The 111868-nt window shown below is 71.4% G+C and carries 102 protein-coding genes and 6 pseudogenes (1 of these 108 cut by a window edge); 48 read left to right on the top strand and 60 right to left on the bottom strand.

All coding sequences use genetic code 11. The annotated features are described in order from the left end of the window. Window positions 1-68: 68 nt before the first annotated feature. Together LE548_RS17465 and LE548_RS17470 are read left to right on the top strand one after the other, a co-directional pair. Window positions 69-1277 (top strand): annotated as a pseudogene (locus LE548_RS17465) (heavy metal translocating P-type ATPase); the annotation flags it as partial. A gap of 188 nt (window positions 1278-1465) precedes the next feature. Next, on the top strand, window positions 1466-1903 hold the full coding sequence (locus LE548_RS17470; protein ID WP_225097793.1) for a hypothetical protein: 438 nt from the start codon (window positions 1466-1468) through the stop codon (window positions 1901-1903). 40 nt (window positions 1904-1943) lie between these two features. Here LE548_RS17470 and LE548_RS17475 read toward each other — a convergent pair whose 3' ends face one another. The 3 genes from LE548_RS17475 to LE548_RS17485 all read right to left on the bottom strand — a co-directional run bounded on the left by LE548_RS17475 (window position 1944) and on the right by LE548_RS17485 (window position 5494). After that, complete coding sequence (locus tag LE548_RS17475) at window positions 1944-2585, bottom strand: hypothetical protein (RefSeq protein WP_225097794.1); 642 nt, start codon at window positions 2583-2585, stop codon at window positions 1944-1946. Window positions 2586-3581: 996 nt separating this feature from the next. Beyond that, the gene (locus tag LE548_RS17480; RefSeq protein ID WP_225097795.1) at window positions 3582-4232 is read right to left on the bottom strand and encodes a response regulator transcription factor; all 651 of its coding nucleotides are present in this window, start codon (window positions 4230-4232) and stop codon (window positions 3582-3584) included. Continuing rightward, a complete protein-coding gene (locus LE548_RS17485) occupies window positions 4220-5494 on the bottom strand; it encodes a sensor histidine kinase (RefSeq protein ID WP_225097796.1) in 1275 nt (424 codons plus the stop codon). Before LE548_RS17485 ends, LE548_RS17480 begins: the two co-directional genes overlap by 13 nt. Window positions 5495-5629: 135 nt before the next feature. Here LE548_RS17485 and LE548_RS17490 point away from each other — a divergent pair, with 135 nt between their 5' ends. Then, the gene (locus LE548_RS17490) at window positions 5630-6145 is read left to right on the top strand and encodes a hypothetical protein (protein ID WP_225097797.1); all 516 of its coding nucleotides are present in this window, start codon (window positions 5630-5632) and stop codon (window positions 6143-6145) included. Window positions 6146-6211: 66 nt separating this feature from the next. After that, entirely contained in the window at window positions 6212-6928 is a 717-nt protein-coding gene (locus LE548_RS17495; protein WP_225097798.1) for a class I SAM-dependent methyltransferase, read from the top strand. 162 nt (window positions 6929-7090) lie between these two features. Here the strand turns inward: LE548_RS17495 and LE548_RS46515 are convergent. Next, a pseudogene (locus LE548_RS46515) lies at window positions 7091-7183 on the bottom strand (AAA family ATPase); the annotation flags it as partial. On the opposite strand from LE548_RS46515, the pseudogene LE548_RS17500 reads away from it, so the two are divergent. Beyond that, window positions 7175-7450: pseudogene (locus LE548_RS17500) on the top strand (ubiquinone biosynthesis protein UbiE); the annotation flags it as partial. The pseudogenes LE548_RS46515 and LE548_RS17500 sit on opposite strands and share 9 nt — an antisense overlap. A 110-nt stretch (window positions 7451-7560) precedes the next feature. Here LE548_RS17500 and LE548_RS17505 read toward each other — a convergent pair. Next, window positions 7561-7722, bottom strand: coding sequence for a hypothetical protein (locus LE548_RS17505; protein ID WP_225097799.1), 162 nt, complete (start codon window positions 7720-7722; stop codon window positions 7561-7563). Between LE548_RS17505 and LE548_RS17510 the strand changes: the two are divergent. Continuing rightward, a pseudogene (locus LE548_RS17510) lies at window positions 7716-7943 on the top strand (MarR family transcriptional regulator); the annotation flags it as partial. The gene LE548_RS17505 and the pseudogene LE548_RS17510 sit on opposite strands and share 7 nt — an antisense overlap. Window positions 7944-7999: 56 nt before the next feature. Here the strand turns inward: LE548_RS17510 and LE548_RS17515 are convergent. After that, window positions 8000-9148 carry a PP2C family protein-serine/threonine phosphatase gene (locus LE548_RS17515; protein WP_263636225.1) on the bottom strand — a complete coding sequence of 383 codons (1149 nt, stop codon included), beginning with the start codon at window positions 9146-9148 and terminating at the stop codon, window positions 8000-8002. Between the two features lie 107 nt (window positions 9149-9255). After that, the gene (locus LE548_RS17520) at window positions 9256-11325 is read right to left on the bottom strand and encodes a SpoIIE family protein phosphatase (protein WP_225097800.1); all 2070 of its coding nucleotides are present in this window, start codon (window positions 11323-11325) and stop codon (window positions 9256-9258) included. 244 nt (window positions 11326-11569) lie between these two features. Here LE548_RS17520 and LE548_RS17525 point away from each other — a divergent pair, with 244 nt between their 5' ends. Both LE548_RS17525 and LE548_RS17530 read left to right on the top strand, forming a co-directional pair. Then, entirely contained in the window at window positions 11570-12343 is a 774-nt protein-coding gene (locus LE548_RS17525) for a maleylpyruvate isomerase family mycothiol-dependent enzyme (RefSeq protein ID WP_225097801.1), read from the top strand. A 97-nt stretch (window positions 12344-12440) separates the two neighbouring features. Continuing rightward, window positions 12441-13274, top strand: a complete 834-nt coding sequence (locus LE548_RS17530; RefSeq protein WP_225097802.1) for a slipin family protein — start codon at window positions 12441-12443, stop codon at window positions 13272-13274. Here the strand turns inward: LE548_RS17530 and LE548_RS17535 are convergent. Further along, window positions 13213-14409 (bottom strand): MFS transporter, encoded by a 1197-nt coding sequence (locus LE548_RS17535; RefSeq protein ID WP_225097803.1) that lies wholly within the window; start codon window positions 14407-14409, stop codon window positions 13213-13215. The genes LE548_RS17530 and LE548_RS17535 overlap by 62 nt on opposite strands. Window positions 14410-14496: 87 nt before the next feature. On the opposite strand from LE548_RS17535, the gene LE548_RS17540 reads away from it, so the two are divergent. The 3 genes from LE548_RS17540 (at window position 14497) to LE548_RS17550 (ending at window position 17218) form a co-directional block, all read left to right on the top strand. Continuing rightward, window positions 14497-15486, top strand: a complete 990-nt coding sequence (locus tag LE548_RS17540) for a helix-turn-helix transcriptional regulator (protein WP_225097804.1) — start codon at window positions 14497-14499, stop codon at window positions 15484-15486. A gap of 217 nt (window positions 15487-15703) precedes the next feature. Then, window positions 15704-16204: a glutathione peroxidase gene (locus LE548_RS17545; protein WP_225097805.1), complete on the top strand. Its 501-nt coding sequence runs from the start codon at window positions 15704-15706 to the stop codon at window positions 16202-16204. Between the two features lie 159 nt (window positions 16205-16363). Next, window positions 16364-17218, top strand: a complete 855-nt coding sequence (locus LE548_RS17550; protein WP_225097806.1) for a MerR family transcriptional regulator — start codon at window positions 16364-16366, stop codon at window positions 17216-17218. Between the two features lie 136 nt (window positions 17219-17354). On the opposite strand, the gene LE548_RS17555 is transcribed toward LE548_RS17550, so the two are convergent. The 3 genes from LE548_RS17555 to LE548_RS17565 all read right to left on the bottom strand — a co-directional run bounded on the left by LE548_RS17555 (window position 17355) and on the right by LE548_RS17565 (window position 19695). Then, window positions 17355-17546: a DUF397 domain-containing protein gene (locus LE548_RS17555; protein WP_225097807.1), complete on the bottom strand. Its 192-nt coding sequence runs from the start codon at window positions 17544-17546 to the stop codon at window positions 17355-17357. 221 nt (window positions 17547-17767) lie between these two features. Next, window positions 17768-18625 (bottom strand): helix-turn-helix transcriptional regulator, encoded by an 858-nt coding sequence (locus LE548_RS17560; protein ID WP_225097808.1) that lies wholly within the window; start codon window positions 18623-18625, stop codon window positions 17768-17770. Window positions 18626-18936: 311 nt separating this feature from the next. Beyond that, window positions 18937-19695: a GPP34 family phosphoprotein gene (locus LE548_RS17565; protein ID WP_225097809.1), complete on the bottom strand. Its 759-nt coding sequence runs from the start codon at window positions 19693-19695 to the stop codon at window positions 18937-18939. A gap of 195 nt (window positions 19696-19890) precedes the next feature. Between LE548_RS17565 and LE548_RS17570 the strand changes: the two genes are divergently transcribed. Both LE548_RS17570 and LE548_RS17575 read left to right on the top strand, forming a co-directional pair. After that, a complete protein-coding gene (locus tag LE548_RS17570) occupies window positions 19891-22260 on the top strand; it encodes a D-alanyl-D-alanine carboxypeptidase (protein WP_225097810.1) in 2370 nt (789 codons plus the stop codon). 333 nt (window positions 22261-22593) lie between these two features. Continuing rightward, window positions 22594-24474 carry an MFS transporter gene (locus LE548_RS17575; RefSeq protein WP_225097811.1) on the top strand — a complete coding sequence of 627 codons (1881 nt, stop codon included), beginning with the start codon at window positions 22594-22596 and terminating at the stop codon, window positions 24472-24474. Between the two features lie 16 nt (window positions 24475-24490). On the opposite strand, the gene LE548_RS17580 is transcribed toward LE548_RS17575, so the two are convergent. Continuing rightward, window positions 24491-25330, bottom strand: a complete 840-nt coding sequence (locus tag LE548_RS17580; RefSeq protein WP_225097812.1) for a hypothetical protein — start codon at window positions 25328-25330, stop codon at window positions 24491-24493. A gap of 75 nt (window positions 25331-25405) precedes the next feature. Between LE548_RS17580 and LE548_RS17585 the strand changes: the two genes are divergently transcribed. Beyond that, window positions 25406-26194, top strand: coding sequence for an SDR family oxidoreductase (locus LE548_RS17585; protein ID WP_225097813.1), 789 nt, complete (start codon window positions 25406-25408; stop codon window positions 26192-26194). Between the two features lie 150 nt (window positions 26195-26344). Next, the gene (locus LE548_RS17590; RefSeq protein WP_225097814.1) at window positions 26345-27913 is read left to right on the top strand and encodes a sodium:solute symporter family protein; all 1569 of its coding nucleotides are present in this window, start codon (window positions 26345-26347) and stop codon (window positions 27911-27913) included. A gap of 3 nt (window positions 27914-27916) precedes the next feature. Here the strand turns inward: LE548_RS17590 and LE548_RS17595 are convergent, their stop codons facing one another. From LE548_RS17595 to LE548_RS17605, 3 genes are all read right to left on the bottom strand, one after another. Next, entirely contained in the window at window positions 27917-28357 is a 441-nt protein-coding gene (locus tag LE548_RS17595; RefSeq protein ID WP_225097815.1) for a calmodulin-binding protein, read from the bottom strand. A 186-nt stretch (window positions 28358-28543) separates the two neighbouring features. After that, complete coding sequence (locus tag LE548_RS17600) at window positions 28544-29656, bottom strand: ADP-ribosylglycohydrolase family protein (protein WP_225097816.1); 1113 nt, start codon at window positions 29654-29656, stop codon at window positions 28544-28546. A 95-nt stretch (window positions 29657-29751) separates the two neighbouring features. After that, complete coding sequence (locus tag LE548_RS17605) at window positions 29752-30507, bottom strand: TetR/AcrR family transcriptional regulator (RefSeq protein WP_225097817.1); 756 nt, start codon at window positions 30505-30507, stop codon at window positions 29752-29754. 106 nt (window positions 30508-30613) lie between these two features. On the opposite strand from LE548_RS17605, the gene LE548_RS17610 reads away from it, so the two are divergent. Continuing rightward, entirely contained in the window at window positions 30614-31651 is a 1038-nt protein-coding gene (locus LE548_RS17610) for an alpha/beta fold hydrolase (protein ID WP_225097818.1), read from the top strand. A 164-nt stretch (window positions 31652-31815) separates the two neighbouring features. Here the strand turns inward: LE548_RS17610 and LE548_RS17615 are convergent, their stop codons facing one another. Together LE548_RS17615 and LE548_RS17620 are read right to left on the bottom strand one after the other, a co-directional pair. After that, window positions 31816-32076 (bottom strand): helix-turn-helix domain-containing protein, encoded by a 261-nt coding sequence (locus tag LE548_RS17615; protein WP_225097819.1) that lies wholly within the window; start codon window positions 32074-32076, stop codon window positions 31816-31818. A 35-nt stretch (window positions 32077-32111) separates the two neighbouring features. Beyond that, window positions 32112-32930, bottom strand: coding sequence for a helix-turn-helix domain-containing protein (locus LE548_RS17620; RefSeq protein WP_225097820.1), 819 nt, complete (start codon window positions 32928-32930; stop codon window positions 32112-32114). 481 nt (window positions 32931-33411) lie between these two features. On the opposite strand from LE548_RS17620, the pseudogene LE548_RS17630 reads away from it, so the two are divergent. Beyond that, window positions 33412-34226, top strand: a pseudogene (locus LE548_RS17630) (helix-turn-helix transcriptional regulator). Continuing rightward, entirely contained in the window at window positions 34223-34408 is a 186-nt protein-coding gene (locus tag LE548_RS17635; protein WP_225097821.1) for a DUF397 domain-containing protein, read from the top strand. The pseudogene LE548_RS17630 and the gene LE548_RS17635 overlap by 4 nt, the downstream one beginning before the upstream one ends. Here LE548_RS17635 and LE548_RS17640 read toward each other — a convergent pair. After that, window positions 34396-37443, bottom strand: coding sequence for an ATP-binding protein (locus tag LE548_RS17640; RefSeq protein WP_225097822.1), 3048 nt, complete (start codon window positions 37441-37443; stop codon window positions 34396-34398). The two genes, LE548_RS17635 and LE548_RS17640, sit on opposite strands and share 13 nt — an antisense overlap. 87 nt (window positions 37444-37530) lie before the next feature. Between LE548_RS17640 and LE548_RS17645 the strand changes: the two genes are divergently transcribed. Continuing rightward, window positions 37531-38052: a DUF2165 domain-containing protein gene (locus LE548_RS17645; RefSeq protein WP_225097823.1), complete on the top strand. Its 522-nt coding sequence runs from the start codon at window positions 37531-37533 to the stop codon at window positions 38050-38052. Here LE548_RS17645 and LE548_RS17650 read toward each other — a convergent pair. The 3 genes from LE548_RS17650 to LE548_RS17660 form a co-directional block, all read right to left on the bottom strand. Beyond that, complete coding sequence (locus LE548_RS17650; RefSeq protein ID WP_225097824.1) at window positions 38045-38608, bottom strand: hypothetical protein; 564 nt, start codon at window positions 38606-38608, stop codon at window positions 38045-38047. The genes LE548_RS17645 and LE548_RS17650 overlap by 8 nt on opposite strands. Window positions 38609-38693: 85 nt before the next feature. Beyond that, window positions 38694-41306: a bifunctional FO biosynthesis protein CofGH gene (locus tag LE548_RS17655; RefSeq protein WP_225097825.1), complete on the bottom strand. Its 2613-nt coding sequence runs from the start codon at window positions 41304-41306 to the stop codon at window positions 38694-38696. Between the two features lie 48 nt (window positions 41307-41354). Beyond that, window positions 41355-42200 (bottom strand): LLM class F420-dependent oxidoreductase, encoded by an 846-nt coding sequence (locus LE548_RS17660; protein WP_225097826.1) that lies wholly within the window; start codon window positions 42198-42200, stop codon window positions 41355-41357. Window positions 42201-42333: 133 nt separating this feature from the next. On the opposite strand from LE548_RS17660, the gene LE548_RS17665 reads away from it, so the two are divergent. After that, the gene (locus LE548_RS17665; RefSeq protein ID WP_225097827.1) at window positions 42334-43899 is read left to right on the top strand and encodes a CehA/McbA family metallohydrolase; all 1566 of its coding nucleotides are present in this window, start codon (window positions 42334-42336) and stop codon (window positions 43897-43899) included. Here LE548_RS17665 and LE548_RS17670 read toward each other — a convergent pair. Genes LE548_RS17670 through LE548_RS17685 form a run of 4 tightly spaced genes read right to left on the bottom strand, consistent with a single transcriptional unit; the run spans window position 43868 to window position 46971 of the window. Beyond that, window positions 43868-44281, bottom strand: a complete 414-nt coding sequence (locus tag LE548_RS17670) for a hypothetical protein (RefSeq protein ID WP_225097828.1) — start codon at window positions 44279-44281, stop codon at window positions 43868-43870. The genes LE548_RS17665 and LE548_RS17670 overlap by 32 nt on opposite strands. 4 nt (window positions 44282-44285) lie before the next feature. Further along, window positions 44286-44813, bottom strand: a complete 528-nt coding sequence (locus LE548_RS17675; RefSeq protein WP_225097829.1) for a protease inhibitor I42 family protein — start codon at window positions 44811-44813, stop codon at window positions 44286-44288. 12 nt (window positions 44814-44825) lie between these two features. Then, window positions 44826-46469 carry a peptidoglycan-binding protein gene (locus LE548_RS17680; protein WP_225097830.1) on the bottom strand — a complete coding sequence of 548 codons (1644 nt, stop codon included), beginning with the start codon at window positions 46467-46469 and terminating at the stop codon, window positions 44826-44828. A gap of 10 nt (window positions 46470-46479) precedes the next feature. Then, window positions 46480-46971 (bottom strand): hypothetical protein, encoded by a 492-nt coding sequence (locus LE548_RS17685; RefSeq protein WP_225097831.1) that lies wholly within the window; start codon window positions 46969-46971, stop codon window positions 46480-46482. Window positions 46972-47153: 182 nt separating this feature from the next. Here LE548_RS17685 and LE548_RS17690 point away from each other — a divergent pair, with 182 nt between their 5' ends. Further along, window positions 47154-47549, top strand: coding sequence for a nitroreductase family deazaflavin-dependent oxidoreductase (locus tag LE548_RS17690; RefSeq protein WP_225097832.1), 396 nt, complete (start codon window positions 47154-47156; stop codon window positions 47547-47549). Window positions 47550-47695: 146 nt separating this feature from the next. Here the strand turns inward: LE548_RS17690 and LE548_RS17695 are convergent, their stop codons facing one another. The 6 genes from LE548_RS17695 to LE548_RS17720 all read right to left on the bottom strand — a co-directional run bounded on the left by LE548_RS17695 (window position 47696) and on the right by LE548_RS17720 (window position 55208). Beyond that, complete coding sequence (locus tag LE548_RS17695; RefSeq protein WP_374116118.1) at window positions 47696-49165, bottom strand: aldehyde dehydrogenase family protein; 1470 nt, start codon at window positions 49163-49165, stop codon at window positions 47696-47698. Between the two features lie 136 nt (window positions 49166-49301). Further along, window positions 49302-51032, bottom strand: coding sequence for an amidohydrolase family protein (locus tag LE548_RS17700; protein WP_225097833.1), 1731 nt, complete (start codon window positions 51030-51032; stop codon window positions 49302-49304). Between the two features lie 13 nt (window positions 51033-51045). Further along, window positions 51046-52164, bottom strand: coding sequence for an LLM class flavin-dependent oxidoreductase (locus LE548_RS17705; RefSeq protein ID WP_374116119.1), 1119 nt, complete (start codon window positions 52162-52164; stop codon window positions 51046-51048). 108 nt (window positions 52165-52272) lie between these two features. Then, entirely contained in the window at window positions 52273-53043 is a 771-nt protein-coding gene (locus LE548_RS17710) for an SDR family NAD(P)-dependent oxidoreductase (protein ID WP_225097834.1), read from the bottom strand. Window positions 53044-53052: 9 nt separating this feature from the next. Beyond that, window positions 53053-53985, bottom strand: coding sequence for an LLM class F420-dependent oxidoreductase (locus LE548_RS17715; RefSeq protein WP_374116120.1), 933 nt, complete (start codon window positions 53983-53985; stop codon window positions 53053-53055). Then, window positions 53982-55208, bottom strand: coding sequence for an amidohydrolase family protein (locus tag LE548_RS17720; protein WP_225097835.1), 1227 nt, complete (start codon window positions 55206-55208; stop codon window positions 53982-53984). Before LE548_RS17720 ends, LE548_RS17715 begins: the two co-directional genes overlap by 4 nt. 200 nt (window positions 55209-55408) lie before the next feature. Between LE548_RS17720 and LE548_RS17725 the strand changes: the two genes are divergently transcribed. Together LE548_RS17725 and LE548_RS17730 are read left to right on the top strand one after the other, a co-directional pair. After that, on the top strand, window positions 55409-58384 hold the full coding sequence (locus LE548_RS17725; protein WP_225097836.1) for a BTAD domain-containing putative transcriptional regulator: 2976 nt from the start codon (window positions 55409-55411) through the stop codon (window positions 58382-58384). A 207-nt stretch (window positions 58385-58591) separates the two neighbouring features. Then, complete coding sequence (locus LE548_RS17730; RefSeq protein WP_225097837.1) at window positions 58592-58795, top strand: hypothetical protein; 204 nt, start codon at window positions 58592-58594, stop codon at window positions 58793-58795. A gap of 159 nt (window positions 58796-58954) precedes the next feature. On the opposite strand, the gene LE548_RS17735 is transcribed toward LE548_RS17730, so the two are convergent. Then, window positions 58955-60559, bottom strand: coding sequence for a FadD3 family acyl-CoA ligase (locus LE548_RS17735; protein WP_225097838.1), 1605 nt, complete (start codon window positions 60557-60559; stop codon window positions 58955-58957). Window positions 60560-60648: 89 nt separating this feature from the next. On the opposite strand from LE548_RS17735, the gene LE548_RS17740 reads away from it, so the two are divergent. From LE548_RS17740 to LE548_RS17750, 3 genes are read left to right on the top strand one after another with little or no spacing between them, the layout of a single operon-like run. Further along, window positions 60649-61803, top strand: coding sequence for a lipid-transfer protein (locus LE548_RS17740; protein WP_225097839.1), 1155 nt, complete (start codon window positions 60649-60651; stop codon window positions 61801-61803). Window positions 61804-61805: 2 nt separating this feature from the next. After that, window positions 61806-62216, top strand: a complete 411-nt coding sequence (locus LE548_RS17745) for a Zn-ribbon domain-containing OB-fold protein (protein WP_225097840.1) — start codon at window positions 61806-61808, stop codon at window positions 62214-62216. After that, window positions 62213-63001 carry an enoyl-CoA hydratase/isomerase family protein gene (locus tag LE548_RS17750; protein WP_225097841.1) on the top strand — a complete coding sequence of 263 codons (789 nt, stop codon included), beginning with the start codon at window positions 62213-62215 and terminating at the stop codon, window positions 62999-63001. Before LE548_RS17745 ends, LE548_RS17750 begins: the two co-directional genes overlap by 4 nt. A gap of 138 nt (window positions 63002-63139) precedes the next feature. On the opposite strand, the gene LE548_RS17755 is transcribed toward LE548_RS17750, so the two are convergent. Both LE548_RS17755 and LE548_RS17760 read right to left on the bottom strand, forming a co-directional pair. Next, on the bottom strand, window positions 63140-65482 hold the full coding sequence (locus LE548_RS17755) for a PQQ-binding-like beta-propeller repeat protein (protein WP_225097842.1): 2343 nt from the start codon (window positions 65480-65482) through the stop codon (window positions 63140-63142). 178 nt (window positions 65483-65660) lie between these two features. Then, window positions 65661-66413, bottom strand: coding sequence for a VOC family protein (locus LE548_RS17760; RefSeq protein WP_225097843.1), 753 nt, complete (start codon window positions 66411-66413; stop codon window positions 65661-65663). A gap of 122 nt (window positions 66414-66535) precedes the next feature. Here LE548_RS17760 and LE548_RS17765 point away from each other — a divergent pair, with 122 nt between their 5' ends. Beyond that, window positions 66536-67183, top strand: a complete 648-nt coding sequence (locus tag LE548_RS17765; RefSeq protein WP_225097844.1) for a TetR family transcriptional regulator — start codon at window positions 66536-66538, stop codon at window positions 67181-67183. A gap of 74 nt (window positions 67184-67257) precedes the next feature. Here LE548_RS17765 and LE548_RS17770 read toward each other — a convergent pair whose 3' ends face one another. Then, window positions 67258-67710 (bottom strand): Lrp/AsnC family transcriptional regulator, encoded by a 453-nt coding sequence (locus LE548_RS17770; protein ID WP_225097845.1) that lies wholly within the window; start codon window positions 67708-67710, stop codon window positions 67258-67260. A gap of 82 nt (window positions 67711-67792) precedes the next feature. On the opposite strand from LE548_RS17770, the gene LE548_RS17775 reads away from it, so the two are divergent. Continuing rightward, window positions 67793-68413: a LysE family translocator gene (locus tag LE548_RS17775; protein ID WP_225097846.1), complete on the top strand. Its 621-nt coding sequence runs from the start codon at window positions 67793-67795 to the stop codon at window positions 68411-68413. Window positions 68414-68440: 27 nt separating this feature from the next. Here LE548_RS17775 and LE548_RS17780 read toward each other — a convergent pair whose 3' ends face one another. Further along, window positions 68441-68971 (bottom strand): nitroreductase family deazaflavin-dependent oxidoreductase, encoded by a 531-nt coding sequence (locus LE548_RS17780; RefSeq protein ID WP_225097847.1) that lies wholly within the window; start codon window positions 68969-68971, stop codon window positions 68441-68443. After that, window positions 68968-70434, bottom strand: coding sequence for an acyl-CoA dehydrogenase family protein (locus tag LE548_RS17785; protein ID WP_225097848.1), 1467 nt, complete (start codon window positions 70432-70434; stop codon window positions 68968-68970). The genes LE548_RS17780 and LE548_RS17785 overlap by 4 nt, the downstream gene beginning before the upstream one ends. Before the next feature lie 95 nt (window positions 70435-70529). Here LE548_RS17785 and LE548_RS17790 point away from each other — a divergent pair, with 95 nt between their 5' ends. From LE548_RS17790 to LE548_RS17805, 4 genes are all read left to right on the top strand, one after another. Further along, window positions 70530-71702: an acetyl-CoA acetyltransferase gene (locus LE548_RS17790; protein WP_225097849.1), complete on the top strand. Its 1173-nt coding sequence runs from the start codon at window positions 70530-70532 to the stop codon at window positions 71700-71702. Window positions 71703-71792: 90 nt separating this feature from the next. Continuing rightward, window positions 71793-72368 (top strand): IS607 family transposase, encoded by a 576-nt coding sequence (locus LE548_RS17795; RefSeq protein WP_225098127.1) that lies wholly within the window; start codon window positions 71793-71795, stop codon window positions 72366-72368. A 26-nt stretch (window positions 72369-72394) separates the two neighbouring features. After that, on the top strand, window positions 72395-73822 hold the full coding sequence (gene tnpB / locus LE548_RS17800; RefSeq protein ID WP_225097850.1) for an IS607 family element RNA-guided endonuclease TnpB: 1428 nt from the start codon (window positions 72395-72397) through the stop codon (window positions 73820-73822). A 77-nt stretch (window positions 73823-73899) separates the two neighbouring features. Further along, window positions 73900-74577: a pyridoxal 5'-phosphate synthase gene (locus LE548_RS17805; RefSeq protein ID WP_225097851.1), complete on the top strand. Its 678-nt coding sequence runs from the start codon at window positions 73900-73902 to the stop codon at window positions 74575-74577. Here LE548_RS17805 and LE548_RS17810 read toward each other — a convergent pair. From LE548_RS17810 to LE548_RS17820, 3 genes are read right to left on the bottom strand one after another with little or no spacing between them, the layout of a single operon-like run. Beyond that, a complete protein-coding gene (locus LE548_RS17810) occupies window positions 74574-75506 on the bottom strand; it encodes a GNAT family N-acetyltransferase (RefSeq protein ID WP_225097852.1) in 933 nt (310 codons plus the stop codon). The two genes, LE548_RS17805 and LE548_RS17810, sit on opposite strands and share 4 nt — an antisense overlap. Before the next feature lie 18 nt (window positions 75507-75524). Beyond that, window positions 75525-75920 carry a Zn-ribbon domain-containing OB-fold protein gene (locus LE548_RS17815; protein ID WP_225097853.1) on the bottom strand — a complete coding sequence of 132 codons (396 nt, stop codon included), beginning with the start codon at window positions 75918-75920 and terminating at the stop codon, window positions 75525-75527. After that, window positions 75920-76369 carry a DoxX family membrane protein gene (locus LE548_RS17820; RefSeq protein WP_225097854.1) on the bottom strand — a complete coding sequence of 150 codons (450 nt, stop codon included), beginning with the start codon at window positions 76367-76369 and terminating at the stop codon, window positions 75920-75922. Before LE548_RS17820 ends, LE548_RS17815 begins: the two co-directional genes overlap by 1 nt. 210 nt (window positions 76370-76579) lie before the next feature. On the opposite strand from LE548_RS17820, the gene LE548_RS17825 reads away from it, so the two are divergent. The 3 genes from LE548_RS17825 to LE548_RS17835 all read left to right on the top strand — a co-directional run bounded on the left by LE548_RS17825 (window position 76580) and on the right by LE548_RS17835 (window position 80884). Then, window positions 76580-77758, top strand: a complete 1179-nt coding sequence (locus tag LE548_RS17825) for an NAD(P)/FAD-dependent oxidoreductase (protein WP_225097855.1) — start codon at window positions 76580-76582, stop codon at window positions 77756-77758. Between the two features lie 118 nt (window positions 77759-77876). After that, window positions 77877-80099 (top strand): acetate--CoA ligase family protein, encoded by a 2223-nt coding sequence (locus LE548_RS17830; RefSeq protein WP_225097856.1) that lies wholly within the window; start codon window positions 77877-77879, stop codon window positions 80097-80099. Next, window positions 80090-80884: an enoyl-CoA hydratase/isomerase family protein gene (locus tag LE548_RS17835; RefSeq protein WP_225097857.1), complete on the top strand. Its 795-nt coding sequence runs from the start codon at window positions 80090-80092 to the stop codon at window positions 80882-80884. The genes LE548_RS17830 and LE548_RS17835 overlap by 10 nt, the downstream gene beginning before the upstream one ends. Window position 80885: 1 nt before the next feature. On the opposite strand, the gene LE548_RS17840 is transcribed toward LE548_RS17835, so the two are convergent. Further along, window positions 80886-81803, bottom strand: coding sequence for a hypothetical protein (locus tag LE548_RS17840; RefSeq protein ID WP_225097858.1), 918 nt, complete (start codon window positions 81801-81803; stop codon window positions 80886-80888). Window positions 81804-81885: 82 nt separating this feature from the next. On the opposite strand from LE548_RS17840, the gene LE548_RS17845 reads away from it, so the two are divergent. After that, the gene (locus LE548_RS17845) at window positions 81886-82527 is read left to right on the top strand and encodes a flavin reductase family protein (RefSeq protein WP_225097859.1); all 642 of its coding nucleotides are present in this window, start codon (window positions 81886-81888) and stop codon (window positions 82525-82527) included. Here the strand turns inward: LE548_RS17845 and LE548_RS17850 are convergent. The 3 genes from LE548_RS17850 to LE548_RS17860 all read right to left on the bottom strand — a co-directional run bounded on the left by LE548_RS17850 (window position 82497) and on the right by LE548_RS17860 (window position 85486). Next, window positions 82497-83693: a methyltransferase domain-containing protein gene (locus LE548_RS17850; protein ID WP_225097860.1), complete on the bottom strand. Its 1197-nt coding sequence runs from the start codon at window positions 83691-83693 to the stop codon at window positions 82497-82499. The genes LE548_RS17845 and LE548_RS17850 overlap by 31 nt on opposite strands. 372 nt (window positions 83694-84065) lie before the next feature. Then, complete coding sequence (locus LE548_RS17855) at window positions 84066-84371, bottom strand: DUF6415 family natural product biosynthesis protein (protein WP_225097861.1); 306 nt, start codon at window positions 84369-84371, stop codon at window positions 84066-84068. Between the two features lie 395 nt (window positions 84372-84766). After that, window positions 84767-85486, bottom strand: coding sequence for a GntR family transcriptional regulator (locus tag LE548_RS17860; protein WP_225097862.1), 720 nt, complete (start codon window positions 85484-85486; stop codon window positions 84767-84769). A 56-nt stretch (window positions 85487-85542) separates the two neighbouring features. On the opposite strand from LE548_RS17860, the gene LE548_RS17865 reads away from it, so the two are divergent. Then, the gene (locus LE548_RS17865; RefSeq protein ID WP_225097863.1) at window positions 85543-86358 is read left to right on the top strand and encodes a bifunctional 2-polyprenyl-6-hydroxyphenol methylase/3-demethylubiquinol 3-O-methyltransferase UbiG; all 816 of its coding nucleotides are present in this window, start codon (window positions 85543-85545) and stop codon (window positions 86356-86358) included. A gap of 93 nt (window positions 86359-86451) precedes the next feature. Here the strand turns inward: LE548_RS17865 and LE548_RS17870 are convergent. Further along, window positions 86452-87590: pseudogene (locus tag LE548_RS17870) on the bottom strand (methyltransferase). A 101-nt stretch (window positions 87591-87691) separates the two neighbouring features. Beyond that, complete coding sequence (locus LE548_RS17875; RefSeq protein ID WP_263636227.1) at window positions 87692-89017, bottom strand: MFS transporter; 1326 nt, start codon at window positions 89015-89017, stop codon at window positions 87692-87694. 59 nt (window positions 89018-89076) lie between these two features. Here LE548_RS17875 and LE548_RS17880 point away from each other — a divergent pair, with 59 nt between their 5' ends. Continuing rightward, on the top strand, window positions 89077-90099 hold the full coding sequence (locus LE548_RS17880; RefSeq protein WP_225097865.1) for a GlxA family transcriptional regulator: 1023 nt from the start codon (window positions 89077-89079) through the stop codon (window positions 90097-90099). A gap of 18 nt (window positions 90100-90117) precedes the next feature. On the opposite strand, the gene LE548_RS17885 is transcribed toward LE548_RS17880, so the two are convergent. From LE548_RS17885 to LE548_RS17895, 3 genes are all read right to left on the bottom strand, one after another. Next, the gene (locus LE548_RS17885) at window positions 90118-91167 is read right to left on the bottom strand and encodes a Zn-dependent alcohol dehydrogenase (RefSeq protein ID WP_225097866.1); all 1050 of its coding nucleotides are present in this window, start codon (window positions 91165-91167) and stop codon (window positions 90118-90120) included. Beyond that, window positions 91167-92315, bottom strand: coding sequence for an acyl-CoA dehydrogenase family protein (locus tag LE548_RS17890; protein ID WP_225097867.1), 1149 nt, complete (start codon window positions 92313-92315; stop codon window positions 91167-91169). The genes LE548_RS17885 and LE548_RS17890 overlap by 1 nt, the downstream gene beginning before the upstream one ends. A 98-nt stretch (window positions 92316-92413) precedes the next feature. Next, a complete protein-coding gene (locus tag LE548_RS17895; protein WP_225097868.1) occupies window positions 92414-93325 on the bottom strand; it encodes an SDR family NAD(P)-dependent oxidoreductase in 912 nt (303 codons plus the stop codon). 86 nt (window positions 93326-93411) lie between these two features. On the opposite strand from LE548_RS17895, the gene LE548_RS17900 reads away from it, so the two are divergent. Continuing rightward, the gene (locus tag LE548_RS17900; protein ID WP_225097869.1) at window positions 93412-94338 is read left to right on the top strand and encodes a cyclase family protein; all 927 of its coding nucleotides are present in this window, start codon (window positions 93412-93414) and stop codon (window positions 94336-94338) included. Between the two features lie 321 nt (window positions 94339-94659). On the opposite strand, the gene LE548_RS17905 is transcribed toward LE548_RS17900, so the two are convergent. The 5 genes from LE548_RS17905 to LE548_RS17925 form a co-directional block, all read right to left on the bottom strand. Next, window positions 94660-95148, bottom strand: coding sequence for an ATP-binding protein (locus tag LE548_RS17905; RefSeq protein ID WP_225098128.1), 489 nt, complete (start codon window positions 95146-95148; stop codon window positions 94660-94662). An 18-nt stretch (window positions 95149-95166) separates the two neighbouring features. After that, window positions 95167-95304 (bottom strand): hypothetical protein, encoded by a 138-nt coding sequence (locus LE548_RS17910; RefSeq protein ID WP_225097870.1) that lies wholly within the window; start codon window positions 95302-95304, stop codon window positions 95167-95169. Between the two features lie 409 nt (window positions 95305-95713). Continuing rightward, window positions 95714-96580, bottom strand: coding sequence for an acyl-CoA dehydrogenase family protein (locus LE548_RS17915; RefSeq protein ID WP_225097871.1), 867 nt, complete (start codon window positions 96578-96580; stop codon window positions 95714-95716). A gap of 2 nt (window positions 96581-96582) precedes the next feature. Further along, window positions 96583-97719, bottom strand: coding sequence for an acyl-CoA dehydrogenase family protein (locus LE548_RS17920; RefSeq protein ID WP_225097872.1), 1137 nt, complete (start codon window positions 97717-97719; stop codon window positions 96583-96585). Beyond that, window positions 97719-98915: an amidohydrolase family protein gene (locus LE548_RS17925; protein ID WP_225097873.1), complete on the bottom strand. Its 1197-nt coding sequence runs from the start codon at window positions 98913-98915 to the stop codon at window positions 97719-97721. Before LE548_RS17925 ends, LE548_RS17920 begins: the two co-directional genes overlap by 1 nt. A 95-nt stretch (window positions 98916-99010) precedes the next feature. Here LE548_RS17925 and LE548_RS17930 point away from each other — a divergent pair, with 95 nt between their 5' ends. Both LE548_RS17930 and LE548_RS17935 read left to right on the top strand, forming a co-directional pair. Further along, window positions 99011-100528 (top strand): class I adenylate-forming enzyme family protein, encoded by a 1518-nt coding sequence (locus LE548_RS17930; RefSeq protein WP_225097874.1) that lies wholly within the window; start codon window positions 99011-99013, stop codon window positions 100526-100528. 365 nt (window positions 100529-100893) lie between these two features. Next, entirely contained in the window at window positions 100894-101403 is a 510-nt protein-coding gene (locus LE548_RS17935) for a hypothetical protein (RefSeq protein WP_225097875.1), read from the top strand. Window positions 101404-101818: 415 nt separating this feature from the next. Here the strand turns inward: LE548_RS17935 and LE548_RS17940 are convergent, their stop codons facing one another. Further along, complete coding sequence (locus tag LE548_RS17940) at window positions 101819-103495, bottom strand: NHL repeat-containing protein (RefSeq protein WP_225097876.1); 1677 nt, start codon at window positions 103493-103495, stop codon at window positions 101819-101821. A 431-nt stretch (window positions 103496-103926) separates the two neighbouring features. Next, the gene (locus LE548_RS17945) at window positions 103927-104403 is read right to left on the bottom strand and encodes a hypothetical protein (RefSeq protein WP_225097877.1); all 477 of its coding nucleotides are present in this window, start codon (window positions 104401-104403) and stop codon (window positions 103927-103929) included. 833 nt (window positions 104404-105236) lie between these two features. Here LE548_RS17945 and LE548_RS17950 point away from each other — a divergent pair. From LE548_RS17950 to LE548_RS17960, 3 genes are all read left to right on the top strand, one after another. After that, window positions 105237-105551: a hypothetical protein gene (locus LE548_RS17950; RefSeq protein ID WP_225097878.1), complete on the top strand. Its 315-nt coding sequence runs from the start codon at window positions 105237-105239 to the stop codon at window positions 105549-105551. A 340-nt stretch (window positions 105552-105891) separates the two neighbouring features. Continuing rightward, on the top strand, window positions 105892-106152 hold the full coding sequence (locus tag LE548_RS17955; protein WP_225097879.1) for a hypothetical protein: 261 nt from the start codon (window positions 105892-105894) through the stop codon (window positions 106150-106152). A 217-nt stretch (window positions 106153-106369) separates the two neighbouring features. Next, window positions 106370-107029 carry a hypothetical protein gene (locus tag LE548_RS17960; protein WP_225097880.1) on the top strand — a complete coding sequence of 220 codons (660 nt, stop codon included), beginning with the start codon at window positions 106370-106372 and terminating at the stop codon, window positions 107027-107029. A gap of 46 nt (window positions 107030-107075) precedes the next feature. On the opposite strand, the gene LE548_RS17965 is transcribed toward LE548_RS17960, so the two are convergent. Then, window positions 107076-107756: a GAP family protein gene (locus LE548_RS17965; protein WP_225097881.1), complete on the bottom strand. Its 681-nt coding sequence runs from the start codon at window positions 107754-107756 to the stop codon at window positions 107076-107078. Between the two features lie 129 nt (window positions 107757-107885). Continuing rightward, window positions 107886-108146, bottom strand: a complete 261-nt coding sequence (locus LE548_RS17970; RefSeq protein ID WP_225097882.1) for a GntR family transcriptional regulator — start codon at window positions 108144-108146, stop codon at window positions 107886-107888. 149 nt (window positions 108147-108295) lie between these two features. Between LE548_RS17970 and LE548_RS17975 the strand changes: the two genes are divergently transcribed. Both LE548_RS17975 and LE548_RS17980 read left to right on the top strand, forming a co-directional pair. Beyond that, entirely contained in the window at window positions 108296-108586 is a 291-nt protein-coding gene (locus tag LE548_RS17975) for a hypothetical protein (RefSeq protein WP_225097883.1), read from the top strand. Continuing rightward, a complete protein-coding gene (locus LE548_RS17980; protein WP_225097884.1) occupies window positions 108583-108879 on the top strand; it encodes a hypothetical protein in 297 nt (98 codons plus the stop codon). The genes LE548_RS17975 and LE548_RS17980 overlap by 4 nt, the downstream gene beginning before the upstream one ends. On the opposite strand, the gene LE548_RS17985 is transcribed toward LE548_RS17980, so the two are convergent. Together LE548_RS17985 and LE548_RS17990 are read right to left on the bottom strand one after the other, a co-directional pair. Next, window positions 108836-110176, bottom strand: a complete 1341-nt coding sequence (locus LE548_RS17985; protein ID WP_374116123.1) for a maleylpyruvate isomerase N-terminal domain-containing protein — start codon at window positions 110174-110176, stop codon at window positions 108836-108838. The two genes, LE548_RS17980 and LE548_RS17985, sit on opposite strands and share 44 nt — an antisense overlap. Before the next feature lie 110 nt (window positions 110177-110286). After that, window positions 110287-110868 (bottom strand): sigma-70 family RNA polymerase sigma factor, encoded by a 582-nt coding sequence (locus LE548_RS17990; RefSeq protein ID WP_225097885.1) that lies wholly within the window; start codon window positions 110866-110868, stop codon window positions 110287-110289. A gap of 365 nt (window positions 110869-111233) precedes the next feature. On the opposite strand from LE548_RS17990, the gene LE548_RS17995 reads away from it, so the two are divergent. Both LE548_RS17995 and LE548_RS18000 read left to right on the top strand, forming a co-directional pair. After that, window positions 111234-111614 (top strand): STAS domain-containing protein, encoded by a 381-nt coding sequence (locus tag LE548_RS17995; RefSeq protein ID WP_225097886.1) that lies wholly within the window; start codon window positions 111234-111236, stop codon window positions 111612-111614. Between the two features lie 173 nt (window positions 111615-111787). Beyond that, window positions 111788-111868, top strand: partial view of an EF-hand domain-containing protein gene (locus LE548_RS18000; RefSeq protein ID WP_225097887.1) — the beginning only. It continues 432 nt past the right edge of the window; only the first 81 of its 513 coding nucleotides appear in the window; the start codon lies at window positions 111788-111790; its stop codon lies beyond the right edge, outside the window.

Consider the following 111868-nt stretch of genomic DNA (forward strand, 5'->3'; position numbering starts at 1 on the left):
TCACGGTCGGTGAGTTCATGGCGGCGTATCACACCCACCATGATCCATCACGAGATGATCTTTGAAGACGGACCCTAGCCCTGTCAGTCCCGACGGACGTCACCGAGGAACCCGGCCGGGGCGCCACCGGAAACGTGGACGGGCACCGGATGTCCGTCGGTCGTCTGGGGGCCGCGACCGCCCGGCCCGACTGGGCGAAGGCGGTCGACACCCGCGCGCTTCTGGACGGCGCGGCCGTCGCCTGGCTCATCGTCGACGGACACCTGACCGGCGCCGTACTTCTGCGCGACCCCCTGCGCCACGACGCCCCGCGCACCCTGCGCCACCTGCGCGCGGCAGGCATCGAACGGCTGCTGATGCTCACCGGCGACCGCGCCGCACCCGCCCACGAAGTCGCCGCCGTCCTCGGCCTGGACGACGTCCGCGCCGAACTCAGCCCGGCCGACAAGGTCGCCGCCGTACGCGCCGAACGCGAGCACGCCGTCACCGTGATGGTCGGCGACGGCGTCAACGACGCCCCCGCCCTCGCCGCCGCCGACATCGGCGTCGCCATGGGCGCCCGCGGCTCCACCGCCTCCTCCGAGGCCGCCGACATCGTCCTGACCACCGACCGCGTCGACCGGCTCGCCGACGCCGTCACCATCGCCCAACGCTCCCGACGCATCGCCGTCCAAAGTGCCCTCGGTGGCATGCTGATGTCCCTGGTCGCCATGGGTGCGGCCGCCTTCGGTCTCCTCCCGCCCGCCGCTGGCGCCCTGTTGCAGGAGGGCATCGACGTCGCCGTCATCCTCAACGCCCTGCGCGCCCTGCGCACCGGCCAGGCCGCGCGGCCGGCCCTCACCCCCGCCGCCGAGGCTCTCATCCACCGCTTCGCCTCCGAACACGACGACCTCCAGGACGTCCTGGAAGCGGTACGCGACGCGGCCGACCGACTCTCCGACAGCTCCGGCCAGGCGGCCCTGGCGGCCGTGGAGGAGACGCACCGGCTGCTGAGCGAGCGGCTGCTGCCGCACGAGTACGCCGAGGAACACGAGCTCTACCCAGCCCTCGCGCCGACGCTCGGCGGCCCCGAGGCCACCGCCACCATGAGCCGCGCCCACACCGAGATCGAACGCCTCTCCCGGCGCATCGCCACCCATCTGCAACTGGCCCACGCAGACGGGAGCCTCTCCGCCGAGCAACTCGACGACCTTCGCTCCTGCCTCTACGGCCTCAACACCGTCCTGCGCCTGCACTTCACCCAGGAAGAGGAGAACTACTTCTCCCTCGCTCCGTGAAGAACGGCATCAGAGGGACTACCGACAAGCAAGCGGCCGTCCGGCCCACCACCGCCAGAAATCGCGGCGTACATGACAGATTTCGGCCTTGGCGCATCAGCCCCCGCCCGGGACGATGTGCCCGCACGCGGCACCGCCTGGACCACAGCGTTCGATAACCAATCCCCCACACAGGAAGGACGTCGGCCATGGCGATTCGCACCGAAGTCGACGCGTCCCGGGCCATCGAGCCCAGCCGCCAGGACGAACCCGCGAGACGCGCCGTAACGGCACTCGGCCTCCTGGGCATCGCCCTGATCCACTTGCTCGACCTGCCCAGCAAGATCAAGGAGACTCCCTACCTTGGAGCCGCGTACATCCTGCTCATCATCGCGAGCGTGGCGGTAGCGGAGTATCTGATGCGGCGCCATGACCGCCGGGCCTGGCTGGCCGCGACCGTGCTCGCCGCAGCCGTACTCCTCGGTTATGTGGTCAACCGCAGCGTCGGTCTCCCGGGGGCCATGGACGACATCGGCAACTGGCTGGAACCGCTGGGGCTGGCCTCTATATTCGTCGAGGCGGTCGTGGTGGTCCTGGGGCTGTCGGGCCTCGTGGACTCGATGGCGCGCGGGTCCGCCGACGTCTGAGCACTTACCTGACGCCCTATTGGTTCGCTGGCGCGGCGCGCTATCTGCTCCAGTTGGAGACCAGGTGGAGTCCGGCGAGTGCGACGACCAGCCCCCCGCCCAGCGCCACCGCCAACAGCGACCAGCGTCCGGCACGCCACGGGGCGGCGATCCCGTGGCGCGCCGGACGGCGGCGCAGGTCGGCGCCGACGAGGCGCGGCAGGCGCCACAGGTAGGCGAGGACGTGCACGGTCATCACCGCGGCCCAGCAGACGAAGCTGGCCTTGTGCAGCAGGAGTACCGGAACCGGACCGGCGGTGCCGCTTCCGAGCAGCGCCAGCGCCACTCCCGTGCCGAGAACGGTGATACTCGTGGCGACGACCAACGGGCCGAGCACGCGCAACAGCGGTGCCGGCGGACCCTTGCGGCGGTACGCGGGCGATCCCGTGTAGTAGCGGTAGAACCGGTAGCCGGTCGATCCGATCTTGAGGCAGACCGGGCCGGTCAGCAGCAGCCCGACGAAGAAGTGCAGGGTGAGGAGTTGCCCGAGGAAGAGGATGGTGACGCCCTCGACGGCGAACAGGACCAGCAGCACCGCGCCGGTCGCCGCGGTCAGCCGCTCGTTCCCCTCCGGCCCGCCGGGCGTCGGGCTGGTCCGCTCGAACGTGCCGTCCACCGGTGCCCTGCCGCCGATCACAGTCACTCGTCCGTCCTCCTGGTGATCAGGCCCGCCCGGCCCGGATGGCAGTGCTCTCGCTGCTCCCGCGCTGTGCGCTGGAGCGGGCAGAAGTATGACTGACGTGCGGTTAAGAACTGGATCACGTCCTCTAGGGCGGCTGCCGGCCCGTTGCTCGATCCAGACACAGCGCCAGCGCCTGGCATGCGCTCGCCGCGCGTCGCGCTTGCCCGAGAGCTTCACCCGTAACAGTGGCCGATCGAATGACTGGGTAGCTCACTCGTCGAGCTCGATGAGTTCGAGCAGTAGTCCGGCGCACTGGCCGTAGCCGTTGCAGGCGATGCGAGCGCCCAGGGCACCTGCACGTGCCGTACACGGCTGGCCGACGGCTTCTTCTAGGCCAGCCTCCGGGCAGAACGGATGCAGCACACATGAGGACGGGAAACCCCGTGAACACGTGAGAACTACGGAGGGGTGTTTTCCCAGGCCAGACACGCCACAGCCGACGTTTTCGCAGGTCACAGACCCTCCCAGGGAAAACTCCTAAAGCGGGTGTCGCAGGTTCGAATCCTGCCGGGGGCACACTGTCTGACCAGCGCGTTTACCTCTCTGAGGTAGGCGTGCTGTTCGTCGTAGCCATGGCATTGACCATGAATAGGTTCCAGAACCATGTCGAACACCAAGAGCAAGCGACGTCAGCGCGGCAGCATCCGCCCCGATGGGGCCGGCTTCCAGGTCCGGGTCTACGCCGGGCGTGAAGCCTCCCCTTGATCGTGGACACCTGGAGACCGGGATCTTGAGGTTCCAGAGGAAGCAGCATCAGGTGGGAAGCAAGTACCCCAGCGCTGACCGGCCCCACCCGTGCCATGGCCCCACCCATGCGATGGCCCTGCGCACGACGGCCACCGCCTTCGACTCCCAGCGCGGCAAAGCCTGGTGGAGAGCACCTGTCCGAAGGTGCCGCATTCCCCGCCAAATGGCGATCAGCACCGTGTCGACCGGGCGTACGGGCAGGATCGCGTACTAAGCGGTCGCAACGCCCAGGAAGCGCAGCACCGCCAGGACGCGGCGGTGGTCGGTGTCGGCCTTGGGCAGGTCGAGCTTGGTGAAGATGCTGTTGATGTGCTTGGCGACCGCGCTCTCGCTCACGACCAGCTCGGCGGCGACGCCGGAGTTGGACCGGCCGCCCGCCATCAGCTCCAGCACCTCCCGCTCGCGCGGTGTCAGCCGGTCGAGTGGATCGCTGTGCCGGCGCACCAGCAGCTGCGCGACGACCTGCGGGTCGAGCGCGGTGCCGCCGGCCGCCACCCGGCGTACCGCCTCGGCGAACTCCTCGACGTCGGCGACCCGTTGCTTGAGCAGATAGCCGACGCCCGAGGTGTTGGCGGCGAGCAGATCGGCGGCGTACCGCTCCTCCACGTACTGCGACAGCAGGAGCACAGCGGTTCGCGGGTACTGGCGGCGGATCACCAGCGCGGCGCGCACTCCCTCGTCGGTGAAGCCGGGCGGCATGCGCACGTCGACCACCGCGATGTCGGGCCGGTGCTCCTCGACGGCCGCCAGCAGCCCTTCTGCGTCGGCGACCTGCGCGCACATCTCGAAGCCGGCCGCCTCCAGCACCTTGACCACGCCGATGCGCAGCAAGAGGGAATCCTCGGCGATCACGGCGCGCACGGCAGCTCCACGGTGATGACGGTCGGGCCCCCGGCGGGGCTGCGGCAGGAGAACGTGCCGTCGACGGACGCGACGCGCTTGGCGAGCCCTGCGAGCCCGGTGCCACCGCCGGCCGCCGCGAGATCCGCGCCGCCCGCGCCGTCGTCCGCGACGACCACCAGCAGTGTCTCCCCGATCCGCTCCACGGTCACGTCCGCCCGGGTCGCCTGGGCGTGTTTGACCACGTTCGTCAGGGCTTCGGAGACCACGAAGTACGCGACGGCCTCGACCGTGGGTGAGGGGCGCTGCGGCAGGTCCACCGCCACGCGCACCGGGATCGGGAGGCGGGCGGCGACCCCGGACAGCGCGGCGTCGAGGCCGCGGTCCTCAAGGACGGCCGGATGCAGGCCGCGCACCAGGTTGTTCAGCTCGGCGATCGCCTCCTTCGCCTCGCGGTGCGCCTCGTCGATCACCTTGCGGGCGTCCTCCGGCAGGTCGCCGAGGGTGGCCCTGGCCAGGCCCAGGTTGACGGCGAGTGAGACGAGGCGCTGCTGTGCGCCGTCGTGCAGGTCGCGCTCGATCCGCCGCCGCTCGGCGTCGGCGGCGTCGAGCACGCCGGCCCGGCTCTCGGCGAGGTCGGCGACCTGGCGGGCCAGCCTCTCCGTGCGGCTGGGGCCGAGCAGGACCTCGGCCGCCCGGGTCTCCAGCCGCACCAGGGCGGCGGTCAGCCGGGGCCCGAGGAACAGCAGGGCGAGGCCGCCGGCGGTGATGTACGCGGCCTGCGTGGTGTACCCGAGGTCGGTGATCCGCCACTGCGGGGGCAGCGCCCAGATCCACACGTAGATGGAGGCGGCCACGAGAGCGGCGGCCCAGACGGCGAGGACGGCGAGGTCCAGGACGGCGAGCAGCGGACCCGCCACGGCGTGGTAGCAGACCTGCCGCCACAAGGCCCGCGTGGTCAGCCGGCGCACCGCCGACTTCCAGTTGCGTCCGGGCCCGGGTACGGCGGGGCGCGGGAGGTCCTTGCCGACGAGCGCCCGGTAGCGCCGCCGCTGCCCGACGGTCAGCAGGGGTGTCACCACGAGCGTGAGCAGCACGGGCAGCGGAGTGACGGCCACCGCGCCGGGCGCGCGCACCAACGCCGCCATCGTGCCGAGCAGCCAGAGCCACGGTGGCACCGCGGCGAGGTGGAGCGGCAGGCCGGCGGCGACGAGCGCGGTCCGGTGTCCCGCCCTGCGGAACGGCCGGCCCAGCACCAGCTGCAGCCACTTCGTGAGTCGCATGCGTCAAACGGTAAAGCCGCAGGCCATCCCCGTGCCATGACGCTCCTGCCCGGTTCGGGGGTGCACTTGTCTCCACCCCGGGTCGGAACCCTGCGTGACTGACGGCGCCCTGGTGTGCGGCGGAGGCTGGAGTACGTGAAGGGGAGAGCCGACGGGGAGCGGGGGAAGACGATGCGTCAACTGGCCTTGTGCGATGAGGAAGTGGCCGGTGCCGAGGGCTTCGACCGCGCCGAGGTCATCCCGCTCCACGAAGAGGCGGAGGAGCCGCGCCCGGCGCGGGGCATGCGGCGGGCCGGGGTGCTGCTGGTCGCCTGCGGGTTCGGCCTGCTGCCGTGGCTGTACGTGCTGGCCATCGGCCTGCCGGGCACCGCGACCGCGGCGCACTGGCCGGTCGCCTGGGTCGGGCTCGACGCGCTGGAGGCGCTCGGCCTGATCGCCACCGGCCTCCTCGCCGCCCGCGGTGACCGGCGGCACGCCCTGGCAGCCGCCGCGACCGCGACGCTGCTTGCGGTGGACGCCTGGTTCGACACCACGACCGCGGCCCCGGGCGGCGACTTCGCCACCGCGGTCGCCATGGCGCTCGGTGCCGAGCTGCCGCTCGCCGCGCTGTGCGGCCGGCTGGCGCTGCGGGCGCTGGGCCCGCGCGCGTGACGCCGACCGCCCGACCGCATACCACGAACAACGATCACGAACCGAATCGATCCACCGGAGAACACCATGCACCGCATCACCACCGCCCCCATCGCCCCGATCCCGGCCCGGACCCGCTGGACGGTCGCCGCCGGCGTCGGCGCCGCGTTGGCCGCCGCCTGGTGGCTGGGCGACAAGGCGCCCTATCCGTACGCCCAACGCGGCCTCCTCGACATGCCGTTGCCGTTCCTGACAGCCGACCGGATGGACGCCGTACTGCAACCGCGGCCGGGGGAGCGGATCCTGGAGATCGGCCCGGGGACCGGCCTGCAGTCGCTGCACGTCGCCCCGCAGCTCGGGCCGGAGGGACGGCTCGATGTGCTCGACATCCAGCAGGAGATGCTCGATCACGTGATGGGCCGCGCCGAGCGCGACGGCCTGGCGACGATCAGGCCCACCCGCTCGGACGCACGTGAACTGCCCTACGCCGACGGGACATTCGACGCCGTATACGCCGTGACCGCGCTCGGTGAGATCCCCGAGCCGGATCGGGTACTGCGCGAGGCGGCACGGGTGCTGGCACCAGGCGGGCGGCTGGTGATCGGCGAGTTCTTCGACCGGCACTGGATCCCCTTCGGCCGGCTGCACCGGCTCGCCGACGCCGCCGGCCTCCACCTGACCGAGCGCCGCGGCCCGAGCCCGGCATACCTCGCCCGCTTCCGAACCTGCGGAGCCGACGCGCCAGGCCACCAGAGCGAGCGCCTCGCCCACAGCGTCCGGGACACCAACGACGGGGAAGCGTGAGCACCGCACGCAGGGGCCGCGATCACCGAGCTGAACACGCCAAGACCATCGACGAGGTCCGCCACCACGGCGTCATCCTCGACCGCCTCACCGCAGAACCCGAACCCACGCCCCGATCCGGGGACGAAACGGACAGGTGTCCTGACCAGCGGTCCAGGGGTTTCAGGATCGGCCCGCTGCGGGCTCTTCGGCTCGGGCCCGGGTGGAGGCGAGACGGTAGGAGTCGGTGCCGGTCTCGATGATCGTGTGGCCGAACGGGTGGTCCGCAACGCGGGGGTCGGCAGGCAACTGGCGCGCCTGGCGACCGAGAGTGGCTTCAGGGTGCCCACGGTCATCCCTGTCACACCTGTCTTCCGGGACGTCCAGGTCGCGGACAAGATCCTCGGCCTTGAACGCACCACCCGGCGCGCAGTCGAGGCCGGCTATTTCAGCAACCAGGCGGCGGAAGCCTGGCTGAGCCATCTCACGCGGGGCCCGTTTCTCGCGGCGGTGACGTTCTACATCGTCGTGGCCGAGGCATAGCCGCGCGTCGCAAGGCCGTGGTCGGCGCGGCGTCTTTCACCGTCTCGCCGGCCGCGGCAGGCAGCGGCGGGACTCGTCGCGGAGCTCGGGCATCGGGGGCTGACCGGTTGTCATGCCGCGGGGTCCCGTCGGACGAGTACGAGGACGGCGGCGCAGGTGGCCAGGGTGATCGTGGCCACCTGCGCCACGATGCCGGTGGCGAGGTGGGCGGAGACATTCGGATACGGCGCGATGTGCTGATCGCCCAGATCGCCGATTTCGCGATGCCTCAATCGCCGATTTCGCGATGCCTCAGAGGATCCTGCTCGCGGGCGAAGGGGTCGGCCTGATGGAGGTCGCCGACTCGACGGTGCACGCCGCCCTGCACGCCCACCGGCATCCGCTGGCTCCGCCCGTCGACCTGGTGACCAAGGTGTCGGACTTCCACGACTGGGCCCGGGGAGCCGCCGTGCCGGCGGTCCAGGTGCTCGTCCTGGGGACGGCGGAGGGGTGAACGCGGGTCGGCTCATCAGTCCCGGCGCACGTCCAGGTCACCGGCGCACGTCCAGGTCATACGTGTCCGCCGAACCTGCTCGCGTGGGTGACGCGCCCGTGATGACGGTGTCGGTGGATGTCGGGTTCGCGGCGCAGGGCGACGAGAGCCGCGTCGTCGTCGAGGCGTCCGCGGGTGTGGGCGAGCAGGTCGCGCTGGATGTGGTGCAGCAGCGACTCCGGGCCGGCCTCGCTCCACTGGGCGGCCCGGGTCTCGAAGGGGTAGAAGTCTCCGTTGGCGTCGCGGGCTTCGATGACGCCGTCGGTGTAGAGCAGGAGCGTGTCCGCGGGCTCGAAGGGGAGCACATCGATCTTGTATTCCTCCGGCCCCAGCTCGCCGACCCCCAGCGGTGGCGCGGGGTGCAGGCTGGGGACGGTGAGGGCGCTGTTGGGGCTGAGCACCAGGGGCGGGGGATGTCCGCAGCTGACGATCCGGGTGATGGGGTCGTCGTCGGGGAGTTCCAGCAGCAAAGTGGTGGCGAAGCGTTCGCCGGTCTCCTCGGCCGGCTCGAAGTCGGCCAGGTAGCGGGTGACGCTCTGTTCCAGGGCAGCGGCCAGATCGGGCAGGGAGGTGTGCCGGTGGGCGGCTTCGCGGAAGGCTCCGAGCAGGAGGGCGGCCTCGCCGATGGCGGACAGCCCTTTGCCCCGCACATCGCCGATCATGATGCGCACCCCGCCGATGACGCGGGTGGCCGCGTAGAGATCACCGCCGATCTGCGCCTCGTCCTCGGCTGCCAGATACAGGCAGGCGATCCGCAGGGCGCCGATCCGCTCCGGCAGCGGCCACAGCAGGACGTGCTGTGCGGCCTCCGCGACCGACCGCACCTGGGCCAGCTGGCGTCGGTATCTTTCCCGCACCACGCAGAAGAACACGATCATGGCTGACAGCACTGCCAGGGCGAGGATCTGCACCATCACGTTGCGCGAGGACAGCACGCCGAAGTGCCAGCCGATGTACGCCTGCGCCGCCACGGTCAGGAACCCGATCAGCCCGGTCGGCCAGGGACCGGCGAACGAGGCGGTGATCGCGGGGGCGATGACCAGCAGCGGGCCGAGATGGATGTCGGCCGGGACCAATTGGTCCACCATGGTGATCACTACGATGAGCACGATCGGGATCACCAGCAGCACATGACTCGACTGCCACTGCTGCCGCACACCAGCCAAGCCGTGCCCGGCCTCCACCGTTCCAGACTGCCACCGCCCGAGGCGGCTGACGAACGAGGACCGGGACCGGAGCCGACTGACCGGCCAGGACGGTACGGCCAGGCCGGTCAGGCCGTGGGGGTGGTGATGCGGGCGGCGAGGATGGTGATGTCGTCCTCGGCCGGGGTGGGGGCGAAGCGGTCCATGAGGGTGTCGCACAACTGGTCGAGGTCGTTGTGCGCGCCGGTGAGCAGGCGGACGAGTTCGTCCAGACGCTCGTCCAGATCGGCCCCGCGGGTTTCGATGAGGCCGTCGGTGTAGAAGACGATGATGCTGCCCGGGTCCAGGACGATCTCGGTGGTGGCGAAGGAGATACCGCCGATGCCCAGCGGCGCGCCGGCGGGCAGGTCGAGCAGGCGGGCTGTGCCGTCGGGTGTCACGAGGGCGGGCGGGGGGTGGCCGGCGCGCCCGAGCCGGCAACGGCCGGCCGTGCAGTCACAGATCCCGTACAGGCAGGTGGCCAGGAGGGGGCTGTCGAGTTCCTGCAGTGCGTCGTCGAGGTGGTGCAGGAGCTGATCGGGGGGCAGGTCGAGGTGGGTGAAGGCGCGCACGGTGGTGCGCATCTGCCCCATGATCGCGGCGGCTTGGATGCCATGGCCCATCACGTCGCCGATGACCAGGGCGCCCTTGCCCGGGGCGAGGGTGGCGACGTCGAACCAGTCCCCTCCGACCTCGTGGACGTCGGAGGCGGGCCGGTAGCGGTGGGCGACCTCGATGCCGGCCGGGGGTTTCGGGAGGCTGGGAAGCATGCTGCGCTTCAAGGTGAGCGCGACGTCGTGCTCGCGGTGGTACAGCCGGGCGTTGTCGATGCAGACGGCGGCGTGGGCGGCCAGATCGCCGACGAGCGCGAGGTCGGCGGCGTCGAAAGCGGGGCGGTCGCCGTCCCGCAGGAAGGTGGCGACGCCGAGGACCAGGCCGCGGGCCGTGAGGGGCACCATCATCATCGACGTCACGCCCAGGGACCGGAGCCGTTCGGGAATCGAGGAGTAGCGGGCGGCCTGGGCGACGGCACGGGCGTCGATGCGGCGCAGCAGGAAGGGGCGGCGGTCGATGACGGCCTGCGCGTACGGCGCGTTCACGGGGAAGTGCAAGGTGCTGCCGACGGGGGTGAGGATGTCGGCGGCCGGGTGACCTCGGGCGGGCGCCTTGCCGAGACGGCGCAGGGTGGCGCCGCCCCACAGACTGGTCATCGGCTCGGTGACTTCGGTGAGGTCGGCCAGGACGTCGACGGTGACGATGTCGGCGAGGCGAGGCACGGCGATGTCGGCCAGCTCCTGTCCCGTCCGGGCCGCATCGAGGGTGGTGCCGACCCGCAGCGTGGCTTCGTTGAGCAGCGCCAGACGCTGACGGCCGGCGGCGGCCTCCCGCTCGTTCTTCTCCTCGGCGGTGACATCGATGATCGAGGCGTTGATCCCCAGCGGTTCGCCGTCCGCGTCCTCCAGACGGAAGTAGGAGCAGGACCACACGCGCTCGTGGTCGGGGTCGGAGGGCGTACGGCCGATGCGGCGGAAGTTCACCACGGGGTCACCGGTGACCAGCACCCGTCGCATCGCCGCTTCCATCTGCTCGCTGTTGACCCCGGGGAGCACCTCCGACGGCCGGTGCCCTATGTGCGCCGCGGCGGGCAGCCCGTTCATCGCCTCCAGGGCGCGATTGACCTGCTGGAACCGCAGCTCGGTGTCGAAGACCGCCAGCCCCATCGGCGAGCGGGCGAACAGCGCGTCCAGCAGGCCGCCGACTTCGCGGGCCTGACGCGCTTCACGGGCATCGGCGGCCAGAAGCAGTACGTCCCACCCCTCCCCGCCCTGTGCTGCCACGGGGCATCCCCACACCTCCATCCCGATGGTGGAGCCGTTCTTGCGCCGCATCGGGAAGTGCCCGGTCACACTGCGTCCGGAGGCGACCGCCTCGTGCACGGCGCGGGCCTCCGGGCGATGGTCGGGGAGGGCGAGGTCGGTCAGGTGACGGCCGATGACCTCACGGGCGGCGTAGCCGAGCAGCTCGGGGGCGGCCTTCGCCCACTGCGTGATCCGTCCGGTGCCGTCGGAGACGATCAAGGCGACGGGCAGCAGATTCCACCATGCCGCGGCCTGCCCGACCGCGGCCATCGGCTCCCCGGCCTGCATAGGATCCGGCATCACGAGTGCTCCAAGCTGCCGCTTCTCCATTATGGACAGGGAACAGGAGATACGGCGGCCGACGGGTCGGGCAGCCGGATCGGCCCTGCGGCGTGCCGCATCGCGTTGGTGACCGTGTGACGGCTACGGCGGCTACGGCGGCTACGGCGGCTACGGCGGCTACGGCGGCTACGGCGGCTACGGCGGCTACGGCGGCTACGAAAACCGCGTGCCGGTCGGCGGGGCACGGTGATAGACACCCGGAGTGGAAAAGACTCTGGAGTTCCCCGATCTGCTGCGGCTGATCGACGAGCGGTCGACCGCCTTCCGCGCAGCGATCGCCTCCGCGCCCAGTCTCGACGTGCAGGTGCCGACCTGCCCCGAGTGGACGCTGTTCGACCTGGCGCAGCACCTGGGCGAGGGGCGCCGTGCCTGGGCCGCCACCATTGCCGCAGGGCCTGACGCCACGGCCAAGTCCGCACCCGGCGGCCCGGCCGCACCCCGGGAGCGCGAGGCCCTGCTGTCCTGGTTGGCCGCGTCGACGCAAGCGCTGCTGGACGCGCTGCGGGAGGCCGGCCCGGATCGCGGCTGCTGGACGTGGTGGGGCAGGTCGCAGTCGCCGCGGACCTGCGGTGCCGTCGCCCGGCACCAGCTCCACGAGATCGCGATGCACACCTACGACGCCCAGCTCGCCCTGGGCGCCCCGCAGCCGCTGCCGGACGAGGTGGCACTCGACGGTGTCGAGGAGTTCCTGTTCACCATCGGCACCACGACGGTCGCCTGGCCGCACGAGCCCGCTGTCGTCGACTACCACGCCACCGAGGGCCGCTCCTGGCGCAACTGGCTCTCCGGCGACGGCGTACGGGCCGCCCGCCTTCCCGCACCCGGCACCGACCCGGACGCGGCCGCCGCCTCCGCCCGGGGCACGGCCCATGAGCTGGTTCTCGCCCTCTACGGCCGTATCCCGCATGACTCACTGAAGCTCGACGGTAACCGGGTTCTCTTCGACCAGCTCGTGGCCTGGGACCCGGAGCCGTAGGGTTTTTTGACGCAGTCATGACGCGGCGACCGCATCCGTTCGCCCGCCGGGCAGTGTCCTTGTCCATGTCCGTGCTGGATGTGAGGGAGGGACTGCCATGCAAGGCACCGTGGTTGCGGTCGTCGTGGTGGGGTTGCTGGCGCTGTTCGTGCTCAAGAGCGGGATGCGCGTCGTCAACCAGGTGGAGCGCGGGGTGGTGTTCCGCTGGGGCAAGGCGCTGCCGGGGGCCCGGCAGCCCGGGGTCACCTTCCTGATCCCGTTCGCCGACCGCATGCGCAAGGTGAACGTGCAGGTGGTGACCATGCCCGTGCCCACGCAGGAGGGCATCACCAAGGACAACGTGTCGGTGAAGGTCGACGCCGTCGTCTACTTCCGGGTGATCGACCCGGTGCGGGCCGCCATCGAGGTGCAGGACTACGTCTTCGCCGTCGGGCAGGTCGCCCAGTCCTCACTGCGGTCCATCATCGGCAAGAGCGACCTGGACGACCTGCTCAGCGACCGGGAGCGGCTGCACGAAGGGCTCGCCCTGATGATCGACAGCCCCGCCGCCGGATGGGGCATCCACATCGACCGCGTCGAGATCAAGGACGTCCAGCTGCCCGAGTCGCTGAAGCGGTCCATGTCGCGGCAGGCCGAGGCCGAGCGGGAGCGACGGGCCCGGGTCATCACCGCCGACGGTGAGTTCCAGGCCGCACAGCAGCTCGCCAACGCGTCGCGGATCATGTCCGACACGCCCGAGGCCATGCAGCTGCGGCTCCTCCAGACCGTCGTCGAGGTCGCCGCCGAGAAGAACTCCACCCTCGTGATGCCCTTCCCCGTCGAGCTGCTGCGCTACTTCGACCGGGCCGTGCAGAAGATCGACGCCGATCTCAGCTCACCCCGGCCCGAGCAGGCTCCGGTTCCGGCGCAGGAGAGCGACGGCCGGCCGTAGCCAGCGTCAGCGTCACCAGCACCGAGCCCGCCGCCATCACCGTCATCCCCACGGCGGGCGAGGTGAACTGGGCCACCGTCCCGGCCAGCGTCGCGCTCACGCCCTGCAGTGTCAGCATCCCCGCCGAGTGCAACCCCAGGGCCTGTCCGGCGAGTTCGTCCGGCGTCAGTTCCATCAGCCGCTCCTGCTGGACCAGGCTCGCGCCGAAACCGGCCGACGCGAGCGTCACGCACACGATCGCCAGCGGCAGGGGCGGGTGCGCGGCGAACAGAAGGTACGGCGTCGCCAGCAACAGCAGCAGGGGCGTGGCCAGCCGGCGGCGCACCGCGGGCGGCAGCAGGCGGCCGATCGTCACGTCACCCGCGAACATGCCGAGCGCCCCGCAGGCGAACAGGGTGCCGGCCGCGTGCGGGGCGTACGACACGTAGAGCGACTCGCAGCCGACGACCAGGCCGTTGGGCAGCCACAGGCCCAGATAGGTCAGCCGGCGGGCACGGGACGACCACAGCAGGGCGTTGATCCGGCGGGTCGCCGCCGCGGAGGGGCGGCCCGCGGTGCGCGGCGGGCGGGCGGTCAGACCCAGGCGCAGTACCAGCGCCGCCGACAGGTACAGGGCCGCCGACAGCAGGAGGCAGACCCGTGGGGACAGCGTGGCGAGCAGGGCGCCGCCGGTGGCGAAACCGGCGACCTGCATGAGCCCGTTCACCATGTTGAACAGCGAACGCCCGGGCAGATAGCCGTCCTTGGTCAGGATCTCGTTCAGCAGGCCCCAGCGGACCCCGCCGCCGAGCGATGCCACGAGGCCGAGGACGAGGACGACGGCGAAGACCGCGGCCACCGGCAGGCCGGGCAGCGCCTGCACCGCCGTACCGGCCGCGAAGGCCAGCGCGATCGCGGACAGGGCCGTACGCGGCGGCAGCCGGTCGGCACCGGAGAGCAGGACCGTCGCGCCCAGCACCTGCGCGAGGGACGGGCCGAACATGCTCACCGCCGACAGCAGCGGGGAGCCGGTGGCCCGGTACACGAGCGTGCCGAGGGCCAGCCCGCCGACGGTCTGCGCGGCGGTCTGCGCGGCCGTGGCGAGGAAGAGGGGGGTGAACTCCGGGGTGCGGAACAGCGAGCGGTAGGAGGGCATGGCCTGGAGTCTCCGGCGGGCCGGGCCGGTGCCGTTACTGTTTCGCCGAGACGCGAAAGGTCGTACGGCCGTGAGGGGGTGTCCGGGGTGGGTTGGTGGCAGCTGAACGCGGATACGCTCGCCCTCAGCCGGTTCGTCGTCTCGCCGCTCGCCGAGACCTTCGCGTGCCTGAAGCTGCTGCACGCCGGTGACGCGGCGCATCCCGGTGAGCAGGAGTGGCTGAGCCGTCATCTGCCCGGCTACCGGGAGCTGTTGGCGGCGGACCCGGTGACCGCGCTGCTGGTACGGGCCGGGCTCGGCCGGGACTGGATCGCCGACTTCCTGACGCCCACCCCGCGCGGCGACGAGCCGTTCGCCGACGAGGTCGCCCGGGTCCGCGCGACCGCCCCCGACGCGGCCCGCGCCCATCTGCGCACCGCCCTCGCGGGTCCGCTGCCCGCGACGCTGGACCGGGACGATCTGCCCGAGCGGGCGGCCGTCCTGCTGGAGTGGGTGTGGGAGGAGACGGTACGGCCGTACTGGGAGCGGCGCCGGCGCGTGCTGGAGGCGGACGTGGTCGCGCGGACGGCGCAGGTGAGCCGGGGCGGCTGGGTGAGCGTCCTGGACGCCCTGCGGCCGGGCCGGACGCGCTGGCTCGGCGAGAACCGCCTCCAGATCAATCTGCACGAGTACCCGCCCCGCGAGATCTCCGGCGCCGAGCTGCTGTTCGTGCCGGTGACCGTGCAGCGGGCGGGGTGGGTGGCCTGGGAGGACGGGGTCCGCTACGCGGCGGTCTACCCGTGCGCCGGCGTCCTCGCCGACCCCGGCGACCGAGTCGTCCCCGCCGGCCTCGGCGCGCTGCTGGGCCCGTCCCGCGCCGCGGTCCTGATCCTCCTCGGCTCCCCCCTGAGCACAACCCAGCTGACGGCACTGACGGGACAGGGCCTGGGCTCGGTGGGCCGCCATCTGAAGGTGCTGCGGGAGGCTGGCCTGGTGGAGCGCCGACGGGCGGGGCGCTCGGTGCTGTACGGGCGGACGGCGGCGGGAGATGTCCTGATGGAGGCGGCGGGTGGCCGGGCCGTCATCCCGCCCGCCTAGTGCCGCGGCAGGCAACGTTTGCCCGTCAAGGAGCGGCGTCCGGTGCGTGCTCTGGGGGTCCCCCGGCCGAAGGCTGGGGGAGTGCCGGCCGGAAGCCCTCGTACTGGACGTACTTGGGCTTTCGGCCGGTGCGGCGAGTGGGGGTACCCCCTCTGGGGGAGCGTGCAGGGCGTCGCGACGGGGCGAACGTTGCCTGTTGCGGCACTAGTATCCGGGCATGACCACTGCTGACCACAGCCCCCTGAATGTCGAGATCGACGCCCTCACCGGCGGCCCCGCCGACCTGCCGCGGTACGCCGGCAAGGCCGTCCTCATCGTGAACGTGGCCTCCAAGTGCGGCCTCACCCCCCAGTACACGGGACTGGAGAAGCTCCAGGAGCGTTACGCGGCGCAGGGCTTCACCGTTCTCGGCGTGCCCTGCAACCAGTTCCTCGGGCAGGAGCCCGGCAGCGCCGAGGAGATCGCGGAGTTCTGCTCGGCGACGTACGGCGTGACCTTCCCGCTGACCGAGAAGGTGGAGGTGAACGGCGAGGGCCGGCACCCGCTGTACGAGCGGCTGGTCGGGTTCGCGGACGCCGAGGGGCACAGCGGGGACATCCGCTGGAACTTCGAGAAGTTCCTGATCGGCCGCGACGGCACCGTCGTCGCCCGCTTCTCGCCGCAGACCGAGCCGGAGTCGGACGCGGTCGTGACGGCCATCGAGGCCCAGCTGGGCTAGGGCCTTTCACCCGACCCCGCTCGGGTCGGCCGGGAGGCGCCGTCGCCTGAAACCGGCCTGATCCGAAAGAAGGGCCCTGGCGGGTTGACCTTGCCCCTGGGGCAAGGGCGAGCGTCCCTGTCACCGGGCGAACGGCGTCCGGTGACGGAGGATGCCGGTATGGACGACGACCTGCTCACCATCGGCGCGTTCGCCGCCCGGGCCCGCCTGTCGGCCAAGGCCCTGCGGCTGTACGACCGGCTGGGCCTGCTGTCCCCGGCCCATGTCGACGAGGCCAGCGGCTACCGCTACTACCGCGCCGACCAGGTCGAACGCGCCCGTCTGGTGGCCCTGCTGCGCCAGCTGGACATGCCGCTCGCCCGGATCGCCGACGTGGTCGGGGCGGAGGGCGGCGACGAGGCCGCCGAGCGGCTGGGCGCCTATTGGGCGGACGTGGAGCACCGGGTGGCCGGGCAGCGGACGCTCGCCGAGTACCTCCGTGGACGGCTGTCGGGGAGGAGCTCCGAGATGTACGGGAAGTTCGTGGTCGAGACGGTGGACGTACCGGCGCAGCTGGTGATCACCGAGTCGCGGCACACGCTGGCGGACGAGCTGCCGACGTGGATCGGCGGGTCGCTGGAGCGGCTGACGGGGGCCGCGCGGGAGTGCGGTGGCGTGACCGGGGCGCCGTTCGTGGTCTACCACGCCGAGGTCTCGATGGAGAGCGACGGGCCGGCCGAGGCCTGCGTGCCGGTGGCCGACGAGGCGGCGGCGCGGGCCTGGGCCGGGCGGGCCGGGCGGGCCTGGGAGACCAGGGTGCGCAGGGAGCCGGCGGCGCGGCTGGCCTTCACCCGGATCACCAAGGCGCAGGTCGCGCATCCGCAGATCCTGGCCGCCTTCGAGGCGGTGGAGCAGTGGATGAGCGGGCGGGGGCTGACGGCGGCCGGGCCGTGCCGGGAGATCTACTTCGCCGACTGGGACGCGGCGGGGCCGCAGGACCCGGTGTGTGACATCGCCTTCCCGGTGCTCCCCTAGGCCCTGTCGGCTGTCACTGGACAGCACCGAGCCCTCTCGGCAAGGACGGCGACCGGTCGAGAGGGCTCTTGGGGAGGTGGTGCTGTGCAGTTGTGTTCGTCGGTGGGCTCTATGGACAAGGGTCAGGGAGAGCCCCCTAGGCCTTGACCGAGGCCACGAAGGCGTTCCAGGCGTCGGTGGGGAAGGCCAGGACCGGGCCCTCGACGTTCTTCGAGTCGCGGACCGCGAGTGCGGCGTCGGCGGGCAGCTTGACCTCCACGCAGGCGCCGTTGCCCGCCGAGTAGGAGGACTTCATCCACGTCTCCGAAGCGCCCTGAATCAGTGCCATGTCCACTCCTGTTGCGAGTTGCAGTTGCGAGTTGCGGTGATGCGGTGGTGCGTTTTCACGCCAACCTTCTCGGCTGATTGGCGTGATCGACGCTACCGGGCAACTGACCCCGCTGGAGTAGTCGTTCACTCGACCGGATGGCATATTCCAGACGAGCCTTCCAATGGAGTGGACCACGGTGTACGATCCGGCGCCTTCCGTCTCTACGACGTGGCGACGGCTCAGTCCGCGTACTTCTTCGCCACGTCCGCAATGTATTGCCGGGATTGCTCCACATTGAGGGACTGTGCCCGCAAATGCTCGTACATCACGGCGTACTTCTGCACGTCCGGCGCCTTCTCCAGGTACAGGTCGCTGGTGACGCCCTCCAGGTAGACCACACTGGAGTCGGCCGCGTCGGTGAACTCCAGGATCGCGTACTGCCCGTTGAGCCCAGGATGCGCGCCCACCTCGAACGGCAGCACCTGCACGGTGACATGGGGCAGCTGGGACATCTCGATCAGATGCTCCAGCTGCTCGCGCATCACCAGCTTGCCGCCGACGACCCGGCGCAGCGCCGCCTCGTCGAGCACCACCCACAGCCGAAGGGGGTTGTTCTCGGCGGTGATACGTTCCTGTCGGCGCATCCGCACCTGCACGCGCTTGTCGATGTCGGCCGGCGAGGTCTCCGGCAACGCGCCCTGGACGAGGGCCTCCGCGTAGGCGCGGGTCTGCAACAGACCGGTCACCAGCTGGGGTTCGTACACCCGCAGCGACTCGGCGTCGGTCTCCAGCCCGATGTAGACGCTGTACGGGATGTCCCCGAAGGTGTGCCACCATCCCTGCTGCCGGGAATCCCGGGCCATCTCCATCAGCGAGTCGACGATCCGCTGGTCCTCGACCTCGTACACCCCGCACAGGTCACGCACATCGCGCTGACTGATGCTTCTCCGGCCGTTCTCCAGCCGGCTGATCTTCGACTGCGAAACGAGCAGCCGCTCCGCAACTTCCTCGGCCGTCATGCCCTTGAGCTCGCGGAGCCTGCGCAGCTCCTGGCCCAGCCGGCGTCGCCTGACGGTGGGATTGACATTGGACGCCACGGGACGTGCACCTCCGGCTGCCTGCCTGTTTCCTTAACACTTTCCGTATCTGCTGCTGAGCAGACTGCCACCAAGGTGCTTTCTACCGCTGGGAAACGAAGGATATGCGGCGCGTGCACGTCAGTTCGCCACCGTCCGCCACCCGTTGGGGTGCCGCGGCCGGCGGCATGGACGCAGTCGAGCGGGACGGCGAGACCACGAGGATCTCACCGCCCCGCTCTGACCAGCGGCTCCCGAACCGGGTCTGGGGGACCGGAGTTACGGCTCGTACGGCTCACAGGGCCCGTACGGCCGGTACGGCCCGGTACAGCTCAGTGGACCACGGCACGTGCCATGGAACCGTGGCGCGGCTGCATCGGAACCCCACGAGCGGGTTCCGCCGCGGTCCTGGCACCGGCCGCACCCTGCCGTGCGGCGGTGGCGGCAGGTCCGCGGCGCGGCTGTGCGACCGCACCGTTCTGCACGTCCATCACGGCGTGCGCGACGAGCCCGCCCATCGGATCGTGCCGGATCAAGTCCCGCAGCCGGGAACGGGAAGAGCGTCCCTCGTTGCCCGGATACAGGTGCTTGCCCAGTCCGACGGCGTGCGCCAGGGCGGCGAGCGCCGCGGTCCGCGGGTCCGGCGGTACGCCGGTGCGGATCGCGGAATCCAGCCGGGCCCTGATCTCCCGGCTGATCTCGTTGTCCGTCGCCTGGTAGCGAGTCGTCGGCAGCACCCCGCACATCTGGCCCGGTACGGCGGCGACCATGCCGCACCGCTCCAGATGCGAGAGATACGTCTGACGGAGCCCCAGCCGGGGCCCGCCGATCCAATGGACGGCACGCACGGGAGCGCCACGCCTTCGCAGCAACTCCAACGCGCAGTCCAATGTCGGATCTCCAGTCGGCCGTGGGGCTACCACGGCGATACGATCCCCGTCTGGGGCTATCCGTCCGGCCAGCGCCAGCTCCACTAGCTGTGCACCGGCCAGACCGAGGTCGAGCGACTGCGGCTGCGCGGTGGTACCCGTGGCCGGGTCCAACGCCAGCAGCAGAAGCTCCTCCGGAAGTGTTCTGCGGCTCCTGCCCATCCATGCCTCCCCGCGTGGATGAATGACAGGGTGACCCCTCTCACATTGGTCTGTCGAGGGTGCGTGACCGGTTCGTGAGGGAACCGGTAGGTATGTCGTTCTCGTCTAGCCCAGGGGCCAAGCCCTCACACAGGACACTGGTACATGGTTCGGACAGGGCGCGCGGATGAACGTGCGGCGCAGGAGGAGGCATCGGTGGCGGGCGAGTCCCCCGACAGGTCGAAGCAGCGCGAGTCGTCGGCGGAACCGACGCCGGGGAGCGGGGGTTCGGTTCCCGAGGCCCGCGATCCGCGTCTCGCGGTCTCCAGGGAAAAGGATTCCGCGGATGCCGGTGGTGGGGTGGACACGGCGACGAAGGTCCTGACGGTCCCGGCCACCGCCAAGGCCGAGGCCGAGTCCGAGGCAGAGTCCGAGGACGCCGCTCTACAGGAAGCGGTGTCGGCCTGGGTACGGGACGCTGACGCGCCCGAGGCCGACGCCGGGGCCGGGGCCGGGACGGTTGCGGCCGCGAAGACAGCGGCCGACTCGGCCGAGGAGAACACCGGGGACGCGACGGCCGATTCCGACGGTGCCACTGAGGCGGACACCGCCACGGAGGCTACGGCGACCACAGCCGAGGACACCGAGGAGACCGCCGACGCGGTCACGAACGCGGGGGCGGACGCCGCCGAGGAGGAGAAGGCCGACGCCAAGGCTGACGCGCGCGAGAAGGCCGAGGCTGACGCGGACGCCGAGCCTGACACGGAAGAGGACGAGGCTGAGGCGAAGTCCGAGGGGACCGAGGGCGACGACGGCGCAGCCGAGGCATCCGAGGAGAGCGACAAGCCGGAAGCCGCCACCCCGGAGGGCGACAAGCCGCAAGCCGCCGATGGTGAGGACGCCCCACAGGGGCCACCCGCAGGCGACGACGAGACCCCCACGGGTGGTGCGGGCGGGAACGCGGACGCCGAAGGCGAAGCCGAGGCGAAGACCCCCGACGCGCCGCAGGCAACCCGTGCGGGTGGGAACCCGGACGCCGACGCCGACGCCGACGCGCCGCAGGCCATTGATCAGCCGACCGCCGTTTTCAAGGCCCCCCGCAAGCAGCCCCAGGTCGACCAGCCGACGACCATGCTCAAACTCGGCTCCGACCCCGAGCGGACCAGCAAGTTCGTCGCGCTGAAGCCGGATCTGCCGGATCTGAAGGGACCGAAGGAGCCGAAGGAGCCGAAGGGGCCGCAGGCCGACGTCACCACGCCCGTCCCCCAGGTCGGCCCCGAGCGCACCACTCAGCAGCCGCTCCCGCCCAAGCCTCCGCTGGACCTGCTGGCGGAGCTGACGAACACGCCGCCGCCCCCGGAGACCCCGGTCCGTACGCTCGTGCGCCGGGTCAAGATCTGGACCCCGCTGGTGCTGCTGCTGGCGATCGTCTTCGTCGTCGTACAGGCGCTGCGCCCGCTGCCGTCCCCCGCCCTCGCGCTCACCGCCAAGGGCAGCTACACCTTCCAGGGCGGTCAGGTGAACCTGCCCTGGCCGAGCGAGGGCCAGGGCTGGATGGACGGTGACGGCATCGGCACGATGGGCCACTTCGGCAACCAGACGCCGGTGGCGATCGGCTCGGTCGCCAAGACCATGACCGCGTACATCATCCTGCGCGACCACCCGCTGAAGCCGGGCGAAGAAGGCCCGAAGATCAAGGTGGACGCGCAGGCGCAGAAGGAGGGCGGCTACGACAAGAGCGGCGGCGAGTCCACCCTCAACACCGTCAAGGCCGGCGACTACCTCACCGAGAAGCAGGCCCTGTCGGCCGTCATGATCCCCTCCGCCAACAACATCGCCCGGCTGCTCGCGCGTTGGGACGCGGGCTCGGAGGCGGCGTTCGTGAAGAAGATGAATGCCACCGCCACGGAGCTGGGGATGACGAACACGACGTACACCGACCCCTCGGGGCTGACGGCGTCCACCGTCTCCACGGCCGAGGACCAGGTGAAGCTCGGTCGCGCGGTCGTGCGGGTCCCCGCCCTGGTCGCCATCACCAGCGCGGCGAGCTGGACGGACCCCTCCGGCCACAACTGGTCCAACGTGAACGAGCTGCCGTACCTCATCGGCGCGATCGGCATCAAGACCGGCAGCACCACCGCGGCCGGCGGCAACCTGCTCTTCGCCTCCCGCAAGACGGTCGGCGGGCAGACGGTGACGATCGTCGGCGCGATCCTGGGCCAGCACAAGCCGTCGATCATCGAAACGGTCAACGCGGTCAGCAAGACCGCGCTGCTCGCCGCCCAGGACGCGCTGACCTCGGCGAAGATCCTCAAGAAGGGTGACGTGGTCGGCTACGTGGACGACCAGCTCGGCGGGCACACCCCCGTCGTGGTCACCAAGGACGTCTCCGCGGTCGGCTGGTCCGGGCTGGAGGTGAAGCTGTCCTTCACCTCCGCCACCGTGCCGAACACCGCGAAGGCGGGCACCACCGTGGCCAAGCTCACGGTGGGTGACGGCTCGGGCGGAGCGGTGGAGATCCCGGTCGCCCTGCAGCAGGATCTGACCGAGCCCGGTTTCGGCGCGAAGCTCACCCGTCTGGGCTGACCTCACCCCCTCGCCCGGCCCCACGCGCCCCGCTACGGAGCCCCACCCGGGAGCCCCGTGGCAGCGCGAGTGAGCCGAAGGGGCGCGCCGGTGTCGAGAGTGTGAGCGCGCGGAGGCCCGAAGGGCTGAGCACGGTCGCGCTCTCGACACCGGCTGAGGCGTCCCGGAGGCGAGCCGCGCCATAAAAAGGCGCGCGTGCTAGCGTCACGAATCGGGGCAGGTCGCCGGTCTCGGGACAGGGCGGCGAACTGGACGAGAAGCGGCCGGGAACACCGAGGAACCCTCGGGGAACGCGGCCGAGAACAGAAGACGGGACACGGGGAGTGCCTTCAGGTGGCCACAGCGGAGCCGACACGCGCCGACGACGCCGATCCGGGCCCGGGAACCGCCCCGGGAGCCGGGCCGGGGTCCGGCCCGCGAATACGCCTGTCCAAGGCTGACCCGAACGGCCCTACGAGCCCCACCGGCCGGGTCGCGCGTCTCCTCGTCGCCCTCGAACCCCTGCGGCAGCGCATGCTCCGGCACCCCGTGCTGTCGGTCACCGCGCTCGCGGGTGTCCTGCACATCGTCTGGTTCTTCACGTTCGCGAACAGCGGTGGCGATCTCGCGGCGCAGGACGCCTGGGCGGAGTTCGTCGGCCGGCACCCGGACTCGGCGTACAACCTCGCCTGGTACGGCGGCATGCACCCGGTGTCGTACAGCGTCGTCTCGCCGTATCTGATGGCCGTCCTCGGTGTCCGTACGACGATGATGATCGCCGGGACCGTGTCGGCGGGCCTGCTGACCCTGGTCCTGATCCGCAGCCGGGTGGTGAAGAACCCCCTGTGGGCCTCGCTCGCCGGGGTCGTCGCGCTCCTCGCCAACGCGGTGTCGGGCCGGGTGACCTTCGGGCTCGGCACGATGTTCGCGCTCGGCGCGGTCGCGGCCGTGTTCTGCTGGCCGCGCAAGTGGCGGCACAAACGCTGGGCGAAGGCCGCGGTGGCCGCCCCGCTGGCCGGGCTGTCCACCATGGCCTCGCCGGTCTCGGGGCTGTTCGTCGGCTTCGTCGCGGTCGCGCTGTTCCTGCAGAAGCGGCGGCCGGGCGCGTGGGCGCTGGGGCTCGCCCCGACGGCGGTGGTCGCCGCGTCGTACTTCCTCTTCCCCTTCTCCGGCACCCAGCCGATGACGTTCGGCTCGGTGGTCATGCCGCTGCTGTACGGCCTGCTGTGTCTGTTCCTGGTGCCGAAGCAGTGGAGGACCGTACGGCTGACGGCCGGCGTCTACAGCCTCTCCGTGGTGCTGGTGTGGCTGATCAGCTCGCAGATCGGGTCGAACATCTCGCGGCTGCCGATGCTGATCGGGGGTGCCACGCTGATCGCGGCGCTGCCGTTCCAGGTGCCGAAGTCGCGCAAGTGGTATCTGACCGTGCTGGCGTTCCTGGGCTTCCTCGGCTGGATCGGCTACAAGTCGGTCGACGACATCATCCACACCACCCCGGCCGCGTCCTGGGCGCGGGAGCTCGCGCCGCTGGTGAACCAGCTGCAGAAGGTCGGCGCCGAGAAGGGCCGGGTGGAGGTCGTCCCGGCACGCTCGCACCGCGAGGCGTCCGCGCTCGCGCCGTACGTCAACCTGGCGCGGGGCTGGAACCGGCAGGCCGACATGGAGCGCAATCCGCTCTTCTACGACGACACGCTCAACTCGGCGGACTATCACGAGTGGCTCCAGCGGTGGGCCGTGCACTTCGTGGTGCTGCCGAAGGACAACCCGGACGGGGACGGCGGCGAGCGGGAGCGCGCGCTGCTGCAGCGCGGGATGCCGTATCTGACGCAGATCTGGGGCGACGCCAACTGGCAGCTGTTCAAGGTGACGGATCCGGCGCCGCTCGCCGAGCCGAACGCGGTGGTGGACCGGGCCGAGCAGGGCGAGATGACGCTGGAGGTGCGCAAGGCCGGGCGGATCCTGATCAAGATCCCGTACTCGCCGTGGCTGAGCATCGTCGACGCGCACGGCAAGAGCCTGAAGCCGCCGCAGGAGACGGAGGCCTCCAAGCACCGGCCCGAGGGCACACCGAAGTCGTACACCAACGTCAACGGGTGTCTGATGGAGACACCGCAGGACGCCAAGGGCGACAAGTGGACGATGCTGCTGGCACCGAAGGCGGGGACCTACCGGCTGGCGGCGCCGTACCAGCTGCCCCGGGGCACCCCGTGCCCGGACGAGCTCAAGACACGGTGACGTTCAGCGGTGACGGTCAGCGGAGCCGGTCGACGTACCGGTCCGTGCCCGGCACCGTCGGGATGAACGGGGCCATGAGCTCGACCCGGCCCAGGCCCGACTCGGTCACCTGGTCGTCCAGCCCCCTGAAATGCTCCTCCCAGCACTCCCCCGGCTCGGCCTCCAGGAACCACAGGAGGGTCAGGCGGGTGTCCGTGCCCTCGACCTGCTTGACGTAGGTCATGCGGTCGCCGGGCAGGGGGGTGGGGCGGAAGAGCGTCACCATCGCGGCCGGGGAGCCGGCGAGGCGGCGCGGGAGGTGGCGGGTGCGCAGCCACTCCAGGAGCCGCGGGCGCTGCTCGGGCTCGTGGGCGTCGACGACCTCCAGGACCAGGCCGGCGTAGGGATGGTCGAGGGCGTGGAAGTCCCTCGGTCCGGCGGCGCCGTCGCGGTAGACCGTCGTCTCGTGGTCCTGGAAGGCCGTGAACACGTGGGTGCGGTCGTGGTAGACGCGGGCGTCGCGGTTGAGGCGCTTGTTGATGGCGACGGTCCACCTCATGTGGTCGTCGTAGCGGCCGGCGGTGATCCAGTACGTGGAGAGGTAGCAGCCGGCGGTGACGGGCTGGGCGATCGCCGACTTCTCGGGGTAGCGGAGCAGTTGCAGCTCCCGTGTCGCCACCCAGCGCCGTCCCGCGTACATCCAGGGCATGGCCATCGCGCCGGCGTAGTAGTGGTCGTCCTCGTACCAGCGGTTGTAGGCGTACTCGTGCCCGGGGTGCGGCTCGACCATGGTGATCAGGGCGTGGCCGGGGCGGACGCCGTAGGGGCCCAGGGCGGCCAGTTCGGCGTACACCTCGCTGCGGGTCTCTTCGCTCATGGCGGTTCCCCTTTCCTGCGGTCGGCCATACTCTGACGCTCCGTCAGATAAAGCGCCAGACCGCGGGAGGCACCGATGTCCCTGCTCGCAGGCAAGACAGTGGTCGTATCGGGAGTCGGCGCCGGGCTGGGGCATCAGGTCGCCGCGGCCGTCGTACGGGACGGCGGGAACGCCGTCCTGGGCGCGCGCACCGAGGCGAACCTCGCCAAGAGCGCGGCGGAGATCGATCCGGCCGGCGCGCACACGGCGTACCGGGCCACGGACATCACCGACGAGGGGCAGTGCGCGGCGCTGGCCGCGCTGGCGCGGGAGCGGTTCGGCGGGATCGACGCGGTGGCGCACGTGGCCGCCTGGGACTCCTACTTCGGCGGGGTCGAGGACGCGGACTTCGCGACCTGGCAGTCGGTCATCGACGTGAACCTGCTCGGGACGCTGCGGATGACGCGCGCGTGCCTGCCGGCGCTGCGGGCGGGCGGGGGCGGGTCCGTCGTATTCATCGGGACCCAGTCGGCGGTCGCGGCGCCCTCGCAGGTGCGGCAGGCGGCGTACGCCGCGTCGAAGGGGGCGCTGACGAGCGCGATGTACTCGCTGGCGCGGGAGCTCGGGCCGCACCGGATCCGGGTCAACACCGTGCTGCCGGGCTGGATGTGGGGGCCGCCGGTGCAGGCGTACGTACGGTTCACCGCGCAGACGGAGGGGGTGCCGGAGGCGGAGGTGCTGGGGCGGCTGACCGAGCGGATGGCACTGCCGGACCTGGCGACGGACGGGGATGTGGCGGACGCGGTGGCGTTCCTGGCCTCGGACCGGGCGCGGGCGATCACGGGGCAGTCGCTGCTGGTGAACGCGGGTGAGCTGATGCGATAGCGGGTCACGTCGCGTCCATATCGCTGTCCATATCGCCGCCCCATCGCAGTTCATATCACTGAACGGCGGTCATCAAGCAGAACGATTTTACCGTGACTTGACCTGACGCTTGCTTGTCGTGTCCATGCGATCACGCCCACGATCGAGCCCATGAACAGTCTCGACTGGGCCGTGCTCATCGGCTACTTCGGTGTGATGGTCGCGATCGGCGTCTGGTCACACAAGCGCGTGGACAACGTCTCCGACTTCTTCACGGCCGGCGGCAAGATGCCCTGGTGGCTGTCCGGCATCTCGCACCACATGTCGGGCTACAGCGCGGTCATGTTCACCGGGTACGCGGGTATCGCCTACACCTACGGCGTCACCTCCTTCGTCACCTGGTCCTTCCCCATCGCGCTGGGCATCGCCATCGGGTCGAAGCTGTTCGCACCGCGCATCAACCGGCTGCGCTCCCGGCTCCATGTGGCCTCCCCGCTGGAGTACCTGAAGAACCGTTACAACCTCCGCACCCAGCAGGCGCTCGCCTGGTCCGGCATGCTGCTGAAGATCGTGGACGTGGGCGCCAAGTGGGCGGCCATCGCCACCCTGCTGTCGGTGTTCACCGGGGTCTCCCTGAATCAGGGCATCCTCATCACCGGCGCGATCACGGCCGTGTACTGCACGATCGGCGGCCTGTGGGCGGACGCGCTGACCGAACTCGGCCAGTTCGTGATCCAGTTGCTGGCCGGCGTCTCCATGTTCGTGGCGGCCGTCCTGAAGCTGAACGACCAGCACATCGACTTCTTCGACGCCTGGAACCAGCCGGCCCTGCACGGCCACGGCAAGCCGCTCGTCGGCCCCTACGGCACGGTCTTCCTCCTGGCCTTCCTCTTCATCAAGTTGTTCGAGTACAACGGCGGCATGCTCAACCAGGCCCAGCGCTACATGGCCACGGGCAGCGCGTACGAGGCCGAGCGCGGCGCCCGGCTGTCGGCGGCCCTGTGGCTGATCTGGCCGGTGGTCCTGTTCTTCCCGATGTGGATGTCCCCGCTCCTGGTCCACGCCCAGAAGCCGGACGGCTCCGACTCCTACGGCCTGATGACCGAACAGCTCCTGCCGCACGGCCTGTTGGGCCTGGTCATCGTCGGCTTCTTCTCCCACACCATGGCGATGTGCTCCTCCGACGCCAACGCCATCGCGGCGGTCTTCACCCGCGACGTGGCACCGGTGCTGTCGCAGCGGGCGCGGGCGTGGTCGGAGCGGGCGGGCCTGATCGCGGCCCGGGTGACGACGGTGGTCTTCCTCGGTCTGTCGATGGCGGTGGCGACACAGGTCAACTCCCCCGCGTTCAAAGACATCATCACGGTCGTCATCAAGTGGGTGGCCGGCCTGATGGGCCCGATCGCCATCCCCATGATGCTGGGTCTGCTCCGCCCCTTCCGCCGCTCCGGCCCCACCGCGGCCCTCACCAGCTGGGCGGCCGGCCTGCTCGCCTTCTGGCTGGTCAACTACCCCATCAACTGGAACGTCTCCGGCGGAGTCCCCCTCCAGTACCAGGTCTCGGTCCCGCTGGCGGTGTCGCTGGTCCTGTACATCGCCATCGGCTATGTGAAGCCGGAGGACACCCCGGAGCGGCTCGCGGTCATCGAGAAGGTCAACTCGGACGGGGGCGGAGTGGCGGCGGTGCCGGTGCCCGCGAGCGCCGGGGACGACGTGATCGGGGCACCGGCGGCGGACTAGGCGTTACGGCTGCGGTGGTACCTCACGCACCAGCCGCGAGGTCCACGGGCACCAGACGAGGCCGGGCAGGAAGGCCCCGCCAGCCTCGTCGAGGTGGTCCTCCACGTACTGCGGGGACGCGTCGCAGACCTCGATGGCGACGTCGAAGAAGCGGATGGTGTCGGGGTTGAGGTGATAGCTCCACGGCGGGTTGTAGGGCGCCGGGCGCTTGACGATGCGCCCCAGGACATGGGGCTCGTCCCTGGTCTCGCCGCTGAGGAGTTCACGGGCGTGCTGGATCTGCGCCGGGTCGGTCAGCTCGATGGTGAACCTTTCCTTGGGGGCGCCCTCGACGACGAAGTACGCCCGCTCGTCGGCTGCCTTCGCGGGTGCGGCGTGGGCGGCGGTCAGGGCGAGAAGGCCTGCGGCGGCGAGTCCGGCGAGCTTGGTGAGCTGTCGGCGCACAGATGTCTCCTGTGGGGGTGAGAAGAGAGATGAGAGCGGAACGTAATCTTCTGGTTCCGCTCCCCAAGGTATCCACATGGAGACACTGTGTGACCAGACCGGAGAGGCGAACCCTCTTCTGTGTGTACGAAGCCGGGTAAACCCGGCGCTTTAGGCGGAGTTGGCGCGCGTCGGCCGTCCGGGACGCTACCGCGGGTATCTCGCCAGCCACCCCGGCGACGACCCGGCCGGACCATGCAATGCAGGCCCCTGAGTCATCTCCATCGCGAAGTCGTCGGCCAGTTCCAGGAGGGTCGGGCGGCCCTCCAGTTCGGTCAGCCAGGCCGGCGGGAGGGCCGTTTCGCCGTGGAGGGCGCCGAGCAGACCGCCGGTGAGGGCGCCCGCCGCCGCCGAGGGCCCGCCCTGGTTCACCGCCAGACACAGCCCGTGCCGCACGTCCTCCCCCACCAGTGCGCAGTACACCGACGCCGCCAGCAGCCCGTCCGCCGTACCGTCCCCGGCCAGCTCCTCCACCCGCGTCGGGCTCGGGATGCCCTGGCGTACGGCACCCAGGGCGTGCTGAAGGGCGTCCGCGACGGGCTGGTACCCGGGGCGGTTGGAGAGCAGGCCGAGGGCGCGCTGGACGGCGCCGTCGAGGCTCTCACCCCGGGCCAGCGCGTGCACGATCACGGCGTACGCGCCCGCCGACAGGTAGGCGATCGGGTGCCCGTGGCTCTGCGCCGCGCACTCCATCGCCAGCTGTGCGACGAGCTGCGGCTCCCAGCCGACCAGCAGCCCGAACGGCGCCGAGCGCGCGACCGCCTCCGGCCCCAGCTCGCCCGGGCTCTTGGGCGCCTCCAGCGTGCCCATCGTCTCGTCGCCGAAACCGATGAGCAGGGCCCGGCTGGGCTCCCGGCGGGCGTACAGCCACTCCTCGCGGGCCAGCCAGCCGTCGTCCTTACGGCGCTCGTCGGGCCCCCAGTCCCGCTGGGTCGCCGCCCAGCGCAGATACGCCCGGTGCACATCGGTCGGCGGATGCCAGGCGCCGGTGTCCCGGCGTACCTGGGCGCGTATCAGCCCGTCCACTGTGAAGAGGGTGAGCTGGGTGTGGTGCGTGACCGTGCCGCGCCGGCCGTGCCCGAAGGCGAGGTCCAGCAGGCCCTCGGGGCCGTAGGCGGCCCGGATCTCCTCCAGGGACAGCGGATCGGCGGGCCCGCCCAGCGCGTCGCCCACGGCCACCCCGAGCAGGGTGCCGCGCACCCTGCTACGGAAGTCCTGCTGCTCGGCTCGTCCCCAGACGGCACCGGATGTCGTACCCACCGAGACCTCCTCACGGCACCGTCCGTCCGTACGACGCTCAGCACTGTAATCGACGGGGAACGGTCCGTTCACGGGGGCAAACCCGCCCCCATGGGTCATTCCCGCCCAGCCACCAGCGCTTCGACCCCGTCGAGGATCCGGTCCAGCCCGAAGTCGAGCGGATCGACACCGGCCGGGTCGAAGACACCCTCCGCGATCGCCTTGGTGAGGGCCGGGAAGCGGTCGGCGTGCCGGGCGAGCAGCTCGCCGCCGAGCCGGTCCCACTCCGCGTCCTCCTCGGCGTCGTAGTCGCCGCGCTGCTGGGCGATGTTGCGGACGAGTCCGATGAGCAGCAGGAAGACCTGGTGGCGCTGGGCCGCGCCGAGGCCCGTGGGCTCCAGGGCGGCGAGCGCGGTGTCCAGCCAGCGCAGCTCGCAGGGGCCCATGAGCCGGCGGCGCATCGCGGTGGCGCCGAGCAGCCAGGGGTGAGCGGCGTAGACGTGGGCGCACTGCCGGGTCCACGCCCGTACGGCCGCCCGCCAGTCCCCGTCCCGGACCCCCGCGAGCTCCGGGGCGTCGGCCAGCACGGACTCCACCATCAGCGCGACGAGTTCGGTCTTGCCGGGGACGTAGCGGTACAGGGCCATCGCGGAGACGCCGAAGCCGGCCGCCACCCTGCTCATGGAGACCGCGTCCAGCCCTTCCGCGTCGGCGAGTTCGGCGGCGGCCGCGGCGATGCGCTCCGGCGACAGCTTCGGCTTGGGCCCGCGCGTGGGCTTCTCCTGCTCGCCCCACAACAGCGCGAGGGTCGTTCGCGGATCGCGGGGCCCGTCCTGCTGCTCCTTGTTCCGTCCGGCGTTCCGTCCGGCCACGAGGTCCCTCCCATTCGGCTTCGGCGAAGCCTGTTGACTCCGCCAGACAACTGTATATACCGTAAACACCAACAGCTGACGGCATAAACAGTTTAGGGGGAACACCATGCTGCTGACCTACCGCGCCCTCAAGCGCCGGGCGAACGCGAAGAAGCTGGAGATCCGGACGCCGAACGGCATCGACGAGGCGTCGTACGTCCGGATCGGCGGCATCGACCAGTGGATCTCGATCCGCGGCGAGGACCGCTCGAACCCCGTGATCCTGGAGATCCACGGCGGCCCCGGCGCGTCCAACCTGATCTTCATCCCGCGCACCCGCACCTGGGAGCGGCACTTCACGATCGTCCGCTGGGACATGCGCGGCGCGGGCAGGACCTTCGCGGCGACCGGCCCGGACGGGCAGGGCGAGATGACCCTGGACCGCCTCTACGCCGACGCCCTGGAGGTCACGGCCCACATCCGCGCCCGCCTCGGCGTCGACAAGGTGCTGCTGGTCGCCAACAGCTTCGGCTCGGTCACCGGCCTGCGGCTGGCCCGCAACCACCCCGAGCTGTACTCGGCGTACGTGGGCACCGACCAGAACATCATCGGCGGCGGCCGGGACTCCTCCGCCTACGAGGCACTGCTGGCCCGGCTGGAGAAGGCGGGGAAGCGGAAGGAACGGGCGAAGGTGGCGGCGATGGGCCCCGACCGCGCGGCCTGGACCGCCGAGCAGTGGTCGGAGTACGCCAAGACCGTCGTCACAACGGACCCCCTCACCTACGACACGATGAAGACGGTGGTGATCCGCTCCCTCTGGTTCTCCCCGCTCCACACCCTCCGCGGCCTGCGCGCGTACCTGAAGGGCATGACCTTCTCCGAGCAGCTCGGCCCGCAGGCCATGACGATCGACGAGTACGCCGAGGGCACCGCCTTCCGCCTCCCCTTCTTCCTCTTCCAGGGCGACAGCGACGTCCTCACCCCACCGGAGCCGGCCCAGCGCTACTACGAGGCGGTCACGGCCCCCGTGAAGGACTTCGCCCTGATCCGGAACGCCAGCCACTTCGCGTCTTTCCGGCACCCGGAGCAGTTCCTGGACCTGATGCTGACGAAGGTGCGGCCGGTGGTGACGGGGGAGGTGACGGGGGAGGCGGTGGGGCGCTGAGGACAGAGCGTCAGAGACCAGCTTCCGCCTAGGCCGCCTCCCGAATCGCTCGGATCTCAGCGATGGCCGCCGCCGGGTCTTCCTCCCCTGCATCCACAATCCGCTCCAACTCCCTCAGCCGGGCCGCACGTTCCGGCATCCGGTGTCAGCTCGGGCACGGGCCGTCAGGCCTTGGGCAGGAAGCCGTGGTCCCGCAGTTCCTGGAGGGCGGCGGCGATCTCGAACTCGCTCTCCGGGAGCTGCTCCACCAGTGTCCTGACGCTGATGGGGGTGCCTTCGGGCAGGGAGCGGATGTGGACGCCGAGGCCGATGGCCATGCCGGACAAGCCCGGATGCAGGGCGAGGTCCTCATGACCCGAGAAGGCGCGCACCGCCTTGGGGGTGGGCCGGTACCGGTAGACCAGCGGCTTGTACTGGTAGGTCATCGCGAAATGCTCCTCTCTCGAAGGGTTACGGCCGGTCAAGCCGCTCTCTCGGACGGTGCCCGGCAGTCACGGCACCGTCCGGGTTGTGCCGACCGGAAGGCCCGGTCGCAGCCGTCGCAGGTCTGAAGTGGATCCGGGCGTGAGGACGACACTGCGGGCATGTCGCGCGGGACCGGGGGCCGGGTCGGCAACTGGGGAGGCAGTTGGGCGGTGAGGCGATGGGCCAGGAAGGCCGCCGGGTGCTTGATCCGCCCCTTGGGCAGGCCTGTGGTGAGCGCGCGTACGACGGCCGCGGGTGGTACACCCCGCTCCAGCCACTTGGTGACGAGCGGCGCCAGGCGTTGTACGTCCCGCTCGCTGAGGATCAGACGGGAGTCGTACGCGCGGAGCCCGGCGAGCAGCTCGACGGCCTTGCCCGAGGGCGCGGGCGCCGGGGCCTTCGGTGGGGCGGGGGTGGAGACGGCGGCCGGCTCGGGACCCCGTGCGGCCTCGACCATTGCGTGACGCGGCCTGTTGTACGAGTACGTCCGGGTCACCACCTGGCCCGACTCAAGCCGCTCCCTGTTGCGCCAGTGCCACCCGTGCTCCTCCAGCTCACGCAGGGCGGAGGCGATGCTGATCTCTCCCTCGGGCAACTGGTCGGCCAGCGCCTTGATGCCGACCGGGGTGCCTTCCGGCAGTGACTGGATGTAGCTCCCGATGCCCTTCGCCAGCGTGGACAGCTCCGGATGCTGGAGCAGTTCGTTGCTGATCACGGTGAAGTTCCCGTCCAGGCGTTCCTTCACATGGGTGACACCGTACGGGGAACGGGAGGACTTGGCGGGCGGGCGCGCGTTACGCTGCTTGTACGTCATCGGGAAGGGCCTCTTCCTCGGTGATCAGGCCCTCGCACTGGGATTGCCGTCCCGGCGGGGGCCGATGCATGTCTGGACTTGCTGTCGTTGCCGACGCTGCACCACAACTGCCCCGCCGCGCCAGTTGCGTTGGGCATATTCACTCCGGAGGGTGAGCTCCGGGGGCGGTGGGGGTGGGTTGGGTTGGTTCTTTCCCCGGTTCTTCGGTCTTTGGCGTCGGGCGCCACCGGGTCACGGCCCACCGCGACCCGGTACGAGTTCCGCCCAGACCGTCTTGGCCCCCGCCGGCGCCTCCGCCACACCCCAGCGGTCCGCGTACGCCGCCACGATCCGTAAACCCCGGCCGCCTTCCGCGTCCTCGGTCACCGGGTCGTGGAGCAACGGGACCCGGTCACCCCTGAACAGTGACGACCACGGTACGCAGCGTGACTGTCCGGGCAGTCGGTGTGGTCGTACGGCTCGTACGTCGCAAGGGGGCAACGTGGAGGACGAGGAGGCCGAGGCCGTGCTCAAGGCGGTCGGACGGCAGATCAAGGTCTGGCGGGAGGCCGCCGGGCTGAAGCAGGCAGAGCTGGGAAAGCGGATCCGGTACAGCGAGGAGATGGTCTCGTCCGTGGAGCGCGGGCGGAGGTCTCCCAAGCCCGACTTTCTGGACGGCGCCGATGAAGTGCTGGGCGCGGGCGGGAAGTTGTCCGCGATGAAGGAGGACGTGGAGAAGGCTCAGTACCCGAAGAACGTTCGGGATCTGGCCAAGCTGGAGGACGAGGCCATCGAGATGGGGGCCTACTCGAACCATCACATCCACGGCCTGTTGCAGACCGCGGAGTATGCCCAAGCCCTGTACGCGATGCGACGGCCCGCTTACGCCGAGGAGGAGATCGACCGCCTCGTCGCAGCGCGCATGGCTCGAAAGACTGTCTTCGATCGGACGCCTCGACCGCTGATCACGTTTGTCCAGGAAGAGGTGACGCTACGGCGCCCCATCGGGGGCAAAATGGTGTTGCGCAAGCAGCTCGAACACCTGTTGGAGATCGGGCAATTGAGGCACGTCGAGATCCAGGTGATGCCCACTGACCGCGATGAGGAACATGCGGGCATGGCCGGTCCCTTCCGGTTGCTGAAACTCCAGAACGGCAAGACCCTGGGGCACTTGGAGGTCAGTTGCACAGTCGCCTGGTGAGTGATCCCCGGGAAGTACAGATCCTGGAGATGCGCGATGGAATGATCCGCTCGCAGGCTCTCTCCCCTCGGGAGTCGCAAGCCTTCATCAAGCAAGTGCTGGGAGAAGAGACATGACCTCGACGCTGATGTGGTTCAAGAGCAGCTACAGCAGCAACGAAGGCCCCGACTGCGTCGAGGTAGCCATAACCCCCGCCACCATCCACATCCGCGACTCCAAGAACAAGGACGGCGCTCAACTCGCCGTCACCGGCGCCTCCTGGACCGAGTTCCTGGACTTCGCCGCTCACTCCGCATAGCGCGCCCGCAGCGCGTCCCGGGCCTCGGTCACCCTGGCCAGCCTTGGCGCGAGCCGGGTGCGGTCCGTGCCGGGGCTGTGCAGCAGGACGGTCAGGCAGTCGGCCAGGGTGGCCAGGGTGTCGTACTCGGTGGGGCCGCGGTGGAGGCTTGTGTCCAGGCGGGGCCAGTCCGCGAGAGCCGCGCCGGTCGTGGCCTCGATCACCCGTTGTCCCTGACCGGGGTGGGCGTCGAGGTGCCGGGCCAGGCGGGTCCACAGAGGGCGGGCGGCAGCCGTGCCTTCTTCCCCGCTGACCGCCAGGGCCATGTGCAGCAGGCCGAGTTGACTGTCAGCGGCCTGCCACTGCTCTGCTGCCCAGCGGGCCAAGGGCCAGTTCCGCGTGCGCAGGTGTACGGCGCATCGGGTGGCCACGTCGTCCAGCGCGGCCAGCGCCTCCCCGTACCGGCCGCTCAGGAGATGCACCGTGGCCAGCTGGCGGTGGGCCCAGTCCGTGTCCGCGCCGCCCAGCGTGACGTACCGTTCGAGATCCGACCGCGCCTGTTCCAGCCGGCCGACGCACAGATCGGTCTGGATCTTGTTCGCCAGGGCCCACGCGCCCTGCGGGTCGAGTTCCACGGCACGGTAGGCATGGGCGAGGGCCCGGTCGTATCTGCCCTGGCGACGGCGGGACTTGGACCGGTGCACCAGGGCCCAGGGGTAGTCCGGGGTGAGGCTCAGGGCGCGGTCGAGGTCCGTCAGTGCCTGCTCGTCACGGCCGTACTTGCCGTGCAGGGCGCCCCGGCTGGCGTAGGCGGAGGCGTAGTCGGGGTCCAGGGCGAGGGCCTTGTCGTAGTCGGCCAGGGCTTCCGCCTCACGGTCCAGGGCCGCCAGCGCGTCGCCCCGCTCGCACAGCACCCAGGGTGCCTCCGGTGAGAGCGCCACCGCGGCGTTCAAGTCGGCCAGTTGGCGATCGCGGTCGCCCATCGAACGGCGTACGCGGGCCCGGCGGACCAGGCCCCACACGAACTCCGGGTCGATCTCCAGGGCCCGGTCCAGGTCCGCGAGCGCGTCGTCGTAGCGGCGCAGGGCGTGGTGGGTGGCGCCGCGTGCCGCCCAGGCGCCCCGTAGCGTGGGGTTCACAGTGATCGCCCGGTCCAGGTCGCGCAGGGCCTCGTCGTGGCGTCCGCGGAGGCGCTGGTAGTCGCCGCGGGTGCTCAGGTGGACCGGGTTGTCCGGGTCCCGGGCGAGGACCTCGTCCAGGTCCGCCACCGCGCCCGCGTAGTCCCGCAGGGCCGCGCGGGCGTGGGCGCGGCCGTGGTGGGCGAGGGTCAGGGCAGGGTCGAGGGCCAGGGCCCGGTCGTACTCGGTGACCGCCCGGTCGGGGGCGTCGGCCAGCCGGAGGAGGGTGCCGCGGTTGGCGTGGGCGATGGCCCGGGACGCGGTGTCGAGGGGGGCGTGGTCCAGGAGCAGGGTCAGCGCGTCGGCGGCGGTCCGGGCCTCCAGCGCCCGCATCAGGTCTCGGCCCCAGCGGGTCGCGTCCTCGGCCTGGGTGTCCGCGCCCGCCTCCACCAGCATCCCGGCCCAGCGGCGGGCCTCCTCCTCGCGCCAGCCGCAGGCCCGCACCACCCCGCCGAGCACGAACGCCAGAGCGCTCCGCTCCCCGGTGCACAGCCGGTGATAGGCCTCCGCCAGCCGCAGTTCCCGCCAGTCCTCGTCCGACCAGGGGTCGGTGAGGCCTTCCTGGCGCTCCTCCCGCCATACCCGGTACGTCTGCGCGAGACGCCGGTGCCGCTGCGCCCAGCCCCGGGGCGACCGCCGGCGTTGCAGGCGCAGCATCGGCGCCCGTACGACGTCGTGGTACTGCACCCGTTCGCCGCGCTCGCTGACGAACGGCATGCTCCGCAGCCAGTCGTAGAGCGCGTCGGCCTGCTCCTCCGGGCAGTCCGCCGCCGCGCGGAACACGTCGGCGTCCAGGCGCCGGGGCAGCGCGCAGGCCAGGGCGACGGACCGGCGCACCGGGTCCGGCTCCCACTTCAGGAAGCGTTCCACCGCGGTGGCGCTCGGGTCGCCCACATCGTCCGGGTCGGCGGGGCGAGCCTCGGCGAGGGTGGAGACGAGGACCGGCAGGCCGCCGGTCAGGCGGAGCACCTCCGTCACCACGGGTTCGTCCGTCACGCCCCGGTCCGCCAGCAGGCCCCGCGCCTCGGCCTCCGTGAACGGGCCGAGCGGCAGGTCGGTCATGAAGTCGGCGAAGCCGCCCCAGCGGGCGGTGTCGAAGGGGCGCTGGCCGGCGGTGACGACGAGGACGTTGGCGGGCAGGGGGCCGTACCGGTCGGTGGTCATCAGCTCGTGCAGCCAGCCGTCGAGGAAGGGGCCGGTGCGCTCGTATGTGTCGAACAGCAGGACCAGCCACTCCACGGCCCTGGTGACAGCCGACAGCTCCTCCAGCAGCCTGGGAGTCAGGACACGTTCCGGTGTGAGGACCAGCTGTACGTCCTCCTGATTGCGGAAGCGCGCGCTGAGCCGTGCCTTCAAGCGGGCGGCGCCATCGGCGAGTTGGCCCGCGTCCACCGCGCCGACGAAGGCACCGGCGCCGGGGAGCAGCGCGCCCACGCCCGCCATGCCGAGCCGGACGGCGGTCGTGGTCAGCGGGGAGGGGCCGTCGGGCGCCGGATCCAGGGCCGCCGCCTCGGCCTCCGCCTCGTGCCGCCGCTCCCGGTGGGCGACCAGCGCCTCCTCCAGCCGCTTCAAGCGGTGTCCCTGCTGGGCAAGTTGATGACAGATCGCCGCCATCGCCTCGGGCACGCTGCCCACGTTCTCGTCGACGTACGCCGTCACCGCCCCGCGCTCCCGCGCGATCTGCTCCAGCTCCTTGACCAGGAACGTCTTTCCGACACCCGAGTTGCCGTGCACGTGGAAGAGGAAGCGGTGGCGTTCGTCCTCGGGCCCGACGGCCAAGTTGGCCCGGAACGCGGCCCGTTCGTCGCCACGGCCGATGAAGCCGGCCCGTCTGCGCCGTCCGATCAGGTCCTGCACCGACGGCCGTTCCCGCGTCATGCGCCCGTCCCTCCCCCGCCGCCCGCCTCTCCATTCTGGCGCAATGGCCACGTGCTGACCCGGCCTTCGGCAGGGGAGAATCCAGCCATGACCACCACCCCCACAGATAACTCCCGTCATTCCAGCCTCAGTCTGGCCGCCGGTGTGCTCACCGGGATACTCGCCCTCTACATCGCCCTCGTCGCGCTCGGGAACATCACCGACTTCGGGACCAACCAGCAGTTCGTCCGGCATGTGCTGGCGATGGACACGACGTTCCATGACCATGACCTGATGTGGCGGGCCATCACCAGCAAGGGGCTCCAGGACACCGCGTACGTCCTCATCATCGTGTGGGAGACCGCGGCGGCCCTCGTGCTGATCTGGGGCACGTATCTGTGGGCGCGGCGCCGCAGCGACCTCGCCCGGCGCATCTCCACCTACGGGCTGCTGATGCTGCTGCTGCTCTTCGGGGCCGGGTTCATCGCGATCGGCGGTGAGTGGTTCTCGATGTGGCAGTCCAAGACCTGGAACGGGCTGGAGGCGGCGACCCGGATCATCGTGCTCACCGGGGTCGCCCTCGTCGTCAATCTGCTGCCCGCCCGCCCTCAGCAGGAAGCCGCTAGCTGACGACCGTCACCGACGTGCCCTGATCGCCGAACGACCACAGGGCGGCGCCGTCCGGCTTCGGCATGCGGATGCCGCCCAGCTTCTTGCCGTCCGCCGGCGGCGGTGAGGAGCCGTCCAGGGCGTTGGAGAAGGCGATGTTCACGCCGGACACCTTGGTGAAGTACATGACGTGCTCGATCTCCACGCCGTCCGAGCCCTTGAGGGACTGGATGCGCAGGGTGACCGAGTAGCGGCCGGGCTGCGGGCTCACCGTGCCCGGCCACACCGGGAAGGTGCGGGTCGCCTTGCCGGTCGCGTCGACCAGCCACACCCGCTTCTCGCCGAGCGAGTACACGATCCGGCGGCCCTCGCCCGACGCGGCCGGCGGCGCGGGCGGGGCCGAGGCGTGGGGCGTGGCGGACGCGTGCGGGCTCGCCGTGGCCGACGGCTTGCCGTCCGCCACGGCGGCCGTCGGGTGCGGCCCGTGGTTCGCCTGTACGGCGAGGACGACGACGGCCGCGGTCGCCCCAGCCGTCAGACCGGTGACCCAGGCCCAGGAGGGCAGTCGGGCAGCCACGGGTACGCATCTCCTCCGCTACAGGGCCCCGTCTAGATGGTTCGGGGTCGGATCATCGTACTCAGTCTCTTCTCGGTCTCTTACCTCAATCCAGGACCGGCAGCAGGTCGGGCAGGTGGCCGTCGGAGGCCTCGGCCGCCCGCTGCCGCTCCTCGGGCACCTCGCCGTAGAACGTGGTGCGCGGCCTCGCCGGGCGGCCGGCGGCCTCGGCGACGGCCACCAGGTCGCGGACCGACTTGTACGAGCCGTACGACGAGCCCGCCATCCGGGAGATCGTCTCCTCCATCAGCGTGCCACCGAGGTCGTTCGCACCGGAGCGGAGCATCTCCGCCGCCCCCTCCGCGCCCAGCTTCACCCAGCTGGTCTGGATGTTCGGGATCCAGGGGTGCAGGAGCAGGCGCGCCATCGACGTCACCGCCCGGTTGTCCCGCGTCGTCGGGCCCGGACGGGAGATGCCCGCCAGGTACACCGGGGCGTTCGTGTGGATGAAGGGCAGCGTGACGAACTCCGTGAAGCCGCCCGTCTCCCGCTGGATCCGGGCCAGGGTGCGCAGATGGCCCAGCCAGTGGCGGGGCTGGTCGACGTGGCCGTACATCATCGTCGAGGAGGAGCGGATGCCCAGCTCGTGGGCCGTCGTGATCACCTCGATCCACGTCGCCGTCGGCAGCTTGCCCTTGGTCAGCACCCAGCGGACCTCGTCGTCCAGGATCTCGGCGGCGGTGCCGGGGATCGAGTCCAGGCCCGCCTCCTTGGCCGCCGTCAGCCACTCGCGGATCGACATGCCGGTGCGGGTGGCGCCGTTCACCACCTCCATCGGCGAGAAGGCGTGCACGTGCATCCCGGGGACGCGGGACTTCACGGCCCGTGCGATGTCGAAGTACGCCGTGCCCGGCAGGTCGGGGTGGATCCCGCCCTGCATGCACACCTCGACCGCGCCCACGTCCCAGGCCTGCTGGGCGCGGTCCGCCACCTGCTCCAGGGACAGCGTGTACGCGTCGGCGTCCGTCCTGCGCTGCGCGAAGGCGCAGAAGCGGCAGCCGGTGTAGCAGACGTTGGTGAAGTTGATGTTCCGGGTGACGATGTACGTGACGTCGTCGCCGACCGCCGACCTGCGCACGTCGTCGGCCACCCGGCACAGCGCGTCCAGCGCCGGGCCGTCCGCGTGCAGCAGGGCCAGCGCCTCGGCGTCCGTCAGCTTCGTCGGATCGTCCGCCGCCGTGCGCAGCGCCTGCCGTACGTCGGTGTCGATGCGCTCCGGCGCCATCCCGGGCGCGGCCGCCTCCCGCAGCGCCTCCCAGTCGCCGTAGACCTCGTCGAAGTCGTCCCGGCGGTCGCTCGTACGGCCCTCGGTGTCGATCGTGCGGTGCAGGTCCGTGCGGCCGGTCGGTACGAAGGCCTCCTCCGGCTCCTGCCAGGGCCTGCCCTCGACCACCGCGTCCTCGCGCGCGAGCCCCGTCTCCGGGTCGGCGAGCGCGCTCACGTGCGGGCGCAGCCGCGGGTCCAGCCAGGGCTCGCCGCGGCCCACGAACTCCGGGTAGACGCAGAGGCGTTCACGCAGGGAGAAGCCGGCCGCCGCCGACTTCGCGGCCAGTTCCTCGATCTGGGGCCAGGGCCGCTCGGGGTTGACGTGGTCGATCGTCAGGGGCGAGACCCCGCCCCAGTCGTCGATGCCGGCGCCGATCAGCCGCTCGTACTCTCCCCCAGACTCCGTCTGGGAGGTGCCCCCATCCACCAGGTTCGGCGGGGCCTGGAGGCAGGCGGACGGGCCCATGAGGTGCCGGGCGACGGCCACCGTGGCGACCAGGTCGTCCAGTTCGGCGTCCGGCATGCCGCGCATCGCCGTGTCCGGCTTGGCGCGGAAGTTCTGGATGATCAGTTCCTGGATACCGTGGTAGGCCCGGGAGATCTTGCGGAGCGCGAAGAGGGACTCGGCGCGCTCCTCGTACGTCTCACCGATGCCGATGAGGAGCCCGGAGGTGAAGGGGACGGACGAGCGGCCCGCGTCCTCCAGCACCCGCAGCCGTACGGCCGGTTCCTTGTCCGGGGAGCCGTAGTGGGGGCCGCCGGGCTCGGACCAGAGCCTCTCGGCGGTCGTCTCCAGCATCATGCCCATCGACGCGGCGACCGGCTTCAGGCGCTGGAAGTCCGTCCAGGTCATGACGCCCGGGTTGAGGTGGGGCAGCAGGCCGGTCTCCTCCAGGATGCGGATGGAGATGGCACGGACGTAGGCGATGGTGTCGTCGTAGCCGTGCGCGTCGAGCCACTCGCGCGCCTCCGGCCAGCGGTCCTCCGGCTTGTCGCCGAGGGTGATGAGGGCTTCCTTGCAGCCGAGCGAGGCACCCTTGCGGGCGATGTCCAGCACCTCGTCCGGGGACATGAACATCCCGTGCCCGGCGCGGCGCAGCTTGCCGGGGACGGTGGCGAAGGTGCAGTAGTGGCACTTGTCCCGGCACAGCCGGGTGAGAGGGATGAAGACGCTCTTCGAGTACGTGATGACACCGGGCCGGCCCGCCTGTTCGAGGCCCGCGTCGCGCACCCGGGCGGCCGACGCGGCGAGGTCGGTGAGGGCCTCGCCGCGGGCCTGGAGCAGCACCGCCGCCTCGGCCACGTCGAGGGCGACACCGTCCCGGGCGCGCTTGAGGGCGCGACGCATGGAGTTCTCGGTGGGGCCGGTTCCGGAGGTCGCGGAAGTCGTCATTCTTTGAGCATACGTTCGGGGTGATCAGGCCTGACGGCTCCGCCCGGCCTACAGGAAGCTGCTGTAGCCGTCCAACGCCCGCAGCACCTCGGCCTCCCCCGCCGGCGGCAGCTGGAGCACCACCTCCTCGATGCCCAGCTCGGCGTAGTGGGCGAGCTTGCCGGGGGTCGGCAGAACCGCGTACGGGACGACCTGGAGGGTGGCCGGGTCGCGGCCCGCGTCCGTCCAGGCCGTGCGCAGCGCCGGCAGGGACTCGGTGAGGCCCCGCCCGCCGATCGGCAGCCAGCCGTCGGCGTACTCGGCGATGTGCGCGAACAGCTTCGGCCCGGCCGTCCCGCCGACGAGCGTGCGCGGGCCGGTGACCGGGCCGCGCGGCTTCTGCGCCGGCTTGGGGTGGGCGTCACTGGCCCGGACCCCGCCGAACTCACCCTCGTAGGCGGTGGGTTCCCCGGCCCACAGCGCCTGCATCAGCCGCATCCGGTCCCGGACCAGCTCCCGGCGCGTACGCCACCGCACGCCGTGGTCGGCGGCCTCCTCCACGTTCCAGCCGTAGCCGAGGCCGAGGGTGAAGCGGCCGCCGGAGAGGTGGTCGAGGGTGGCGATCTGCTTGGCGAGGGCGATGGGGTCGTGCTGGGCCACCAGCGTGATACCGGTGCCGAGGCCGAGCCGCTCGGTGACGGCCGCGGCCTGGCCCAGGGCCACGAAGGGATCCAGGGTGCGGCCGTACTCGCGCGGCAGCTCGCCGCCCGCCGGGTACGGGGTGGTCCGCTCGACCGGGATGTGGGTGTGTTCGGGCAGGTAGAGGCCGGCGTAGCCGCGCTGCTCCAGCTCGCGGGCGAGCCGGACCGGCGTGACGGTCTCGTCGGTGAGGAAGATGGTGACGGCGATACGCATGACCCATCTCTACCGAGCCGAGACCCGCCTGTCCATACCGACCAGTCGGCATTACCCATCCGTCCATCAACTCCCGCTCGTCAATCTCCTTCCCTTTCACGGGAGTTCACACCCGGACGGAAGAGTGACCACCATGTGTGACGACACGCACGAGCACACTCCCGAGCACACGCACGGCATCGGCAGACGCGCGCTGTTCGTGACGGGCGCCGCCGCTGCCCTTACGTTGGGAAGCGTGAGCTTCGCAGCGGCGGACGGGCAGGGACAGCAGACGCGGACGGTGCGCGGGACGCTGCCGCCCGGCTCCCCCGACTTCGTGTACGTACCGGTCGAAGTGCCCGCCGGGGTCCAGGAGCTCAGGGTTACCTACACCTACGACAAGCCGTCCGTCCCGGCCGGAACCCCCGGCAACGCCCTCGACATCGGCCTCTTCGACGACCACGGCACCGAGCTGGGCGGCCGGGGCTTCCGGGGCTGGTCGGGCGGGGCCCGCACCGAGTTCTTCGTGCGGGCCGACGACGCGACCCCCGGGTACGTCCCCGGCCCGATCCGGGAGGGCACCTGGTACGTCGCGCTGGGCCCCTACACGGTGGCGCCGCAGGGACTGACGTACGAGCTGACCATCACGCTGACCTACGGCGACCCCGGCGAGACCCCGAGGCCCGTGTATCCGCCGTCCCGGGCCAAGGGGCGGGGCCGGGACTGGTACCGGGGCGACTGCCACCTGCACTCCTGGTACTCCGACGGCCGCCGCACCCCGGCCGAGATCGCGGCCCTCGCGCGGGCGGCGGGCCTGGACTTCATCAACTCCTCGGACCACAACACCCACTCCGCCCACCCCCACTGGGCGGACCAGGCGGGCGACGACCTGCTGATCATGCTCGGCGAGGAGGTCACCACCCGCAACGGGCACGTGGTGGCGCTCGGCACCGAGCCCGGGACGTTCGTGGACTGGCGGTACCGGGCCCGGGACAACCGCTGGGCCCGCTTCGCGCGGGACATCCGGCGGGCGGGCGGCCTGGTGGTCCCCGCCCATCCGCACGCCACCTGTGTCGGCTGCGGCTGGAAGTTCGGCTTCGGTGAGGCGGACGCCGTGGAGGTCTGGAACGGCCCGTACACCCCGGACGACGAGGTGACCCTGGCCGACTGGGACAACCAGCTGGTCGCCTCCGTGCGGCAGGGGCGGGCCTGGCTCCCGGCGATGGGCAACAGCGACGCCCACCGCGACCCGGACGCGGTCGGCAGCCCCCAGACGGTCGTCCTCGCCGACGACCTGACCCGGGAGGCGATCCAGGAGGGCATCCGCGCCGGACGCTCGTACATCGCCGAGTCGAAGAACGTCAGCCTCGCCTTCACGGCGACGGGCGGGCGCGGGCAGCAGGCGGGCATCGGGGAGCGGCTGGCGGTGGCCGCCGACACCCCGGTGACCGTACGGCTGGAGGTCTCGGGCGCGCCGCGCTGCTCGGTGCGGTTCGTCACCGACCAGGGGGTGCTGTTCACCAGCGATCCGCTGCCGGTGGCGGGCTCGGGCACGGTCGAGTGGCGTACGACGCCCTCCTACGCGGCGTACGTGCGGGCCGAGGTGCGGCACGAGACGGCGGCCGGGCCGGTGCCGGGGGCGCTGGCCGCGTTCACCAACCCGGTCTTCCTCGGGGCGGCCGGTGCGGTCAGCGACGGACGGACCGCCGCAGGGCGATGATCTCGGCGACCGCGTCCAGCCAGCGGGCGGCGCGGATCTCGGCCTCGGGGGTGGTGGCGGTCTGCGCGGCGCCGGTCAGCCAGTCGCGCAGCAGCTCGGCCGGCTCCGGGGCCGGCAGCGGCTCGGGCAGCCCGGCCGCGTAGGCCAGGCCGCCTGACCGGACGATCTCGGCGAGGAACGTCAGCGAGCGCGGCAGCACACCGAGCCGGTCGAGGGTGACGGCGGCGGCCACGGCGCCGTCACCGAACAGGGCCGTGTGGAAGGCGTCCTGGGTCAGGCCGTAGCGCAGCAGCATGGCGACGTCGGTGGCGGCCAGGACCTCGTCGTCGCTGCGGCTGTCGTGGTCGGGGGCTGGGGGCATGAGGGCCTCGGTTCCGGTCACTGATTCAGCGGACGGTGATCGTGAAGACGTAGTAGCCGGCCTGGGCGCGCGGGCGGGCGGTCAGGGTGGGGTACGGCGACGGGGACGCGGAGGGCTTGCCCGTACACGCGTCCATGGGGCAGTACAGCAGCCGTACCGTCGTCGTGCCCTTCGCCAGGGCGGTGAAGCCGAAGGACTGGGTGCCGTCGGTGCTGCCGTCGACGTCCTTGCCGGCGCTGCCGTAGTCCGCCCGTTCGCCCTGGTACGTCAGCACGGTGGCGTCCGGTCCGGGCTTGGCGAGGTACCAGTTCTGGCCCAGGGTCGGAGCCGCCGGCACGGTGAGCGAGAACCGCTCGCCCGGCGCCACGGTGAGGGTCCGGTGCTCGGTGCCGTACGCGGGGGTGGCGGGCGTCGCCGACGCGTGAGGGGTGGCCGGCGCGCTGGGTGTACCCGGGGGGCCGATCGGGCCGGCCCCGCCGCTCGTGCCGCAGCCGGTGACGGCGAGCAGGCAGAGGAGGGCGGCCGGGGCGAGGAGAGGTGCACGTGAAGTCATCGCTGGTTTCCGTCAGTCCTGGGGCAGGTGGACCTCGTAGGCGTCGGGCAGCTCGTTGTCGCTGGCCTTCGCCATGCCTCCGTTGACGAAGTCGTTCTCGCTGACCCAGGTGGTCTTGCCCCACGGGTTGTAGATCTCCAGCTTGTCACCCTCCTGGCCGATGATCATCATGGCGTGCCCGACCCGGTTGCCCTTCTCGTCGTGGCCCTGGACGCCGATGGGCACCGGCTTGCCGTCCGCCACCGCCTTCTCGATGTCCGGCAGGACATCGCGCCGGGCGTTCGCGTCCGGGACCTCGTGCATCTCGTACGTGCTGCCGGTCTCCGGGCTGATCTCCTTGTTGACGACCTCGGTCTTGCCCTGCAGGCCCATGCCGTTCCAGTTGGCGCCGCCGTGCCCCTCCTCGTGCACCCGGTGCTGTTCGGCGATCAGGCGCTGCCGGAAGGCCTCCGCGGAGTCCTCCTGGCCGCTGGGGCCGCCGGTGAGGGAGAGGGCGTAGACGGGGTCGACCAGGGCGCGGGCGGTGACCGTGGAGGAGGCGACACAGGTGCCCTCCTGGCCGTCGCCGCCCTGTGCCCAGTTCTGGCCCTGGAAGTCCTGGAGCTGGGTGTTCATGTTGGCGCCGCTGATCGGGTTCGTCCCCTCGTCCTTGAGGCTGTCGCCGTCGGTGACGATCGGGGTGAGGTGCCGTTGCAGCCAGGCCGGGTCCTTGCCGTGGATCTTGCCGTCGAAGGTCTGGATGTCGTCGACGCTGTGGCCCGCGGCGAGGGCCTTCATCAGGTACGCCTTCTCCTGCGGGGTTTTGGCGCCCGCGAGGAGCTGGTCCATCCGGGCCCGGTCGGCGGGCGAGAGCTGGTCCATGGCCCGGCCGGAGCGTTCCAGGTCGTTCGCGGTGAGGATCTCGTTGAGGTCGGCCGCGCCGTCCTTGCCGCTGGTGTCGGCGAGCATCAGCCGGTCCACCGCGGAGAGCCGGCCGGTGTGCATCTTGCCTGCGCGGGCCTCGGCCGCCCACTTGTTCAGGTCGCGGGCGGCGGCGCGTACGGCGTCGTCGGCGGTGACGGCCGCCTTGTGCATGAGGTCGACCCCGTCGGTGGCCAGGGCCCGCCCCGCGTCGAGGGTCGCCTTCTTCTCCGCGTCGCTCTCCAGCATGCTGGCGAGGTCGAAGATGCTGTCCTTCGGGCCGAGCCGCTGCTTGGCCTGCGCCATCTTGGCGCGCCCGTCGGCGTCCTGCTTCTGTGCGGTGCCGAGCGCGTCGGCCAGCGCGTGCAGTGCCCTGGCGCCGCCCTGGAAGGCGTCGGCCATCTTGGTCGCGGCGCGGGCTGCGGCGGCCACGCCGTCGGAGGCGAGGACGCTGGTGTCGCCGACCCAGACCTCCGGCAGGCCCTTCTTGGCCACCTTGTCCGTACGGTCGTGCAGCTCACCGGCCTTGTCGACCTGGCCGCGGTAGCGCTTGCCCAGCGCTTCGAGGGTGGCCGTGTCACCGACGGGCGCGGAGACGAACAGGGCGTTGTCGATCTGGTCCAGCAGGTCGTTCTTGTCCGCGGCCTGGGGAATGCTCACGACGAGGCCGGCCAGCCAGTCCCGGCGGCCGGCCGGGGTGCCGAGGGCGCCGAAGGGGTCACCGAAGGGGCCCGGGAAGCCCAGGAGTCCGGTCATCGCCCCGCCCTCAGTACGTGGTGAGGGCCGACGGGCGGTCGGCGTACACGGGCATGGTGGTGACGGGGCCGCCGCCGTCGGGCGCCGGCATGCTGGTGGGGTCCGGGCCGGTGGCGGGCGTCGGCATGGTGGTGACGTACGCGTTTCCGACCGGGGTCGGCATGGTGGTGACGTAGGAGCTTCCGGCCGGTGTCGGCATGGTGGTGACCCCGTTGCCGAGGCCGGCCGCGTCGGTGGTGACGGCCGCGGCGCGCGTCGCCACCGCGTGGTCGCCGCCCGCGTAGGCGCCCTTGGCGAGGCGGACCTTGCCGGCGAGTTCGTGCAGCGCCGACTCCAGGGTGGCCGCGTCGTCCACCCAGGCGGCGGCGAAGGCGTTGAACGCCGCACCGGCCTCGGGGCCGCCGAGGGCGTCCTCCGTGTAACACATGGTGGGCTGGATGGCCTGGTGTATGTGCCCGGCGTCGTCGCCGGCCCCGTCCAGCTCGTTCGCCTGTCCGGACATGCCGGACCTCACCGTGTAGCAGTCCGACGACCCGCCCATCCCGCTCCCCCGTTGCGTAGCTCACGACCGCAGGGGAGGCTAACACGCGGCAGTTGTAGGAACGTCCAGGCATCACACGCCCCGCACGGGGCCGACACACCATCCCCCTTCCGGTGTGTCAGGAGACCAGGAGAGCGACAGACATGTCAGGCAGCAGCGACCGCAAGCACCGCCTCGTGACCGCCTTCCAGCGGCACCTCGCCAATCCGCTCAACCGGCGGCTGCCGTTCCAGATCCTCCTGGAGACCACCGGCCGCACCTCGGGCCTGCCCCGGCAGACCCCGGTCGGCGGCCGCCGGGTCGGCGGGTCCTTCTGGCTGGTCTCCGAGTTCGGCCACAAGTCGCAGTACGTCCGCAACATCCAGGCCGACCCCCGCGTCCGGGTCCGCATCGCCGGCCGCTGGCACCACGGCACCGCCCACCTCCTCCCCGACGACGACCCCGTGACCCGCCTGCGTGCCCTGCCCCGCTTCAACAGCGCGGCGGTACGGGCGTTCGGCACGGATCTACTGACGGTGCGGGTGGATCTGGAGGACTGAGGGCTGAGGGCTGGGGACTGGGAGCTACGGGCTGAGCGGGCCGAGGGCCGAGGGCTGGGGACCGGGAGCTACGGGCTGAGCGGGCCGAGGGCCGAGGGCTGGGGACCGGGAGCTACTGGCTGAGCGGGCCGAGAGGGGCCGGCCCCTCACCCCGGCCACACGATGGCCTGCACCTCGCTGTAGGCGTGCAGGGCGTACGAGCCCACGTCCCGGCCCACCCCGCTCCTCTTGAACCCGCCGAACGGGGCCTCCATGTTCCGCCCCACCGTGTTGATGCCGACCCCGCCCGCGCGCAGCCGCCGGGCCACCCGGAAGGCCCTGGCCACGTCGGCGGACCAGACGTAGTCGATCAGGCCGTAGTCGGAGTCGTCGGCGAGGGCGATCCCTTCCTCCTCGTCGTCGAAGGGGACGACCACGACGACCGGCCCGAAGATCTCCTCCCGGGCCACCCGCATGTCGTTGGCGCAGTCGGCGAGCAGGGTCGGGGCGACGTAGAACCCCCGCTCCAGCGGCGGGCGTTCACCGCCGGTGACGACCGTCGCGCCCTCCTTCCGGCCCAGTTCGACGTACGACTCGACCCGCGCCCGGTGCTCCGCAGAGATCACCGGGCCGACCACCGTGTCCGGGGCGGACGGATCGCCCACCTTCAACCGGCGGGCGTATACGGCCAGTTGCTCGACCAGGCGGTCGTACACGCCCCGCTGCGCCAGCACCCGCGTCGGTGCCGTGCAGATCTGCCCGCTGTAGAAGGAGAAGGTCGTGCCGATGCCGGCGACGGCGGAGGCCAGGTCGGCGTCGTCGAAGACGAGCGCCGCGCCCTTGCCGCCCAGCTCCATCAGCTGGCGTTTCATGTCCCGCCCGCACACCTCGGCGATGCGGCGGCCGACGGCCGTGGACCCGGTGAAGCTCACCATGTCCACGTCCACGCTGGCGACGACCGCCTCGCCCACGCCGACGTCCCGCCCCGAGACCACGTTCACCACGCCCGGCGGCGCCCCGGCCTCCTCCAGCGCCTCGGCCATCCGGTAGACGGACAGCGGATCCTGCGGGGCCGGTTTCACGACCACCGTGTTGCCCATGGCCAGCGCCGGGGCGATCTTGCCCGCCGGGTTGGCCCACGGGTTGTTGTAGGACGTGATGCAGGCGACGACGCCGACGGGCTGCCGTACCGCCAGGGCGCCCATCACGCCCGCCCTGCCCATCGGCCCGGCCTCGTTGATCTGCGGGGCGACCGGCCACTCGGCGGGCTCCACGCTCGCGTACCGGCGGAACCGGGCGGCGGCCACCCCGACCTGCATCGACCGGGCGGTCCCGGTGGTCGCGCCGGTCTCGGCGCGGGCGAGGTCGGCGTACGGTCTTAGCCGGTCGCGGATGATCCCCGCCGCCCGCGCCAGCACCGCCGCCCGCTCCTCCGGCCGGGTCCGTGACCACACCCCGAACGCCTCCCGGGCCGCCGCGCACGCCGCCCGCGCCTGGTCCGGTGAGGCCTCCGGCGCCCGGCCGACGGGCTCCTCGGTGGCCGGGTCGGTCACCGCATAGTGCCCACCGTCGGGTTCCGTCCACTCCCCGCCGACGAACAACCGCTGCCCCTCGCTCACCGCGTACTCACCGCCCACGCGTCGGTCCCCGACCGCAACACCCCGCGAAGCCTCCGGCCCACGGCCGGGATCTCCTCCGTGGCCGCATCGGTCACCCGGTAGTGCCCGCCGTCCGGCTCCACCCACCGCCCGACGACGAACAGCCGCTCCGCCCTCACCGGGTGCTCACCGTCCGCGTGTCCCGCCCCGAGCGCAGCACCTTCCCCGGTACGGCCCCGCTGACCCTGTCGTCCCGGATCGCCTCGACCCCATTGACCCACACGGCCCGCACCCCGATCGCCGCCGAGTCCAGGCGGGGACTGTCCCCCGGCAGGTCGTGCACCAGCCGGGCGTGCCCGGCGTCGATCCGCTCCGGGTCGAAGAGGACCAGGTCCGCGTGCCAGCCCTCCCGGATCCGGCCCCGCTCCCGCAGTCCGAAGAGCCGCGCCGGATCGTCGGTGAGCATCCGCACGGCCTGCTCCAGCCCGATCAGCTTCCGCCCGCGCAGACAGTCCCCGAGGAACCGGGTGGTGTACGGCGCCCCGCACATCCGGTCCAGGTGCGCCCCGGCGTCGGAGCCGCCGAGCAGCACGTCCTCGTGCCGCCAGGTCTCCGCGCGCAGCGCCCAGGAGGCGGGGTCGTTGTCGGTCGGCATGGGCCACAGCACCGTACGCAGCTCGTCGTTGGCGCAGATCTCCACGAGGCAGGTGAAGGGGTCCTGGCCGCGTTCGGCCGCGATGTCCCGTACGACCCGGCCGGTGAGCCCCTGGTTGGCGGCGCTGTAGGTGTCCCCGATGACGTACCGCCCGAAGTTCGCCAGCCGCCGGAAGACGCCCGCCTCCTTGGACTGGGCCCGGCGCAGCAGCTCCGCCCGCACGGCCGGGTCCCGCAGCCGGGCGATCCGCTCCGGCACCGGCAGCCCGAGGACCGGTCCCCAGCCGGGGATGAGGTTGAGGGCGCAGAAGGTGCCGAGGGACATGTTCATCGGGGTGAGGATCGGCATGGTGAGCGCCACCACCCGGCCGCCGGCCTTCCGGGCCCGCTCGCTCGCGCTCAGCTGCCGGGGCACCCGCTCCGGGACGGCCGCGTCGACGGTGAGCACGTTCCAGTTGAGCGGCCGCCCGGCGACCGCGCTCATCTCCACCAGCAGGTCGATCTCGTCGTCGCTGAACTGGTCCAGGCACCCGGCGACGATCGCCTCGATCTGCGTACCCTCGTGCTGCCCGACCGCCTCGGCCAGGGCGAGCAGTTCGGCGGGCCGGGCGTGCCGGGAGGCGACAGGCTGTCCGTCGCCGTCGGAGTGGGTGCTGGACTGGGTGGTGGACAGCCCCCAGGCACCGGCGTCCATGGCCTCGTGCAACAGCCGTACGATCTCGGCGAGTTGCTCGCTGCCGGGCTGCCCGCCGACGGCCTCCGGCCCCATCACGTACCGGCGCAGCGCGCAATGCCCGACCATGAAACCGGCGTTGACGGCGATCCGCCCGTCGAGGGCGTCCAGATACTCTCCGAAGGAGCTCCAGTTCCAGGGCGCCCCCTGCTCCAGCGCGACCAGGGACATCCCCTCGACCTTGGACATCATCCGGCGCGTGTAGTCGGCGTCCTCGGGGCGGGCGGGGTTCAGGGGCGCGAGGGTGAACCCGCAGTTCCCGGCGGCGACGGTCGTCACCCCATGGTTGAGGGAGGGCGTGGCGTACGGATCCCAGAAGAGCTGGGCGTCGTAGTGGGTGTGGGGGTCGACGAAGCCGGGGGCGAGGACGAGGCCGTGCGCGTCTTCGGTGGTGCGGCTGTCCTCGGTGACCTTGCCGACGGCGGCGATACGGCCGTCCCGGATACCGACGTCGGCGGTGACGGCGGGGGTGCCGGTGCCGTCGACGACGGTGGCGCCCTTGATGAGGTGGTCCAGCATGCCCGGGGCCCCCTCAGACGGCCTGGCGGAATCGCGACGTCCGATGCACAGGATCCGTGTCGATCTTCGGAATCACATGCTCCCCGATCAGCCGGATCGTCTGCAGCGTCTCCTCCTTCGGCACGCCCACCGGCAGCCCGAAGCTCAGCTGGTCGGCGCCCGCCTGCTCCCACCGCTTGCACTGGCGCAGCACCTCGTCCGGGTCCCCGCAGATCAGCAGCTCCTCCTCGACGAGCAGCTCCACGAACTCCGGGGTGTATTCGGGCAGCGTCTCCGGCCAGACCGGGAAGCCCTCCGGGCGGGGGAACGTGTCGTGGTAGCGGAAGACCAGCGAGGGCAGATAGTGCAGCCCGCCGCCCACCGCGATCCGGATCGCCTCCTCGTGCGTGGGCGCGCAGATCGCGGTCGTCGTCACCATCACGTTGTCGTTGACGAAGTCCCCGACGGGTTCCGCGTTCACGACCGCCGTCTTGTACTGCTCCAGCACCCACTCCATGTCGGAGACCTTCTGGATGCTGAAGCCGAGCACGCCGAGCCCCTTCTTCGCGGCCATGGCGTACGACGCCGGCGACCCGGCCGCGTACCACATCGCCGGGTGGGACTTCCCGTACGGCTTCGGCAGGACCTTCCTCGGCGGGAGCTGCCAGTGCTTGCCCTGGAAGCCCGCGTACTCGTCCTGGAGCCACATCTTCGGGAACTCGGCGATCGTCTCCCCCCAGATCTCCTTCGTGTAGTTCATGTCGGTCACACCCGGTATGAACCCGAGGATCTCGTGCGACCCCGCACCCCGCCCGCTGCCGAACTCGAAGCGGCCCTCGCTGAGGTGGTCCAGCATGGCGACCTTCTCGGCGACCTTGACCGGGTGGTTGACCTGGGCGAGCGGGTTGAAGATGCCCGAGCCCAGGTGGATGCGGTCGGTCGCGTGCGCCAGGTAGCCCAGGAACACGTCGTTGGCGGACAGGTGCGAGTACTCCTCCAGGAAGTGGTGCTCGGAGGCCCAGGCGTACTTGAAGCCGGACTTGTCCGCCTGGATGACGTACTCGGTCTCCTCCATCAGTGCCTTGTGCTCGGCGAGCGGGTCGGTCTCGGCGCGCTTGCCCACGTACCCCTGTACAAAGAGCCCGAATTCCACGGCGGTTCACCGTCCCAGTCCAGGTGATCACTGCGAGTCCTGCGAGTTCCTAAGACTTTCTGACGCTACGTCAGATTCGTCAATAGCTGACGGGCAGTCAGGTATGTGTCAGATCACGCTGACCCCCGCCAGCCAGCCCCCGTCGATGACGAACGGCTGCCCGGTGATGTACGAGGAGTCGTCGCAGGTGAGGAACAGCGCCAGCCGGGCGACCTCCTCCGCCCGCCCGATCCGCCCGAGCGGCACGAGCTTGCGGTAGAGCTCGTCGAGGGCCCTGGTCATCTCCGCCGGGTCCGCGTCCGGATCCAGCCGGGACGGGTTGGACATCGCCGTGTCGATCGCGCCCGGACACATGGCGTTGACCCGTATCCCCCGGGGCGCCAGCTCCAGGGCGGCGACCCGCGTGAGGCCGAGGATCGCGTGCTTGGTCGCCGCGTACGTCCCGACCGCCGCCATCCCGGTCAGCGCCGTGTACGAGGCGGTGTTGACGATGGTGCCTCCGTCGGACAGCTCCGGCGCCACGGTCCTGATCCCGAGGAAGCAGCCGACCTGGTTCACCTGCACGACCTGCATGAACTCGTCCAGCGGGGTGTCCACGAGGGCGTTGAAGCGCAGGATCCCCGCGTTGTTGACCAGCCCGTCGACCCCGCCGTACGCCTGCTTCACGGCCGCCACCGCGGCCACCCAGTCCGCCTCCCGGCTCACGTCCAGGTGGACGTACAGCGCCCCCAGCTCGCCGGCCAGCGCCGCCCCCTGCTCGTCCAGCACATCCGCCACGACGACTTTCGCGCCCTCGGCCGCGAACAGCCGCGCCTCCTGCTCGCCCTGCCCGCGCGCCGCCCCGGTGACGAGGACGACCCGCCCGTCCAGCTTGCCCATGCGCACTCCTCAGCTCAGCCGGGGCGCGACCTCCGCCCCGAACGCTTCGACCTGCTCGATGAGTTCGCTACGGCTCCGGCTGCGGAACCGCACCTGGATCTGATCCACGCCCATCGCCCGGTACGCCCGCAGCGACGCGGCGATCTCCTCCGGCGCCCCGGTCAGGGTCCGCCGCCCGACCTCCCAGCCGGCCCGCCCGACGTACAGCGGCTCGGTGATGGCCCCGACCGTGAACGGCCCCGCCGGCCCCCGATCCGCGCGCAGGCGCCGTATCCGGTCGATCTGCGCGGGCAGCCGCTCCCGTGGATCCCCCTGCGGCAGCCAGCCGTCGCCCTTCAGCGCGGCCCGGCGTACGGCGGCGGGCGAGGAGCCGCCCACCCAGAGCGGGACGTGCGGCTGGGCGGGCCGGGGCCGCTGGCCGAGGCCGGCGAAGTCGTAGAGCTTGCCGTGGTGCTCGGGGAACTCCTCCGGCCCGAGGGCGGCGCGCAGGGCGTCGATGCTCTCGTCCAGCACGGCCCCCCGCCGCTCGAAGTCGGCCCCGACCGCCTCGAACTCCTCCCGCACATGCCCGGCGCCCACCCCGAGGATCAGCCGCCCGCCGGAGAGGTGATCGAGGGTGGCGTACTGCTTGGCGGTGAGGAGGGGGTGCCGGAGGCCCACGACGGCCACATGGCTGAGCAGGCGCACCCGCTCGGTCACGGCGGCGAGGTGGGCGAGGGTGGCGACCGGGTCGTACCAGACCGTGCTCATGGCGGGGGCCAGCCGGCGCGGAATGGCCACGTGATCGCAGACGGCGAGGTACGCGAACCCGGCCCGGTCCACGGCCCGCGCCACCGCCACCAGATCCTCCGGCCCGGCTTCCGTCTCCCAGCGCTCGGTGTAGAGGGTGCTCTGGGACTGGACGGGAAGCTGGATGCCGTAGGCCAGGGCCAGGGCACTCACCGCCAGAGTCCTTCGGGGGTGAGCCCCAGCAGCTCGATGGCGTTGCCGCGCACGATCCGCTCGACCACGTCGGCCGGCAGATGCCCCATCTGTGCCTCGCCGACCTCGCGGGACTTGGGCCAGGTGGAGTCGGAGTGCGGGTAGTCCGTCTCGTACAGGACGTTGCCGACGCCGATGGAGTCCAGATTGCGGAGCCCGAAGGCGTCGTCGAAGAAGCAGCCGTAGACGTGCCCGGCGAAGGTCTCGGACGGCGGCCGGGTGACCTTGCAGGCGACCCCGCCCCACCCCCGGTTCTCCTCCCACACCACATCGGCCCGCTCAAGGATGTACGGGATCCACCCGATCTGCCCTTCCGCGTACATGACCTTGAGGTTCGGGAAGCGCTCGAACTTGCCGCTCATCAGCCAGTCCACCATCGAGAAGCAGCAGTTGGCGAAGGTGATGGTGGAGCCCACGGCGGGCGGGGCGTCGGCGGAGGTGGAGGGCATACGGCTGCTGGAGCCGATGTGCATGGCGATGACCGTGCCGGTCTCGTCGCACGCGGCGAAGAAGGGGTCCCAGTCGTCACCGTGGACGGAGGGCAGGCCCAGGTGCGGGGGTATCTCGGAGAAGGCGACGGCCCGGACGCCACGTGCCGCGTTCCGCCGCACCTCCTCGGCGGCGAGGCGGGCGTCCCAGAGGGGGATGAGGGTGAGCGGTACGAGCCGGCCGTGCGCGTCGGGGCCGCACCACTCCTCCACCATCCAGTCGTTGTAGGCGCGCACGCACAGCAGGCCGAGTTCCTTGTCGGCGGCCTCGGTGAAGGTCTGCCCGCAGAAGCGGGGGAAGGTGGGGAAGCACACGGCCGACTGGACGTGGTTGACGTCCATGTCGGCGAGCCGCGCGGCCACGTCGTACGACCCGGCCCGCATCTGCTCGTACGTGATGACTTCGAGCCTGACCTCGTCCCTGTCGTACCCGACGGCGGTGTCGAGCCGGGTGAGGGGCCGCCGGAGGTCTTCGTAGACCCACCAGTCGCCGAGGGGCCCGTCGTCGCTGCCGGGCCGGCCCATGACGGGCTTGAACCGTCCGCCGAGGAAGGTCATCTCCTTCAGCGGCGCACGCACGATACGAGGCCCTACGTCCAGGTACTTCTTCGGCAGCCGCTCCTGCCAGACGGTGGCGGGCTCCACGGTGTGGTCGTCGACGGAGATGATCAGCGGGAATGAGGAAGTCGTCTCCATGAGCCTCACGGTAGCGCCGATCTGACGGATCGTCAGCTCATGGGTTCCGGTCTCCTCCACGCGAATGAGTGCGAAGACCGTGTGAGGGCCTTGTGTACTCAGGTGTGCCGGTCTGTGATCGGCGTCTCCCACGGCTGACGCAACCGCCCGGAACAAGGCAAACTGACGGGGTTGTTCGTGATGCCGAGGGGGACGAACGCATGGACGGTGGGCCGCGAGTGCCTGAGCAGCGGCGTCCCGGCTCCGTGACCGTCACGGAGCCGGAGGCGTTGCGGTTCGGCGTGCTCGGTCCGGTGCGGGCCTGGCGCGGTGCGGAGCCGCTGAGCACGGGCTCCCCGCAGCAGCGCGCCCTGCTGGCCGCCCTGCTGCTGCGCGAGGGCCGTACGGCGACGGCGGCGGAGCTCATCGACGCGCTCTGGGGCGACGAGCCCCCGTCGCAGGCGCTGGCGGCGGTGCGTACGTACGCCTCGCGCCTGCGGAAGATCCTCGACCCCGGCGTACTGGTCAGCGAGTCCGGCGGTTATGCGATCCGGGGCCTCGACGAGGGCGCCCTGGACCTGGCCGCGGCCCAGGAGCTGGCGGCGCAGGCGGAGAAGGCGCGGGCGGCCGGCGATCTGTGCCGGTCCCGCGAGCTGCTGAACGAGGCCCTGGGCAGGTGGGACGGCGAACCGCTGGCCGGCGTCCCCGGCCCGTACGCCGAGACCCAGCGGGTCCGCCTGGAGGAGTGGCGCCTCGGCCTCCTCGAATCCCGCCTGGACATGGACCTGGAGCAGGGCTGCCACGCGGAGGCGGTCTCGGAGCTGACGGCGCTGACCGCGGCCCACCCGCTGCGGGAGCGGTTGCGCGAGCTGCTGATGCTCGCGCTGTACAGGAGCGGCCGGCAGGCGGAGGCGCTGGCGGTCTACGCCGACACCCGCCGCCTGCTGTCGGAGGAGCTGGGGGTGGACCCGCGGGCGGGGCTGCGGGAGTTGCAGCAAAGGATTTTGCAGGCGGACCCGGCCCTGGCGGAACCCTCGTCACCGGCGCCGGAACCGGCCGTCGTACCGGTGCGCCCGGCCCAGCTCCCGGCGTCGGTCCCGGACTTCACGGGCCGCGCGTCCTTCGTGGCCGAGCTGAGCGAGGTGCTGTCCTCGGCCTCGGAGTCCCGGGACTGCGGGGGCCGCGTGATGGCGGTGTCGGCGCTGGCGGGCATCGGGGGCGTCGGGAAGACGACCCTGGCGGTGCACGTGGCCCACCGGGCGCGGGGCGCCTTCCCGGACGGCCAGCTGTACGTCGACCTCCAGGGCGCGGGCCCCCGCCCGGCGGAACCGGAGACGGTCCTGGGCTCCTTCTTGAGGGCTCTGGGCACGGCGGACTCGGCCATCCCGGACTCCCTGGAGGAGCGGTCGGCCCTGTACCGCTCGGTGCTGGACGGCCGCCGGGTCCTGGTCCTGCTGGACAACGCGAAGGACGCGGCCCAGGTACGCCCGCTCCTGCCCGGCACGGAAGGCTGCGCGGCCCTGGTGACATCCCGGGTCCGGATGCTGGACCTGGCCGGGGCCCACCTGGTGGACCTGGACGTGATGTCCCCGGACGAGGCGCTGGCCCTGTTCACGAGGATCGTGGGCGAGGAGCGGGTGGCGGCGGAGCGGGAGGCCGCGCTGGACGTGGTGGCGGCCTGCGGCTTCCTCCCCCTGGCGATCCGCATCGCAGCCTCCCGCCTCGCGGCCCGCCGCACGTGGACGGTCTCGGTCCTGGCGGCGAAGCTGGCGGACGAACGCCGCCGGCTGGACGAGCTCCAGGCCGGGGACCTGGCGGTGAAGGCGACCTTCGAACTGGGCTACGGCCAGCTGGAACCGGCCCAGGCCCGCGCCTTCCGTCTGCTGGGCCTGGCCGACGGCCCGGACATCTCGCTGGCGGCCGCGGCGGCGGTCCTGGACCTCCCCGTGGAGGACACGGAGGACCTGCTGGAGTCCCTGGTGGACACGTCCCTGCTGGAGTCGGCGGCGCCTGGGCGGTACCGGTTCCATGACCTGGTCCGGCTGTACGCGCGTGCTTGCGCGGAGAGGGACGAGCAGCCGCCGGGTGAGCGCGAGGCGGCGATGTCGAGGCTGCTGGACTTCTATCTGGGGACGGCGGCACAGGTGTATGCGATGGAGCGGCCGGGGGATCGGGTCGTGGACCATCTGCAGCCGACCGAGTATCCGGGGCTGAGGTTCGACGACCGGCGGCACGCCCAGGACTGGCTGTACGCGGAGGCCGTGTCCCTGCTCGCGTGTGTGCGCCAGTTCGCGGGCCCGGGGACCCTGCCGCGCGCCATCGACCTGCTGTGGACCGCCGTCGACCTGACCGAGTCCGGCGCCAACTCACGGGAGTACGACGCCGCCGCGCTCGCCCTCCGCGACGCGGCACGGGCATGCGGGGACCAGCGGGCCCAGGTGCGGGCCGCGGTCGTCCTGGCCAACGCCCACCAACTGTCAGGGCGGTTCACGGAGGCGGACGAGTCGGCACGGGAGTCGCTGCTTCTGGGAGATCCCTCCTGCGATCCCCTGGCCCGCTGCTGGGCTGCGAACATCCGTGGCGCCATGGCCTTCTACCAGCGCCGCTACGCCGACGCCGAAGAACACCTCAAGCAGGCGCTCGCGGACTTCCGGGACTGCGGCGACCGCGCCGGGGAGGCCAGCGTCCTGTGCAACCTGTCCCGCATCCACGTCGTCACGGGACGTCCGCAGAGCGCCGTCGAACTGGCCCAGCAGGGCGTCGACATGTACGAGGGCCTGGGGCACGCCGTGAAGACCGCCAACGGGCGCTACGCCCTGGGGATGGCCCTCACTCAGAACGGCCTGCCCGCCGAAGCCGCCGAGCGGCTGCACGAGGCGCTCGCCGTCTTCCGTGAGAGCCGTCAGCGGTTGTGGGAGGGGATGACGCTGTTCCGGCTCGCCGAACTGGATCTGACGGCCGGTCGGCACGCCCAGGCCTCGGTCAGCGCCGAGGCCGCGCTGACCGTGCTCCGTGGGATCGGCGGCGAATGGCGGCGCGGGAACGTCCTCACCGTGCTCGGCCGGGCGCTCACCGGCATCGGGCAGTCCGGACGGGCCCAGGTGTGCTGGCAGGAGGCCCTGTCCATCTACGAGTCGCTCCAGTCACCGGAGGCCGAGACCGTCCGTGCGCTGCTGGCGCCGACCGCGGCGGCCTGAGCCGGCGCGGACGTTCATCGTTCGTTTATCGCCGCACGGCAGTCTCCTCCTGTCGATCCGTCGCGTCGGGGGGCAGACGGACCGGCTGTGAGATCGCCCGTGCGAACGATCTAGGGTTGGGCGATCCCGGTCCCGTCCGGCTGTCCATCGGGGGAACGGCCGGACGGGACCAAACGTCGAGTACAGCGCCAATGGGGAGGAAGCACCATGAGCGACACCACGAAGGACGAGCAGACCGTCACCCCGGACAACGTCCACATCACCGACGCGCCCGCCGCGGTGAGCCCTGACAACGTCCACATCACCGACGCTCCGGCCAAGGGCACGGGCACGGTCACGACGGACAACGTCCACATCACCGATGCCCCGGTGACCACGGACAACGTCCACATCACGTCCGACCCCAGCTGAGCCACCTCCCGCACGGGGGAACCGGCCGCGACGGCGCCGAGGGGGAGCCGTCGCGGCCGGAGTGCGTCGAGGGCGAGTACAGGCCAATTTCAGGCCGAACCCGTTCGACCTACTCGAACATGCACGCCCCCTAGGTGAGACCCGAGACCGACCTCCCCCTCACCCCCTCCCCCGCAAAACCCCCTTCACCACCTTCCCGCTCGCGTTCCTCGGCAGCTCCCCCACGAACTCCACCGCCCTCGGCACCTTGTAGTTCGCCATCTCGCGGCGGGACCAGGCGATCAGGTCGTCGGAGGTCAGGGTCGAGGTGGGTCTGCGCACGACGTACGCCTTGGCGACCTCGCCCAGCCGGGGGTCGGGTACGCCGATCACCGCCACGTCGGCCACATCCGGGTGGGTGCGCAGCAGTTGCTCTATCTCCGCCGGGTAGGCGTTGAAGCCGCCGACGATGAACATGTCCTTGATGCGGTCCGTGATACGCAGGTTGCCCGAGTCGTCCAGGACGCCGACGTCGCCCGTTCTCAGCCAGCCGTCCGGTGTGATCGCCTCCGCTGTCGCGCCGGGGTCCTCGTAGTAGCCGCGCATGACGTTGAAGCCGCGGACCAGCACCTCACCCGGCACCTCCGGCGGCAGCGGAGCGCCCGACGCGTCGGCGACCCTCAGCTCCGTGCCCGGAATGGCCCGGCCGGACGTCGACGCGATCAGCGACGGCGGGTCGTCGCGCCGGCACATCGTGACCACGCCGCTCGCCTCCGACAGGCCGTACGCCGTGAGGACCGTCTCCACGCCCAGTTCGGCTCGCAGGCGTTCCACCAGCCTCAGGGGCACCACCGCGGCTCCCGTCACCACCAGGCGCAGGGCGGAGAGGTCGTAGGCGGGCCGGGACGGGTGGTCCAGCAGCGACTGGTGGAGCGTGGGTGGGCCGGGCAGGACAGAGATGCGTTCCGCCGCGATGTTCGCCAGGGCCGTTTCCACGTTGAACACCGGCTGCGGGACCATCGTCGCCCCGCGCATCACGCAGGCGATCACCCCCGCCTTGTAGCCGAAGGTGTGGAAGAAGGGGTTGATGATCAAGTAGCGGTCCCCGACCCGCAATCCCGCCAGCTCAGCCCAGATGTCGTACGCCCGCAGCGTCTGCTCGTGCGTGATCACCGCACCCTTGGGGCGGCCCGTCGTACCCGACGTGTAGATGATGTCCGACAGGCAGCCGCCGTCCAGCTTCCGCTCCCTCGCCCGTACTTCCTCCCCACTCACCCCCTCCCCTCCCGCCACGTACTCCTTCCACGTCCGGAACTCCGGCGGTGCGTCCTCCGACAGGACCACCACATCCTCCAGGGACGGGAGGCCGGGGAGTGGAACCCGGGCGTCCGTCACCCGTGCCCCCTCCCCCGCCGCCCGGCGCAGGGACGCCACGTACGACGTGCCCAGGAACGTGCCCGTGACGAAGAGCAGCCGCGCTCCGCTGCGGCGCAGTACGTCCGCCGCCTCCGTGCCCTTGAAGCGGGTGTTGAGCGGGACCAGGACCGCGCCCGCGCTCACCGCGCCGAGCGCCGCGACGATCCAGTCCAGGGAGTTGGGGGCCCAGACCGCCACCCGGTCGCCCACCTGCACGCCGCTCGCCAGGCAGGCTGCCGCCGAGCGCTCGATACGGGCGCCGAGTTCGGCGTACGTGATCCTCGTACGGCCGTCGACCACGGCCTCCCTCTCCGCGTGCCGCGCGGCCGACCACCGCACCAGCTCCGGGACGGTCCCCCAGTCGTTCACGACATCCCTCCCTGACACCGGATAGCTGACTCTCCGTCAGATTAGCTGTAATCTGACGGACTGTCAGGATGTCCAGGGAGGGGGACGGCATGGCAGTCGCCGGGCTGAAGGACGCCACCGCCATCGTCGGGATCGGGCAGACCTCGTTCGCCAAGCGCCTTCCGGAGGACGAGAAGACGCTGGCCTGCCGGGCCGTCCTCGCCGCGCTCGACGACGCGGGGATCGCGCCCGGTGAGGTCGACGCCCTCGCCTCCTACACCATGGAGGAGACCGACGAGGTCGAGCTGGCCAAGGCCGTCGGGTTCGGGGATCTCACCTTCTTCAGCAAGGCGGGATACGGAGGAGGCGGGTCCTGTGCGACCGTCGCGCATCTCGCCGGCGCCATCGCCTCCGGGCAGGCCTCAGTGGGCGTCGCGTGGCGGTCGCGGAAGCGGGGCAGCGGGCCCCGGCCCTGGACCAACACCGCCGTCCAGCTGCCCACGCCCGCCCAGTGGACCCGGCCCTTCGGGCTGCTGCGGCCCGCTGATGAGATCGCCATGCTGGCGCGGCGGTACATGCACGAGTACGGCGCCACCCGGGATCATCTGTTCAACGTCGCCCTCGCCTGCCGGAACCGCGCCAACCAGAATCCCGCCGCCGTGATGTACGAACGGCCGCTGACCCGCGAGATGTACATGACCTCCCGGTGGATCAGCGAGCCCCTCTGCCTCTTCGACAACTGCCTGGAGACCGACGGCGCCCTCGCCTGTGTCCTCGTGTCCAGAGAGCGCGCCCGGGACTGCGCCAGGAAACCCGTCTACGTCCACTCCGTCGCCCAGGGGCTGCCCGCCCAGCACCACGGCATGGTCAACTACTGGAACGACGACCCCCTCACCGGCCCCGCCTGGACCGCCGCCCGGCAGCTGTGGAAGCACGCCGACTTCACGCCGGAGGACGTGGACGTGGCGCAGATCTACGACGCCTTCACCGCGCTCGTCCCGCTCTCGCTGGAGGGGTACGGCTTCTGCGGGCGCGGGGAGGGGGGTGCGTTCACCGAGCAAGGGGCCCTGGAGATCGGGGGGCGGCTGCCCCTCAACACCTCCGGGGGCGGGCTCAGCGAGGCCTACGTCCATGGCTTCAACCTCATCAATGAAGGGGTGAAGCAGCTGCGCGGCACCAGTACGGCCCAGGTGCCCGGTGCCGCCACCTGCCTCGTCACCGCCGGTGAAGGCGTTCCCACCTCCGCTCTTCTGCTGAGGAGTTGATGATGCTGACTCCCGTCACCGACGCCGACGGCGCGCCCTTCTGGGAGTACGCCGCCCAGGGCGAACTGCGCGTCCAGGCCTGCGCCGACTGCGGTGAGCTCCGCTTTCCGCCCCGGCCCTGCTGCCCGCACTGCCGGTCCTTCGCAGCTGAGTGGCGGCTCACCAGCGGACGCGGGCGCGTGTGGTCGTACGTCGTGCCGCATCCGCCGCTCCTGCCCGACTACGCGGCACAGGCGCCGTACCCCGTCGTCGTGGTGGAGCTGGAGGACGCGCCGCGCATCCGGCTCGTGGGCAATCTCGTCCGCCATGCCGGGGCCCCTCTCAACTCCCTCGATCCGGAGCGGATTCGGATCGGGGCTCGGGTGCGTGTCGTCTTCCCGGAGGGCGGGCTGCCGCAGTGGGTGCTCGCGTGAGCCCCGTCGTGAGCCCCGTCGCCGTCGAGAAGGACAAGGACAGCGGGGTCGCCGTCGTCACCCTGAACCGGGCGGGGCGGCTCAACGCCGTCGATCTGGAGATGGCCGGGCAACTCGCCGACGTGTGGCGGGGGTTGCGCTTCGACGACTCCGTGCGGGCGGTCGTGCTCACCGGGAGCGGCGAGCGCGCGTTCTGCACCGGGATCGACCGGGACGTCGTCGTACCGCAGCCGTCGTCGCCGTACATGCAGGACGATCCGCTGCTGAGGATCGGGCCGAAGGCGAACGACCTGTGGAAGCCGGTCGTGGCCGCCGTGCGCGGGATGGCCTGCGGGGGTGCCTTCTATCTGCTCGGGGAGTGTGAGTTCGTCGTCGCCGACCCGACGGCCGTGTTCTTCGATCCGCATACGACGTACGGGATGGTCAGCGCCTACGAGTCCATGCTGCTGGCCGCGCGGATGCCGTACGGGGAGGTGGCCCGGATGATGCTCATGGGCACCGCCGAGCGGATCTCCGCGCGGCGGGCCCACGAGGTGGGGCTGGTTTCCGAAGTCAGCGAGGAGGGCAGGGCGTTGGAGGCCGCCGTGCGGTGCGCCGCCGTGATCGCCGGGTATCCGGCGGAGGGCGTGCAGGGGACCGTGCGGGCCCTGTGGGCGGCCAGGGAGGCGGGCCTCGCGCAGGCCTTCGCGCAGGCGCCGCATCTCATCGCGCTGGGGAATCTGCCGGCCGAGCGGCAGGCGGAGCTGTTCCGGGGCAGGGACCGGAACACGCCCCGGATACGGTGAGTGACCACATGGCGGAGAGCGGGCACCCAAGGTAGCGTCAGGCCTGGGACGGCCGCCGTCTGGAGCCCCCTTCCGTGACAACCGGTACGACGGCCGTCACGCACACACCGGCACGCGCCCCCTTCGCGCATCCCGGCGTCACGCCGTCCGTGCCGTGCCCGTCCCCTTCTCCGCGTCCAGCGCGTACACGCACCGGTCCTTGCTGCACGCGTACACCACGCCGTCCTGGACCACCGGGGAGCCGGTGATCTCGCCGCCGGTCGCCAGCTTCCAGCGCAGGCGGCCGTCGTCGGCCTTCAGGGTGTAGAGCAGGTGGTCCGTGGAGCCGAAGTGGATGCGACCCTCGGCCACCGCGGGCGCGCCCACGACGTCACCGCCCGCCTGGAAGCGCCACTTGGGCGTGCCGGTGACCGCGTCCAGGGTGTACAGGGCCTTGCCGCTGCCCACGTGGACATGGCCTGCGGCGACCAGGACCGGGTCGATGGAGGAGCGCGCCTCGGTCGCGATGCGCCAGCGGTCGCGGCCGTCGGTGGCGTCGAGGGCGTAGACCGTGCCGAGGTAGTCCGCCAGGTAGACCCCGCCGCCCGTGACCGCCGGGCCCGGGGTGAAGGCGGGCGGGGAGAGGAAGACCGCCGGGGCCTCGAAGTGCCAGCGGACCATGCCGCTCGCCGCCTCGATCGCGAGGACCCGGGTGCCGGCGGAGACGTAGACGTAGCCGTCGGGCGCCGGGGTGAGGCGGACCGGGACGCCGCCGCAGGAGGCCGCGTCGCCGACCGGGTACGACCAGCGTTCCTCGCCGGTGCGGGCCTCCAGGGCGCGCAGCCGGGCGTCCTGCCAGACGTAGACCGTGCCGTCGTGGACGAGCGGGCCCGCCTCGGGGGACTCGAAGTCGGTCTGGCAGCCGCTGATCTCCCACAGCTTCTGTCCGGTCGCGGCCTCCCAGGCCTGGGCGCCGCCGCCCCGGGTGCCGGTGACGACCGTGCCATGGTCGGCCTTGAGGGAGTACACCCAGGCGTCCGTCGACAGCCGCCACAGGTCGGTGCCCTCGCGGGCGTCCAGGGCGAACAGGGTCGGGCCGTCCGAGGCGTGGATACGGCCGTCCGCCACCGCCATGGACCAGGCGACGTCCCGCGTCTTGAAGCGGCGCCGGCCGGTGGCCACGTCCAGGGCGTGCACCTCGAAGGAGGTGACGTAGACCAGGTCGCCGGCGACGGCAGGGGTGCCCCAGACGTCGTTCGACATGCGGAAACGCCAGGGGCGCCAGCCGGCCGCGGTCTCCGGGGGCTGGGGCGGCACCGGCGGTACGGCGGGGTCCGCGCCGGCCAGGCCGGGGCGCGGGCGGGACCAGCTGGCGACCAGGCCGGCCTCCGGCGGGGGCGCCTTGACGGCGGCGGCGCGGGCGTCGGCGACGCGCGGACCGGGGCCGATGGGCACCGGGGCGCCGGCCAGCCGGACCGGCCCGGTGTCGGGGGCGCCGACAGGAACAGGCGGGACCGGGGGGTCGTAGGAGGGCGGCGGGGGGACTGCCGAGCGGCCGGCACTGCCCCGGCCGCCGGTGCCGGCCGGGGCCGGCTTGGCGGTGGGGCGGCCGCCGCCGCGGCGGGACTCGATGAGGGCGACGGCCTTCTCGGGCAGCCAGGCGGAGGCGGTGCCGCTGTCGTCGGAGCCGGAGCCGAAGAGGTGGGGTGCCAGCTGGGCCTGGAGGTCGGCCGGGGAGGGCCGGGCCGAGGCCTCCATCTGCATGCAGACCTCGATGAGCGGCCGCAGCTCGTCGGGCAGGCCGGTGAGGTCCGGGCCCTCACGCAGCAGCATGAAGACGGTCTCGACCGGGTTGGCGCCATGGAAGGGCGGGTGGCCGGTGGCCGCGAAGACCAGCATGGAGCCGAGGGAGAAGACATCGCTGGCGCCGGTGACGCTGCGGGAGTCCTTGGCCTGCTCGGGGGACATGTAGGCGGGGGTGCCGACGGCAACGTTGGTCATGGTCAGGCGCGTGTTCGAGACACCCGACGCGATGCCGAAGTCGATCACCCGGGGGCCGTCCTCGACCACGAGCACGTTGGAGGGCTTCAGGTCCCGGTGGACGAGGCCCGCGCCGTGGATGGACTGGAGGGCCTCGGCGACGCCCGCCGCGAGCCAGCGCACGGCCTGGGCCGGCAGCGGCCCGCAGTCGTTCACTATCTCTTCGAGGGAGGGCGCGGGGACGTAGGCGGTGGCGAGCCACGGGACGGGGGCGCGGGGGTCGGCGTCGACCACGGCCGCCGTGTAGAACCCGGAGACCGCGCGGGCCGCCTCCACCTCACGGGTGAAGCGGACGCGGAAGAGCTGGTCCTCGGCCAGCTCGGTGCGCACCGTCTTGATCGCCACGCGCCGGCCGGACGCCGAGCGCGCGAGATAGACCAGCCCCATGCCGCCGGCGCCCAGCCGGCCCAGCACCTCGAACGGCCCGATCCGCCGCGGATCGTGCTGCGTCAGCTGATCCACTTGCCTGCCACCTCCCCGTACTGGTCGCGCCACCCCATATGTACGCGACCGACGTGCAGCGTCTCACCACCGCACCGCCATGGCGGCACGCACCCTGATTCTTCCTGGCCGGGCGGCTGGTTGCGAACCCGGTGAAAAATCGGGGTGTCTTCCACTTAATCCCATCAAAGCGGACGGATCACCGCTGGAGCAGTGCGAACGACGCCCCCTGATTGTCGGTGACGACGGCCACCCATCCGTACGACGTCTCGAAGGGTGGTGCCTGCACCCGGCCGCCGAGCCGCTGCACGGCCCCGCGGGCGTCGTCGAGATCGGTGACCCGGAAGTGGGCGAGGAAGTGCGGGGGCATCTCGGCCGGGAAGACCTCGATGACGTCGGAGCGCCCGAAGTCGGGCGCGGCACCGGGGCCGAAGAGGGCCTCGTGGAAGAGGCCGCCGTAGAAGATGTTGGCGGTGGCGATGTCGCGGGTGTACAGCTGGGCCCAGACGAAGGTGCCGGGTGCGCGCCGGCGGCCGAAACCGCGGTGCCGGCCGGGCTGCCACAGGCCGAACACCGCCCCCTCGGGGTCGGCGGCGAGCGCGGCCGTGCCCAGGTCGTCCAGTGCGGTGGGCGCCATCACGAGCTGTCCGCCGGCCGCCGTGATCCGCCGGGCGAGCGCCTCGGCATCCGGGGTGGCGAAGTACACCGTCCAGACGGTGGGCATCCGGCCGTCGGTCTTGTGCGCCAGCGCGGCGACCGGCTCCCCGTCCAGCCGGGCCCACACCGAGGAGCCGTACGCCTCCTCGAAGGTCCACCCGAAGAGCTCACCGTAGAACCGCTTGCCCGCCTCGACGTCGGGCAGCTGGGCGTCCACCCAGCAGGGCACACCCTCCCCGTAGGTCTCCCCGACCTCTTGGGTCTCTTCATTCCCGGATGCCCTGTTTTCGGCCATGTCGCCAAAGTAACCGGGCCGCGCGCACCCCGCAGACCAGGCACACCACCCTCAGAGCGCCCATGCACCCCATTTGCAGTCGGCCGAATCGCGCTCCGATCACCCCTCGGTAAGCTGACGGCATGACAGGACAAGTGCGTACCGTCGACGGCCGCGTGGCCGGCCGGCGTGGGCAGGCGACCCGGCAGAAGCTGCTCGACTGCCTCAGCGAGATGCTCAGCTCCTCCCCGTACCGGGACGTCAAGGTCATCGATGTCGCCCGGAAAGCAGGCACTTCGCCCGCGACCTTCTACCAGTACTTCCCGGACGTTGAAGGTGCCGTCCTGGAGATCGCCGAGGAAATGGCCGCCGAGGGCGCCGGGTTGACCGAACTGGTCGCCGGACGCACCTGGGCCGGCAAGTCCGGGTGGACGGCCGCGCAGGAACTCGTGGACGGGTTCCTGGAGTTCTGGCGCAAGAACGACGCGATCCTGCGCGTGGTCGATCTCGGCGCGGCCGAGGGGGACAAACGGTTCTACAAGATCCGGATGAAGATCCTGAACTCGGTGAACAACTCCCTCTCGGACTCCATCGCCGAACTCCAGGCCAAGGGCCGGGTCGACAAGGACGTGAACCCCGCGGCGGTGGCCGGTTCACTGGTCGCGATGCTCGCGGCCGTGGCGGCCCACCAGAAGGGCTTCCAGTCCTGGGGCGTGAAGCAGGCCGAACTGAAACCGAACCTCGCCCTGTTGGTCCACCTGGGCGTGACGGGCAAGAAGCCGACGAAGTAGGCCCCGGGCCCCTTTACTCACCAAGTCCTGTCTGGCAGGCGGTGGTTCACCGAGGTGAGCTGCCGCCTGCCGTGCTACGCGGGCAGCGGCCGGTCCCGTACGACGTGCTTCATCACCAGCGTCGACGTCAGCCGCTGCACACCCGGCAGGGTCGCGAGCCGGTCGTCGTACAGCCGCTGGAAGGCGGCGAGGTCGGCGGTGGCGATCCGGAGCAGATAGTCGGGCTCGCCGAACAGCCGCTGGGCGTCGAGGACGTGCTCCAGCTCACTGACCGCCCGCTCGAACTCGGCGACCGTGTCCCGGTCCTCCTGCCGCATGGACACGAAGACCAGCGCCTCGAAGTTCAGCCCGAGCGCGGCCGGGTCCACCACCGCCCGGTACCCCTCGATGGCACCGGAGCGCTCCAGCTCGCGCAGCCGCCGGTGACACGGCGAGACACTCAGCCGCACCCGCGCGGCCAGCTCGGTCACGGTCAGCCGCCCGTCCTGCTGCAGCTCGGCAAGGATTTTCCGGTCCACGTCGTCCATGAGGCAAATCTTCCCCCGAAGTGGCGGCGACCGGGCAAATTCCGGGAACACTTTCGGGCCATTCACGCCTAATGTCCCCAGCATGGACTCCGGACTGCTCTTCTCCTTCCTCGCCGTGGACCTGCTGCTGGTGTGCGTGCCGGGCGCCGACTGGGCGTACGTCATCGCCGCCGCCCTGCGCGGCCGCTCGGTACCGCGCGCGGTGGCGGGGCTGGTCTCCGGGTACGCCCTGCACACGGCCCTGGCGACGGCGGGCCTCGCGGTCCTGGTCGCGGGCTCGCCCAGGCTGCTGACCGCGCTGACGGTCGCGGGCGCCGGGTATCTGCTGTGGCTGGGGTGGGGAGTGCTGCGGCGGCCGGCCGTGCCGGGTGCGGACGAGGCCCCGGAGGCGGGGGAGGGACGGCTGTTCCTGCGGGGCGCGACGATCAGCGGCCTGAACCCCAAGGGCCTGCTGCTCTACCTCTCCGTCCTCCCCCAGTTCCTCACCCTGCGCGGCACCCACCTGCCCGTCCCCGTGCAGACGGCGGCCCTCGGCCTGCTCCACATGGCGTGCTGCGCGGCCGTGTACCTCACGGTCGGCGTACTGGCGCGCGCCCTGCTCGCCGCGCGGCCTGCGGCGGCTCGGGCGGTGACGCGTACGTCGGGGGCGGCGATGCTGGGGATCGGGGCGGTGCTCCTGGCGGAGCGCTTGGCCACGCTGTAGCTCCGCAGGGGGTGCCGCGAAATGCCGTCAGGCGTCTGCGGCACCGTCGTGGTTGCTCGCGCAGTTCCCCGCGCCCCTTTGGGGCGCCTGCCTGATCGTCAGCCGGAACAGGCGGATCTCCCGCGTCACCCGTTCCTGGTACGCGGCGTACGGCGGCCAGAACGCGAGGGCCGCCCGCCAGGCCGCCGCCCGCTCCTCCCCTGTGAGCAGCCGGGCGGTGACCGGGATGTCCCGTCCCTTCCAGCTGATGGAGACATCCGGGTGGGCCAGCAGATTGTGGGTCCAGGACGGATGACCGGCCCGCCCGAAATTGGAGCCGATCAGCACCCAGCTCTTTCCCTCCTCCTCCGGCATACAGGCCAGCGGAGTCCTGCGGAGCAGCCCGCTGCGGGCGCCTGTCGACGTGAGGATCACCCCGGGCAGCATCTGGGCACTGAGCAGCACCCTGCCCCGGGTGAGCCGGTGGACGGCCCGGTCCAGTGCCGGGATCACATGCGGGGCGACCTTCGCGAACCCGCGCGTCGAGGACACCTTCTGCACCAACCGGACGCCGATCACACCGCCACCTCCCCGTGCCCGAACAGCCCCGCGGTCTCGGCGGCCCGGTCCCGGAGCCGGTGCGGTGGCCCGAACAGCAACTCGTCACCGGCCGCCCGTTTGAAGTACAGGTGAGCGTCATGCTCCCAGGTGAACCCGATCCCGCCGTGCAACTGGATCCCCTCACCAGCGGCCAACCGTAGCGCCTCCAACGCCTGAGCGAGAGCCAACCGACCGACTCCGGCTTCCGGGGCGTGGGCGAGCTCACCGGCTCCAGCATCCGGGGCGAGGGCCGGCCCAGCGACTCGGGCTTCCGGGGTGTGGGCGCGCCCAGCGGCTCCGGCCTCCCGGGCCTGGGCGAGCGCCGTCGGCGCCGGACCGGACGCACCAGCCGGACCGGACGGCCCGTAAGCCGCCGACGGCGAGGACGCCCCCGAGGACGCCCCACGGGGGCCATCCGCACCCGGAGACGGGAGCTGCACGGGCGGTGCGGGTGGGAACGGCCCGGACGCCGAAGGCGAAGCCGAGGCGGACGCCGACGCCCACGCGGAGTAGTACGCGGCCGACCTCGCCCCCTGCACCGCCACATACACCTCGGCCAACCGGTGCTTCACCGCCTGGAAGGAGCCGACAGGCCGCCCGAACTGCTCGCGCCGCCCGACGTACTCCACGGTCCGCTCCAGCACCCGCCCGGCCGCCCCGACCGCCTCGCAGGCGAGCACCGCGGCCACGGAGTCCCCGAGCACGGCAAGCGCGGGCAGCACCTCCGCCTCCTCCTCGCCCAGCAACTCGGCGCGGACATCGCGCAGTTGGACGCGCGCCTGAGGGCGGGTGGCGTCGAGCGCGGTCTGCCGGGTGCGCGTGAGGCCCGCCGCGTCGCCCGGCACCAGGTACAGCCGGGTCCGGGAGCGGGCGAAGCCCCCGGTGTGGGCGGCGACGAGCAGCAGCCCGGCGCTGTGCCCGTCCAGCACCTGCTCGGCCTGCCCGTACAGCAGCCAGCCGTCCGCCGTACGCCGGGCCTGGACGCCCCCGGCCCGCCCGCCGCCGGCGACGTAGCGCTCGTTCCCGCCGGTCAGGGCGAGCGCGGTGGCGAGGTCGGTTCCCGGTACGGCGAGCGCGGCGGTGAGGGTGCCGGCGGCGAGCCGGGGCAGCAGTGCGGCGCGCTGGGCCTCCGTTCCGAGGGTGAGCACGAGGGGCGCCACCAGCACGGAGGTGGCGAGCAGCGGGGAGGGGGCGAGCGCCCGCCCCACCTCCTCGCAGGCGAGGGCCAGTTCGGTGACGGAGCAGCCGACCCCGCCGTACCGCTCGGGCAGGGCGAGCCCCGGCAGGCCGAGCCAGCCGGCGAGGGCGGTCCAGAGGGCGGGGTCGTGTCCGGCGGGGGCGTCGAGGGCGGCGCGCTGTTCCTCGGGGCCGCAGCGCTTGCGGAGGAGTTCGCGCAGGGTACGGCGGATTTCGTCCTGCTCGGCGGTGAGACGCGTGTCCATGGCTCTGCCCTGCCTCTTCCTGCCTCTTCCCTCGGATCTGACGGACCGTCATATTAGAAGCGGCGGAGCGAGATGCACAGGGGACGGAGGACCGCATGACGCCCGGGAGCCGGAAAGTCGCCGTGGTCGGAGTGGCGCTGTCGGACTGCGGACGCGTGGCCGACGCGACGCCGTACACCCTGCACGCGCAGGCGGCCCGCCGTGCCCTCGCGGACGCCGGACTGGACCGCACGCTGGTCGACGGCCTCGCCTCCGCCGGCCTCGGCACGCTGGCCCCGGTCGAGGTCGCCGAGTATCTGGGCCTGCGTCCGACCTGGGTGGACTCCACCTCGGTCGGCGGCTCGGCCTGGGAGGTGATGGCGGCGCACGCGGCGGACGCGATCGCGGCGGGCCACGCCAATGCCGTGCTCCTCGTCTACGGCTCCACGGCCCGCGCCGACATCAAGGCGGGCCGCAGGACCGGCACCCTCTCCTTCGGCGCGCGCGGCCCCCTCCAGTTCGAGGTCCCCTACGGCCACACCCTGATCGCCAAGTACGCGATGGCCGCCCGCCGCCACATGATCGAACACCGCACGACCATCGAGCAGTTGGCGGAGGTTGCCGTGCAGGCGCGGGCGAACGCGGCCCTCAACCCGGACGCCATGTTCCGCGACCCGATCACGGTCGACGACGTCCTGTCCGGCCCGATGATCGCCGACCCCTTCACCAAGCTGCACTGCTGCATCCGCTCGGACGGCGGCGCGGCGGTGCTGCTGGCGGCCGAGGAGTACGTGCGGGACTGCCGTACGGCCCCCGTCTGGATCCTCGGCACCGGCGAGCACACCTCGCACGCGGCGATGTCCGAGTGGCCGGACTTCACGGTCTCCCCGGCGGCGGTCAGCGGCCGCCTCGCCTTCGGGCGGGCCGGGGTGCGGGCGTCGGAGATGGACTTCGCGGAGATCTACGACGCCTTCACCTACATGACCCTGGTGACCCTGGAGGACCTGGGCTTCTGCGGGAAGGGCGAGGGAGGGGCGTTCGTGGAGAAGGGCCGGCTGCTGGTGCGCGGCGGGGAGCTGCCGGTGAACACGGACGGGGGCGGCCTGTCGGCCCAGCACCCCGGCATGCGGGGGCTGTTCCTGCTGGTGGAGGCGGTACGGCAGCTGCGCGGCGAGGCCGGTGAGCGGCAAGTGCGCGGCCGGGACGGGGACGTGCCCCGGCTGGGGGTCGCCTCCGGGACCGGGGGCTGGTTCTGCTCGTCGGGGACGGTGGTACTGGGGCGGGAGTGAGGGCCGTGAGCGGGGTAAGCGTTGGGGTGGCAGCTGCTCAACAAATTTTCTAGTCATTCACAGTCATTCTTAGTCGTGCATCTTGATCCTCTGAAGCTTTCGGAGTGGGCGCGCCTGCAAGGCGTGAGCTACCGGACCGCTTGGCGGTGGGTGAAGGACGGGAAGATGCCCGTTCCTGTCCGCCAGGCGCCGTCCGGGACATGGCTGGTCGACGAGCCCGCCGTCCAACCGTCCGGGCGGGTGGTGGTGTACTGCCGTGTGCCTTCCGCCGACCAGAAGGCCGATCTGGACCGGCAGGCGGCCCGGGTCGTGGCCGGCGCGAACGGGCTGGGCCTGGCCGTCGCCGAGGTCGTCACTGAGGTGGGATCCGGGTTGAACGGGCGTCGGCGCAAGCTGCACCGGGTCCTGTCCGACCCGACCGCCACTGTGGTCGTGGTCGAGCACCGGGACCGGCTGGCCCGGTTCGGCGTCGAATACCTCGAAGCCGCACTGTACGCGTCCGGTCGGCGCCTGGTCGTCCTTGACCGCACCGAGACTGCCGATGACCTGGTGCGCGACATCACCGAGGTACTGACGTCGATGTGTGCGCGTCTGTACGGGCGTCGGGCGGCGAAGAACCGGGCCGCCCGCGCGGTGGCCGTAGCGACGGGCGAGGCCACCGAGTGAAGAAGTTTCAGCCACAGCCAGGGTTCGTGGTACAGGCGTACCGGTTCGCCCTCGACCCGAACGCCTCCCAGGAGAGTGCGTTCCGCTCGCACTGCGGTGCCGCCCGTGCCGCGTACAACTGGGCTGTCGGCTGGGTGACCGCCTCTTGGAGGCAGCGCCGGGCGGAGGAGACGTACGGCATCGGTGAGGCGGAGCAGACCGAGTGGCGCCCGTGGTCGCTGCCGTCGCTGCGGAAGGCGTTCAATGCCGCCAAGCACACCGACCCGCGCTTCGCCGCGTGGTGGGAGGAGAACTCCAAGGAGGCATACAACACCGGGCTGGCGAACGCGTCGGCCGCGTTCGACAACTACGCGAAGTCCAAGAACGGCAAACGCAAGGGCGCCCGGATGGGTGCGCCGCGATTCAAAGCCAAGCGGAAGGCGCGCCTTGTCTGCCGGTTCACCACCGGCACGATCCGTGTCGACAGCGACGGCCGACATGTCACACTGCCCCGGCTCGGCACCATCCGCACCCACGAGCCCACCGTCAAGCTCCTCGCCCGCGTCCAGACCGGGACCGCCCGCATCCTGTCCGCGACCGTCCGGTACGAACGCGGACGCTGGTTCGCCTCCTTCCAGGTCGAGGTCAAGCGCGACCTCAAGCCCGTGGCGCGCCCAGACGTCGCGGTCGGCATCGACCTCGGGGTGAAGACCCTCGTGGTGACGGCCGACAGCACGGGCGAGATCCGCACCGTCGCCAACCCGAGGCACTACGACCGGGCGCGCAAGCAGTTGCGCCGCGCCTCCCGCGTCGTCTCCCGCCGCCAGGGCCCCGACCGGCGGACCGGACAGCAGCCTTCCCGCCGGTGGGAGAAGGCCAACGCCGCTCGCAACCGCGTGCACCACCGGGTCGCGAACCTCCGCGAGGCCGCACTGCACAAGGTCACCACGAGCGTTGCGGCCGAGTACGGCACCGTCGTGATCGAGGACCTGAACGTCGCCGGGATGCTCCGCAACCGGCGCCTGGCCCGCCAGATCGCCGACGCCGGATTCGGCGAGATCCGCCGCCAGCTCGACTACAAGACCCGCCAGCGCCACGCCACCCGCATCGTGGTCGCGGACCGCTGGTACCCATCATCCAAGACCTGCTCCGGGTGCGGCGCGGTGAAAGCCAAGCTGCCGCTGCACGTCCGGACCTACGAATGCGACGCCTGCCACCTGGTCATCGACCGGGACGACAACGCCGCGCTCAACCTCGCCGCCCTCGCAGCGGCCTGCATCACTGGTACCGGAGTGGCCGGAGACCAGGACACCGCACAGATGGTGTCAAAGCCTCGTGGAGCCGACCAGAAGACCCGCGCCGCCCGCCCCCGCCACCAGGCGGAGGCGGGGCGGGCAGGTGGCGCAACCCTGCCGCGGCAGCGGCGGGAGGAAGCGAGAGACCGTACTCAAGCCGAAGCCCTCACGCTCTGGTGATGAGACGGACCTTCCAGGCCGAAGTGCCCGGAATGCCGAGACCTGACTACGGCCTCGGTAACGGCGATACTCACCCCATGGCAGCAGCACAGCACGACGATCTCCACGAGCTGCTTCGGTCCCTGCGGGTCTGGGCCCCTGAGGCGACCGAGCTACGACCCTTCGACCCGGACACGGCCCCGCCGACCCCGCTCCCGCTGTTCACCAGCTGGTTCGCGGACGCGGTGGCGGCCGGGCAGCCGGAGCCGCACACGATGTCGCTGGCCACGGTGGACGACCAGGGGCGGCCCGACGTACGGATCGTGATGCTGCACGGCGCCGACCCGGACGCCTGGGCCTTCGCCACGCACCGCACCAGCCGCAAGGGCCACGCCCTGGCCGCCCGCCCGTACGCGGCCCTGGCCTTCTACTGGCCGGTGCTGGGCCGTCAGGTGCGGCTGCGCGGGCCGGTGACGGCGGCGCCCTCGGCGGAGAGCCAGGCGGATCTGCACGCCCGCTCGGCGGGCGCGCTGGCCGCGGCGCTCACCGGCCGGCAGAGCGAGGAGCTGTCCTCGGTGGAGGAGCTGCGGCGGGCGTCGGAGGCGGCCTGGGACCGGGCCCGCCTGAACCCGGCCGAGCCGTCCCCGACCTGGACCCTGTACCGGCTGCGCCCCGAGACGGTGGAGTTCTTCCAGGGCGATCCGGACCGGCGGCACGTGCGGCTGGAGTACCGGAGCACGGAGTTCGGCTGGAGCAGGACACTGCTGTGGCCTTAGACGCCGTCCTGGCCCGCACACCACGACGCACTGACTCCGTGGGTGCCGTGTCCCTGCGGCTGCGGCTCCCCTCGGTCCCCGAACCTCCACACCGCGAAGTCCGCCACCGGCCGGTAGCCGATGCGCTGGTACAGGCCGTTGCTCGTCGGGTTCGCCAGGTCGGTGAAGAGCAGGATCTCCGCGGTGCCCGCCTCCCGCGCGGCCCGGCTCACCTCCGCCGTGACCGCGCCCGCGTAGCCCCGGCCGCGCAGCTCGGCCGGGGTGTAGACCGGGGCGACGCGGACCTGGCCCGCGGTTTCCGGGGTCACGCCGGCCAAGGAGACCGGGGTGCCGTCCGGGGTCTCCCAGAGGGTGATGCCGCCGTAGGCGATGCGGGCGTCGGCCCACCCGGCCGGGTCCTGGCCGGGACCGTGGCCGGTGTCCCCGTCGAACGCGCGCTTCCAGCGGATCAGCAGCTCGCGGTCGGCGGGCCCGGCGATCCGCGCCCGCCCCTCGGGCCGGGGCTCGGGGGCGGTCAACTCGTCCAGTCTGTAGAGCCGTTGGCGCTGGGTAAGCGTGCCCGCCGTACCGCTGCGCCGCTGCCAGGCTGCCGCGAAGGCCTCAGCCGTCTCGCGCGGGCCGGAGAGCCCGGGGACCGGATGGGCCTGCTCGGCCAGCCGGGCAGCGAGCGCGTCGGCCTCCCCGGGGGTGAGCGTGGTGACGTGGAGGTGGAAGGGCGGGGTGTGGACCAGGACCGCGCGGACCGTGCCGTCGTCCAGGATGCCGAAGACGGGATCCTCGGCACCGAAGGCGTGCGGTCCGCGGCGCCGCAGCGCCTCCGTCACGCTCAGCGGCACCGTGTGCAACGCCGGGCGGGAGCTCAGGAAGTCGCCCGCGCGGGCGAGGAACTCGTCGAGGTCGTCGGTGAGATACCAGTTCTCGGGGCTCATGCGTACCGATGATCGGGCTCAGCCGCCGGGCTCGAACACCGGTTTTCCGTCCCGGTACGTCACCCGCAGCGCCATCCCCGCCGCCGGCGCGCCCTCCGCGCAGTGCACGAGCTCCGTCATCATCCGCGGCCCCTCCGCCAGATCGACCACGGCGGCGACGTACGGGGTGCGCTCGCCGAAGGGCGGCAGGTCGTTGCGGTGGACCGTGGACCAGGTGTAGAGCGTGGCCCGGCCGCTCGCCTCCTCCCAGGTCACGTCCTCGCTCCAGCAGTGCGGGCAGAACTCGCGCGGATAGTGGTGGGCCCGGCCGCAGGCCCCGCAGCGGCGGATGAGCAGCCGCCCTTCCGCGGCGGCCTCCCAGTACGGGCGCGTGAAGGCGTCGGGCTCCGGTACGTCGTACCGCACGTCCCGCATCAGAACCACCCCAGCCAGGCGTCCAGCGACCAGCTCTGCCAGGCCATGCCGAAGAAGGCGACGAGCGAGATCAGCGCCATCATCGAGTTCTGCCCCTGCTCCGCCCAGTCGTGGATCATCAGCACGAAGTAGACGGCGTTCAGCAGCAGGCCGCCGATCAGCGCGACCGGGGTCAGGAAGCCGAGGATCAGGCCGAGGCCGAGGGAGAGTTCGGCGTAGGCGACGATGTACGCCATCAGCTTCGGATGCGGCTTCACCGTCGCCTCGAAGCCGCTGCGCACCGGCGCCCAGCGGTGCTTCTCCGCGATCTCCGCCGCCCACGCGATGCCGCTGCCCCGCTCGAACCACGCCTTCTTGTCCTTGTGCCGCCAGCTCTCCAGCCACCACAGCCCGAGCCCGATCCGCAGCACCGCCAGCCAGTGAACGCCGTCCAGCCCTATGGAGTCCATGGATCTGACGGTACGTCAGATACTGCGTAAAGCCCACCCGTGAGTCCATTGCACCGAGAAGGGGCGGCCGGCCCACCCCGACACGTTCCCTCCGGATCCATGTGGGCTACGTCACCTGTAGCGAGCACATCTCCACACACGTGATCAATCCGCAACCAATTCCGGTCTTGACCGAGACCCATCAACCGGGTGGGTGATTACGCTCCGAGCATGGCCGACTCCCGTTCCGCTTCCACACAGCTCTCCGCCACGCCCGCCGACCGCCCGGTCTACGTCATCGGCGCCGGGCCGGGCGGTCTGGCCGCCGCGTACGCGCTGCGGGCGCGGGGCATACGGGCGGTGGTCCTGGAGAAGGCGGACCGGGTGGGCACCTCGTGGCGGGGTCACTACGACCGTCTCCGGCTGCACACCACCCGGCGGCTGTCCGCGCTGCCGGGCCTGAAGATCCCCCGGAAGTTCGGGCGTTGGGTCCGCCGGGACGACGTCGTGCGCTACCTGGAGAAGTACGCCGAGCACCACGAGCTGGAGATCGTCACCGGCGTGGAGGTCTTCCGCGTCGAGCGCGCCGCGGACGGCACCGGCTGGCTGCTGCACGCCTCCGGCGGACGCGAGCTGACCGGCAGCGCGGTGGTCGTCGCCACGGGCTACAACCACACCCCGCTGCTGCCCGACTGGCCGGGCCGCGACGACTACACCGGTCAGTTGCTGCACGCCGGCCGCTACCGCAACGCCACGCCGTACGCGGGCCGGGACGTGCTGGTCGTCGGGATCGGCAACACCGGCGCGGAGATCGCCGTCGACCTGGTGGAGGGCGGGGCGGCGCGGGTGCGGCTGGCCGTGCGCACCACCCCGCACATCCTGCGCCGCTCGACGCTCGGCTGGGCCGCCCAGTACACGGGCATCCTGGTACGACGGCTGCCGGTGGGCCTCGTGGACCGGCTGGCCGGGCCGTTCGCGAAGGCGACCATGCCGGACCTCACGGCCCACGGACTGCCCCGCCCGGACACCGGCCTGTACAGCAGGGTGAAGCAGGGCGCGATCCCGGTGCAGGACGTCGGCCTGATCGACGCCGTGCGCGCGGGCAGGGTGGAGATCGTGGCCGCCGTCGAGTCCTTCGAGGACGGGAAGGTGGTCCTCGCCGACGGCAGCCGGATCGAGCCGGACGCGGTGATCGCGGCGACCGGGTACACGCGGGCGCTGGAGGGGCTGGTCGGGCATCTCGGGGTGCTGGACGGCCGCGGCAGACCCCTTGTGCACGGCGGCCGGGCGCCCGCGCAGGCGCCCGGTCTGTACTTCACCGGTTTCACCAATCCGATCAGCGGCATGTTCCGGGAGATGGCGCTGGACGCCGGGAAGATCGCGAAGACGGTGGCCAAGCATCTTCGATGACAGGGGTGCGCACCCGTCGGTAACTTTGAACGTCCGACCAGTTCCTGACATTGCGTCAGTTCAGTAATCTGACACTGCGTCAGTTTACTTGTGCTGTCTCACAGGAGCGGGCGGACCGATGCTTGGATCAACCCACGGCACCCTCACCACCGACTCCCGCCGGGCCCGGGTCATCGCCTGCGGCGAGCAGCGGCCCGGCCCCGTCGTCCACGACCGGGTCGACGACCTCGACGTCAGCGGGCGCCCGCTGTACGCGGACGTCCCCGACCTCGCCCGCTTCTTCCGGCCCGAGTCGGTCGCCGTGATCGGCGCCTCGGACACCGAGGGCCGGCCGAACACCGGGATCACCCGGCAGTTGCTGGCCTGGGCCGAGCGGGTGGGGGCGCGGGTTCATCCGGTGCACCCGACCCGGCCGTCCGTGTTCGGCATCCCGTGCGCCGCCTCGGTCGCCGAACTGCCGCCCGGCCAGGTCGACCTGGCCGTCCTGCTGGTGGCCGACCCGCTGCCGGTGATCGAGGAGCTGGCCGACGCGAAGGTGAAGTTCGCGGTCGCCTTCGCCGCCGGCTTCGCCGAGACCGGCGAGGCGGGTGCCGAGGCCCAGGAGCGGCTCGCGGACGCCGTACGCCGCTCGGGTCTGCGCCTGCTCGGCCCGAACACCAACCTGAACGCCTTCGAGCGCTTCCGGGAGGACCTGGACGGCCCGGCGATCGCGCTGATCACCCAGTCCGGCCACCAGGGCCGCCCGGTGTTCTCCCTCCAGGAGCTGGGCATCCGCCTCTCCCACTGGGCGCCCACCGGCAACGAGGCCGACCTGGAGACGGCCGACTTCATCTCCTACTTCGCCGAACAGCCCGAGGTCGGCGCCATCGCCGCCTATGTGGAGGGCCTGAAGGACGGCCGCGCCTTTCTGCTGGCCGCCGACCGCGCCGCCCGCCGCAAGGTGCCGGTGGTCGCGGTGAAGGTGGGCCGCACCGAGACCGGGGCCCGTACGGCCGCCTCGCACACCGGCAAGCTCACCGGCGCCGACGCGGTGGTGGACGCGGCGATGCGCCAGTACGGCGTCGTACGCGTCGACGGGCTCGACGAACTCCAGGACACCGCGGCCCTGCTGGCGCGGGCGCGGGCTCCCCTGGCGGACGGGGTGGCGGTCTACTCGATCTCCGGCGGCACCGGCGCGCACGTCGCCGACCTGGCGGCCGGCCTGGGGCTGCGCCTGCCGCGGCTGTCGGACGAGCGGCAGGCCGAGCTGCACCAGTGGATCCCGGAGTACCTGAGCGTGGCCAACCCGGTGGACAACGGCGGACACCCGGTCGGCGACGCGCGCGGCCGGAAGATCATCGACGCGCTGCTCGCCGACCCGGCGGTCGGGGTCCTGATCTGCCCGGTCACCGGCCCGTTCCCGCCGCTCAGCGACAAGCTGGTGGCGGACCTGGTCGCGGCGGCCGAGGAGACGGACAAGCTGGTGTGCGTGGTGTGGGGCTCCCCGGTCGGCACCGAGCCGGCGTACCGGGAGACCCTGCTGGGCTCCTCGCGCGTGGCGACCTTCCGCACGGTCGGCAACTGTCTGGCGGCCGTCCGCGCCTGGCTGGACCACCACCGCTTCGTGCGCGACTACCGCTCCCCCTTCGACGAGGCCCCGCGCCTGCCCTCGCCCTCCTTCCGCAAGGCGCAGGCGCTGATGCGTCCGGGCCGGCAGCTGAGCGAGCACGCGGCGAAACAGCTCCTGCGCGCCTACGGCATCCGGGTCCCGCGGGAGCAGCTGGTGACCAGCGCGGCGGCTGCCGTACGGGCCGCGGCCCAGATCGGCTACCCGGTGGTGATGAAGGCCTCGGGTGCCCGGATCGCCCACAAGACCGAACTGGGCCTGGTGAAGGTCGGCCTGACGTCAGCCAGCCAAGTCCGTGACGGTTACCGCGAGTTGATGGACATCGCCCGCTACGAGGGGGTCTCGCTGGACGGGATCCTGGTGTGCCAGATGGTCGAGCAGGGCGTGGAGATGGTCGTGGGCGCGACGCACGACGACCTGTTCGGCCCGACGGTGACGGTGGGCCTGGGCGGGGTGCTGGTCGAGGTCCTGCACGACACGGCGGTCCGCGTCCCGCCGTTCGGCGAGGACCAGGCCCACGCCATGCTCGCCGAACTCCGCGGCCACCCCCTGCTGGACGGCGTCCGGGGCCGCCCGCCGGCCGACCGCGACGCGCTGGTGGAGGTGGTTCTGCGGGTCCAGCGCATGGCACTGGAACTCGGCGACCAGATCGCCGAGCTGGACATCAACCCGCTGCTGGTCCTGCCCCGGGGGCAAGGCGCGGTGGCACTGGACGCGCTGGTGGTGTGCCGGTGAGCGGGATCCGCCACGAGGTCCGGGAGTACGTCTCGTACCTCACCCTCGACCGCCCCGAGGCGCTGGGCGCCCTCACGCCCGCGCTGCGGGACCGGCTGATCGAACTGCTGGCGCAGGCCTCGGCGGACCCGGAGACCCGGGCGGTGGTGCTGACCGGCACCGGACGCGGCTTCTGTGCGGGCGCGGACCTGCGGAGTGGCGGTTCGGGAGCCGGTGAGCGCGTCGCCGGTGATGTGGCCCGCACCCTCCGGCTCGGCGCCCAGCGGCTGATCGCGGCCGTGCTGGACTGCGAGAAGCCGGTGATCGCCGCCGTGAACGGTACGGCGGCCGGGCTCGGCGCGCATCTCGCGCTCGCCTGCGACCTGGTGCTGGCCGCTGAATCCGCCCGCTTCATCGAGGTGTTCGTACGACGTGGACTCGTACCGGACGGCGCAGGCGCCTATCTGCTGCCCCGGCTGCTGGGCCCCCAGCGGGCCAAGGAGCTGATGTTCTTCGGGGACGCGGTTCCGGCGGCGGAGGCGGAACGGCTGGGGCTGGTCAACCGGGTGGTGCCGGACGGGGAGCTGGCGAAGACGGCACGGGAATGGGCGACCCGCCTGGCTTCCGGCCCCACCCGGGCCCTGGCCCTGACCAAGCAGCTGGTGAACACCTCCCTGGACGCCGACCGTTCGGCCGCCTTCGCCGCCGAGGCCGCGGCGCAGGAGGTGAACATGACGACGGCGGACGCCGGGGAGGGCCTGCGGGCGTTCACGGAGCGCCGCAGCCCGGAGTTCCGGGGGCGGTGAGTCAGGTCTTCCGCTTCAGCGTCCACAGCGTGCCCGCGTCCGGATCGCCGAAGAGCACGAACAGTTCGGGGTCGTGCTCGGTACCGCTGATCGACCAGTGGGTGTCCTCGCCGCAGGAGCGGTCGAGCTTCAGCAGCACGCCGTCGCGCTTGGTGCCGTCGGGGGCCGGGCCGGGCTCCCAGCTGCCGGGGCCGTCGCACAGGACGACGTCCGTGGCGGCCCCTTCGCCCCCGGACGGCTCGGCCGGCAGCCTGGTGGCCTCGGCGCGCCCGCTCGGGTACAGCCGCAGCACGGCCCCGCTCGGGCCGTGCCAGACCCCGGCCAGCTGGGCGGTGGTCAGCTTCGGCGGCTCGTACTGCTTGATCAGGCCGGCCGCGACGGCCCCGAGCCCGCCGCCGAGGGCCAGGGCGAAGAGGCCGGCGCAGGCGAGTGCCGAGCGCCACCACAGGCCCCACTGCGACCACGTACGCGTGCGGACGTAGGGGAGGGCGAGCGCGGGCAGCACGCCGAGGCCGCTGAGGACCGCGGCCGTGGTGGCGAACGGCCAGTGCCACAGCGCCGCCGTCACCGCGCCCCAGCCGACGGCCGTGGCCACCGCTCCGGCGAGCCGCCAGGCCCACTCGGGACCGCCGTACCGGCGGAGCGCCGGCCGGGCGAGCAGGGCCGCGGGCAGCGTCAGCACGAGCGAGGCGAACAGGCCCAGCAGCGGGAGCAGCAGCGGCGCGAAGATCAGCAGGAGCGCCGGCCCGAAGGCACCGCCGGTGCCCGCGCCGTACTGGTCCTGGGTGACACTCCAAAGGAGCCACAGCAGCCCGGCCGCGGGCAACTGCGCCGCGTTCACCGGGATCGCCGCGGCCACCTCACTGCGCAGCGCCCGGTCCGCGGCCCGGCCCTCGTCGCGTACGTTCTCCCACCCCATGATCGCACCCTATGAGCCGCCGGTACGGGGCACTCCGGCAGGCTTCCCATCTGACGGACTGTCAGCTTCAATGGAGGGCGTGATGGGACACGCAGGGGCGGCGGCCGCCGCAGTCCGGTATCTGAGGCCGAGGGCCGTGGAGCCGTTGCCGCGGCCGGAGTTGCGGTGCGTCCGGGAGGGTGAGCGGGCGTCGGTGGAGCCGGGTGAGTTCCGGCGGGTACTGGGGCACTTCGCGACCGGGGTCACGGTCATCACCGCCCCGGCCGGCGCGGACGAGCCGGGCCCCGCCGGGTTCGCCTGCCAGTCCTTCTCCTCCCTCTCCCTCGAACCGCCCCTGGTCTGCTTCCTGGTGGGCCGTACATCCACCACCTGGCCGCGCATCGCCCGCGCCGGCGTCTTCTGTGTCAACGTGCTCGGCGCCGGCCAGGGTGAGCTGTGCCGGGCCTTCGCGGTGAGCGGCGCGGACAAGTTCGCGGGGGTGGCGTACGACGCGGCGCCCGTCTCCGGGGCACCGCGGCTGGACGGCGCGGTCGCCTGGATCGACTGCACCGTCCACGCCGTCCACACCGGGGGCGACCACCTGATCGTCGTGGGCCGGGTGGACGCCCTCGGCGCGGCCGGGGACGGCGAACCGCTGCTGTTCCACCGGGGGCGGTTCGCGGCCCTCGACGGAGGGCCGGGGCCGTCCCGGGGTCAGGCGAACGGCAGCACGTCCGCCGGATGATCAAGCCACACGCGGGCGGCGCCGTCCCGCCCCACCGTGAGACCGAACCGGTCAAGGTCGGGCCTGCCTCGCTCCGCCCACCATGTCAGGGCCCGCTCCACCTCGTCCCACAGACGGCGCGGCCCGGACTGGTAGACCGTGGCGTCCGGTTCGCTGCCACGGAACTCGACGGCGGCCCATGACCGGCTCCTCAGGTCGAAGAACCAAGCCCTCCCGGCCCCCTCGTCCGTCTGGTCCGTCCGGCTGGCCTGGTTGACGACGTGGGCGCAGTCCGGCACACACAGGCCTGTCACAAACCGGGCGGTCGTGTAACGGCCCCCCAAGTCCGCCAGAGTGAGCCGCGTGAACGACTCGTCTGTGTCCCCGGGGAACTCATGGACGTGTCCGCGGAACTGGTCCCAGTCGAGGCGCTGAGCACGTAGCTTCATGAAATCGACCAAACGCAGGAACGGCCCGGACGCCTGGCCGTCCTCACCCACCGTCAGCCGGACCAGGGCGTCCTGGTCGCTGTAGTGGGTGCCCCATGGGGCGAGGACAACTCCACCCGGCCGGGTCTGCTCCGACCAGCACGGCGGGACAGCTCGCACGCCTGCCGTGACGATCACGCGGTCATAGGGCGCCCCCTCCGACCATCCGTCCCGGCCATCCCCGTGGACCACTTCGGGGTCGAGTCCGGCACGCTTCAACGCGGCGCGGGCACGCTCGGCCACCGTGGCGTCGATCTCGACACTGACCACGTGCGAGCTGCCCAATCGACGCGAGAGCAGTCCGGCGTTCCAACCGGTACCGGTGCCGACTTCAAGCACCCGCATGCCGTCGCTCACGTCCAGATCGCGCAGCATCGCGGCCACGACGGACGGCATGCTCGCAGAACTGGTCGGCACGGTCCCCGGCTCAGTGCCGGTGTGCCGGCCGTCGTCCCACTGGGTCACGAGCGGAACGTTCGCGTACGCGGCTCGCTCCCACCCTTCGGCATCGTCGGCTCGGGAGACCGGGACACTGCGGCCGGTGGGCATGTCGTACGCCCAGACGAGGTCCGGCAGGAACAGCGCACGCGGTACGGCCCTGAACGCCTCTGCCCACGCGGGCGTCAGGGCTGCGGTGTCCAGGAGGTACCGCGCCAGCTCGTCACTGGCGCGGCCGTCCTGCTCAGGTGTGAGCGTCACTTGCGGTGCTTCCCGTCTCCGGGCGGTGATTCGCCGTCGGGGGGTGGTGGCGGGGGCGGCGTCCAGGGCTGCCCGGGAAGATTGTCCTCACCGCTGCCATTGCCCCGTCACCCCCGTTCCACACGATCGGTCCCGTCATGGTCATCGTCATCCTCGGACCCTCCTTTGACTTGTCCCGAACCCGTCAGGCACAGCGCCGACGAGGTCATGCGACCCGCCCCTCAGCCGGGGGCGGGAGTCCGCGACCCTGACCCTGCGGTCGCCATGGGGGTGCGTCAGCCGCGCGTCCACGCCAGCACCAGGGCGAGGACCGGGGCGGAGACGATCGCAACGTACGCGAGCAGGCCGGCGATCTCCTTCATGGCCGGGCGCTCATCGCTGCGCGGCACGAAGGTTCTCGTAGTGGTCGCACAGGGCGTTGACGCTGCGGGCGAGTCTCTGCGCCACCGCGACGCGAACAGCCGGTGTGCAGCCGTCACCGATCCGCAGTTTCCTGCGCGCCTCTGCGACACAGGCCCGGGCGCAGTACCGCGGGGCGCTGTCCTTCGGCTCCCGTTCCGCGATTGCCTCAACCTCGGGGACGAGGAGCTGCATGTGTCCGCGAAGTGTCAGAGTGAGCGTGTCCAGGTCGTCCTCGGAGAGGGTTTCGGTGAGGGCGCACCGCGCGGTGGCACGCATCGTCCCGATGTCTACGGGCAGGGTGGTGCTACCGCTCCCCGCTGCGGTGTTCACCGGGTCGCCGCACGGGGAAAGGGCCGGGCTCAGCGGTAAAGGACCGTCGCCGGGCAGGACGTTTTCCGCCCCGCCCTCCTCGCTGACAGTGCCGTGACTGGCCACGACGCAGACCCGATTCGTCGTTCCACTGCCCCGTGCACTGGCCTGGGGCCGGGCGGTACCGTTCATCATGTCGACGCTCCTCAACAGCGTTGGCCGCGCCCGGGGCCGTGTCAGCGGTCGCCGGGCTTCGTCATTTCGGCAGCCGGGCACAGCGCGCCGCTTTCGCGGCGCGCTGGCGCAGCAACAAAAAGAGACTGGACCGGTGGACCGGTCCAGTCAAGACATTCAGGAGACCACTACCCCATCGGGTACCTCTCGGTCTCCTCGAAGACGTGCGACGGCGTGACGCCCTCTTCGCACACGAGCGGGAGACCGTCCTGGTCATAAGCCGTGTGGACCACGACGGCCACGGCCGCCGGCTGTTCCACCTCCAGTAGCCGGGCTTCCTCGTTACTGGCCAGGCGGACCGTGGTGATGTCGACGCCTTCACGGGGCGAACGTCCGGTTTCACGGCGCACGTAGTGCGTGGTGCCCTCGGCGATCGGACCCGGCAACGCCAGGCGGTGGGCCACATCGGCGATGCCGGGCGGGAACCAGGCGCTGACGACCGTCCCCGGCGAACCATCGTCGAGCAGCACCAGGCGCATCCGACGCAGCGCGGTCTCACCGGATTCAAGCCCGAGGGCTTCAACCACGTGCGCAGGCGGCACGAGCCGGTCCGGCATGCCCAGCCGCCGGTACGGTCCACCACCCTCGACGCGACCGGAACCGGCCCGGCGACCGCCCGCCGGCCGCGCGACCGGCGTCTCCGCAACCGTGAATCCGGCGCCCTGCCGGACCGCGACCAGACCGTCGGCCCTCAGCACGTCGTACGCCTTGACGACAGTGGCCCTGGACACGGACCACTGTTCGGCGAGGTCACGGCCCGACGGCAGCAGGTCGCCCGGGCCGAACTCACCCGCCGCGATCCGGTTCCGGAGATCGTCGGCGATCTGCTCGTACTTCAGAAGGGGCATGACGCATGTTTCCGATCACTGGACTGGTCCACCACTCGGGAACCAGAATGCCCTCCATGACACTTCCCGAGCTAGCGCCGGAGATCGTGAGGTTCTACACCGAAACCATCGACGAGGCGGACAGGCTGACCACCACAGCCGACGGACGCCTGGAGCTGGTGCGCACCCAGGAACTGCTGCGCCGCTACCTGCCGACGCCGCCGGCCCGCATCCTCGACGTCGGCGGCGGCCCTGGCACCCACGCCCGATGGCTGATCGAGGACGGCTACGGCGTTCATCTCGTCGACCCGATTCCCCGGCATGTCGAACAGGCGAAGGCCACTGGTGCCACCGTCGAAGTCGGCGATGCCCGCAAGCTCACCGCCACGGACGGCTCGACCGACGTCGTCCTGCTGCTCGGCCCGCTGTACCACCTGATCGACCGCGCCGACCGCGAGCAGGCACTCGCCGAGGCCTACCGCGTACTCAAGCCGGGCGGCCTGCTGGCAGCGGCCGGAATCAACCGGTATTCCAGCCTCTTCGAGCACACCGCGTTCGCGCACCTCTACAAGGAACAGATGCAGAGGAGCATCAGCCAGATCCTCGCCTCCCAGATCCACGACGGGAAGAAAGCGTTCACAGCCGCCTACTTCCACAGCGGCGAGCAACTGCGCGACGAGGTGGCTGCTGCCCGATTCGACGATGTCAGTGTCTTCGGGGTCGAAGGCCCGGCCTGGTCCATGCTCGCGGCGGCCGAACGCAACACTGGCGGCGACTTCCGGAAAACGCCCTTGTTCGAGTCGGCGCTGACTGCGGCACGCATGGCCGAGCCGTACCCCGAACTGCTGGCGGCGAGTTCACATCTGCTGGTGGTCGGCCGACGGCCGGTCTAACGCCAGGACGAGACACGAAAAGGCCCCGCCGCCCACGCACGATGGACAACGGGGACAGGCAGGCGCCACAGCCGCGCCTCTACGGCATGAGGGTCAGCGTGCCGCCAACCGCCACAACGACGTCACCTCGGCCGCGCGGGCCGCGTGCAGCGGGTCGCGCGGGTCGTTCGCACGCGGGTGGCGGGCGCGGGTGTCCGTACGGTCCAGCACCTTCAGGCCCGCCTTCCCGATCGCCGCAAGCAGCTCGTCCCGGGTGCGCAGACCCAGGTGTTCGGCCAGGTCGGAGAGGATCAGCCAGCCCTCGCCGCCGGGTTCCAGATGCGCGGGCAGTCCGGTCAGGAAGGCGTGCAGCATCGCGCCGCCGGGGTCGTACACGCCCTGGTCGAGGGGGGAGGCGGGGCGGACCGGGAGCCAGGGCGGGTTGCAGACGATCAGCGCGGCCCGGCCGGGCGGATACAGCTCCGGGCCGGCGACCGTGACCCGGTCCGTGAGGCCCAGGCGGCCGAGGTTGTCCCGGGCGCAGGCGCGGGCGCGGGGGCTGAGGTCGGTCGCGGTGACGTGGGTGAGACCGCGCCGGGCCGGCACGGCGGCCAGCACACCGGTGCCGGTGCCGAGATCGAAGGCGGTACGGCCCTCGGGCAGGGCTGCCCGCGCGACCAGGTCGACGTACTCGCCACGCACGGGGGCGAAGACGCCGTAGTGCGGGTGGATCCGGGCGCCGAGGGCCGGTACGTCGACGCCCTTCTCGCGCCACTGCCGGGCGCCGAGCACGCCCAGCAGCTCCCGGAGCGGTACGAGGGAGGGGCCGGCGGGCGGGCCGTAGGCGTCGGCGCAGGCCTGGCGGACGTCCGGGGCGCGGCGCAGGGCGAGGCTGTGGTCGGCTTCCAGCAGGACCAGCAGCCGGCCCAGGATCCGGGCCCGGTGGGCGCGGAAGCGGCGCAGGAGGTGGAAGCTCTCGGCCGCCGAGGCCGCCGAGGCTCCCGAGGCCTCCGAGGCTCCCCGGTCCGGGGGCTGTGGGGCCTTGCGGTCGATACGGCGGGCCAGGGCGCTCAGCAGCTGTCGGGCGCCGTGGTAGTCGCCGCGCCACAGCAGGGCCGTGCCCTCGGCGGTGAGGCGGTGGCGGCGCGGACGCGGTCGTCGGCGACGATCAGCCGGCGGGGCGGCGGGAGTTCGCTCTCAGAGTGCCAGCGGGCGGACAGGGGGTCGTTCTCGGTCCAGCGGACCAGGGGCACGGCATGCTCCTCGGGAGGGGGTTCCTACGTGTGCGGGCACGAGGAACGCGTCACCGAGGACCATGCCGAGTGTCATCAACTTCCCTTTCCTGAGCGTGGGTTCAGGATACGGCCAGGGCGGGTGCCGTCGGGGCCGGGTGGCGGCGGATCACCAGGGACATCAGGGCTGCCGCCGCGCACAGGGCGCCGGAGGCGTACCAGACGAGGTCGTAGGAGCCGAAGACGTCGCGGGCGACGCCGCCGAGGTAGGCGACGAGGGCCGCGCCGATCTGGTGGGAGGCGAGGACCCAGCCGAAGACGATGGCGCTGTCGTCACCGAACTGCTCCCGGCACAGGGCCAGGGTGGGCGGGACGGTGGCCACCCAGTCGAGGCCGTAGAAGACGATGAAGAACAGCATCGGCGGGTGGACCGACGGGCCCAGCAGCATGGGGAGGAAGAGGAGGGACATGCCGCGCAGGGCGTAGTAGACCGCGAGCAGGCGGCGCGGTTCGAAGCGGTCGGTGAACCAGCCGGAGGCGATCGTGCCGGCCACGTCGAACACGCCGACGACCGCGAGCAGCGAGGCCGCCGTGGTGACCGGCATGCCGTGGTCGTGCTCGGCGGGCACGAAGTGGGTCTGGATCAGACCGTTGGTGGAGGCGCCGCAGATCGCGAAGGTGCCGGCGAGCAGCCAGAAGGTGCCGGTGCGGACGGAGGTGGACAGGACCTTCAGTGTGCGGCGGGCCGCGCCCGTGACCGGCGCCGGCTTGGGTATGAACTCCTTCGCCCCGTACGGCGCGACGCCGATGTCCGCCGGGTGGTCGCGCAGCAGGATCCAGACGAAGGGCACTACGGCCAGGGCCGCCAGGGACACCGTCACGGCCGCCGGGCGCCAGCCGTGGTGCTCGGACAGCCAGGAGAGCAGCGGCAGGAAGATCAGCTGGCCGGAGGCGGACGCGGCGGTGAGGATGCCGCTGACCAGGCCGCGCCGCTCGGTGAACCAGCGGTTGGTCACCGTCGCCGCGAAGGCGAGCGCCATCGAGCCGGAGCCGAGGCCCACCAGCAGGCCCCAGCACAGCCACAGCTGCCAGGCCGCCGTCATCCACACGGTCAGGCCGGACCCGGCGGCGATCACGACCAGTGCGACGGCGACCACCCGGCGGATACCGAACCGGTCCATCAGCGCGGCGGCGAAGGGGGCCGTGAGGCCGTAGAGCGCGAGGTTGATGGAGACGGCCGCGCCGATCGTGCCGCGCGACCAGCCGAACTCCTGGTGCAAGGGGTCGATCAGCAGACCGGGCAGGGAACGGAAGGCGGCCGCGCCGATGATCGTGACGAACGTGACGGCGGCGACGAACCAGGCGCGGTGCACACGGTGGTGCCGGGTGGGCGGGGCGGCTTGGACGGGGGCTGCGGCTGGGCTTGTCTGAGTCACGTCATAGAGCATCCGGTCTGCTGTTCCGCGCATCGAGTGGCCCGACGGACAGCATTCGCTAGGATCGGGCCATGGCTGCTGTCGCCGAGAGTTCCGAGAATTCTGAAGCCGTCCGTCCGCATCGGGTCGTCGTTCTCGCGCTGGACGGCCTGCTCCCCTTCGAGCTGGGCATCCCGCACCGCATCTTCGGCCGCCCCAAGGACGAGCGGGGCCGGCCGCTCTACGAGGTCGTGACCTGCTCGGTGCGGCCACCGGGCCCGGTCGAGACCGACGCCGACTTCGCCATCCACGTCACCCACGGCCCGGAGGCGCTGGCCGAGGCTGACACGGTGATCATCCCCGCGTCGTACGAACTGGGACCTGTCTTCGAGGAGGGCCGGCTGACCGACGACCTCGCCGCCGCCCTCGCCCGCATCCGCCCCGGCACCCGCCTCGCCGCCATCTGCACCGGCGGCTACGTCCTCGCCGCCGCCGGATACCTGGACGGCCGCCCGGCGACCACGCACTGGGCCGAGGCCGACCGCTTCCAGAAGCTGTTCCCGCGGATCGAGGTGGACGCGGACGTGCTGTTCATCGACGACGGCGACGTGCTGACCTCGGCCGGGGTGGCCGCCGGGATCGACCTGTGCCTGCACATGGTGCGCCGCGACTTCGGCACGGCCGTCGCCAACGACGTGGCCCGGCGCACGGTCGTACCGCCGCACCGCGACGGCGGCCAGGCCCAGTACATCGAACGCCCTGTCCCCGACCCACAGGTGGCGACCACGACCGCTGCCCGCGCCTGGGCGCTCGGCCGGCTGCACGAGCCGATCCAGCTGCGCGACATGGCCGGACAGGAGTCCATGTCGGTACGTACCTTCACCCGCCGCTTCCGTGAGGAGGTCGGCATCAGCCCCGGCCAGTGGCTCACCCAGCAGCGCGTCGAGCGCGCCCGCCATCTGCTGGAGACCACCGACCTGTCCATCGACCAGGTCGCCCGCGCGTCCGGCTTCGGCACGGCCCAGTCGATGCGCCAGCACCTCCAGCAGGCCCTGGGCGTGACCCCGACGGCGTACCGGCGCACCTTCCGGGCGACGGTCACCTCGGCGGTCTGACTCCCGCGGACGAAAGCCTCAGAATGTGAGGACCGCCCGCGCCACCCGCCCCGCCTCCGCGTCCGCCCGCGCCTTCTCGAAGTCCTCCACGGGATACACGGCCGTCACCAACTCGTCGAGCAGGAGCCGCCCTTGGCGGTACAGCTCGGCGTACAGGGCGATGTCCCGCTGGGGGCGTGAGGAGCCGTAGCGGCAGCCCAGGACGGACTTGTCCAGGTACAGGGAGGAGACGAGGAAGGACGCCTCGGCGGTGGCCGGCGGGACACCGAGGAGGATCGCCTGGCCGTGCCGGTCGAGGAGGTCGATCGCCTGCCGGATCAGCTCCACCCGGCCCACGCACTCGAAGACGTGGTCGGCGCCCGTGGGCAGGATGTCCGTCACGCCCTCCGCCGAGGTCAGGAAGTCGGTCGCGCCGAACTGCCGGGCCATCTCCTCCTTGCCCGGATTGGCGTCCACGGCGACGATGCGCAGGGCCCCCGCGATGCGCGCGCCCTGGATGACGTTCAGCCCGATCCCGCCGGTCCCGATGACGACGACGCTCTCCCCCTGCCCCACCCGGGCCCGGTTCAGCACCGCGCCCACCCCGGTGAGCACCCCGCACCCGATCAGCGCGGCGGACGGGAACGGGAGATCCTTCGGGATCCGTACCGTCTGTACGGCCTTGACGATCGTGCGTTCCGCGAAGGCGGAGTTGGCGGCGAACTGGTACACCGGCTCCCCGCCCCGCGTGAAGGGTTTCCCTGGGCGGCCGATGGCTTGCCGGCACATGGTCGGCCGGCCCCGGTCGCACTCCGCGCAGGTGCCGCAGTTGGCGAGCGTGGACAGGGCCACATGGTCGCCGGGCGCGACATGGCCGACCCCCGCCCCGACCGCTTCCACGACCCCGGCGCCCTCGTGCCCCAGCACCACCGGCACGGGGAAGGGAATGGTGCCGTCCACCACGGACAGGTCGCTGTGGCACAGCCCGGCCGCGGCGACGGCGACGCGCACCTCCCCCGCCCCCGGCTCCCGCACCGCGAGATCGTCGACCACCCGCACCCGCTTGCCGTCGAACACCACTCCACGCATCACACGGCCCCCTTGGGCTCTCTGGGCAGACCGAGCACGCGCTCGGCGATGATCGTGCGCTGGACCTGGTCCGAGCCGCCGTAGATCGTGTCGGCCCGGGAGAAGAGGAACAGGTGCTGGTCCGCGTCCAGTTCGTACGGCGCCGTGGGCGACCAGTCCGCCGGGCCCACGGAGGCGGCCGCGCCCCGCACCCGCACCGCGAGCTCGCCCAGCCGCTGGTGCCACCCGGCCCACAGCAGCTTGGCCACGCTGGGCGCGCCAGGATCCTCGGAGCCGCCGAGGGTGCGCAGGGCGTTCCAGCGCATGGTCCGCAGCTCGGCCCACTGCCGTACGAGCAGCGCGCGTACGACGGGATCGCCGGCGGCCCCGGTCTCCTCGGCAGCCCGCACCACCCGCCCCAGCTCCTCGGCGAACCCGATCTGCTGGGCGAGCGTCGACACCCCCCGCTCGAACCCGAGCAGACTCATGGCGACCCGCCAGCCCTGCCCTTCGCCGCCGACGACATGCGCCACGCGCGCGTGTGCCCCGTCGAAGAAGACCTCGTTGAAGTCACTGGTGCCGGTCATCTGCCGGATCGGCCGCACCTCGATACGGCCCGGCTGGTCCATGGGCACGAGGAGAAGGCTCAGTCCGTGATGCCGGCGGGAATCCGGCTCGGTCCGGGCCAGCACGAAACACCAGTCGGCCTCGTGCGCGAGCGAGGTCCAGATCTTCTGCCCGCTGATCCGGTACCGCTCCCCGTCCCGCACGGCCACGGTCCGGATCCCGGCCAGATCGGACCCGGCACCGGGCTCGCTGTACCCCTGGCACCAGAGCTCCTCACCGGCGGCGACCGGCGGCAGAAACCGCTTCTTCTGCTCGTCGGTGCCGTGTGCGATGAGGGTGGGAGCGAGCAGGTTCTCCCCGATGTGCCCGGACCGGGGCGGCGCCCCCGACCGCGCATACTCCTCGGCCCAGGCGACCTGCTGGGTGAGGGTCGCGGTCCGGTTCCCGTACCCGGCCTCGGCCCAGCCGAGCCCTATCCAGCCGGCGGCGCCGAGGGTGCGTTCCCAGGTACGGCGGTCTGTCGAGGGGGTGACGTTGGCGGCGAGCCATGCGCGGACCTCCGCACGAAACACCTCGTCCTGTTGACTGAACCCGAAATCCATGAAGCCCGCCTAGGGTCAAGCGCCCCATCAGGGGCGCGGGGAACTGCGCGACCAGCCACAATCGACCCGCAGCCGCGAGACGACAGCACACCCCGCTACTAGGCGTTAGGCCGAGACCCACTCCGCGCCGCCTCTTCCATCGCCAAAAGCTGGGACAGCATGGGCATCGGATCCACCCCCACCGACCCCGGCAGCAACTCCGCGATCCGCTCCGGCGTCCAGGGCCCTTCCCCGTAAACCGAACGGAGTTCCCTGGGCTGGGCCCACACCGCGATCTTCGGCCCCGCGACCGTGTACACCTGCCCGGTGATGCCCTGCGCGGCAGCCCCGTCGGACAGCAGATACACCACGAGCGCGGCCACATCCTCCGGCTCGCCGATCTCGGCCAGCTCCATGGGCACGTTCGCCGACATCCGCGTACGGGCCACGGGGGCGACGGCGTTGGCGGTGACCCCGTACTTGTGCAGGCCCAGCGCCGCGCTGCGGACCAGCGAGATGATGCCGCCCTTCGCCGCGCTGTAGTTGGCCTGGGAGACCGAGCCCTGGTGGTTGCCGCTGGTGAAGCCGATCAGCGTGCCCGAGCGCTGCCCGCGCATCACCGCGGAGGCCGCCCGGAAGACGGTGAACGTGCCCTTGAGGTGGGTGGCGACGACGGGGTCCCACTCCTCCTCGGTCATGTTGAACAGCATGCGTTCGCGCAGGATCCCGGCCACGCAGACGACTCCGTCGAGCCGGCCGTAGGAGGACACGGCGGTGTCCACCACCCGTTGTCCGCCCGCCATCGTGGAGATGTCGTCGGCGACGGCGACCGCCTCACCGCCCGCCGCCTCGATCTCCTTGACGACCGCTTCGGCGACCTCGCTCGTCGGTGCCGTCCCGTCGGCGGCGACGCCGTAGTCGTTGACGACGACCTTCGCTCCCTCGGCCGCCGCCGCCAGGGCGACCGCCCGTCCGATCCCGCGCCCGGCCCCGGTCACGGCGACCACCTTGCCTGCCAAGAAGTTCCCCACGTCCGGCCCCTTCCCGCGGTTTCTGACGGTCCGTTAGATTTTATGGCCCGTCGGACGCACGGACACAACCCCCGGGGAGGCACCGGATGGCACTGCCGGAGGAGTTCCACGAGATCGCGGGGCGCGTGAACAACTGGGGGCGCTGGGGGGCGGACGACGAGATCGGGACCCTGAACCTCATCACCGGCGAGGTCGTGCGCGAGGCCGCCGCCCACGTCCGCACCGGCCGCCGTGTCCCGCTCGCGCTGCCGCTGCGGGAGGACGGTGTGCAGACCGGGATGATCCCGGGGCGGGTCAATCCCCTGCACGCCATGGTGCAGATCAACCAGGAGCTGTTCGGGCCCGGCACGGTCGCGTGCAGCGACGACGCGGTGACGATGGGCCTGCAGGCCGGCACCCACTGGGACGCCCTGACCCATGTCTCGCACTCCGGGAAGCTCTACAACGGCCGCCCTGCGCACTCGGTCACCGCGCACGGCGGGGCCGGGTTCGGCGGGATCGACAAGGCGCGGCACATCGTCTCGCGCGGGGTGCTGCTGGACGTGGCACGCGCGCGTGGCGTGGACCGGCTGGAGGGCGGTCACGTGGTCACGCCGGAGGATCTGGACGCGGCCGAGGAACTCGCGGGTACGCGCGTGCGTGCCGGTGACATCGTGCTCGTACGGACCGGACAGGTGCAGGTGTATCTGGCCGGGGACAAGCACGGGTACGGCTATCCGTCGCCGGGGTTGTCCGTCCGCACGCCGGAGTGGTTCCACGCGCGCGATGTGGCCGCCGTCGCCAACGACACGCTCACGTTTGAGATATTTCCGCCCGAGATCGACAATCTGTGGCTGCCCGTGCATGCGCTGGACCTGGTGGAGATGGGGATGCTCCAGGGCCAGAACTGGAATCTGGAAGAGTTGTCCACAGCCTGTGGACAAGAGGGGCGGTACGCGTTTCTGCTGTCGGCGATGCCGGAGCCGTTCGTCGGGGCGACGGGTTCACCGGTGGCACCGGTGGCGATCCTGTAGCCCAAGGCCCGCGGTGAAACCTGAGCTGGAACCTGAGCTGAAACTGGAACTGGAACCGGAGCTGGAACCGGATGGCGGCGCGCCTCCCCCCACCGGCGCGTCTCCCCCACGGCCGTGCGCGCACGCCGCCATCCGATGCGACCCACACTCGACGAGGGCCGCCGTCACCCATGCCCTCGTCGTCCCCTCGCGGCGAATCGACGCCCACCAGCGTGTTCAGGTGCCCACGTGACGTCAACGTCGGTACGGGGATTTGTTACGTACGCCCAATTCACGGACCCCGCGCACGGATGCACCCCCGGCGCACCGCCGCGCCGGAACCTACACCGCCTCGAAGGCCAGGCCCTCGTACGCGGACACTCCGCCCCCGTACGCCAGTTCCGCGCCCCGCCGGGGCGTCTCCTCCTGGGACGGTGAACAGCGGTCCAGTTCGCACCAGATGCTCTTGCCGGCGCCTTCCGGGCTCCAGCCCCAGCGATCGGCCAGGCAGTCCACGAGCGCCAGGCCCCGGCCACCGGTGGCATCACTCCGGGCGCAACGCGGCACGGGGGCGCGGGAGCTGGTGTCGGCCACCTCCACCCGCACGGTGGCCGAGGGGTCGGCCCCGCTCTGCGCACCCGGCAGGGACAGCCGCAGCACGGCCGGGCAGCCCGTGTGCACCACCGCGTTGGTCACCAGCTCGGAGACGAGCAGGATCAGGGTCTCGGCCAGCGGCTCGTCGGCCGCTATTCCGAGCCCGGCGAACCGCGAGCGGGCCCACCTCCTCGCCCGCCCCACCTCCGCGGGGTCGGGCCGGATCTCCAGCTGCACTTGAAGCACCTGCACCGCTCACACCATCCGAACCGGCGGACACATGACCCCGCGCAACGCTGCCGCCACGGCGAAAGCCACGACGACGATCACGACGAGGGCCACGATCGTAGCCATTTTCTGCATGGCCAGAACAACGGCCAGAGCAGGGATCACGGACCGTGATTCCCTTATGAGACAGCATGGTTGACGTACAGTCACCCCAACAAGCGCTTCGGGCATATTCCAGCGCGAAGGAGTACGCGTGCGGGATACTGTGCGACGCTCGTACCAGGGAGTCGAACAGACGGGGTCCGAAGCGGTGTCCGCGACGGCATCCGCCCTGCGAGGAGCGCCGCGCACCGCGCCACCCGGCGCCACCCCAGGGGGTTCACCGGCCCGGCTCGCGCTCACAGCCACTCGCATCCCACACAAGGTACCGGAGCGGACCCCTGACTCCAGGCCGTGACGAGTCACGCATAGGACACAACCAGGTATCAACGCTCCGTGATATCGCTTCGCCACGATCCGCGACATCTTGGGCCATGGCCTGCGTGGAGTCGCAGTCCAGGGCGCTGTCGGCAGGTCAGCCGGCAAGTCGCGCGGCGAGGAGCTCCTCACTCTGCGTGTCCTCATCGCCACGCTGGGCCCGCACCCAGGCCCGTTTCAGATGCAGATGGACGTCCGCCTCCCAGGTGAAGCCCATGCCGCCGTGCACCTGCAAGCAGTCGCGCGCGCCGCGTACGGCGGCCTCGTCGGCGAGCAGCCGGGCGGCGGCGATGTCGGCGGGGTCGGCGGTGACGGCCGCCGCGTAGACCGCCACACGCGCGATCTCGGCCCGCACCAGCAGATCGGCACAGAGATGCTGCACCGCCTGAAACGCCCCGACCGGCCGCCCGAACTGCTCCCGAGTCCGGGCGTGTTGCACAGCAAGCTCGCACACACGCCCAGATGTGCCCAGTTGTTCGGCCGCGGTGAGCAGACTGCCGACGGGGTCCGTGACACCGGGGACGGGAACGCGGTGCAGTGGCGTCAGCGGGTCCAGCGAACGCAGGGGTACGGCGCCCGAGGTGTCGCCGAGTACGACGTCCGCGCCGTCCAGCCACTCCACCAGCTCCCCGTCCACGGCCGCGACGACCGTCTCCCCGGTCGCCGCACCCGGCACGCTGCCGGCCGCGAGGTGGGTGGCGACCAGGGGTCCCGGCAACAGCGCCCGACCCGCCTCCTCGAAGACCAGGACCGCCTCCGGCAGCCCCAGCCCGACCCCGCCCCGCGCCTCCGGCAGCCGCAGGGCGAAGAAGCCCGCGTCGCCGAGGGCCCGCCACAGCCCCCGGTCGAGCCGCCCCGGAGCGTCCACGGCCGCCCGCAACGCCTCATGCCCGAACCGCCGCTCCAGCAACTGCCGTACGCCCGCCCGCAGCGCACGCTGATCATCGGTGAGTTGAAACCGCACGCTCATCTCCCCCTCGGCAGCCCGAGCATCCGCTCGGCCACGATCGTGCGCTGGATCTGGGAGGTGCCGGCGGCGATGGTGTAGGAGAGAGACGACAACCGGTCCAGGACCCACGGCCGGTCCAGGTCGAGGCGGTCCGGGCCGAGTACGTCCGCCGCCGCGTCGTACAGGTCCTGGCGGGCGTGCGAGTAGCGGAGCTTGAAGAGGGAGCCGCCCACCCCCGGCACGCCACCCCCGCTCGCCTCCGCCGCACTCACGTTCCACTGGGTCAGCCGCCACAGCGCCCGGAACTCCGCCTCCAGCCGGCCGAGGCGACGGCGCAGTACGGGGTCGTCCCAGCGGCCGTTCTCCCGTGCCGCGCAGGCCAGTTGGACGAGCACCCGGCGACAGGCCACCACCTCGCCGACGAAGGCCGTGCCCCGCTCGAAGGACAGGGTCACCATGGTCACGCGCCAGCCGTCGTGCTCCGCGCCCACCCGGTTGGCCACGGGCACCCGGACCTCGTCGAGGAACACCTCGGCGAACTCCGCCGACCCGGCGAGCGTACGCAGCGGCCGTACGGTGATCCCCTCGGCGTCCATGGGCATCGCGAGCCAGCTGATGCCCCGGTGCCTGGGCGCGTCCGGGTCGGTACGGACGAGCAGCTCGCACCAGTCGGCGACCTCCGCGTGCGAGGTCCAGATCTTGGACCCGCTCACCACGTAGTCGTCGCCCTCCCTCCGCGCGCGCGTGCGCAGTGCGGCGAGATCGGAGCCGGCGCCCGGTTCGCTGAACCCCTGGCACCACACCTCCTCGCCGCGCAGGATCGGCGGCAGCCAGCGCGCCCGCTGCTCCGCCGTACCCTCGGCGGCGATCGTCGGACCGGCGTGCAGCAGCCCCACGAAGTTCGCCCCCACGTACGGCGCGCCGGCCTCCTCCGTCTCCTCCAGGAAGATGAGACGGGTGGTCGGCGAGGCGTCCCAGTGGACGTCGGCGTACCCGGCGTCGTGGAGCATCCGCTGCCAGCCGAGGTCGTAGGCGCGGCGGCCCGGCCAGTCCTCGGGCGCGGGCCGGTCCGGGAGGGTGGGCAGCACCTTGGCGAGCCACTCCCGCAGCCGGGCCCGGAACTCCTCCTCCTCGGGCGTGTACGACAGGTCCACTACCGGTCCAGATCCAGTCCGAGCATCCGGATGGCGTTCCCCCGCATCAGCTTGTAGACCGTCTCCTCGTCCAGGCCCTTCACATGGTCGAGGGCGACCTCCTTGGTGTGCGGGAAGGTCGAGTCGACGTGCGGGTAGTCGGTCTCGAAGGTGGCGTTGTCGCGGCCGACGACGTCGATCGAGGCGACCCCGTGCCGGTCGCGGAAGAAGCAGCAGAAGATCTGCCGGTAGTAGTACGTCGACGGCGGCTCGGGGATCAGGTCCCTGACCCCGCCCCAGGCGCGGTGCTCCTCCCACACGTCGTCGGCACGCTCCAGGGCGTACGGCACCCACCCCATCTGCCCCTCGGAGTAGGCGAGTGTGAGGCGCGGGAAGCGGACCAGGACCCCGCTGAAGAGGTAGTCCATCATCGAGGCCATCGCGTTGTTGAAGCTGAGCGAGGCCTGGACGGCGGGCGGGGCGTCGGGGGAGGCGGCCGGCATCTGCGAGCTGCTGCCGATGTGCATGTTGACGACCGTGCCCGTCTCCTGGCAGACGGCGAAGAACGGGTCCCAGTAGCCGGAGTGGATGGACGGCAGCCCGAGGTGGGTCGGGATCTCGGAGAAGGTCACGGCCCGCACCCCGCGCCCGGCATTGCGCCGGATCTCGGCGGCGGCCAGCTCCACGTCCCACAACGGAATGAGACACAGCGGGATCAGCCGCCCCCCGCTGTCCCCGCACCACTCCTCCACCATCCAGTCGTTGTAGGCGCGGACGCAGGCGAGGGCGACCTCCTTGTCATGCGCCTCGGCGAAGGTCTGCCCGCAGAACCGCGGGAAGGTCGGGAAGCAGAGGCTGGCCTCGACGTGATTGAGGTCCATGTCCTCCAGCCGGGCCTTGGGATCCCAGCACCCGCGCCGCATCTGCTCCCGCGTGATCCCTTCGAGGGTCATCTCGTCCCGGTCGAACCCGACGGCGGCGATGTTGCGCTTGTACGGGAATTTCAGGTCCTCGTAGATCCACCAGTCCGTCGGCTGCCCCGCCGGGTCCATGGTGATCTGGTACTTCCCGCCGACGTAGGCCAGTTCGCCGATCCCGGCGGTCAGCGGCTTGGGCCCCCGGTCCCGGTACCGGGCCGGCAGCCAGGTCTCGAAGAGGTGGGCGGGCTCGATCACGTGGTCGTCGACGCTGACGATGCGGGGCAGTTCGGTAGCCATTTCGGTAGCCATGAGTCCCCTACTTTCCTGATGGTCCGTCAGATAGCAATATGACATCTGACGGTACGTCAGCCAAGTCCGCTCTGGGGGCACCCGTGAACGAGACCGCGCACGCCCTGAGTTCCGCACCCACGCTGTGGGACCTGGTGGCCCGCCGCGCCGCCCTCACCCCCGACCGCCCGGTACTGCTCCAGGGCGACCGCAGCCTGACCTTCGGCGACCTGCGCACGCGCTCGGAACGCGTGGCGGCAGGCCTGTACGCCATGGGGGTCCGCCCCGGCACGGTGGTCGCCTGGCAGCTGCCCACCCGTATCGAGACCGTCCTGCTGTCCCTCGCACTGGCCCGCCTGGGCGCCGTACAGTCCCCGGTCATCCCCTTCTACCGGGACCGGGAGGCCGGCTTCGCGCTGCGCGAGTCGAAGGCGGAGTTCTTCGCGGTCCCGGGCGTGTGGCGGGGCCACGACCACACGGAGATGGCACGACGGGTCGGCGCGAAGGGGATCTTCGAGGCGTACGACGACGACTCCTTGCCGGACGGCAACCCGTCACCCCTCCCCGCCCCGCCCGCCGAGGGCACCTCCGTCCGCTGGATCTACTGGACCTCGGGCACCACCTCCGACCCCAAGGGCGTACTGCACACCGACCGTTCCCTGATCGCGGGCGGCTCCTGCCTGGCGCACGCCCTGCGCCTCACGCCGGACGACGTCGGCTCGATCGCCTTCCCGTACGCCCACATAGGCGGCCCGGATTATCTGGTGATGCTGCTCCTCTACGGCTTCCCCGCGGTGCTGTTCGAGCACTTCGCGCTGCCGGACGCGCTCGCGGAGTACCGGCGGCACGGGGTGACGACGGCCGGCGGCTCGACGGCGTTCTACTCGATGTTCCTGGCCGAGCAGCGCAAGCAGCCGCCGGGAACGAGGCTGATCCCGTCCCTGCGCCTGCTCGCAGGCGGCGGCGCCCCCAAGCCACCCGAGCTCTATCAGGCGGTGGTCCGCGAGATGGGCGTACAGCTGACGCACGGGTACGGCATGACCGAGGTCCCGATGATCACCATGGGCGACCCCGAAGACGCCCCGGAGAACCTGGCGACGACCGAGGGCCGGCCGCCGTCGGGCATGGAGATCCGGATCGTCGACGGCGAGATACGGCTGCGCGGAGAGGCCGTCTGCCAGGGCTATCTGGACCCCGCCCAGACGGCGGCCGCCTTCGACACCGAGGGCTTTCTGCGCACCGGCGACCTGGGGCGTCTGACGGGCTCGGGCCACCTGGTCCTCACCGGCCGCCTGAAGGACGTCATCATCCGCAAGGGCGAGAACATCTCCGCCAAGGAGATCGAGGACCTGCTCGCCGCGCATCCGCTGGTCGCGGACGCGGCGGTCATCGGCCTGCCGGACGCGGACCGGGGCGAGCTGGTGTGCGCGGTGGTGGAACAGCCGCCGGACGCCGACCGGTTGACCTTGCCGGAGGTCGTCACATACCTGCGGGCTTCCGGCCTCTCCGTGCACAAGCTGCCGGAGCGGCTGGAGGTGGTGGACGCGCTGCCGAGGAACGAGACGCTGCGGAAGGTGCTGAAGTACAAGCTGCGGGAGCGGTTTTCAAGACCGTTGCCTTAGGCCGCTCGGGCAATCCGCCTGCTGCCCCGTCCACCAGGGACGGAGCGGGTGCAGAGTACCGGGATCGGGGCAGTCCGTGGGGGTCCGAGGCCCACGCCGACACACGGAAGCCTTACGCCGGCGTCCTCAGAGAGCATCACCTCCGCTGGTTTCCGCTCCACGGTCACCCACCGCGCGACTTCATGGCAGCACAGCCGACCCGCCCGCGCGACTCGTCCGGTCGGACGGGCCGTCTCTCGTCCCGGGTTGGTCCGATCGATCGGATCTGCCGGTGGGTCGCGCCGGGACGTTCCGGGCGGCGGCAGAGCCGAGGTTATGAATACATCACCTGCCCATCGGTGAATATCAACCTCAGGAGCCACACGATGCGCCCCATCAGAGCAGCTTGTCTCGGCACGGCCACTGCGCTGGTCACCCTTCTCGCCTGCGCCCCTGTGGCAGGCGCTGCCGCGACGTACACCGATTCCGCTCACGCCAAGGGCGGAGACAAGGTCTTCAAGCTCATCGGCCGGCTCGCGCAGGAGACCCGCTTCCCCGTCAACCCCGGCGGCAGCCCCGCCCAGGGCGACCGGGCCGTCTTCCGCTCGATCCTCTTCGACCAGAACGACAAGCAGGTCGGCGACACCGGCGGCACCTGCACCACCACCCGGGTCGACAACGGCGGAGAGGAGGAGTGCGTCGTGACCTACAACCTCCCCGGCGGCCAGCTCTCCGTGCAGGGGATCGTCTTCGGCTTCCTCAAACCGGGCCCTCCCCCTTCGTTCGACAACGGGATCACCGGGGGCACCGGAAAATTCGACCGGGCTCGTGGCACGGTCCACGCCGACACGATCGCTACGAACACGAGGCGCTTCACGTTCGACCTCGACCACTGACTGACCCTGCCCCCGCCCGGTGAGAAGGCCGGCCCGTCCACGGCACGGCCCACGCCGAGCACGACCACGCCACCCATGCGGACGACGCCGACGAGATACGTAGCGCGGCGCCGGGTTTCGTCGTGGTCTGCGGACCGGTCGCGCCCTCGCTGCGTGGCCAGCGGGGGGCGAAGCGGAGGCGTCTGCAGGCTGGAGATCGAAAGCGTGACAGCGTGGCTCAGGCCGGTGGAGGGTGCTGCAACACACGTGACGGGTGCCCGTTCGACGTATCCGCCGTCGTGGCTGATTTTCTGTGGCTCAGATCAGAACCCCGTTCACATCGTCGCCAATAGGCCGGGGGTGGTGTGGCGCGCATCAGAGCACGCCACCGGCTCCGGAAAGTCCTGACCAGGGCTTCCTCGACCGGACCCGCTCCCTACTTCGGGCATGGGTTCGTTGACGAGGAGCGCATAGGTACCGGACTCAGGGGGGTGCAGACCGGGATGGCGACGCCGATAAGTTCCACGAGGCCTACGCCGCCTGTGGGTGGAGCTATTTTCGCCCAGTTGTTGGCCACCCAGGCGTTGCCCGAGGAGTCGACCTGCACCGCTGTGAGGTGCTGCATCGCTTTGTTCTGGAAGCCCTGGGCAGGGGACAGGACAGTGCCGGCGGAAGCGCCGGGCGGGCAGGCCGCGCTGTTCACCCCGCACAGGAGCGACACGGAGGAGTCACCGAAACCGGCGGCCCAAACACGGTCCTGACCGTCGATGGCGATCGACCACGGGAAAACCTTCTTGGGCAGCTGATGCACGCCTGTCACCGTTCCGTTCGGTCCGATCTCGGTGACCGCGCTGCTGGCGAAGTCGGCGACCCAGGCGTTTCCCTTGGAATCCAGGGCGAGCCCCACCGGGACTTGGATCGAACTGTCGGTGATCGACTTGATGGTCTTGAAGTCGGGGCCGATGATCGTGACGCTCCCGTCGGCACGGCTCGGTCGTCCCGCTTGCCTGAACTCTTGCAGGGCGAAATGGCTGTTGGTCACCCAGGCTCGACCCTGGCCGTCGATCTGGACGGCGAACGGGTGATTGAAGTTCTTGTCGTGGATGACGACGGCCTTGCTCGGGTCACCGTGGGGATAGACGACGACGCTGCCCACGCCGGGTTTTCCCTTGACACCGTAGGAGTTGGCTATCCACAGGTTGCCGTGTTGGTCGACGGCGACACCCTGCGGCTTGTTCAGTCCGCCGTTCGTCCAGCCGTTGGAGGGAGACAGCGGTCTGCCGGAGGCGGAGTACTTCGACATCGCGTTGCCGGCGTAGCTGGGTACCCACACGGATCCGTCGTGATCGACGGCGATTCCCCACGCTCCGGCCTTCATGCCGCCGCCACTGATGGGACTGCCCAGGGTCGGCCGGCCGGTGGGATCCTGCACCGTGACATAAGGGCTGGAATCCCGTGTGCCCGGCTTCCAGTTGTTGGCCGCCCATACGTTGCCCTTCGCGTCGAACGCGATGCGGCCCGGCGCGTAGACCTGCGGAGCGCTGTAGCGCAGGGCAAGGATCCAGTCCGCGGGCGCTGAGGTGAGCGCCGGGCTGAAGACGTTCGCGTTGCGCGCCATGGCTTCCAGGCCGCTCGCGGACAGCGTCGGATCGTGTACGAGGTTGAGGACCGCCTGCACGGTGTCGGCGGGTTTGGTTCCGCCTCGCGGGGTCGCCAGTTGGAGCACCTTGTCGCAGCGCGTGTTGTCCGTCACGCAGAGGGAGACGAGGTTGGCCAGCGTGTTCTGCGTCGCGAGAGTGTCACTGTTGGCGCTGTCGCCGGTCATGGGACCGCCGGCCTTACCTGTCGCCGGATCCGCCAGGTTGAACGAGGTCGCGGCGGCGTTCTGCAGCCCCGGACTGGGGCCGGTGATGCCGCGTTGGCCGCTGAACTGGGCGAGGGCGTACGTGGCAGCGACGGTGGTCAGCTCGTTGACCGTCACCTTGCTCACGACCTGTTCGGGCACGCCACCACCCGCGCCGAACCCTACGACCGAGCGCAGCCGCAGCTTGTGCGCCTGCGCGGGCGTGGCCTCGATGTACAGCACTCCGTCAGCAGGCTTGGTGTACGTCATCCGGAAGGAACCGCGTGAGTCGGTCGTTGTCTGGCCCAGCTTCGAGACTCCAGAACGTGAACCGGCCATGAGTGTGACCTGAACGCCCCCGAGCGGTTTCCCTGCCCCTGTGACGGTCCCCTGCACCGCGACTGACGCAGCATCGAGCGCCGGTGCCGCGCTGCCGACCACCGGCAGGGCGAGGGCCGCACAGGCTGCTGCGGCAGTGGTTGATGTCAACCGCAGAGCCCTCGACCGCCTTCTTGCTCCGCGCCCTTCATGGGAGGCCAGCCTGCGAGCCCGTATGCCCGGAGTGCTCATGGTTCTCGAACCCTTCGCTTTGCATGCCTGAACTGGGCAGAGGATCGATGCAGCGCTCCAATCGTCCGAAAGGTGCTCCGCATCGGCACCTGCGTGCACCTGACAGGAGCGCTGTCAGCCGGTCGGCCGAATCATGCGGTTTCGGATTCCTTCACCTCGGTCGCTTCGGCGACTTCGGGCACCTTGAGTGAGAACCAGGCAACCCTGGTCCCCAGCAGCCAGACCACGCCCAAATACAGCCCAGGACTCACTTCGCGCATCTCATCGCGAACCCATCGGCCAACCAGTGAGAGCTTGGAGTAGTCGATGACGATGCAGTCCTGCTCGTCCACCAGGCTCGGCCCGCGATAGACCTGGGCCAGGACGGCGAGTACGTCGAACGCGGATATCCGATTGACCAGGTAGCCGTCGGGGACGAACAGCTTTCCCCGCCACAGGACCAAGGGCACCAGCCGGGCGAACGACCGGGCCAGCGAGTTATCCCCCCACCGGAGGAAGCCTGCCCCAGCCAGCGGACCCGTCGGGATGTCACCCGGCGGGCTAGAGCGAAATAGCTCCACCAAGTCAGCATCACCGATCTTGAACAGGTCCGATTGGGTGAGTGCCATAATCGTCCTCCCGGCCGTCATCAAGACGCATCACTCGCGCCTGAACACGGATCCGAATCCGGCGGTGACGGGCCGCCCATGGCAACGCTCCACTCACACCGGTCCAGGGAACAGATGTGCCGGAGACGTAAAGGATCTAAGAATGGCGGCGGGCGCTACCCGCAGCCCCGACCCACCGCCGATCTCCCGTCGCGCAAGGCATCGATCAGCACGACATCCGGCCATCAACTCCTATTGTTGATGCTCCTGGACGAAATCGCCAACGCTACGGCCACGAACGGCCGTGCCGTACGCCAGATGCCTGGAGCGGCACCGGACAGACAAGGCGTACCCCTCGCGTGCAATCCGCGACGGCCGAGAGCCCCCTGCGTAAGAGCGGCAGCGATGAGGGAGGAAGACGGCAACTCGGCTCACCGACCGTTGATCACGACGCTCGACGATCAGAACCACAGCAAAACGAGCTGCCCCTACGGACCGTACTGGCAGCCACTGACGGCGCCCGTGCACCACAGGCGCACCAGATACGGCGGGGAACAGTGGGGAATCACAGTGAAGGCAGCCAGCTCGACGACTCCTCGGACCGACCGTTCGCCCAGTTCAGCGCCACAGCTATCCCCGAGGTGCCTCAGCTTCCCAAGGTGAGGGCTTCGGGGGATGGTTCAACTCCGACTCATCTCCACGTCCCCGCCGGCGCGGTTCACTCCGGTCGACGGCACCGCACGGCGGCCGAGGCTGGACCCGGATGACCAGGGCCGACCCCACTTGAGGTGCGCGCAGCCTCTTGCCTGCGGTCACCTGCCGGAGGAAGATCCGTCCGAATCGAGGGAGATGTGATGCTGCGGTTCATGGACTGGTCCGTAGTCGCGATGGGGTGTGTGCTGGTTCTCGGCAGCCTCGGCAGCCGACGGTGGGAGCGGACCCAGGTTCGGCAGAACGAGCGCTCCGATCAGGACAAGCGTTTCCTCTGGGCATGGCTCCCCCTCCTCATGGGCCTGGGGATGATCTGCGCCAGGACGCCCGGTCTGTTGCGCGCGCCCCACCTCGTCATCGAGCTCTTTGACGCGCTCGACTTCGGACTGGCAGTCACAGTTCTGGGCTTCGTCCTCAGGTTGGGGCATCGCTTCCTTCGGGCGCGCGGCACCACGTGACGGCCGCGGCTTCGCTTGAAGCGGCGAGGACTGGAAACGGAGCCGTAGCCACCGCGCCAGTCCCGACCCTGCTCAGGCCCGACACCAACGTCGCCGAAGGCGGGTTCGCCTGGGGCGGCCAGATTTCTGCTTCTCCGGGTGGGACGTAACCCTGCGGCCACAGCGTCTTCAGAGTGTGGACGACGAACAGGATCTCGGATGAAGCGCCGGTACGAAGAGGAATTCATGGCGTTCGCCGCTGCGCGATCCGAACCGCGCCCTTGCCACCCTGACCGCGCTGCTGCCGACGGGCCTGACCCATTCGAGCCCGCCCGGCGGCCGGCAGTCCGGGCAGCTGTGGGTGGACGACGGCCACGGCAAGTCGCTGCTCGAAGTACACGTCTCCCGGCAGACCTCCACCACCGCGCTCCGCAGCCACGTCTTCGCCGGCACGACACCCCTGGCCGACGGCACCCTGATCACGTCCCGGCAGGCACTGCCCGGAACGGGCCCCGGGCACGCGGCGGTGAACGTCCTGCATCCTGACGGGCTCTACGTCACCCTCATGGAGTGGCAGGCACCGAGCCAGAACGCCCCTCGACCCGTACCACGCCGATCCTGACCCTGGCCCAACTGCGGTCCATCGCAACCAGCCCGCAGTGGCAGTAACGCCCGCGGCGGCCCTGCGGCGGGCCGACACGATCACGGCGGGCCGATCGGCAAAGCCCTGAATTGAGATCTCCGTGTTGAGGTGGTTGGCGATGTGGCGATACTTCGCTCGGTGTTTGTAGAGTGCGGTTCCGTTCAGTTGGCAAAGTCACAACAGATGGGGATTCCAGGTGAGTGCCGACGACGACCCGCAGAGCAGCGCTACTCCGCCGGACTCCGACGAGTCGTCATCGGAGCATCGGCAGCCGAAGTGGGCATGGTGGGTGGTGGGCATCCTGATACCTGTGTTAGCCATCGTGGTGCCCGTGCTCATCGCTTTGCGGCCGTCGTCATCGGACACCAACGCTCATGCCACTGCTTCCCCATCGACATCCGAGTCAGCGAGCGAGACGGAACGGAACAGCACCCCGCCCTCGACACAAGCCCCGGCACCATCGGTATCGCTGTCCGATGCCTCGAACAGCATCCAGTACAACGGGCCCGTGCGCATCGCCGAGTCCGGTCCGCAGCTGGACTACAACCCACCGAAGAGGGACAACCTTTCGGCGGATGTCGTACTTGGTCTCATTGATCCGCCCAGGATCTCCACGAAAGACAGCTCAGCAGTCAACCTCGCGGTGTGGCCCGGGCAGAAAATGCCGACTCGGCAGGCATGTTCTGACCTGATCTCGACTCAGGGCGTCTGGATGGTCGAAGTTCAGAAGGGCACAGTGATCTGCCTCAAGACGCAGGCCGGGCGCATCGCTGTCCTGACCATCACATCGACGAGCGACAGCTTCAGCACGGGTGTAATGGCTCAGGCGACCGTATGGTCAGAGATCTCCGACTGACTATTACATTGCCATCCACTCGGTCGCTTCATCTGCTCGATCTTTCTCAGCCGGAGGTGAGGATGGAGATGCCGTCTCCGAGCAGTTTCACCCCGAGCACGAAGAACAGGACGGCCATCACAGCGACGTTGTGCTGAGCTGCCCACTCTTTCCAGTTGGCGAGCGTGGTCTTGGCGTGCTCTCCCCCGAGGAGGAAGACTCCCAGCGGGGCCAGCAGACCAAGGGTGGCGATCAGGACGAAGATCGCCAGCGATGCGATCTGCTGCCCGACCGGCAGTCCTGCTGAGCCGATCGCGGCGCCCGCGGCGATCGTCAGCGGTGCGTTCTTGGCGTTGAGCGCGGCCAAGGCCAGCCCGAGTGCGAACACCTTGACCGGCGTGAGGCGGTCGATCGCGCCCATCCACTTCGGCAGCTGGGCCTGCGAGGAATCCCTGGGGCGTCGGCGCCACTGCCGGGCGCCGAAGAAGACGAGGATCACGCCCAGAGCGAGCTTGAGCGCTCCCACCCAGGCGGCCGGATGCTTGTGGGCGGAGGCGCCGGCCGGGGAGGCGATCGCCAGCATCACCGCGCCCAGTGCCGCGAGTCCCAGGATCCAGCCGACGGTGAAGAGGACGCCGTTGAGACGCCCTCGGGGCGTGGCGAGTACGAGGATGACGGCGATGATCGGCAGCGGACTGACCGCGACGGCCGCCGCAAAACCCAGCACGTCACCGAGAACTGCGCCCATGGTTGCCTCCGGGTGGCGATCCAGTGGAGTGGGCGTGGCGACGGCGGCGTACTTGGCGCGTCCCACCGCTTCCATCTTCCTGCGCCTGGCCGGATCTGTCCTACTCGGCCCGTCCCGATGAGGCTGTGTTCAGGAGGCCGACGTTTCTCCGGCTGTGGGTGGCAGAGGGTCGGCGACGAAAGTCCCCAGGCCGACCTCGCCACGAGTCCAGCCCTGCTCTCGCACATGCCTCATGGCCTTCGCCGCGGTCGCGTTCACCACGCCGAACTCCTGGGCGATCTCCAGAGTCGACGGCACGCGGCTGCCCGGAGGATACGTGCCGTCCTTGATGCGCCGGATGATCTCCCCTGCGATCTGCCGCCAGAGCGGGCGCGTGCGATCAAGGTCCATGACCTTCAGCCTGGGTGACCATGGCTTTCCGCGCATCCGTAGTTATCCACGGTTATCTACGCTAGCCTGCTCCCACGAAAGAGATCGGCCCTGGCGGGAAGCGGCTACTTCCTCGCCAGGACCTGAGCCGACTGAACTGGAGTCGACCTGTGCGCAGCCTACTGACCGCGATCCTCCATCTCTTCCTGCCTCCCAGCGGCGTCCACCGCGCCTCCCCGACACTGACTCCGACCAGCCCGCCCCTGCCGCCCAGGCCCGTCAAGCCGCCCCTGCCCGTCGTCCTCGCGGACAATCAGCCCCTCGTCCGGCCGTACGTCACCCTGTGGGAACGCGAACGCGATGAACTCGACCGGCGTCGCCTGCAACGCGAACGGCGCCGGGCAGCCGTACTGGCGACCATGGGCCAGGACTACGCCGTCCCGCTGGAGGTCGCCGTATGAGCGCGTCGCGCCTGCGCAGCCTCGGCATCGACCCGGCCACCGGCAAGGAGACCTACGCGGTCACGCGGCCCGGTGGCTACCTCGACGCACTCGCCGACGCTCACGCACTCACGTCCGCTGCCGCCCTGCTCGCCGTCGTAGGCGCCGTACTGGACGCGGACAACGCCTCCGACGCCGAACTCGCCGCGTTCGTACCGTCCTTGCACATGGCACTCGGTGAGTGCGTCGGCGTGATCGCCGAGGGCACGGTCACATCCGGCTCAACCCCGCCGTCGCGAACAGCACGTCCCTGATCGCCTGCCGGTCGCCGACCTGGCCCGCCGCGGCCTCCTCCGGTGGGATGTGGCCGGCGGCCAGGCGGCAGAACTCCACGCCGTCCAGGGCGATATGGGCCACCTCGAACTCCGCTGAGCCCACCGCCGCCGGGGAGTCCAGCGGGATCAGCCACTCACCGCCCGCCGCGCCCTCGATCTCCAGGCGCAGGCTGCGGCCGGGCGCGCCCGCCGCGACCAGGTGCGGGGTCCCGCCCGGCGCGGAGCGGCCCGTGCGGCGGCGTTCGGCGAGTGCGGTCGGGAGCATGCGGGCCGCGAGGTCGATCATCTTGTTCAGGTGGCGCGGCGCGGGCGGCTCGTAGGGATAGTCGACCGCCTCCGCGATGTCCTCGGCATGCACCCAGCACTCGAAGGCCCGGTCCAGCATCGCGTCGTGCAGCGGAAGCGAGAAGTCGCCGTACGACACCGGGAGTCCGCCCGCGTGGCTGCCGGTGAAGGCCACCGTGCGCACCAGGCTGTGGCTCTGCTCCCGCCAGGGCCCACGCACCGAGCGGGTCGGCGGGAAGTGGGAGGTCCGCCAGAAGGCTTCCGTGCGTTCCGCCGGGCCCTCCGCATCGATGCCCTGCATTCCGGTGATCTCGGCCAGCGGGTCCTCCAGGCCGAGCGTGAGCGCGATCAGCCCGTCCACCGACAGCAGGTGGGCGATCACACCGGCCACGGTCGTACGACGGCTCGTCGGCTCGTCGCCCTCGAACCAGCGCAGCCGTACCGGCGCGTGCCACTCGGCGTCCCCGAAGTCCTGCAGCAGGGCGTCCAGCCGCGCGGCCTCGGCGTCGTACGGCGCCGCCCAGTCCGGCAGCGGGATGCGCGGCGGCCGGCGGTCCAGGCAGGCCTCCAGGACGCGGGTGCGCAGCCCCGGGTCCAGGTCGAGGCTCTCCGGCTGGTGCAGCAGACCGACGGCCTCGCGCAGCCGGCGGGCCTCGTCGGCGCAAGCCCCGCAGTAGCCCAGGTGGTCCTCGACGGCCGCGGTCTCCGCCGCCGAGCAGGCGGCCAGCGCCCAGGCCCCGAGCAGCGACTTCAGGACGTCGTGCGGCAGGTCGAGCGGCACGGGCACCGCCTCTCCCAGATCGGCGAGGCCGGGGAGCAGGCGACCGCCGTCCTCCACGGAGGGACGGGGCGTCGGTATGCGCGGCCGGTCCGGCTCGGGCGTACCGGAACCGGACGGCACCTGCCCGGAGCCGCCGCCATCGCCCTCACCAGAGTGCCCGTTCCCGCCGGGATCGCCGGGACCGACGGGACCGCCCGGACCGCCGGGCACGCCCGGACTGTTCGGACCGCCGTCATCGCCGTACCCCTCGTGTCCTCCGTACCCCTCTCCTCCCCCATCCCCCTCGTGCTCGTCGTGTGCCTCGAACCGGTCGGCCTCGCTCACACCGCACCCCCGTGTTCCGGAGGCGCTCCGGCGTCGTGGGCGGTGGAGAGCAGCTGCAGGCCGAGGCGGAGCCGACGGCGGGCCTCGTCCTCGGTGACGCCGAGGTCGGCGGCGGTCTGGCGGTAGTCGCGGCGCTGGAAGTAGGCCAGTTCGAGCGCGGCGCGCAGCGGGGCGGGCATGGAGTGGACGATGAAGTCCGCGCGGGCGGCGACCGAGGCGCGCCGCACCGTGCGCTCCAGCTCCGCCGTTTCCCCCGTGGCACCGCCGGCCCCGTGGGCCAGCGCGGCGGTCCCGCTGTCGCGCAGCCGCTGCACGGCGAGCCGGTGGGTCACGCCGGCCACCCAGGAACGCAGCGGGCCCTGCTTGGGGTCGTAGCCCTCGGGATGCTCCCAGACATGCGCGAAGACCTCGCGCGTGAGGGTGTCGGCGGCCTTCTCGTCGCCGAGGACGCGGTGGGCGAGGCTGTGCACGAGCGAGGCGAATCTGTCGTACAGCTCGCCCAGGGCGGCCGCCTCACCGCGGGCGAGCCGCTGCTGCATCTTGCGGTCCCAGCGGGGCGGTACGTCCTTCTTGGCCATGCGGTCCCCTCCCCTCACCCGTGCTCCGGCCCGTCCAGCGTGTCTGCACCGTCCTCCCGAATGTAGTCGGCACCTCTGACAGCGCACGCCCCTTTGTGCCAATGCGCGCCCTCCGAGGCGTCGCAGGTGATAGTGCCCTCTTCACACAACCTTCACACGGAGCGCGGGCATCTCTGACACATCCTTGATCGAATGCGATCGATAGTGACCGAAACAAGCCCCTTGTCGATCACGTCCGGTTTGTTGCACGACGTTTCAGGGAACGGCCGCTGGGCAGCCGCGCGGAAGCAAGCGAAGGAATCGCTTCCGTTTCCAGGCGGTTCCCGCGATTCCGAGAGTTCGAGAGTTCCGGCGAGCGGAGGGGCATGGCCGTGGCATTCAACGTGACCGGCGTCGAACGGGGCGAGTGGGCTGTCCTGCGAGTCTCCGGGGAACTGGACCTGATGACCTCGCCGGTGCTGCGCCAGCGGGTGCACGACGTCGTCGCCGAGGGGAACCACAGCCTCGTCGTGGACCTCTCCGAGGTGTTCTTCTGCGACTCCAGCGGGGTCGGCGTCCTCATCGCCGCCCGTCGGCTGCTCCGCTCCTGCCAGGGCCGGCTCCGGCTGATCCTGCCGGAAGGGGGCGCTGTCGACGGCTCGCACGTCAACCGGGTCCTCGGCGCGCTCGGCGTCCGCCGCCTGTTCGACGTCCGCCCCGACCTCGACGCCGCCATGTCCGACGAAGTGGACCCCCTGTCCGCCTGAGACCCGCCGTTCCGCCGACCCGTCGTTCCGCGATCTTCGCGACAATTCCACACGTCTGTCCCAGGATTCCCCCGGTCTTGGCACAACCGCCTGTTTTCCGCCACCTCGCGGTCACCGCGTCGTACGCTCCGTGCGAGATCGGCCCACGCACAGGTAAGGCGGCCCGAACAGACATGGTCAGCACCGAGTACGAGCGCAGGATCGCCGCCCGGTTCGCCGGCTTCGACCAGGACGGCAACGGCTGGATCGACCGC

Source organism: Streptomyces sp. CoH27 (assembly GCF_020181035.1).
Classification (GTDB): Bacteria; Actinomycetota; Actinomycetes; order Streptomycetales; family Streptomycetaceae; genus Streptomyces; species Streptomyces camelliae.

What these genes read in the sequence shown, in the direction of transcription:
- LE548_RS17470 (WP_225097793.1), top strand. Translation starts at nt 1,466, where the DNA reads ATGGCGATTCGCACCGAAGTCGACGCGTCCCGGGCCATCGAGCCCAGC.
- LE548_RS17485 (WP_225097796.1), bottom strand. Translation starts at nt 5,494, where the DNA reads ATGCGACTCACGAAGTGGCTGCAGCTGGTGCTGGGCCGGCCGTTCCGC.
- LE548_RS17495 (WP_225097798.1), top strand. Translation starts at nt 6,212, where the DNA reads ATGCACCGCATCACCACCGCCCCCATCGCCCCGATCCCGGCCCGGACC.
- LE548_RS17520 (WP_225097800.1), bottom strand. Translation starts at nt 11,325, where the DNA reads ATGCCGGATCCTATGCAGGCCGGGGAGCCGATGGCCGCGGTCGGGCAG.
- LE548_RS17530 (WP_225097802.1), top strand. Translation starts at nt 12,441, where the DNA reads ATGCAAGGCACCGTGGTTGCGGTCGTCGTGGTGGGGTTGCTGGCGCTG.
- LE548_RS17535 (WP_225097803.1), bottom strand. Translation starts at nt 14,409, where the DNA reads ATGCCCTCCTACCGCTCGCTGTTCCGCACCCCGGAGTTCACCCCCCTC.
- LE548_RS17545 (WP_225097805.1), top strand. Translation starts at nt 15,704, where the DNA reads ATGACCACTGCTGACCACAGCCCCCTGAATGTCGAGATCGACGCCCTC.
- LE548_RS17550 (WP_225097806.1), top strand. Translation starts at nt 16,364, where the DNA reads ATGGACGACGACCTGCTCACCATCGGCGCGTTCGCCGCCCGGGCCCGC.
- LE548_RS17555 (WP_225097807.1), bottom strand. Translation starts at nt 17,546, where the DNA reads ATGGCACTGATTCAGGGCGCTTCGGAGACGTGGATGAAGTCCTCCTAC.
- LE548_RS17565 (WP_225097809.1), bottom strand. Translation starts at nt 19,695, where the DNA reads ATGGGCAGGAGCCGCAGAACACTTCCGGAGGAGCTTCTGCTGCTGGCG.
- LE548_RS17580 (WP_225097812.1), bottom strand. Translation starts at nt 25,330, where the DNA reads ATGAGCGAAGAGACCCGCAGCGAGGTGTACGCCGAACTGGCCGCCCTG.
- LE548_RS17585 (WP_225097813.1), top strand. Translation starts at nt 25,406, where the DNA reads ATGTCCCTGCTCGCAGGCAAGACAGTGGTCGTATCGGGAGTCGGCGCC.
- LE548_RS17590 (WP_225097814.1), top strand. Translation starts at nt 26,345, where the DNA reads ATGAACAGTCTCGACTGGGCCGTGCTCATCGGCTACTTCGGTGTGATG.
- LE548_RS17610 (WP_225097818.1), top strand. Translation starts at nt 30,614, where the DNA reads ATGCTGCTGACCTACCGCGCCCTCAAGCGCCGGGCGAACGCGAAGAAG.
- LE548_RS17615 (WP_225097819.1), bottom strand. Translation starts at nt 32,076, where the DNA reads ATGACCTACCAGTACAAGCCGCTGGTCTACCGGTACCGGCCCACCCCC.
- LE548_RS17620 (WP_225097820.1), bottom strand. Translation starts at nt 32,930, where the DNA reads ATGACGTACAAGCAGCGTAACGCGCGCCCGCCCGCCAAGTCCTCCCGT.
- LE548_RS17635 (WP_225097821.1), top strand. Translation starts at nt 34,223, where the DNA reads ATGACCTCGACGCTGATGTGGTTCAAGAGCAGCTACAGCAGCAACGAA.
- LE548_RS17640 (WP_225097822.1), bottom strand. Translation starts at nt 37,443, where the DNA reads ATGACGCGGGAACGGCCGTCGGTGCAGGACCTGATCGGACGGCGCAGA.
- LE548_RS17645 (WP_225097823.1), top strand. Translation starts at nt 37,531, where the DNA reads ATGACCACCACCCCCACAGATAACTCCCGTCATTCCAGCCTCAGTCTG.
- LE548_RS17655 (WP_225097825.1), bottom strand. Translation starts at nt 41,306, where the DNA reads ATGACGACTTCCGCGACCTCCGGAACCGGCCCCACCGAGAACTCCATG.
- LE548_RS17660 (WP_225097826.1), bottom strand. Translation starts at nt 42,200, where the DNA reads ATGCGTATCGCCGTCACCATCTTCCTCACCGACGAGACCGTCACGCCG.
- LE548_RS17665 (WP_225097827.1), top strand. Translation starts at nt 42,334, where the DNA reads ATGTGTGACGACACGCACGAGCACACTCCCGAGCACACGCACGGCATC.
- LE548_RS17675 (WP_225097829.1), bottom strand. Translation starts at nt 44,813, where the DNA reads ATGACTTCACGTGCACCTCTCCTCGCCCCGGCCGCCCTCCTCTGCCTG.
- LE548_RS17680 (WP_225097830.1), bottom strand. Translation starts at nt 46,469, where the DNA reads ATGACCGGACTCCTGGGCTTCCCGGGCCCCTTCGGTGACCCCTTCGGC.
- LE548_RS17685 (WP_225097831.1), bottom strand. Translation starts at nt 46,971, where the DNA reads ATGTCCGGACAGGCGAACGAGCTGGACGGGGCCGGCGACGACGCCGGG.
- LE548_RS17690 (WP_225097832.1), top strand. Translation starts at nt 47,154, where the DNA reads ATGTCAGGCAGCAGCGACCGCAAGCACCGCCTCGTGACCGCCTTCCAG.
- LE548_RS17700 (WP_225097833.1), bottom strand. Translation starts at nt 51,032, where the DNA reads ATGCTGGACCACCTCATCAAGGGCGCCACCGTCGTCGACGGCACCGGC.
- LE548_RS17710 (WP_225097834.1), bottom strand. Translation starts at nt 53,043, where the DNA reads ATGGGCAAGCTGGACGGGCGGGTCGTCCTCGTCACCGGGGCGGCGCGC.
- LE548_RS17720 (WP_225097835.1), bottom strand. Translation starts at nt 55,208, where the DNA reads ATGGAGACGACTTCCTCATTCCCGCTGATCATCTCCGTCGACGACCAC.
- LE548_RS17725 (WP_225097836.1), top strand. Translation starts at nt 55,409, where the DNA reads ATGGACGGTGGGCCGCGAGTGCCTGAGCAGCGGCGTCCCGGCTCCGTG.
- LE548_RS17730 (WP_225097837.1), top strand. Translation starts at nt 58,592, where the DNA reads ATGAGCGACACCACGAAGGACGAGCAGACCGTCACCCCGGACAACGTC.
- LE548_RS17740 (WP_225097839.1), top strand. Translation starts at nt 60,649, where the DNA reads ATGGCAGTCGCCGGGCTGAAGGACGCCACCGCCATCGTCGGGATCGGG.
- LE548_RS17745 (WP_225097840.1), top strand. Translation starts at nt 61,806, where the DNA reads ATGCTGACTCCCGTCACCGACGCCGACGGCGCGCCCTTCTGGGAGTAC.
- LE548_RS17760 (WP_225097843.1), bottom strand. Translation starts at nt 66,413, where the DNA reads ATGGCCGAAAACAGGGCATCCGGGAATGAAGAGACCCAAGAGGTCGGG.
- LE548_RS17765 (WP_225097844.1), top strand. Translation starts at nt 66,536, where the DNA reads ATGACAGGACAAGTGCGTACCGTCGACGGCCGCGTGGCCGGCCGGCGT.
- LE548_RS17770 (WP_225097845.1), bottom strand. Translation starts at nt 67,710, where the DNA reads ATGGACGACGTGGACCGGAAAATCCTTGCCGAGCTGCAGCAGGACGGG.
- LE548_RS17775 (WP_225097846.1), top strand. Translation starts at nt 67,793, where the DNA reads ATGGACTCCGGACTGCTCTTCTCCTTCCTCGCCGTGGACCTGCTGCTG.
- LE548_RS17785 (WP_225097848.1), bottom strand. Translation starts at nt 70,434, where the DNA reads ATGGACACGCGTCTCACCGCCGAGCAGGACGAAATCCGCCGTACCCTG.
- LE548_RS17790 (WP_225097849.1), top strand. Translation starts at nt 70,530, where the DNA reads ATGACGCCCGGGAGCCGGAAAGTCGCCGTGGTCGGAGTGGCGCTGTCG.
- LE548_RS17805 (WP_225097851.1), top strand. Translation starts at nt 73,900, where the DNA reads ATGGCAGCAGCACAGCACGACGATCTCCACGAGCTGCTTCGGTCCCTG.
- LE548_RS17810 (WP_225097852.1), bottom strand. Translation starts at nt 75,506, where the DNA reads ATGAGCCCCGAGAACTGGTATCTCACCGACGACCTCGACGAGTTCCTC.
- LE548_RS17815 (WP_225097853.1), bottom strand. Translation starts at nt 75,920, where the DNA reads ATGCGGGACGTGCGGTACGACGTACCGGAGCCCGACGCCTTCACGCGC.
- LE548_RS17820 (WP_225097854.1), bottom strand. Translation starts at nt 76,369, where the DNA reads ATGGACTCCATAGGGCTGGACGGCGTTCACTGGCTGGCGGTGCTGCGG.
- LE548_RS17825 (WP_225097855.1), top strand. Translation starts at nt 76,580, where the DNA reads ATGGCCGACTCCCGTTCCGCTTCCACACAGCTCTCCGCCACGCCCGCC.
- LE548_RS17830 (WP_225097856.1), top strand. Translation starts at nt 77,877, where the DNA reads ATGCTTGGATCAACCCACGGCACCCTCACCACCGACTCCCGCCGGGCC.
- LE548_RS17840 (WP_225097858.1), bottom strand. Translation starts at nt 81,803, where the DNA reads ATGGGGTGGGAGAACGTACGCGACGAGGGCCGGGCCGCGGACCGGGCG.
- LE548_RS17845 (WP_225097859.1), top strand. Translation starts at nt 81,886, where the DNA reads ATGGGACACGCAGGGGCGGCGGCCGCCGCAGTCCGGTATCTGAGGCCG.
- LE548_RS17855 (WP_225097861.1), bottom strand. Translation starts at nt 84,371, where the DNA reads ATGCGTGCCACCGCGCGGTGCGCCCTCACCGAAACCCTCTCCGAGGAC.
- LE548_RS17860 (WP_225097862.1), bottom strand. Translation starts at nt 85,486, where the DNA reads ATGCCCCTTCTGAAGTACGAGCAGATCGCCGACGATCTCCGGAACCGG.
- LE548_RS17865 (WP_225097863.1), top strand. Translation starts at nt 85,543, where the DNA reads ATGACACTTCCCGAGCTAGCGCCGGAGATCGTGAGGTTCTACACCGAA.
- LE548_RS17875 (WP_263636227.1), bottom strand. Translation starts at nt 89,017, where the DNA reads ATGCTCTATGACGTGACTCAGACAAGCCCAGCCGCAGCCCCCGTCCAA.
- LE548_RS17880 (WP_225097865.1), top strand. Translation starts at nt 89,077, where the DNA reads ATGGCTGCTGTCGCCGAGAGTTCCGAGAATTCTGAAGCCGTCCGTCCG.
- LE548_RS17885 (WP_225097866.1), bottom strand. Translation starts at nt 91,167, where the DNA reads ATGCGTGGAGTGGTGTTCGACGGCAAGCGGGTGCGGGTGGTCGACGAT.
- LE548_RS17890 (WP_225097867.1), bottom strand. Translation starts at nt 92,315, where the DNA reads ATGGATTTCGGGTTCAGTCAACAGGACGAGGTGTTTCGTGCGGAGGTC.
- LE548_RS17900 (WP_225097869.1), top strand. Translation starts at nt 93,412, where the DNA reads ATGGCACTGCCGGAGGAGTTCCACGAGATCGCGGGGCGCGTGAACAAC.
- LE548_RS17925 (WP_225097873.1), bottom strand. Translation starts at nt 98,915, where the DNA reads ATGGCTACCGAACTGCCCCGCATCGTCAGCGTCGACGACCACGTGATC.
- LE548_RS17935 (WP_225097875.1), top strand. Translation starts at nt 100,894, where the DNA reads ATGCGCCCCATCAGAGCAGCTTGTCTCGGCACGGCCACTGCGCTGGTC.
- LE548_RS17940 (WP_225097876.1), bottom strand. Translation starts at nt 103,495, where the DNA reads ATGACGTACACCAAGCCTGCTGACGGAGTGCTGTACATCGAGGCCACG.
- LE548_RS17945 (WP_225097877.1), bottom strand. Translation starts at nt 104,403, where the DNA reads ATGGCACTCACCCAATCGGACCTGTTCAAGATCGGTGATGCTGACTTG.
- LE548_RS17950 (WP_225097878.1), top strand. Translation starts at nt 105,237, where the DNA reads ATGCTGCGGTTCATGGACTGGTCCGTAGTCGCGATGGGGTGTGTGCTG.
- LE548_RS17965 (WP_225097881.1), bottom strand. Translation starts at nt 107,756, where the DNA reads ATGGGCGCAGTTCTCGGTGACGTGCTGGGTTTTGCGGCGGCCGTCGCG.
- LE548_RS17970 (WP_225097882.1), bottom strand. Translation starts at nt 108,146, where the DNA reads ATGGACCTTGATCGCACGCGCCCGCTCTGGCGGCAGATCGCAGGGGAG.
- LE548_RS17980 (WP_225097884.1), top strand. Translation starts at nt 108,583, where the DNA reads ATGAGCGCGTCGCGCCTGCGCAGCCTCGGCATCGACCCGGCCACCGGC.
- LE548_RS17990 (WP_225097885.1), bottom strand. Translation starts at nt 110,868, where the DNA reads ATGGCCAAGAAGGACGTACCGCCCCGCTGGGACCGCAAGATGCAGCAG.
- LE548_RS17995 (WP_225097886.1), top strand. Translation starts at nt 111,234, where the DNA reads ATGGCCGTGGCATTCAACGTGACCGGCGTCGAACGGGGCGAGTGGGCT.